Origin of the sequence: Mycobacterium sp. D16R24 (assembly GCF_002013385.1) — a bacterium.
Taxonomy (GTDB): Bacteria; Actinomycetota; Actinomycetes; order Mycobacteriales; family Mycobacteriaceae; genus Mycobacterium.
Window position 1 is genome coordinate 111,261 of sequence record NZ_MAEV01000004.1, and the last position, 113,734, is coordinate 224,994.

Consider the following 113,734-nt stretch of genomic DNA (forward strand, 5'->3'; position numbering starts at 1 on the left):
GAACCGTGTTCGACGGAATATCCCGTCATACCGCGGAGGCCCACACGTTCACGGCCGATGCCATCCAGAACGGCTATCGGCAGGCAGTCCGCCATCGCGATGAGCCCTTCGGTGATTTCGGCCGCAGGCCGACCGATCTGTAGCGATGGACAACCCGGTCGATCATCACCCGATGACCGCTCGCTCGGTAATCCTGAGCTTGCTGCTGGGCGCACACCCCGCCGAGCTGTCGGTGCGGGAAATCCGCGCGCTGACCATCTTGTTCGGAATCAGTGACACCACGGTGCGAGTGGCGCTCACCCGGATGGTCGCCGCGGGAGATCTTGCGAGAACCGAATCGGGATACCGGCTCGCCGAGCGTCTGCAGGCCCGTCAGCTTCGGCAGGACGAGGCCTGTGATCCGCACCGACGCTCCTGGGACGGCAATTGGACGCAGCTGGTGATCACCAGCGTGGGCCGCGACGCACGTGACCGCAATGACCTGCGAACTACCTTGCGGCAGAGGCGTTTCGGAGAACTACGCGAGGGTGTGTGGCTGCGTCCGGACAATCTGGAGATCGATCTTCCGCCGTCGGTCACCGACCACGTCTGGGTTCTGCACACCCGAACCGCAGACCCCGAAGCGCTGTCTGCCCAGCTGTGGGATCTGCCCGGGTGGTCGCTGTATGCGGCGGCCCTGCTGCGGTGGTGGGATCAGGCTGAGGCGATTCCTGCGCGATTTGTGCTGGCCGCCGCGATGGTGCGGCATCTGCTCGCCGACCCCGTGCTGCCGGACGAGTTGTTGCCCAAGGATTGGCCCGCCGACGAAATACGATCCAGATACCGGGAATTCAAGGATGAATTGGTGACGCTGCGCGACAACGCTGAGGTGGAGGAGGCTTCCCTGTGATCGAGCCCATGAGTGAGAACGCAGTTCGCGTCGAGAAGGCGGGGCCGGTGACGACGGTCATTCTCAACCGGCCCCACGCCCGCAATGCCGTCGACGGTCCGACCGCCGCGGCGCTACTCGCAGCATTCACCGAATTCGACGCGGACCCCGAGGCGTCCGTGGCGGTGCTCTGGGGTGACAACGGAACATTCTGTGCCGGAGCGGATCTCAAAGCAATGGGAACCGACCGCGGAAATGAACTGCACCCACACGGCCCCGGTCCGATGGGCCCGTCTCGGCTGCGGTTGTCTAAACCTGTGATCGCGGCGATCTCGGGGCACGCCGTGGCGGGCGGTATCGAGCTGGCGTTGTGGTGCGATCTTCGGGTGGTCGAGGAGGACGCCGTACTGGGTGTGTTCTGCCGGCGCTGGGGTGTGCCGCTCATCGACGGCGGGACGATCAGGCTGCCCCGGCTGATCGGACACTCGCGCGCCATGGACCTGATCCTCACCGGACGTCCCGTCGCGGCACCTGAGGCGCTGGACATCGGGCTCGCCAATCGAGTGGTCCCCCGCGGGCAGGCTCGTGCGGCGGCGGAGACGCTGGCCGCGGAGATCGCCGCATTCCCGCAACAATGCGTGCGGGCAGACCGCGATTCAGCCATCGCGCAGTGGGGGATGGCCGAGGAAGCGGCGTTGGACAACGAATTTGGCAGCATCGAGCGGGTTGCGGCCGAAGCACTCGAGGGTGCCGGCAGGTTCGCCGCGGGTGCCGGTCGCCACGGCGCTGGGATCTGACACGCCGCGTTCGGCGGCGCCGACACACTCGGACATGGGGGAGACCTGCGGGATACGGACGTACTGTGGACACCGTGAGTGTGCGGATTCTTCCGGTATCGGCCCTGGTGGTTGTCGCCGTGGTGCTGGCCGGATGCTCGCCCCGGTCCTCTTCCGGTGGTGACGACGACGGTGCCGGATCGCCCGACGTGCAGGTGACCACGGTGCCCGAGGTGAACAACGGGCCCGGTAAGGGTTTCACACTTGGCGACTGCGGCGGCATGACTGACGCGGAAGTCACTGCGGCGGTGGGCAACCCGGCACTCAAACGCGACGTGGACAGCCTGCTGGGTTGTCGGTGGTCCACGGGTCCCGGAAGCGGGGACACGTCCCTGTCGCTGTACTGGTACCGGGGCAGCTCGGCGCAGAAAGAGGCGTCAGTCGCGCGAAACCTCGGCCATACGGTGGAGACGGTGACCACCAAGTCCTATCCGGGTTACCGCGTGAGCAATGTTGGGCTGTGTGAACTGTCCGCGGGATCAGGGCCGGACTTCCTACATTGGTCTTTGCAATCGGGGAACGTCAAGAACGACCCGTGCAAGGCCGTCGAGACCTTGATGGACTCGCTGCTGAGCAAGGTGGGCAAGTAATGAAAAGGACTGTCGGCGCGCTTGCCGCCGCGGCGTTACTGCTCGCAGGGCCGACCGGGTGTGCGCGCACCGTTGACGGTGCCGCTGTCGCCCCGGGCGAGACGCTGAACTCCAGCGAGCGGAATGAGAACGACAAACTGGACCCGTACGGGTTCGCCAACGGCCAATGCGGTCCGCTCGATGAGAAGACGATTGTCGAAACCGTCAAGGCCGCCCAGATCTACCAGAATTTCTTTGGGGCACTGTGTTATTGGGTTGCCGCCGATGACGCTGGAAGCCTCATCGACCTTCTGTACGCGTACTACGAGGCTGGCGATGTCGACCGCGATCGCAAGTCTGCCGACGGGATGGGACAGAAGACTGCCGACATTACGATCAACGGCCGCAAGGGATTCACCAGTACCGGCACCGGTGGCTCGGGATGTGGAGTGACCGTTCCGGCGGGATCCGGTTCCTTGACCTGGTGGGTTCAGTACCGCAAGGGCGGCGATAGCTGCGCCGCGGCCCGTCAGCTGGTCGAACACATTGTGCAGACGGTGCTCTGAGCGGGCTATTGAGAAGGGCTACGAAGCCTTCTCGATCGTGTTGTTGCTTCCGTAGTTGTTGACCTTGGGCGCGCCCGCCTTATAGGTCAGTTTGTTGCCGTAGCCGGTGACCGTCACCTCGGTCTTCAGCTCGTCGAACGCAATGGTGTTCGAGAAGCCCGAGACGGTGACCGTGTCGCAGGCCCCGGTGATGGTGAGCTTGTTGTTGGCGCCCGTGATGTTCAGGCGCTTGCCCTCTTGGCATGCGGCGGTCGTGGTCTGGCCGAAGTACCCGATCACGGTCTCGTCCCCGATGTCGACCTTGGCGGAGGTCGGCGTGGAGGGGCTGGAGGAGGCCGAGGCGGATGGGGGAGTCCAGGTGCCGGGTGTCGGATTGCTCGAACCCGGCTTGATGGCGCCGCAGCCCGCGAGTCCGAGAGCGGTCACGACGAGGGCAAAGACTGCCGCGGGGAGGGCATTGTGGCGGGACATGGAGTCGATTATCCCGAGATTTGCGTGTCGGGTGGGGGGATCAGCCAGGGACTCGGTCGATGAAGTTCATCATGCCCAGCTCGCGTCCACGATCGATGACCGCAGGCTCGCCGGACTTGTAGAGCACCTTCTGGTTGAAGCCGTACACGGTGATGTCGTTGACCACGTTGTCGGCGATGATCGTGTTGGACGACCCCTGTACCGAGATCGCGTAGCAGCTGCCGAGAGCGGTGATGACGTTCTGCGATCCGTTCACAAAGACAGTGGAGTCGCCGCAATCGATAGTGGTGACGAGCCCGTACTGGGTGATGTGTGTGTCGCCGTTCTTGGCCAGGCGAATGTTGTCGGCGAGGCGCGAATGGCCCTCGGGTGAGCCCATCAATGTGACGATGCCGCCGGTTACCAGGACGGCGACCAGCAGGCGCCGCCCAGTGGAAACTAGAACGTGTGTCATTTCAGCGTCCCGATCACGTAATGAGAATAAGCCACGGCGCGCCACGACAGGCTCGGTAGGCTGACAAACACAAAGGTGACGGCGGGGAGAGATAGGGTCATAGCAGGCCATCTGCCTTGGAGGCCGCGCCAGATAGCACCGAACTAGAACGACTCACCCCGAAGGCGGCCAGACGTGACGACCGAGCCCGCAACCGCGCACCGCAGAAGTCCTGCGCGGGCGACACGGCTCAACCGCGACACTGTTGTCAACGCCGCGCTGTCTTTCCTCGACCGGGCCGGCTGGGATGCGCTGACCATCAACGCGTTGGCTGTCGAGCTGGGGACGAAGGGGCCGTCGCTCTACAACCATGTGGACAGCCTCGATGATCTGCGCCACGAGGTGCGCGATCGGGTGCTGGTCGAGATCGTCGGCATGCTGCACACCGTGAGTTCGGGCCGTACCAGCGAGGACGCAATCTTGGCCATGGCCGGTGCGTATCGCAGCTATGCGCACCACCATCCAGGCAGATACGCCGCCCTGACCCGCATGCCGTTCCTGGACGATGTGAACCGCCCGACGATCGACGCCCGTGAATTGGCCAAGCCCGCAACCGAGGCCATCGGCGTGTACGGGCTCGACGAGGACACCGCCTTTCACGCGGGCGTTGAGCTGTGGGCTGCGATGCACGGGTTCGTCATGCTGGAGATGACAGGCTTTATGGCGGGCATCGAGATGGATCCCGACATCGCATTTACGGAGATGGTGCACCGCTTTGCGTCGGGTCTGGCCGAGCGGCGATGAGCGCTCGGCGCGAAGAGCGGGCCGATCAGTCAGGCATGTTGCCCGCGCATTGGTGAGTTATCGATGACCTGCGCTTTGTCGCTGGTAGGCGAGTTTGTCTCACTGTGATCAGCCCTGGTATGGTAGGGCGCTGTGCCTGGCCAATGGCCACCGCTGGGGTACTCGGTGGGGGTCAGATAGGGCGCCAGGTCAATTCGCATGCCCAGAGGGTGAAGGAGTTTTTCTTCGCGTCCGCGGTATGTGCGACACGCCCGGCCTCGGGATACCGATACGGGCGAGAACTGCAGGACAACAGGGCCTTTTGACGGGCTCGCGACGCTAGAGCCCCACGTACGTAGTTAGAAGTAGCTAGAGAGAAACAGAAAGCCGGTACATGCCAACCATCAACCAGCTGGTCCGTAAGGGTCGCCGGGACAAGATCGCCAAGGTGAAGACTGCGGCCCTTAAGGGCAGTCCGCAGCGCCGTGGCGTCTGCACCCGCGTCTACACCACCACCCCGAAGAAGCCGAACTCGGCGCTGCGGAAGGTGGCCCGTGTGCGGCTGACCAGCGCGGTGGAGGTCACCGCCTACATCCCGGGTGAGGGTCACAACCTGCAGGAGCACTCGATGGTGCTCGTGCGCGGTGGTCGTGTGAAGGACCTCCCCGGTGTGCGCTACAAGATCATCCGCGGCTCGCTGGACACCCAGGGAGTCAAGAACCGCAAGCAGGCTCGCAGCCGCTACGGCGCCAAGAAGGAGAAGAGCTAATGCCACGCAAGGGACCCGCGCCGTCGCGCCCCCTGGTCAACGACCCGGTTTACAGCTCGCAGCTGGTGACCCAGCTGGTCAACAAGGTGCTGCTCGATGGCAAGAAGTCCATCGCCGAGCGCATCGTGTACGGCGCACTGGAGCAGGCGCGCGATAAGACTGGCACCGATCCGGTTGTCACCCTCAAGCGCGCCATGGACAACGTCAAGCCTGCCCTTGAGGTGCGCAGCCGCCGTGTCGGTGGCGCCACCTACCAGGTGCCGGTCGAGGTCCGCCCCGATCGCTCCACCACCCTGGCCCTGCGCTGGTTGGTGAGCTTCTCGCGGGCACGTCGCGAAAAGACCATGATTGAGCGTCTGGCGAACGAGATCCTGGATGCCAGCAATGGCCTGGGTGCCTCGGTGAAGCGTCGCGAGGATGTTCACAAGATGGCCGAGGCCAACCGGGCGTTCGCGCACTACCGCTGGTGATCTGACGGGCCTCACCGCACGGCGAGGCCCGCCCAGTTCGTCCATCCCCAATTCGAAGCGAAAGAGCGGAAACTTCTGTGGCACAGGAAGTGCTGACCGACCTGAACAAGGTCCGCAACTTCGGCATCATGGCCCACATCGATGCCGGCAAGACCACCACGACCGAGCGCATCCTCTTCTACACCGGTATCACGTACAAGATCGGTGAGGTCCACGACGGCGCAGCCACCATGGACTGGATGGAGCAGGAGCAGGAGCGCGGCATCACCATCACGTCCGCCGCGACGACCGCTTACTGGAAAGAAAACCAGCTCAACATCATCGACACCCCAGGACACGTCGACTTCACCGTCGAGGTGGAGCGCAACCTGCGTGTGCTCGACGGTGCGGTGGCCGTTTTCGATGGCAAAGAGGGCGTGGAGCCGCAGTCCGAGCAGGTGTGGCGTCAGGCCGACCGCTACGACGTGCCGCGTATCTGTTTCGTCAACAAGATGGACAAGCTGGGCGCCGACTTCTACTACACGGTGAAGACCATCGAGGATCGCCTCGGTGCGCGCGCGCTGCCCATTCAGCTGCCGATCGGTGCCGAGAACGACTTCGAGGGCATCATCGACCTGGTCGAGATGAACGCCAAGGTGTGGCGCGGCGAGACCAAGATGGGCGAGCAGTACGAGGTTGTCGAGATCCCCGCGGAGCTGGCCGACAAGGCAGCCGAGTACCGCGCGGCTCTGCTCGAAGCCGTCGCCGAAACCGATGAGGCGCTGCTGGAGAAGTATTTTGGTGGCGAAGAGCTGACCATTGACGAGATCAAGGGCGCGATTCGCAAGCTCGTCATCACGTCCGAGGCCTACCCGGTGCTGTGCGGTAGCGCGTTCAAGAACAAGGGCGTGCAGCCCATGCTTGACGCCGTCATCGACTACCTGCCGTCGCCGCTGGACGTGGGTGCCACCACCGGCCACGTGCCCGGCAAAGAGGACGAGCTCATCACGCGTGAGCCCAACACTGACGAGCCGTTTAGCGCGCTGGCGTTCAAGGTCGCGACCCACCCGTTCTTCGGCAAGCTGATCTATATCCGGGTGTACTCGGGCAAGGTCGATTCCGGCACCCAGGTGGTCAACTCCACCAAGGGCAAGAAGGAGCGTCTGGGCAAGCTGTTCCAGATGCACTCCAACAAGGAGAACCCGGTGGACTCGGCGAGTGCCGGCCACATCTACGCCGCGATCGGTCTCAAGGACACCACTACCGGTGACACCCTCTGCGACCCGAGCAACCAGATCGTGCTGGAGTCCATGACCTTCCCGGATCCGGTGATCCAGGTGGCCATCGAGCCCAAGACCAAGAGCGACCAGGAAAAGCTGGGCACCGCGATCCAGAAGCTCGCCGAGGAAGACCCGACCTTCAAGGTCAAGCAGGACGACGAGACCGGCCAGACCATCATCGGTGGCATGGGCGAGCTACACCTGGATATCCTGGTGGACCGCATGCGCCGCGAATTCAAGGTCGAGGCGAATGTCGGTAAGCCGCAGGTGGCCTACCGCGAGACCATCCGCCGTGCGGTGGAGAAGGTCGAGTTCACCCACAAGAAGCAGACGGGTGGCTCGGGCCAGTTCGCCAAGGTGATCATCTCCGTCGAACCGCTGGTGGATGCCGAGGACGGCGCCACCTACGAGTTCGCGAACAAGGTCACCGGTGGCCGTGTCCCGCGCGAGTACATCCCGTCGGTGGATGCCGGTGCCCAGGACGCCATGCAGTACGGCATCCTGGCCGGCTATCCGCTGGTGAACGTCAAGGTCACGCTGCTCGACGGCGCGTACCACGACGTCGACTCGTCGGAAATGGCCTTCAAGATCGCGGGCTCCCAGGCATTCAAAAAGGCTGCCGGGCAAGCACAGCCGGTCATCCTGGAGCCCATCATGGCTGTCGAGGTCACCACCCCCGAGGACTACATGGGTGACGTGATCGGCGACCTGAACTCCCGCCGTGGCCAGATCCAGGCTATGGAGGAGCGCAGCGGTGCACGTGTCGTCAAGGCACAGGTTCCGCTGTCGGAGATGTTCGGCTACGTCGGCGACCTTCGGTCGAAGACCCAGGGCCGGGCTAACTACTCCATGGTGTTCGACTCGTACGCCGAAGTTCCGGCGAACGTGTCGAAGGAGATCATCGCGAAGGCGACTGGGGAGTAGCGAAAGCTCACGACCCATTCGGACTTGCGCGAGTGAGTCCGCTAGGCAAATGAAAACCCTTGTCTCTGAGAAAGTCTCAGAGACAACAGAAAGTCCAGGAGGACACAACAGTGGCGAAGGCGAAGTTCGAGCGGACGAAGCCGCACGTCAACATCGGGACCATCGGTCACGTTGACCACGGCAAGACCACTCTCACTGCGGCAATCACCAAGGTGCTGCACGACAAGTACCCCACTCTGAACGAAGCATCTGCCTTCGACCAGATCGACAACGCTCCCGAAGAGAAGGCTCGTGGTATCACGATCAACATCTCTCACGTGGAGTACCAGACCGAGAAGCGTCACTACGCGCACGTCGACGCCCCCGGCCACGCTGACTACATCAAGAACATGATCACCGGTGCCGCCCAGATGGACGGTGCGATCCTGGTAGTCGCCGCGACCGACGGCCCGATGCCGCAGACGCGTGAGCACGTGCTGCTCGCCCGTCAGGTGGGTGTGCCCTACATCCTCGTCGCGCTGAACAAGTCCGACATGGTGGATGACGAGGAACTGCTCGAGCTCGTCGAGCTGGAGGTCCGGGAGCTGCTGAGCAGCCAGGACTTCGACGGTGACAACGCTCCCGTGGTTCGCGTCTCCGCGCTCAAGGCGCTCGAGGGCGACGCCGAGTGGGCCAAGACCGTTGGCGATCTGATGGACGCTGTTGACGAGTCGATCCCGGACCCGGTTCGCGAGACCGACAAGCCGTTCCTGATGCCCGTTGAGGACGTGTTCACCATCACCGGTCGTGGCACCGTGGTGACCGGTCGCGTCGAGCGTGGTGTGATCAACGTGAATGAGGACGTCGAGATCGTCGGCATCAAGGACACCGTCACCAAGACCACGGTCACCGGTGTCGAGATGTTCCGCAAGCTGCTCGATCAGGGCCAGGCCGGCGACAACGTTGGTCTGCTGGTCCGTGGTGTGAAGCGTGAGGACGTCGAGCGTGGCCAGGTTGTGGTCAAGCCCGGCACCACCACCCCGCACACCGAGTTCGACGGCAGCGTCTACATCCTGTCCAAGGACGAAGGCGGCCGCCACACGCCGTTCTTCAACAACTACCGCCCGCAGTTCTACTTCCGTACCACGGACGTGACCGGCGTGGTGACACTGCCCGAGGGCACCGAGATGGTGATGCCCGGTGACAACACCGACATCTCCGTCAAGCTGATCCAGCCGGTGGCCATGGACGAGGGTCTGCGTTTCGCGATCCGTGAAGGTGGCCGTACCGTCGGCGCCGGTCGCGTGACCAAGATCCACAAGTGATCTAAAGACGCCAAGAAAACGGCGCTCACCCTTCACGGGTGGGCGCCGTTTTCGTATCTCCTCCTCGCCGAGTGGGAATATGGCGAGGGTTTTGGTCCGATTTACCTCGTGAGATTCCCACTCGGGGGAACTGGTCAGCGGGCGAAGGCGTGCCCGGAGGTGTTGTTATCGTGCATCGTGTACGTCGACGCCACCTTGGCGCGTTTCTCGATCAACTCGGACAAGAGATTGTTCACCGCACTGGGATTGGGGTTGAAGGCATCCAGCCGGTGACGCACTAGGCCGATTCCGGGGAGCCGATCGAGAACCGCGGACGCGTTGGCATTGACCGTGGCTGCCCTGCTGAACAGCCAGCCCGAGAGACGATGGTTGATGCCGTCAAATGTTGTGCCCTCGAAGAATTCATCCATCGCCGCGGGACCCATCAGCATGGAGCCAGGTCCGGCGAGCACTTCAGCGAAGAGGCGCCGGACGGGTCCGGTACGTGCGCCGGACATGCCCGTGGCCAGTGCTTCGATCAGCTCGACGCGCCAGCGTGAGGCATCTCCGGAACGGGCCAGTAGGTAGTCGAGATTGCGCATGGCGTCGATGCCCGTGCGCGGCAGCAGGTCTTCGGTGACGCCGAACATCAGCGCCCAGCGCAGTAAGTAGTGCCACACATCGTCGATTTCCCTGAGTGTGCAAGATCTTCCGAGTCGATAGTCGACGAGGAGCGCCCCGAGCATGGCCTCGATGAACCCGCACATGGACGCGTTGGAGATGGGGGCACCGTATTGGGCGAAGTTGTCTTCGCCCCAGGCGCTCCGCAGACCCCGTCGGGCGAGCGAGTGCACCAATCGAACCCGCATGGTCAGCTTGATCTGATCGGAGCCGGGTACCAACCCGTCGCGGTCGAAGATCATGGAGAAGAACCGATTTGTCTCGGCCAGCCGTTGGGCGCTCTGATAGCGGAACCGGCCGGTGGCTCCGGTGGCAGCCGATACATCCGAGTTCATGACGGTGTCGAACACCGCGAAGGTCGCCATGACCGCGGTGGTAGCGGTGGTCACCTGGCGAGCCCGCAGCCGGCCTCGTTCCGCCTTGGCCGGGTCCCACCACTGCGGCACGCGGTAGGCGTCCGCGAACAATGCCCGCAGTGCCTCGGGAGGATCGTCCAGGCTGTCGATGCCGTGCTCGACGGCCTGTTCGAACAGTTCCCGGGCCTGTGCGGAGCCGAGCTCCTGGAACAGCTGCACCACGGCGTCCATCGGCTCGTCGCCCTGCCACATGTGATCGTCGAACAGGCGGGTCGCCGGTGTGGGGGTTACTTCGTCCTCGACATCGAACCAGGGGTCGAACAAGTAGTGCCGGCAGTGGCGCCAGATCCAGCCGAATTCGTTCTTACCCTCGGGAATTGGACGTAGATCCATTCCCGGGCGGAAGTAGTAGTCGTACGGGTGCGGATCGCCTGGCGGTGGTTTGTCGACCATAGTGAGGTTGGGCATCCGGGCGCCTCCTGAGATGTTGACGTCGACATCATTGACAACGTGCATTGTCAATACTAGGTCGCATGGCGAAGGCTTACAAGTGCTGACGTTGCGACCTACCGCGCGAAGGCGTGCCCGGCGGTGTTGGTGTCGTGCATCGTGTACGTGGCGCTGACCCTGTTGAGCTTCTCGAGAATGCCGAACGCTGGATTGAGCACCGCGCTGGGGTTGCGGAGCAGGGTCCCGTAGACAATCCTGCGTGCCAATCGTGTGCCGGGCATTCTGTCGCGGATCGCCGCCGCTCGCGCGGTCACCGACATCGCGGCCTGCAGCGCCAAACCGGGGAGTTGTCGGGGGAGCCGTTCATAGCGTGTGCCGCGTACGAATTCGTCCATAGCCCTGGGGCCCCATGAGGACCCAGGCCGGCGCGCCAATGCCCGCCACGAACATCAGGTCGCTGAGCAACGTGGGCAGGCGCGCTATGGGAGCGGGGCAATAACCGCCGAGGGGAGAGCCGAGAGGACCTCGACGAGTTCAACGCGCCAGCGCGAGGCATCGCCGGAGCCCGCCAGCAGGTAGTCGAGATTGCGCATGGCGTCGGTTCCGGTCTTGGGGCACAGCTCCTCGCTAATGCCGAAAAGCAGTGCCCATCGTGTCATGTAATGCCAGGCGTCATCCACCTCTTCGAGGGTGCAGGGCCGGCCGAATCGATGCTCAATGAGCATCTGCCTCAGTGATTCGGCTTCGATGAATCCGCACATCGAAGAGTTGGAGATGGGTACGCCATAGTCGGAGAAGTTCTCTGTTCCCCATGCGGCGCGAAGCCCCTTGCGGGCCAACGAATGTACGAGGCGCAGGCGTAGCGTTATCTGTATCTGAGGCGATCCCGGTCGTATGGCGTCGCGGTCGCGCAGAGCCGCGAAAAAGCGCGTCTCAAGGAGTCGTTGTTGGCCTTGGTCCCGGAACCGGCCGGAGGCACGGGTGGTGCCGACACGTCGGAGTTCATGACGGTGTCGAAGACCCCGAACGAGGTCGTCAGAAGCACAGTGGGTGCGCCCATCTGGTTCAGGCGAACTCTTCCCCGCTCCGCTTTGGCGGGGTCCTGCCATTCTGGAACCCGATACACGTCCTCCAGAAGTGCACGCAGTTCGTCCGGCGGGTCATCCAGGGAATCGATACCTTCGGTGATGGCCTGTTCGAACAATGCGCGGGCCTGTGAGGAGCCCATCCGGTCGAACAAGGTCACCACGGCATCCATCAGCTCGTCGCCCTGCCACATGTGGTCACCGAACAAGCGAGTGAGCGGCGTCGGGGTGACGTCGTCTTCGACCTCGAACCAGGGGTCGAACAAGTAGTGCCGGCAGTGGCGCCGGATCCAGCCGAATTCGTTCTTGCCCTCGGGGATTGGACGTAGATCCATGTCTGGCCGGTGGTAGTAGTCGTGCGGGTGGGGATCACGCGCTGACAAGCGATCGGCGGCGGTGAGCTTGGGCATGACGAGCGCCTCCTGTCCGGCGATGTCGACATCGTTGACAACATCTATTGCCAATATTTAGGGCCTGGTCAGATCCCGCACAAGATGTCGCGTAGGTGGAGGATGATGAGCGCCATGAACGTGGTCGCACGCTTTCTGAAAATCCTGGCCTTCTCACTGCTCTGCGGGATCGTCGGGCCGATATTCATCGTGATGTACTACGTGATCGACGAACCCGCGACGACTTGGATGCTGTACAGCGGCGTTGGGGTCACTATCGGGATCGTGGTGTTGGCATTCGTGTTGACATTGCTATTCGCCAGGACTGATGAGGCGCGCAAGCTGTTGGAGGCCAACGGCATTCTGGCGCTTGCCGACGTGGTGGCGGCCAACGAGACCGGGATGAGCGTCAATGATCAGCCGGTGATCAAGCTGACGCTGCAGATACACGGAGACGGGATCAGTCCGTTCCGTGCGGAGACGAGGACGCGGGTGTCGGTACTGCAGGTGTCGGCTCTCTCGCGCGGCAAGCTCGTCGTGCTCGTCGCGCCAGGCACTGAGCAGTTTCAGATCGACTGGCAGCGTAGTGCTTTGCTCAACGGTCAGGTGCCGGCCAAGTTCACCAGCTCGTTGCAAGGTCGCGAGTATGACCTCACTGGGCAGGCCGGCCCGCTCTTCGAGATCATGAAGGTTCTCAAGGCCAATGGCATAGGCACCGACGGCGTGGTGGATATCCGCTCCAATCCAGTTGTCCGCCAACAGATCGATGCAATCCTGCGCAAGACGGAGGGGGCCGAGCGGGCACCCTCTGCCGCCCCTGCGCCTACGGGCTCGGTGGCCGAGCGACTTGCCGAGCTCGATCGGTTGAAGCTCGCATCACTGGTATCGGAGGCGGAGTACAACACCAAACGTGCGGAGATCCTCGGCGACCTATAGGCCCGCTTCTTTCGTGCCCGCTGAGCGGTCCTCAATCTGGAACACGTTCTAGAACGGCTGCTAGCCTGGTGTCGATTGCAAAGGAGCAGACATGGCGGATCAGCCGGCCCATCAGACCTTGTCCGGAAAAGTGGCCTTCGTAACCGGTGCGGCTCGTGGCCAGGGACGCCAGCATGCGGTGCGGCTGGCGCAGGCCGGCGCGGACATTGTCGCGATCGACGCCTGTGCCGCCGTGTCGGAGTATGCGGGGTATGACGCCGCCACCCCCGAAGACCTCAAGGAGACCGCGCGGCTCGTCGAGGCCGCCGGGCGCAAGATCATCGCCGAGCAGGCAGATGTCCGCAACGGTGCGGCGCTGCAGAGCGTGGTCGAGGAGGCTGTCGCCCAGTTCGGGCACATCGACATCCTGATCGCCAACGCGGGGGTGCTCAGCTGGGGCCGGTTGTGGGAGATGCCCGACCAGCAATGGGAAGACATCATCGATACCAACCTCACCGGTACCTGGAAGACAGTGAAAGCCGTTGTGCCGACGATGATCACGGCCGGCAACGGTGGTTCGATCGTGATCGTGAGCTCGGTATCCGGGCTCAAGGGCACCCCGGGTAACGGCGCCTACGTTGCCTCGAAATTCGGCCTGACCGGACTCACCAAGTCATTGACGATCGAACTCGCCGAATACGGGATCCGGGTCAACTCGATCCATCCGTATGGGGTGACCACCCCGATGATCACCGGCGACGCGATGATGAAGCTGCTGGCCGAGCACCCCAACTACCTACCGAGCATTGCTCCAATGCCGTTGTCACCCACCAAGATGCTCGAGCCGGACGAGATCTCCGATGTGGTGCTGTGGCTGGCGGGCGATGCGTCGGGCACGCTGGCCGGCGCGCAGGTGCCAGTGGACAAGGGGCACCTGACATATTAGCCCGGCATCACGACGACGGGGACCGGGCTGTGCCTGACGATCTTGGTTGCGCGTGAGCCCAGGAAGACGCGGGCGACGGTGCTGTGTGGGCGGCTGCCGAGCACTAGTAGCTCGCCGTCGAGCCATTCGGCGTTGTCCAGCGCGTCATCCCAGCTGTCGCCGGTGACGACCTTCAGCTCCACGTCGGATTCGAGGATCCCCTCGTGGCGCAGCGCGGCCAGAGCGTCCTCGGACTGGGTGACCCAGCTGGCGAGCACCGCGTCTTCGGCCTCGGGGCCAACACCGGCGGTCAGCATCGTGCGGCCGCGCACCGCGAAGGTGACCACGCGCAATGGTGCGTGCAGACGCTCGGTCAGTCGAACCGCTTGTTGCACAACGTCGACCGCATCCTCGGTGCCGGGGTACCCGCAGGTGACCCGGCTGACCGTGCCTGCCTTCGAGCCGCGATAGCCGCGGGGGCTGATGGCCAGCGGGACGGGGGAGGAGTGCAACAGCCGGTCACCGGTGGAGCCCAGAACCACCTGCCCGAGGCTTCCCTCCGAGGCAGAGCCAACGACGAGCACGTCCGCGTCACATGCCTCGACGGCTTCCAGCAGCCCGCCGGACACTGAGCGATGCGCCACGTTGTGGAACGTGACATCTATTCCAGCGCTGATCTTTTCGAGATATGCGGCGGCTTCGGACTTCGAATCTTCGGATAGCTTCTGTGCCCATTGGGCGTACTCGGCGTCGATCTTGGCTTTCGACAGAGTGGTCCAGGGCTTGGGCACCACCGTGGTGACAGTCAGCGAGGTTTCCAGGACGCGGGCAGATTCGACAGCCAGGTGCAGTGCGCCCTTACCGCCCTTGCCTGAGAGATATCCGACGACGACGGTCATATCTGACGCTCTTCCCGCAAGCTGAGGGTACGACCCACTCGTGGGGGCCTCATCGCACCGGCTCCTCAATCAATTCGGCTGGGTCGCTTGGTGAGTTGTTCAGCGCGCTGTGGTGTCGGCCCCACAGCAGGTAGAAGGCCAGCACCACGACAACCCAGGATCCGAACGCGATCCAGGTGATCCAGGGCAGGCTGAACAGAATGTAGCCGCAGGCGATGACGGACAGGACGGGTGTGACCGGGTAGCCGGGAACACGGAAGGCGCGCGGCAGATCGGGTTCCCGCACCCGCAGAATGATGACGCCAATCGAAACCACGATGAACGCCGTGAGTGTGCCGATCGACACCATGTTCGCGAGGCTGTTCAAGGGGACGAAGGCGGCCATGAGGCCCACGACGATCGCGACGATGATCGTGTTGTTCACCGGCGTGAGCGTGCGGGGGTTGACCTGTGCGAAGACCGAGGGCAGCAGGCCGTCGCGGCCGATGGCGAACAGAATGCGGGTCTGACCGTACATCGACACCAGTGTGATCGAGAAGATCGAAATAACCGCGCCCAGCGCGAGGAAGGTACTGGCAGAGGTGCTTCCGGTGACCTTATCCAGAATCAGGGCCAGGCCCGCCGACTGTCCCTCGAACTCCTTCCACGGCTGCGCGCCCAACGCGGCAAGGGCAACCACGAGGTAAAAGGCGGTGACGATCAGGAGTGCGGCGATGAGCGCGCGTGGCATGGTCCGCTGCGGGTCCTTCACTTCCTCGCCCGCGGTGGACACGGTGTCCAAACCGACATAGGTGAAGAAGATCGTCCCCGCCGCGGCGCCGATGCCACTGACGCCGAACGGCGCGAAGTCGGCGAAGTTGCCCGCCTGAAACGCGGTGAACGCGATGATCGCGAACACCGTCAGCACGGCAAGTTTGAGCAGCACCATGACCGTGTTCACCAGTGCCGACTCACTCGTCCCGCGGATGAGAAGGATTGCGCACATGACGATGAGGACCACCGCGGGCAGGTTGAGCCAGGCGTGCGGCATCCCCGGATCGGCGTTATCCCACGGGGCGGCGCTGATCGCGTGGGGCAGATGTGTTCCGAAGATGTTGACCAAAAGCTTGTCGAGATACTGGCTCCAGCCCACCGCTACCGCGGCCGCTGACACGCCGTACTCCAGCAGCAGGCAGGCGGCCACCACCATCGCGGCCAGCTCGCCCAAGGTGGTGTACGCGTAGGAGAACGAGGAGCCCGATACCGGTACCGCGGAGGCCAACTCGGCGTAACAGAGCGCGGCAAGCCCCGCGGCGAGACCGGAGACCAGGAACGAGACCATCACCGCGGGGCCCGCCTTGGGCACGGATTCGGCCAAGATGAAGAAGATGCCGGTGCCCACCGTGGCGCCGACGCCGATCATGGTCAGTTGGAATGTTCCCATCGACTGCCTCAGATGCCCGCCGGCGCCGTGCGCGGTGGGCGCCCCGGACGTGGGACGGCGGCGCAGCAGCTGCTGGGCAAGACTGGGTGACGAGGGTGCCATAGTGCCTCCTGTGACCAGGCGAAATCTATCGGCTATTGGCCAGCGCATCGGCGAACTGGTCTATCGCCCAATCGATTTCGTCCTCGGTGATGACAAGGGGTGGTGCAAACCGGAGAGTCGCGCCATGCGTGTCCTTCACTAAGACGCCACACTCTGCCATGCGCAGACTGATTTGTCTTCCGGTTGCCACATTCGGATCGATGTCGACCCCGGCCCACAGCCCGAGCGAACGCACCTCGGTGACGCCATGGCCGATCAGGGCGTCGAGGCGCCTTCGCAGGTGCCCGCCCAGAACGGCTGCGCGGCGCTGGAACTCACCGCGCTCCAGGATTGCCACGACGGTAGATCCGATGGCCGCGGCCAAGGGATTGCCGCCGAAGGTGGAACCGTGCTCGCCCGGATGCAGCACGCCGAGCACATCGGTATCGGCGACCACGGCCGAGACCGGGACCACGCCGCCGCCGAGTGCCTTGCCCAGCAGGTACACATCCGGGACCACGTTCCAGTGGTCGCATGCAAACATCCTGCCGGTGCGCGCGAGCCCTGCCTGGATCTCGTCGGCGATGAACAGAACATTGTTCTCGGTGCACATTGCGCGGACCGCGGGGAGGTAATCGTCGGGCGGGATGACGATGCCGGCTTCACCCTGAATGGGCTCGAGCAGGACTGCGACGGTGTTGGCGTCGCTTGCCCGTTCCAGGGCGTCGATATCGCCGAACGGGACCACGCGGAAACCGGGAGTGAACGGGCCGAACCCGCCGCGCGCCGTCTCGTCGGAGGAGAAGCTCACGATGCTGATGGTTCGACCGTGGAAATTGTTGTGTGCCACCACGATATTGGCTTGTCCCGCGGGCACTCCCTTGACATCGGTGCCCCACTTGCGTGCGACCTTGATGCCACTCTCCACAGCCTCGGCCCCGGTGTTCATCGGTAGCACCATGCCCTTGCCGCAGAGGCGGGCGAGATCTCGGCAGAACCTGCCGAGACGATCGGAATGAAACGCCCGGCTGACCAGGGTCACCGTGTCGAGCTGTGCGTGCGCGGCCGCGAGGATCTCGGGGTTCCCGTGGCCGAAGTTCACCGCCGAGTAGGCGGCCAGGCAATCCAGATACCGCTTGCCGTCCACATCCTCGATCCAGGCGCCCTCGGCGCGGTGAGCGACGACCGGTAACGGCGCATAGTTGTGCGCGCCGTACTGTTCGGCCAACTCGATGTATTCAGAACTCTTGTAGGAATCGGGTGACATGCCGGGAGCCTGTTCCGTGGTGGTCACGAGTGCAGCTCCAGTGTGCAGCATTTCACCGATCCGCCACCCTTGAGTAGTTCGGAAAGGTCGATGCCGACCGGTTCGAACCCAGCGGCACGGAGCTGTTCGGCGAATCCGGTAGCCGCGGCGGGCAGCATGACGTGGCGACCGTCGGAGACGGCGTTCATTCCGAGGGCGGAGGCATCCTCCGAGCTGGCGATGATCGCATTGGGGTACAGGAACCGCAGCCTGGCTTGTGAGGCCTCACTGAACGCCTGCGGGTAGTACGCCACGGTCTGCGGATCCAGCACGGCCAGCGCCGTATCCAGGTGATAGAAGCGCGGGTCGACGAGCTCCAGTGTGACGACAGGAATCTCGAGCATCCGTGCCACCTCGACGTGCGATCTGACATCGGTGCGAAATCCCGTGCCCGCCAGCATGGTCTCGCCCGCCAGTAGAAAGTCGCCCTGCCCCTCGTTGGTGTAGCGCGAGTGCATGGGGTGCAGTCCACGCACTCGCATCCATTCGGCATGTGGGGCAGATTCACCCACGCGCTCCGCGTGCGTGAATCGCGCGACAACAGCCTTGCCCCGCAACACGATTCCACCGTTAGCCGCGTAGACCATGTCCGGTAGACCGGCCACCGGGGGCAGGATGTCCACCGTATGCCCGAGACGTTCGTAGGTGGCGCGCAACGCATCCCACTGCGCGACCGCGAGCGTCGGGTCGACGGGATTCGATATGTCCATCCAGGGATTGATCGCGTATTCGACGGTGTAATACGTCGGCGGCACCATCACGTAGTGACGTGTCGTCGGTGTTCTGTCTGAATACTGGATAGGGGAGCCGGCCGGGTGTCCACCCTCGTGCACAACGGTCATGTGGTGAGCGTACGAGAGGTATTTACTGCAATCAATCTTCATACGTTGTCTGGTGGAGTGCGATCCATTGCGTCTAGGTGGTCAATTTGGCATTCTGTTGCAGGAATGGCTGGGATCGCCGGAGGAGGATCGCGAATGGCCGAGCTCGATGCCACCGATGAGCGGATCGTGACGCTGTTGATGCGTAATGCTCGAGCGACGTTCGCCGAGATCGGCGAGGAGGTGAACCTGTCGGCACCCGCCGTCAAGCGTCGTGTCGATCGCCTGGTCGCGACGGGGGTGATCAAGGGCTTCACCACCGTGGTGGATCGCGCTGCCGTCGGATGGAACACCGAGGCCTACGTTCAGGTCTACTGCCAGGGCACCATCACCCCGGAAGCCCTGCGGCGGGCGTGGATCGATATTCCCGAGGTGGTGAGCGCCGCGACGGTGACCGGCACCTCCGACGCTATGTTGCGCGTGCTGGCTCGCGATATTCAGCACCTCGAGCGCGCGCTGGAACGGATCCGTGCCAGTGGGGACATCGACCGCACCGAGAGCATTGTGGTGCTCTCCAACCTGGTGGACCGAGCGCAGGTCCAGGGGTAGGAGGCTCGGGCGATAGGCCTGACACCGCGCATGTCCAGTCGTGTATGAAGTAGACCGTGAGTGATGCGACTGGGAGCGACGCAGAGCAGGGTGTCCTGATCATCGGTGGTGGGCTGGGTGCGGTGCGAACCGCCGAGCAGCTGCGCCGCGCGGAGTTCACCGGACCGATCACCATTGTGAGTAGCGAGACTCATCTGCCCTACGATCGTCCGCCGCTGTCCAAGGATGTGCTGCGTGACGCGGAGAAGACCATCGACGCGGTTGTGCTCAAGCCGCGGGAGTTCTATGACGAGAAGCAGATTGAGCTGCGACTCGGTGCAAGGGTAGTGGCATTGGACCCCGCTGCGCGCACGGTCGCTCTGGATGACGGAAGTACGGTGCAGTACGGGGAGGTCATCATCGCGACTGGCCTCGTTCCCCGGCGTATTTCCGCATTCCCCGACCTGGACGGCATCCACGTCCTGCGGACCGCCGACGATAGCTTCGCCTTGCGGGGAGACGCCGCGAATGCGCGGCGCGCGGTGATTGTGGGAGCCGGATTCATCGGCTGCGAGGTCGCATCCACATTGCGGGCCAACGGGGTTGATGTGGTGCTGGTTGAACCGCAACCAGCACCGCTGCTGGCTGCGATCGGTCAGCAGCTCGGTGACCTGGTCGCCCGTCTGCACCGCAACGAGGGTGTCGATGTTCGCGTGGGTGTTGGAGTGGACGCCGTGGAAGGCGAGGGGCGAGTCCGGTCCGTCACGCTGTCGGATGGCACGAGGCTGGACGCCGATCTCGTCGTGCTGGGGATTGGGAGCCGGCCCGCGACGGACTGGCTGGACGGTTCCGGCGTCGAGGTGGACAACGGCGTGGTGTGCGATGCCGTCGGCCGCACCGGCACCCCGCATGTCTGGGCGCTGGGTGATGTTGCCGCATGGGCAGATGCCGCCGGGCTTCCCGGCCGTGTGGAGCACTGGAGCAATGTCGCCGAGCAGGTTCGTGCGCTTGTACCGGCGTTGCTTGGGCAGGAGCCTTCGGCCAGTGCCGCTGCCGTGCCGTACTTTTGGAGTGATCAGTACGACGTGAAGATTCAGTCGCTCGGTCATCTGGGAGGCTCGGATACCGTGCATCTCGTCTCCGATGACGGTCGCAAGTTCCTGGCCTACCTCGAGCGCGATGGCGTGCTGACCGGAGTCGTCGGCTGCGGGATGGCCGGTCCGGTGATGAAGATGCGGGCCAAGATCGCGGCGGGGACGCCCATCGCCGAGGTACTGGAGTAGCGAGATTTAGCGGAGGGCTCGCAACCCCGCCTCGGCGGCGTCGAAGCCCTTGCCGAGTAGCGCGGTAAGCGCCGAAGATTCATCGGCGAGCCATTGTTCGTAGGCGGCGAGTGCCACGCCGAGCAGTGTCCAGCCAACGGTCTGCGGCAAGAGGGCGGTGGGATCGGCGCCGCTGCGCCTGGCCACGAACTGCGCGATGACATCACGCCAGCCGGTGTACATCAGCATCGAATACGCCTGTAGTGCCGGGATCTCCAGAATCAATCTCATCCGCATACGGTGTCGCGGGGCTTCGTCTACCGGAAAGTCGTTGAATGTCAACAGCGCCTGGCGCAGCGCGGTGCTGGTATCCACCGTGTCCGGAGTCTCGTCCAGCAGCGCACGCATCACCTCCAAGTGAGAATCGAAGTCGCCCCACACGATTGCGTTCTTGGAGCTGTAGTACCGAAACACCGTGCGCCGAGCGATGCCGGCGGCCGCGGCGATGTCGTCGACGCTGACGTCGTCGAAACTGCGCTGCGTGAACAGCGCCATGGCAATCGCGGTGATCTCGTCCCGGGTTGTGGAAGGGCGTCGTCCTACGCGCGCCGGCTGCGCATTCATGCCGAGAACTCCGCCATTTCCTGCCACCCTCTTCCCTTTCTGCACTCGATGCCATTATTATCGTGATCGTTGCCACAGTCCAGACTCACAAGGGAGTGAACAGATGGCCGAGCCCACCACTGTCGCCGGACAGACCACCGACACCGAGCTGGTGCAGGAATCGCTGGTCGAAGAGGTATCGATCGACGGGATGTGCGGCGTCTACTGAGACGCCCCGTCTCCATGAGCGCCATGATTGACGAGGCGCCCGCCGGTTTCGACTGGACCCGGCCCTGGCAGTTACACCCTCAGGTGTCGTTGCGCCCGGAGCCGTTCGGGGCGCTCCTCTACCACTTCGGCACCCGCAAGCTGTCCTTCCTGAAGAACCGTACTCTGCTGCAGATCGTGCAATCCCTCACCGACCACAGCAGCGCCGAGAATGCTTGGCGGGCCGCTGGTGTCGAGGAGGGTCAGGTTGCCGCGTACCAGCGTGCCCTGGCCGTATTAGCGGATTCGAAGATGATCGTGACCCGAGAGGACGCCCGATGAGCGCTCCCGCAGTACCCCGCCTCAATGTCGCCGCTGTTGCGGCTCCGAGACTGGTGGATCAGTTCGAACAGGGACTGGATGCCCCCATCTGCCTCACCTGGGAGCTGACCTACGCCTGCAACCTGTCTTGCGTGCATTGCCTGTCATCGTCGGGCAAGCGCGATCCGCGTGAGCTGTCCACCGGGCAGTGCAAGGACATCATCGACGAGCTCGAACGCATGCAGGTGTTTTACGTGAACATCGGCGGCGGCGAACCCACTGTGCGATCGGACTTTTGGGAGCTCGTTGATTACGCGACCGAGCATCACGTGGGAGTCAAGTTCTCGACCAACGGCGTGCGCATCACCGAGGAGGTGGCGGCGCGACTGGCCGCAAGCGACTACGTCGATGTACAGATCTCGCTGGATGGTGCGACGGCGGAGGTCAACGACGCGGTGCGCGGTGCGGGATCGTTCGCCATGGCCGTACGCGCGCTGGAGAACCTCTCCGCCGCCGGATTCAAGGACGCCAAGATCTCGGTGGTGGTTACCCGTCACAATGTGGACCAGCTCGACGAATTCGCGGATCTAGCCGCAAAATACGGTGCCACACTGCGGATTACACGACTACGTCCGTCCGGTCGCGGCGCCGATGTGTGGGACGAGCTCCACCCCACCCCGGCGCAACAGCGCCAGCTCTACGACTGGCTGGTGCTCAATGGTGAGCGGGTACTAACGGGCGATTCCTTCTTCCACTTGTCGGCGTACGGCGACGGGTCCGGGGGTTTGCCGGGCCTGAACATGTGCGGCGCCGGACGGGTGGTGTGCCTGATTGATCCGGTAGGCGACGTCTATGCCTGCCCGTTCGCCATCCATGACCGATTCCGTGCTGGAAATGTGGTGTCCGACGGTGGATTTGATGCGGTGTGGAAGCACGCGCAGCTGTTCAACGAGCTACGTGAGCCACAGTCCGCGGGCGCCTGCGGCAGTTGCGGGCATTACGACAGCTGCCGGGGCGGCTGCATGGCGGCCAAGTTCTTCACCGGGTTGCCAATGGATGGGCCCGACCCGGAATGCGTGCAGGGCTATGGCGAAGCGGCCCTGGCCGCCGATCGCGTGGTGCCCAAACCCAGTGGCGACCATTCGCATTCGAAGGGCAAGCGCGCTCCGTCCGGAGGCCCTGTCGCGCTGACCCTGACGCGTCGGCCACCTTCGCGCGCCTGCGATGAGAACCCCGTTTCCAATTTACGAGCAGGACGGTAGATGGCCCGCAACACATGGTTCGAGACGGTCGCGATCGCCCAGCAGCGGGCCAAGAAGCGACTGCCGAAGTCCGTCTACAGCTCCCTGATCTCGGCCAGTGAAAAAGGGCTGACCGTCAGTGACAATGTCGAGGCGTTCGGAGAGCTCGGATTCGAGCCCCATGTCGTCGGTATTCAGCCAGATCGCGAGCTGTCGACAACCGTTCTAGGGCAAGAGATCTCCCTGCCGGTGATGATCTCGCCCACCGGTGTTCAGGCCGTCGACCCCGACGGTGAGGTGGCGGTGGCGCGTGCCGCCGCCGCGCGTGGCACCGCCATGGGGTTGTCCTCCTTCGCGAGTAAGCCCATCGAGGATGTGGTGGCCGCGAATCCGAAGACGCACTTCCAGATCTACTGGCTAGGCGGGCGTGACGACGTGGCTCAGCGCATTCAGCGGGCGAAAGATGCTGGTGCAGTGGGCCTTATCGCCACCCTCGACTGGAGCTTCTCGCACGGTCGTGACTGGGGCAGCCCGTCCATACCCGAGAAGATGAACCTGCGGTCGATGATCCGGCTAGCGCCGGAAGTGGTCACCAAACCCGGGTGGCTGTGGTCGTTCGGGAAGAAGATGAACATTCCGGATCTGCGGGTGCCCAACCAGGCGGCCCGGGGCGAGGCTGGACCGCCGTTCTTCGATGCCTACGGGCAGTGGATGGGTACTCCGGCGCCGACATGGGACGATGTTCAATGGATGCGCGAGCAATGGGACGGTCCGTTCATGCTCAAGGGCGTCATGCGCATCGATGACGCTAAAAGGGCTGTGGATTGCGGAGTTTCGGCGATTTCGGTGTCGAATCACGGCGGCAATAATCTCGACGGAACGCCCGCCTCGATCCGCGCGTTGCCGGGCATCGCCGAGGCCGTCGGTGGTGATGTCGAGGTGCTGCTGGATGGCGGCATTCGACGGGGTAGCGATGTCGTCAAGGCGTTGGCCCTTGGTGCGCGTGCGGTGATGATCGGCCGGGCGTATCTGTGGGGTCTGGCGGCTTCGGGTCAGGCCGGGGTCGAGAACGTTCTGGACATCATGCGCGGCGGCATCGACTCGGCGCTGATGGGGCTTGGTAAGAAGTCTGTACACGAGCTATCCCCAGATGATCTTCTCATCCCTGAGGGATTTGCCCGGGGTCTCGGACGGCACTAGTTCAGCGCATCGCGAATTGAACACGGCGTCGGCAGAGTCGATGGGGCGGCAGGGACTGGCGTGACAATCGGTGCGAAATAGCCCTCAGTACCTAAGCCGACGGCCAGCAAGGATGTAAAGACCTCACTCGGGTGCGCCAACTTTGGATGCATTTGAAGTAAATTCGGCCTACCATCGGCGGGTGGCTGTTCCGAGTGTCTTGAGCACCGCCATCTCTCCGGAGCTCGCAGACGAGGCCATCACGCTGTTCACTCCGCTCGGTTCCACCGAACAACACGGGCCGCACTTGCCGTTGGATACCGATACCCGGATTGCCAGTGCTGTGGCTACCGCCGCGGCCGAGGAACTGGCGTCCGACGCGGGCGCGGGCCGGTCCGCTCTCGCCCCTGCCATCGCGTACGGATCCAGCGGAGAACATCAATCCTTCGCTGGAACCATCTCGATCGGCACCGCCGCGCTGACCCAGGTCCTCGTGGAGTACGGCAGGTCGGCCGCCCAGTGGTGCCGACGCATCGTCTTCGTCAATGGTCACGGTGGCAACATTGAGGCGACGGTTTCCGCGGTGCGGCTCCTGCGCTCGGAGGGCCGCGATATCGCGTGGTGGGCGTGCGCGGTCGAAGGCGGTGACGCTCACGCCGGACATGCGGAAACATCTCTGCTGCTGCATATTTCACCAGATGTCGTGCGCTGGGACGAAGTACTTGCTGGAAACTCGGCGCCACTGCATGAGCTGATGGCAACCATGCGTGCGGGTGGAGTGGCGGCGGTGAGCGCGATCGGTGTGCTCGGAGATCCGACGACGGCCAGCAGCCAGGAGGGCGCGCGGATGCTCGCGGCGATGACCCGACGCTGCGCCGACGCGGTGCGCCGCTGGCTACCCGATGCCGACGGGCGGCTGGTATGACCACGAGCGACGACGCAGCGCAGGGCGCGGCCGCACCACACGGACGGCTACCCGACGGATTCGCGGTTCAGGTGGATCGACGAGTTCGCGTTCTCGACGAGGGTTCGGCGCTGCTGGGCGGCTCGCCCACTCGGCTCCTGCGATTGGCGCCTGCCGCGCGGACGCTGCTTTCCGGTGGACGGCTTGAGGTACGCGATGCGACGAGCGCTCAGCTTGCCCGGACGCTGCTGGATGCGACCGTTGCCCATCCTCGCCCCACAGGTGGGCCAGGCTATCGAGACGTGACTGTCGTTATTCCATGTCTTAACAACGGGTTTGGGTTGCGTCGACTGCTGCGGGCCCTGCGTGGAATGCGCGTGATCGTCATCGATGACGGCTCCACCATTCCGATCGTGGAGTGCGAGCTGGAGGGCATGCACTGTGACGTGCGGGTGGTGCGCCACGCCGACAGTCTGGGTCCGGCGGCGGCCCGCAACACGGGACTGAAGTTGGCGACCACGGATTTCGTCGCCTTCCTCGATTCGGATGTGGTGCCCAGGCGCGGCTGGTTGGAGGGATTGCTGGGGCACTTCAGCGATCCGGCGGTGGCCCTGGTCGCTCCGAGGATTGTCGGATTGGTTTTGAGCGACAACGCGATTGCCCGGTATGAGGCAGTCAGGTCCTCGTTGGATCTCGGCCTGCGTGAGGCGCCGGTCGTACCGTACGGCCCGGTGTCGTACGTCCCCAGTGCGGCCATCGTGGTGCGGCGGGCTGCGATCGACGAGATCGGCGGGTTCGACGAGTCGCTGCAGTGTGGTGAGGACGTGGATCTGTGCTGGCGGCTGATCGAGGCGGGATCGCGGCTGAGGTATGAACCCGTGTCCCACGTGGCCCATGACCATCGACTTACCCTTCGAGAATGGTTCGCACGCAAGATATTCTATGGAAAGAGCGCGGCACCGTTGTCGACGCGCCATCCCGATAAAGTCGCGCCGATGGTCATCTCGAGGTGGACGCTGCTGGTGTGGATTCTCGTGGCGGTGGGCTCAGGGATGGGCTATCTGGCCGCTGCGGGCATGGCTGCGCTCGCGGCGGGGCGCGTGGCGCGGACCCTCCGGGGAGTAGATACCCCGCCACGGGATGTCGTCAGGGTCGCTGCCCAGGGTGTGGGCGGTGCGGCGCTGCAGATCGCGTCGGCGCTGTGCCGTCATTACTGGCCGTTGGCGTTGGTGGCCGCCGCGCTGTCGCGGCGCAGCCGCCAGGTGCTCGTGGTGGCAGCCATTGTCGACGGCGTGGTGGATTGGATGAAGCGCAACGACAATTCGGCCTCGCCCGATGATCGGATCGGTGTGCTCGAGTACGTGCTGCTGAAGCGTCTCGACGACATCGCCTATGGGATTGGCCTGTGGTCCGGAATCGTGCAGGAGCGCGATCTCGGTGCGCTCCGACCGGAACTACGGCCCTGAGCAGGCCGATCCACGCGGATGCGCTCATCGTGGGCGCAGGCAGTGCGGGATCGATTCTGGCCGGGCGCCTTTCCGAGGATCCGTCGTTCCGGGTGGTGCTGGTGGAGGCGGGCCCAGCGTCCTCCGCGGACGAGGATGGCGTACGCGACGGGTACCGCCTCCCCATTGGTCCCGACAGTCAGATAGCCGCCTACTACTGGGCGACGCTGACATCCACGGGTGACCAGGCCGAGCTGGTGCGGGGATCGGTGGTGGGTGGCTCCGGCGCGATCAACGGCGGCTATTTCGTGCGTGGCCGACCGGCGGATTTTGACGGATGGTCGGTGCCGGGATGGGCCTGGGCGGATGTTCGCGATCACTTCCGGGCGATGGAGACCGACCGCGACTTTCGGGACCATCCGTTACATGGGTCGTCGGGACCCATACCGATCGGGCGAAAGCACGAACAAAGCAGTGCTGGAAGGGAATTGACGGAGCTCGCGGTAAAGGGCGGGTATCCGGTAGTGGCGGACCTGAATGGCAACGCCGGCGTCGGGGTGGGGCTGGTGCCGCTCAACATCGATAGCGGGATGCGGGTTGGGCCCGCGCGCGCGTATCTGGAGGGAGCGGGCTGGCGGCCTAATCTCGCGGTGTACTCCGGCACCCGCGCGCTGCGGGTGCTCTGCGGCGCCGGGCGTGCCACTGGGGTGCAGGTGGCTGTCGGGAATTCGGTGCGGACGCTGACTGCCGATCGAATCATCTTGAGTGCGGGGGCTATTGAGACTGCGAAGCTGCTACTGCTGTCCGGGATCGGGCCCGCGGATGACTTGCGTGCGGTGGGGGTTCAGCCCGTCGTCGACCTGCCCGGTGTCGGTACGCGGGTGATGGACCACGCGGAATGGGTGCTGGACACGGGTGACGAGGGGCAGCAAGGCTATCCCGTTCTGGACACCGTGTTGCACACCGATCGCCAGATAGGCATCGAAATACGGCCGTATACAACTGGATTCGCAGCCATGGCAGGTGTGACGCTGATCGGCGCGGATACCCGGCAGATCGGTGTCGCGTTGATGACGCCGAGGTGTCGCGGCCGACTTGAGCTGCGTTCGACCGATCCCGCGGCCCCGGTGTACATCGACTTGAGGTATGACAGCGAGCCCGTAGACATGGATCGATTGCGCGACGGAGTGCGTCTAGTGTCCGAGCTGTACGGACGGCGGTTCGGTGGCCCGCGGTGGTCCACTTCGCAGCATCTGTGTGCGACCGCCCCGATGGGCAATGACGCGGACAAGCATGCGGTCGTCGACAAGTACTGTCGCGTCAGGGGAATCGATGGGCTGTTCGTCATCGACGGGTCGATCATGCCGACTATTCCGAGCCGAGGGCCAGCGGCCACGATCGCGATGATCGGGCATCGCGCGGCCCAGTTTGTTGCGTGGTCGTAACGGGAGCGCGAATCTTGGCGTCCACCGCACGCGCGCAGGCCATCGGTCGCACAATTGGACGATGTCAACTCCCGATGACGCGGTTAGTTCACGTGCGGAGGCGCCGCTTGATCATGCCGGCGTCCAATCACACCTCGAAGGTGCCGACTACCTCGCCCGGCGGCAGCTGAGATCGGGCACCGCGGGCTGGGTACTGCTGGCCGGGCTCGGCGTGAGCTATGTGATTTCCGGAGACTACGCGGGCTGGAACACCGGCCTGAGCAAGGGCGGTTTCGGCGGGATGGCCATCGCGGCCGTCGTCATCGCCGCGATGTATCTGTCGATGGTGCTTAGCATGGCGGAGATGTCGTCGGCATTACCCACCGCGGGCGGCGGGTACACCTTCGCCCGGCGCGCGATGGGTCCCTGGGGTGGATTCGCCACTGGGACAGCGATTCTCATTGAGTACGCGATCGCGCCGGCGGCCATCGCCACCTTCATCGGGAGTTACGTCGAATCACTGCACCTGTTCGGTCTCAAGGACGGGTGGTGGATCTATCTGGCGGTGTACGCGATATTCATTGGCATCCACCTCAGCGGTGCGGGTGAGGCGCTCAGGACGATGTTCATCATCACCGGGATCGCGCTCGTCGGCCTCGTCACCTTCGCCATCGGAGCTGTCGGCCGATTCGACGCAAATAACCTCACGAACATTCCCGTCGATGAAACAGCCACGGGTGCATCGGCATTCCTGCCCTACGGATATTTGGGAATCTGGGCGGCAGTGCCGTTCGCGATCTGGTTGTTCCTGGCGATCGAGGGCGTACCGCTGGCCGCCGAAGAAGCCCGCGATCCCGCCAAGAACATCCCGCGCGGCATTGTGATGGCCATGCTGGTGCTCGTCATCACCGGTACTGCCGTGCTGATCTTGGTGCCCGGCGCGGGCGGTGCGGAAGCGATGGGGCAGTCCGGGAATCCTTTGGTCGAGGCGCTCGGAACCACCACGGTGGCCAAGGCGGTCAATTACATCGGGCTGGCCGGACTCATCGCCAGCTTCTTCTCCATTGTCTACGCCTACAGTCGCCAAACCTTTGCGTTGTCCCGGGCAGGCTACCTACCTACCGGTTTGTCGGTCACCAACAGCCGGAAGGCTCCCGTAATGGCGCTGATAGTGCCGGGAATCATCGGATTCCTGTTGTCGCTCAGCGGTAAAGGCGCGATGTTGCTCAACATGGCGGTATTCGGGGCGGCGCTGAGCTATGTGCTGATGATGGTGAGCCATATTGTGCTGCGTATTCGCGAGCCGGACATGCAGCGGCCATACCGCACCCCCGGTGGCATCGTCACCAGCGGGTTCGCGCTCGTGATCGCCTGTGCTGCGGTGGTGGCGACCTTCATCGTCGATACCACGGCAGCTTTTGCCACGTTCGGCGTATTCATCCTGTTTATGGCGTATTTTGGGTTCTATAGCCGTCACCGTTTGGTGGCGAACTCCCCGGATGAGGAGTTCGCGGCGCTTGCAGAAGCCGAGAACGAACTGAAATAGGCATATTATGAGTACCTTTCGCCACATCGTGGGGCCGGTTACGTACCAGTTCGGGTCGCTCGCCGAAGTTCTGGCGAAGGCCTCGCCGCCTCGGTCCGGTGACGAGCTCGCGGGCTGTGCGGCGCAGTCGGACGCCGAGCGGGCCGCCGCGCGCTGGGTGCTCGCCGAGGTACCGCTCACGGACTTCCTGTCCGAGGAGATTGTTCCGTACGACACAGACGAGGTCACCCGGCTGATCATCGATAGCCACGAGGCGGAGGCCTTCGCGGTGATCTCGCATCTCACCGTCGGCGACTTCCGCGACTGGCTATTGGAGACCATCACTAAACCCCATGGGGCGCAGTCGCTCAAGGATATTTCGCTCGGATTGACTCCGGAGATGGTGGCGGCTGTCAGCAAGCTGATGCGCAATCAGGACCTCATTGCCGTCGGTGCCGCCGTGCGCAACCATAGTGCTTTTCGTACGACCATCGGACTGCCGGGCACGTTGGCGACCCGATTACAGCCCAACCATCCCACCGACGACGCGCGCGGTATCGCCGCTGCTACCCTCGACGGTCTGCTACTGGGTTGCGGCGACGCCGTCATCGGCATCAACCCGGCGACCGATTCCCCGCATGCCGCGGCCGACCTGCTGCGCCTCATCGACGACATTCGATTGAGATTCGACATCCCCACACAGTCGTGCGTGCTCGCGCACGTCACCACCACCATGGAGCTCATCGAGCGAAATCTACCGGTGGACTTGGTTTTTCAGTCGATCGCCGGTACCGAAGGTGCCAACGAGAGCTTTGGGGTCAACCTGGCGCTGCTGCGTGAGGCGAATGAGGCCGGGCGTTCGCTGGCGCGAGGCACCGTGGGTAACAACGTCATGTACCTGGAGACGGGCCAGGGATCGGCGCTCTCGGCCGGGGCGCATCTCGGGGTGGGTGGCGTTGCGGTAGATCAGCAGACGCTAGAGGCCCGGGCCTATGCGGTCGCGCGGGAGGTGGAGCCACTCCTGGTCAATACCGTCGTGGGATTCATTGGACCGGAATACCTTTACGACGGGAAGCAGATCATCAGAGCTGGCCTGGAAGATCACTTCTGCGGCAAGCTTCTGGGGCTCCCGATGGGGGTGGATGTCTGCTACACCAATCATGCCGAGGCCGATTCGGATGACATGGACGTCTTGCTCACCGTGCTTACGGCCGCGGGGGTTGCGTTTGTCATCGCAGTACCCGGGGCCGATGACGTCATGCTCGGATACCAGAGCCTGTCCTTCCATGATGCGCTGTTCGCGCGCCGCACCTTCGGTTTGCGGCCGGCCCCGGAGTTCAACGACTGGCTTGAGCGCATGGGCATGCTGGAGCGTGATGGGGGGCTGCGTGAAATCGCGGTCAACGATTCGCCGTTGCGGGCGCTGTTATGAGTGATATCGCGAACAACGGAGCGGCGGAAGATATCTGGGATACGTTACGCCGCTCCACGCAGTCACGAATCGGGTTGGGGCGCAGCGGGGATGCGTTGCCCACCAGTCGAGTGCTGGAGTTCGGGACCGCACACGCTGCCGCTCGTGACGCGGTGCATACGCCCCTGGACGCACGCGCCCTGGCCGGCCGTATCGACGGTCTCGGATTGGGTACGCCGCTGCTGGTGACCAGCCGGGCGGGCGATCGATCCGAGTATTTGCGCCGCCCAGACCTGGGTCGGGCCCCCGCCGATGGCGCGCTGGATGTGTTGTCGGATTCCGCCGCTGATATCGGCATCGTGCTGGCTGACGGTTTGTCTCCGCGCGCCCTCGATGACCACGGGGTTCCGCTGTTACAGGCGCTGCACCAGCGACTTCGCGGATATTCGATCGCACCGCTCGTCATCGCGACACAGGCGCGGGTGGCCCTGGGTGACCACATTGGCGTCGCACTTGGCGTCGACACTGTCCTGGTACTCATCGGGGAACGTCCCGGCCTGTCCGTCGCCGACAGCGTCGGGATATACCTCACGCACAATCCCGTTGTCGGATGCAGTGATGCACAACGTAATTGCGTGTCCAACATTCATCCTCCGGAAGGGTTGGGCTACCAGCAGGCGGCACAGGTCGTAGCCGCCCTGGTGGCGGGCGCACATGAGCTCGGCCGGTCAGGCGTCGCCCTCAAGGACATGACGGGCGCGGGTAGTCAGATCGAGGGATCCGGGCCCGCTCTCACCACGTAGCGGGATGGCCCTCCGGGACCAACCGGGTGGTTGGTTACCATCGGCTCATGGCCCTCGACCCTCGCACGCCGGTCCTCGTCGGTACCGGACAGGTCAACCAGCGGACGGACGCCGATTGTCCGTTCTCCGAGATCCCTGAACCCATCGACCTTATGGAGCGAGCGGCCCGGCTGGCGGCCCAGGATGCGGGGGCGGCTGAGCTGCTCACCGCCATCGACACGGTGTCCGTGGCGAACATCTTCTCGTGGAAGTATCGCGACCCCGGCCTGCTGCTCGGTGAACGTCTGGGTTCGGCGCCCAAGCGCACGTTCTATACCGGGCCCAGCGGCAACTCGCCGCAGCTGTTGGTCAACCATGCGGCCGCGGACATTCTCGCCGGGGATGCCGAGGTGGTTCTCATCGGCGGGGCGGAGATGTGGCGGTCGCGCAACAAGATGATGGCCACCGGTGTGCAGCCCACGTGGACCACGCAAGACGAATCCATTGCCGAACCAACCATTCTCGGCGGTCGTATGGATCAGGTGGGCGGTGCCGAGACCACCATTGGCCTGATCTCTCCCGGCCATGTGTATCCGCTGTTCGAGCAGGCAATTCGAGTCGCCAACGGTGTATCCGTAGCCGACCATCGCGCCGCGATTTCTCAATTGTGGCAGCGCTTTAACGCCGTGGCCGTGAACAACGTGCATGCCTGGTCCAACGATGCGTACACCGCCGAGCAGATCGCCACGCCCGGCCCCGACAATCGGTGGATCAGCTCGCCGTACACCAAGCTGATGAACTCCAACAACATGGTCGAGCAAGGGGCGGTGCTGCTGCTCACCTCGCTGGAAACAGCGCGACGGTTCCGAATTCCGGAGGACCGCTGGATATTTCCGCTCGCCGGCAGTCAGGCCAACGACACCTTCGCGCTCGGTGAACGCGATGAGCTGCATCGGTCTCCGGCCATCCGCCTTGCGGGCAAGCGCGCCTTCGATATCGTCGGTCTGGGAACCGATGACGTGGACCTGATCGACATCTATTCGTGTTTCCCCTCAGCGGTGCAGGTCGCGGCTACCGAGCTGGGACTGGCGCTCGATGACCCTGCGCGGCCGCTCACGGTCACCGGTGGCCTCACGTTCGCCGGCGGCCCGTGGTGCAACTACGTGACCCACTCCATTGCCACCATGGCCGAGCGGCTGCGCGAGCGTCCCGGTGCGAAGGGGCTGATCACAGCCAATGGCGGGTATCTCACCAAGCATGCCTTCGGAATCTACGGAACCGAGCCGCCCGCGTCGGGGTTCAGGTACGAGGACGTGCAGTCCGAGGTCGACCGGGAGCCCAGAACCGCGGCGGCCGACGGCTATTCGGGTGTGGCGACCGTCGAGGCATGGACCGTCAACTATGGACGTGACGGATCGCCGTTCCAGACGTTCGTGAGCGTGCGCACCCCGGCGGGGGCACGCACCTTCGCCAAGATCGACGACCGCGATGCGGCGGCGCAGATTGTGGACACCGATATCGCTGGTGCGTCAATCGAAGTCGCGGCGGATGGTTCCGCGCGGCTTAACTGATAGTCGCCGTCACCGCAGGACGTAGCGGATCGGCAGGTGCTTGATACCGCCGACGAATATGGTCGACGTCCGCTCGACATTCCCGTCGATCTCGATGGACTCCAGCCGGGGGAGCAGTGCCGAGAAGAAGCTGTTGACCTCCATCCGGGCCAGTGCCGCTCCCAGGCAGAAGTGCACACCGAACCCGAATGCCAAGTGTTTGTTGGGGTCTCGTCCCAGGTCGAAGGTGAACGGATTGGCGAAGGTGTCCTCGTCCCGGTTACCCGATGGGTAGGACAGCAGCACCGACTCGCCTTCGGCGATGGGTACTCCGCGAATCTCGGTGTCGGCGGTCGCTGTTCGCATGAATTCCTTGACCGGTGTCACCCAGCGGATCATCTCGTCGACCGCCAGGGGCATGAGCTCGGGGTTCTCGCGTAGTCGAGCGAGCTGGTCTGGATGCTGCAGAAGTGCTTCCAGCCCACCGGCAATCGTGGCACTGGTGGTGTCGTGTCCGGCGGTGGCGATGATCGTGTAGTACGACGCGATGTCGACATCGGAGAGCGGCTCACCATCGACCTTGGCGTTCGCGATGGTCGACGCCAGGTCACCGGTGGGGTTTTCGCGCCGGGATGCGGTGAGCCCGCTGAAGTATCCGAAGAAATCCAGCAGCGCCAGCAGCTGCTCCTCCGGAGTCGCACCGCGCTGGAATTCGGTGTCGTCGCCGCCGAACAGTTCCTGGGTGAGCTTGAGCATCCGGTCGAAATCCGATTCGGGAATGCCGAGCAGAGACATGATGACGTAGAGGGGAAAATGCACGGCGACGTCCTGGGCGAAGTCGCAGCGTCCGCCGGCCTCCATCAGCTTGTTCACATATCTAGCGGCCAGCTCGTCGGTGCGGATTTTCATGTTCCGCATGGCCTTTGGTCGGAACCAGTCGGCCCCGATGGCGCGCAGAACGCGGTGTTTGGGGTCGTCGATGTGAACGAGGGTTTTGAGCTCGATCCCCATGGCGGCCTGCTTGTCCAGCTCGGCCTCCTGCTCGAGGTTCATCAGCAGGGGACGCGGTTCGTTGATCCAGAGCGTGTTGTCGCGCTCGACGTCCATGATGTCGTCGTGCTTGGTGACCGCCCAGAACGGTCGGTAGTTGTCGGTAACGACCTTCGCCACGGGTTGTTCACGCCGCAGCAGGGTCAGCGCGTCGTGCAGACGGGGCTCGTCTGCGTAAGCGGTCGGATCGGCCAAGAGTCGGCCGGCGTCTTCGATTTCGGATAGTGCAGTGGCCATAGCCGGAGTGTGCGCGCGGCACACCATAGATTTGGCCCTAACGGCCGAATCTGGCCGCCGGATGCGGGCTAGGCGGGCGTCACCCAGGTGGTGATCTCTGCCTTCACCACTTCCTTGCCGTCACGGTCGGTGATGCTGATCGGCACAACGACATCGGTGCCCTCGGTGATCGAGGCGAAGTCGAGGCCCTCCAGCTTGGCGACCGCGCGTAGCGAGGTGGTGGCCTTGCCGAGGTATTGCACATTCATCGCCTTGGGGATCCAGCGATGCGAGGACGGTGTGGTGGCCTCCATCAGCATCCCCATCGCGACCTCGGCCAGGTTGCACGCGGCGATCGCGTGGAAGGTCTTGAGGTGGTTGTAGACGAAGTACCACTTGGGAGCGGTCACCTCGCAGTAGCCCGGTTCCATCCGGTGCACGTGCGGCACCACCGAGGCGAAGTAGGGGACACGGGCCATCATGGCGGCGGAGAACAGGGCGGAGCCGCCGGGCTTGTTCTGCAGACGCTGCCAGATCTTGTAGGTCGGAGATGCACTCACGTCACGTACCTTACTCGAAAGTAAGATGACGTCGAACACGCACGTCAACCAGCTCCTCGATCACGGCCATAGCTGTGTGCGCTCCCATCCGTCGTCAGTGCGCTGATAGCCGATACGCAGGTGCGTGCGGTCGGGGGAGCCCTGCCAGAACTCCACCTGCGTTGGCTGCACCGCATAGGACACCCACTCGATCGGAACCAGCGCGGGATCGTCCGCCAGCTTCCGATGGGCCTTCTCGATCTCTGCGTCGATTTCCGCCGCTTCGGTCAGCGGCTGGCTCTGCCGAAACGTCAGTGCCATCGCTCGGGATCCGATGGGCCTGCCCAGGAAGTCTTCAGCGCTTGCCTGCGCACCGTCGTCGACGACCGGGCCCGTCACCCGTATCTGCCGGACAGCCGCCGGCCAATGGAAAGTCAGTGCGCGGCCGGGTGAGCGGAGAGATCACGCCCCTTTTCGCTCATCGAGCTCGCCGCGAAATGCCAACCGCTCTCTTCGGCGGCCTTCAAAATCGGCACACGTGCGCGGCGCAGCCTGGGCATCGACCGTCGAGATCGCCATGGCGTGCGGCTCCGGTACGCCGGCCCGCGCCGCCTGCTCTATCCACTCGACGAACAACGGGAGCGGTTCGGCGGGAGCAGCGCTGATGTCAAACGGTGGGGCACTGCCGGACGGGACGGGCAGTGCCCGCACAAATGAACGCCCTCCGTCGGCCTCCGACCAGCGCACGTCCCAACCTCCTCGACGAATCTTGTACTAGCGTTCCAGACGTCTTCGGATTCGCAGGTCAAGGGCTGCCCGTTGGTGCTGCCGGGTGGGTACAGCAGGGATTTGGCCGCAGCCGCGGGATAAGGCATACTGTTCGGGTTGCCGTGAACCGGTTGCGACGCCCTTTGTGGCGCGCGAACGGAGGCGGCGAACTACAGCGCCCTTACGGGCGCGTCGGCCCGGTCCAAGCGACGAGAATTTTCGACGCGGACGACTGCGCGCGAGGGCGACACGCCCGACCGCGGGGGTCGGTGAACTAAGACAGGTAAACAGCGGCGGTATCGGGTTGTGCGCTTCGGCGTGCTCCGGACCAGTGATAGTAGAGGTAGGAAGCGTGGCGGGACAGAAGATCCGCATCAGGCTCAAGGCCTACGACCATGAGGCCATTGATGCCTCTGCGCGCAAGATTGTTGAGACGGTGACCCGTACCGGCGCGAGTGTCGTTGGACCTGTGCCGCTGCCAACCGAGAAGAACGTGTATTGCGTTATTCGGTCGCCGCACAAGTACAAGGATTCGCGCGAGCATTTCGAGATGCGCACCCACAAGCGGCTCATCGACATCCTCGACCCGACGCCCAAGACGGTTGACGCGCTTATGCGCATCGACCTGCCGGCCAGCGTCGACGTGAACATCCAGTAGGAGAACCAGAAACCATGGCAAGAAAAGGAATTCTGGGCACCAAGCTGGGTATGACACAGGTGTTCGACGACAACAACCGGGTTGTCCCGGTGACCGTCGTCAAGGCCGGACCCAATGTGGTGACCCGCATCCGCACCCAGGAGCAGGACGGCTACAGCGCCATCCAGCTCGCATTCGGTGAGATCAGTCCGCGCAAGGTGACCAAGCCGGTCACCGGTCAGTTCAGTGCTGCGGGTATCAACCCCCGTCGCCACCTGGCCGAGCTGCGCCTGGACGACGAGGCTGCTGCCGCCGAGTACGAGGTCGGCCAGGAGCTGACGGCCGAGATCTTCAGTGACGGCGCCTATGTCGACGTCACCGGAACCTCGAAGGGCAAGGGCTTCGCCGGAACCATGAAGCGTCACGGCTTCAGCGGTCAGGGCGCCAGCCACGGTGCACAGGCCGTGCACCGTCGTCCCGGCTCGATCGGTGGCTGCGCCACCCCGGGTCGTGTCTTCAAGGGCACGCGGATGTCCGGACGTATGGGTAGCGATCGCGTCACCACACAGAACCTGGTGGTGCACAAGGTTGATGCTGAGAACGGCGTACTGCTGATCAAGGGTGCCATCCCCGGACGTAAGGGTGGCCTGGTTGTGGTCCGCACCGCTGTCAAGCGAGGTGAGAAGTGAGCACTTTGAAGATTGACGTCAAGGCTCCGGGTGGCAAGACGGACGGCTCCATCGAGCTGCCGGCCGAATTGTTCGACGCCCCAGCCAATATCGCGCTGCTGCACCAGGTGGTGACCGCTCAGCTGGCCGCAGGCCGTCAGGGCACCCACTCCACCAAGACGCGTGGTCTGGTGTCCGGTGGCGGCAAGAAGCCGTACCGGCAGAAGGGAACCGGCCGTGCCCGTCAGGGTTCGACCCGCGCTCCGCAGTTCGCCGGTGGTGGCGTTGTCCACGGCCCGCAGCCGCGTGACTACAGCCAGCGGACGCCCAAGAAGATGATCGCCGCCGCCCTGCGCGGTGCGCTGTCTGACCGGGCTCGCAACGGCCGGATCCACGCCATCACCGAACTGGTTGCCGGGCAGGAGCCCTCGACCAAGAGCGCCAAGGCGTTCCTGGCCGAGATCACCGACCGCAAGCAGGTGCTGGTGGTGCTGGGCCGCGACGATCTGACTTCGGTCAAGAGCGTCCGGAACCTGCCGAACGTGCATGTGCTGGCCTACGACCAGCTCAACACCTATGACGTGCTGAAGGCCGATGACCTGGTGTTCAGCGTCGAGGCCCTCAACGGCTTCATCAACGCCAAGAAGAAAGAGGAGGTGTCGGCCTGATGGCAACCATCGCTGACCCCCGCGACATCATCCTGGCCCCGGTGATCTCGGAGAAGTCGTACTCGTTGATCGAAGACAACGTGTACACCTTCGTTGTCCACCCGGACTCGAACAAGACGCAGATCAAGATCGCTATCGAGCAGATCTTCAGCGTCAAGGTCTCCTCGGTGAACACCGCCAACCGGCAGGGCAAGCGCAAGCGCACCCGCACCGGTTTCGGACAGCGCAAGAGCACCAAGCGCGCCATCGTCACCCTGGCACCGGGCAGCAAGCCGATCGACCTGTTTGGAGCCCCCGCGTAGTCGGGGAGTAGAGGACTAGAGAAGACATGGCTATTCGCAAGTACAAGCCGACGACCCCCGGTCGCCGCGGCTCGAGCGTCGCCGATTTCTCGGAGATCACTCGCTCGACTCCCGAGAAGTCGCTGGTTCGCCCGCTGCACGGCACCGGTGGTCGTAACGCCCACGGCCGCATCACCACTCGTCACAAGGGTGGCGGCCACAAGCGTGCCTACCGGCTGATTGATTTCCGTCGCCACGACAAGGACGGCGTCAACGCCAAGGTTGCGCACATCGAGTACGACCCCAACCGCACCGCGCGCATCGCTCTGCTGCACTTCCTGGATGGCGAGAAGCGCTACATCATCGCGCCGGTCGGGCTTTCGCAGGGTGACGTGGTGGAGTCGGGCGCCAACGCCGACATCAAGCCGGGCAACAACCTGCCGTTGCGCAACATCCCGACGGGTACCACCGTGCACGCCGTCGAGCTGCGTCCCGGCGGTGGAGCCAAGATGGCCCGCTCTGCCGGTGCCGGTATCCAGCTGCTGGGCAAGGAAGGCGCTTACGCCTCCCTGCGTATGCCCAGCGGTGAGATCCGCCGCGTCGACGTGCGCTGCCGCGCCACCGTCGGTGAGGTCGGCAACGCCGAGCAGGGCAACATCAACTGGGGTAAGGCCGGCCGTATGCGGTGGAAGGGCAAGCGCCCGACCGTCCGTGGTGTCGTGATGAACCCGGTCGACCACCCGCACGGTGGTGGTGAAGGTAAGACCTCCGGTGGTCGTCACCCGGTGAGCCCGTGGGGCAAGCCCGAAGGCCGCACCCGCAAGCCGAACAAGGCGAGCGACAAGCTCATCGTCCGTCGCCGGCGCACCGGCAAGAAGCGCTAGGAGTAAGCGATGCCACGCAGCCTTAAGAAGGGCCCGTTCATCGACGACCATCTGCTCAAGAAGGTCGACGTACAGAACGAGAAGAACACCAAGCAGGTCATCAAGACCTGGTCGCGTCGGTCGACCATCATCCCCGACTTCATTGGCCACACCTTCGCGGTGCATGACGGGCGCAAGCACGTTCCCGTCTTCGTCACCGAAGCGATGGTCGGTCACAAGCTGGGCGAGTTCGCCCCGACGCGGACCTTCAAGGGTCATATCAAGGACGACCGAAAGAGCAAGCGGCGCTAATGACTACAACGACTGAATACCCATCGGCCAAGGCCGTTGCACGGTTCGTGCGGGTCTCGCCGACCAAGGCACGCCGGGTCATTGACTTGGTGCGCGGCAAGCCCGTGGCCGTCGCCATCGACATCCTGCGGTGGGCACCGCAGGCGGCCAGCGAGCCAGTGGCCAAAGTCATCGCCAGCGCTGCCGCCAACGCGCAGAACAACGACGGTCTGGATCCCTCCACCCTGGTGGTGTCGGAGATCTTCGCCGACGAGGGCCCGACCGCTAAGCGCATCCGTCCCCGCGCGCAGGGCCGTGCGTTCCGGATCCGCAAGCGCACCAGCCACATCACCGTGGTGGTGGAGAGCCGTCCCAAGTCCGAGAAGGGCGGTAAGGCCGGAACTTCACAGGCCGCTGCTCGTGCCCGCCGGGCCGAGGGCTCGAAGGCTGCCGCCAACAAGACCACCGCTGAGGCGAAGGGAGGCTCGCGCTAGTGGGCCAGAAGATCAATCCGCACGGTTTCCGGCTCGGTATCACCACCGACTGGAAGTCCCGCTGGTACGCCGACAAGCAGTACGCGGACTATGTCAAGGAAGACGTGGCGATCCGCCGTCTGCTGGCCACTGGCCTGGAGCGTGCCGGCATCGCCAAGGTGGAGATCGAGCGCACCCGTGACCGGGTTCGCGTCGACATCCACACCGCGCGTCCCGGCATCGTCATCGGCCGTCGTGGCACCGAGGCTGACCGCATCCGCGCCGACCTGGAGAAGCTGACCAAGAAGCAGGTGCAGCTGAACATCCTCGAGGTGAAGAACCCCGAGGCCGAGGCGCAGCTGGTTGCCCAGGGTGTCGCCGAGCAGCTTTCGAATCGTGTGGCGTTCCGTCGCGCGATGCGAAAGGCCATCCAGTCGGCCATGCGTCAGCCGAACGTCAAGGGCATTCGGGTGCAGTGCTCGGGCCGCCTCGGCGGTGCTGAGATGAGCCGCTCGGAGTTCTACCGCGAGGGTCGGGTGCCGCTGCACACGCTGCGTGCCGATATCGACTACGGCTTGTACGAAGCCAAGACCACCTTCGGCCGGATCGGCGTGAAGGTCTGGATCTACAAGGGCGACATCGTCGGTGGCAAGCGTGAGCTCGCCGCCGCGGTGGCCGCGCCTGCCGGTGACCGTCCGCGCCGTGAGCGTCCGGCCGGTGCCCGTCCGCGTCGGAGCGGCGCATCGGGTACCACCGCGACGAGCACCGAGGCCGGCCGTGCCGCCGCAGAGACCCCTGCCTCGGACGGTGCTAGCGCGCCGTCCGCAGAAACCACGGAGAGCTAAACATGCTGATTCCCCGTAAGGTCAAGCACCGCAAGCAGCATCACCCGAAGAAGAAGGGCACCGCCTCGGGCGGTACCACTGTTGCCTTCGGTGACTACGGCATTCAGGCGCTGGGCCATGCATACATCACGAACCGGCAGATCGAGTCCGCTCGTATCGCCATCAACCGGCACATCAAGCGTGGCGGCAAGGTCTGGATCAACATCTTCCCCGACCGCCCGCTGACCAAGAAGCCAGCCGAAACCCGCATGGGTTCCGGTAAGGGTTCGCCGGAGTGGTGGGTTGCGAACGTCAAGCCCGGTCGTGTGCTGTTCGAGTTGAGCTACCCGAACGAGGAGACCGCGCGCGAAGCATTGACGCGCGCGATCCACAAGCTGCCGATCAAGGCGCGCATCATCACACGAGAGGAGCAGTTCTGATGGCAGTGGGAATTTCCGCTGGCGAACTGCGGGAAAGCAACGAGGACGAGCTGATCACCAAGCTGCGTGAGTCCAAGGAAGAGCTGTTCAATCTGCGCTTCCAGATGGCCACCGGTCAGCTCGCCAACAACCGTCGGCTGCGTGCGGTGCGCCAGGAGATCGCGCGCATCTACACGGTAATGCGTGAGCGCGAGCTCGGATTGGCCGCAGGACCCGATAGCGAGGACAGCAAGTGAGCGAGACCAAGAAGGCCGCCGGGCCTAAGCACACCCCGGCCACCGAGCAGCCGCGTGGGCGTCGTAAGACCGCCATCGGTTATGTCGTCTCGGACAAGATGCAGAAGACCATCGTGGTCGAGCTCGAGTCCCGTGCACGGCACGCCCTGTACGGCAAGATCATCCGCACCACGTCGAAGGTCAAGGCCCACGATGAGAACGGTGACGCCGGTGTCGGCGACCGCGTCTCGCTGATGGAGACTCGTCCGACGTCGGCCACCAAGCGGTGGCGCCTGGTCGAGGTTCTCGAAAAGGCCAAGTAAACAGATACGCAAAAAGCGCGCCGTTCCCGAAAGGGGCGGTGCGCTTTTGCTTTGGGGGAGTGTCAGCCCCGTGCATTGCGCCGAGTGCATACCGCACGCAGGTGAATCCGGCGATTTGTCTGCGTGCGGTATGCACTCGATGAGCGTCTAGCGGCGCAGGAAGTCCACGACGGTCTGCTCGAAGGCCTGCTTGGCTTCGATCATCACCCAGTGGCCGCTGTTGGGGAAGATATGCAGTTCGGCATTGGGGATGAGTCGCATCGGCACGATCGCCATGTCCGGCGGGCTGACTCTGTCATCGCGGCCCCAGGTGAGCAGGGTCGGGCACTTGATCTTGTGCATCATCGCCCAGTACGGCGCGATATCGGCGTTCGCGAGGAACTGCTGTTGCATCGCGAAGGCTTTGGAGCCGTACATCAGCTGCGCGGTCTTATGCGCGTCCGGGTTGATCGCGGCTTCCCAACGCTCCTCGATGAGCTCCTCGGTGACGACGGCGGGGTTCCACACCATCGAGTTGAGCCAGCGGACCAGCTTGTCGCGGTCGGGGTTGTCGGTGAACTCCTGCAGCAGGCGCAGGCCCTCGCTGGGGCTCGGGCTGAAGATGTTCGGTCCGACACCGCCGATGGTGACGAGCTTGGTGATGCGGTCGGGGTGCTTGATCGCCAGATTGATGCCGACGACCCCGCCCATCGAGTTTCCGACGATGGCGGCGGACTCGATACCGAGGCCGTCCATGAACCGGATCACCGAGGCGCCGGCCGTCAGGACGGGGTGTCCCTGCACGGCATCGCTGACGCCGAACCCGGGAAACTCCAGGACGTAGGTATGGAAGTGCTTGGCGAAAACCTCGAGGTTCCCGCGGTAGTTGCGCCATCCCGTCACACCGGGGCCGGAGCCGTGCAGCAAGATCAGCGGCTCGCCCTCACCGGCCTCGTGATAGCGCAGCACGCCCTGATCGGTGGCCAGTTCTTTCTTGGTGCCCTCGTATGTCACGTCCACCACACAAGAGTAGAACGTGTTTCAGTTTCGGGTGACGGCGGTGCCCGCTGAGTGGGCAAGGCACACGCGGGGACTGCGCCATGTGGATTAGGTGCGAGTAAGGGGCCGGTAACAGTCGTTTTCGGATGCTGCCAACTTCTGTCAATGTGCGGGCAGACCTGTCTACGCTGGACGAATGAACCGATACGTCAAGCGTGGGTCGGTCGGGGTTTCGATTTTCGCGGTGTCCGCGGCGGCCGCCGCGGTGCTCGCTACACACACGGAGAGCTCTCCAACCGCCCGCGCGGCGGGCTGTCCCGATGTGGATGTGTCCTTCGCGCGCGGGACCAACGACACACCCGGGCTCGGCGATGTCGGGAAGGCGGTCACCGACGAAATCGTCGATCGGCTCCCCGGTAAGAACGTCGAGATCTATGCGGTCAACTATCCGGCGAGCTTCGACTGGGTCCGTGCCGGCGACGGAGCCAATGACATGAGCTTCCGCGTCCAAGAAGTGGCGCGGAACTGTCCGAACGCCCAGTTCGTGCTCGGGGGCTTTTCCCAGGGCGCGGCGGTCGTCGACGTGCTGTTCGGCAAGAACGGGACGGGCCTTACCTTCAATAGCCCGCTTCCGGCCGATCTTGAAAAGCGGGTCGCCGCAATCGTATTGATCGGGAATCCCAAGAACTGGCAGGTTGCCGGCATGAATCTGGACCTGGAGATCAGGGATGACCAGCGCAGCAAGGTCATCGACATCTGCAACCCTGGTGACGGGATCTGTGATCCGGCCGGCGGCGGCCTGGGGCCGCACATGCAGTACAAATCGGACGGGTCGGCCGAGCGTGCCGCCGATTTCGTCGCCAACCGCCTGACCGCCGTCGCTGCCAGCCGTAGCGCGGCGGCCGCTTCCAGCAGCAGCTCCACGAGTACTTCCGGCGCCCCGGCCTCAACGTCCAAGAGCGCCCAGCCGTTGAGCGGAACGACGACACCGCCCACCACGGCACCGTCGCTCACCTCGTCCGCTGCGCCGCAGCCTTCGTCGTCCACACCAAAGCCGGTGGCGGCGACACCGACGCGAAAGGCGCCGGCGTGGATGATGCCGGCGACCGACGGCCCGGCACCCGATGCTCCAGCGGCGGTGGCATCGACCAGCAGCATCCCTGCGCCCGATCCGGGTCGGCACGGCCCGCCGCCGGGTCCGGCATCCGGTGGTCAGTAAGCCTGCATGACCGTTTCGACTGCTGACACGCCAACTCCTTCGGGCCGGGCTGACACTCGCCGCGCCATCTGGAACACCATCAGAGGGTCGTCCGGCAACCTCGTCGAGTGGTACGACGTCTACGTCTACACCGTCTTCGCGATGTACTTCGAGAAGAAATTCTTCGATGAGGCCGACCAGAACTCGACGGTCTACGTGTATGCGATCTTCGCGGTCACGTTCATCACCCGGCCAGTGGGATCGTGGTTCTTCGGCAGGTTCGCCGACCGGCACGGCCGCCGTGCCGCGCTGACCATCAGCGTCTCGTTGATGGCCGCCTGCTCTATGGTCATCGCCCTGGTGCCCTCGCGCACCAGCATCGGAATGGCCGCGCCGATCGTGCTGATCCTGTGCAGACTGGTCCAGGGTTTCGCGACCGGCGGCGAGTATGGAACCTCGGCCACCTACATGTCCGAGGCCGCCACCCGTGAGCGGCGCGGTTTCTTCTCGTCGTTCCAGTACGTGACGCTGGTGGGCGGCCATGTGCTCGCCCAATTCACGCTGCTGATCATCCTGACAGTCTTCGACAAGGAGCAAGTTCACGAATTCGGTTGGCGCATAGCCTTTGCCGTCGGAGGTGTGGCCGCGATCGTCGTGTACTGGTTGCGGCGCACCATGGACGAATCGCTTAGCGACGAACAGCTGGCGGCCATCAAGTCCGGTGAGGACACCAGCTCCGGATCGATGCGCGAGCTACTCGCTCGGTACTGGCGACCACTGGTGCTGTGCTTCCTCATCACGATGGGCGGCACCCTCGCGTTTTACACTTACAGCGTCAATGCGCCGGCGATCGTCAAGACCGCCTACAAGGACCAGGCCATGACCGCCACCTGGATCAACTTGGCGGGACTCATCTTCCTGATGCTGCTGCAACCCATTGGCGGGATCATCAGCGACAAGGTGGGGCGCAGGCCGCTGTTGCTGTGGTTCGGCTTCGGGGGACTCGTCTACACGTATGTCCTCATCACGTACCTGCCCCAGACACGGTCGCCCATCGCGTCATTTCTGTTGGTGGCCGGCGCCTACGTGATCTTGACCGGATACACCTCCATCAATGCGCTGGTTAAGTCCGAACTGTTTCCGTCTCATGTGCGTGCACTCGGCGTAGGTGTGGGCTACGCGCTGGCGAACTCGGTGTTCGGCGGGACGGCGCCCCTGATCTACCAAACCCTCAAGGAACATGGTCAGGTGCCGCTGTTCATCGGGTACGTCACGGTGTGCATCGCGATTTCCCTGGTGGTCTACCTCTTCTTCCTTACCAACAAGTCGGAGACCTACCTGGACCGCGAGCAGGGCTCGGCGTTCCAGCGATAGGACACGATATGCGTTGGTTCAGTCGGCGTAAGGCCATCCTTGAGTTACCGGCCGAGCTGTTGGCGTCCGATAGCCCATTGGACGTAGGCCCATTCGCAACGTTCGACGAGTTCTTCAGGAAGCTGTCGACAGCGCAATGGAACGTGCTGGAAGGCCTCATTGGACGAATCGATGCCTACGACGGCTCATTTGGTCATGTGGAGGTCGTAAATCCAGCGGCTGGGGAGCTGACTCTCGGATTCTGTGAGTTCGCGCCGATCACCGATGAGCTGTTCGCCCTGCTGCCAACGGCGCGGTTGCGCTCGGTGGATGACTATGGCAAGTACAGCCGTCGGTGGAGCGAACGTGTGGCCGTGGCCAAGTGCGCCGCGGACGTCGAAAGGTACCCCGCCGGAGAAGCGCTGGCCAGCATCCTCGTGCTCTTTGGTCGTGAACGGATGTTTCCCGGGCTCGTGGTTAAGTACCTCGAGCTCGGCGTGATGTCCGCGTTGCTGCAACGGGTCATCACCACTCGACCCTGAAGCAACGCCGCGAGAGGAGCGGCGTGGATTTGTATCCGACCTGCGGGTTCGCCTACACTAGGGCGGTTGTCTTGTGGGTGCTTGGCGCCCGGGGGCAGGTAGGCATTCCCACCAGGTGAAAACCGGGGATGACGGGTGCCCTGGAGACAACATGACCGCGTGTGTCGGGTCGGAATCCGGCACACATCCACTTCCAGGTCACGTAGGAGAGACCAGTGATTCAGCAGGAGTCACGGCTGAAGGTCGCCGACAACACCGGTGCCAAGGAGATCTTGTGCATCCGCGTGCTCGGTGGCTCGTCGCGACGCTACGCCGGGATCGGGGACATCATTGTGGCGACCGTCAAGGACGCCGTCCCCGGAGGCACCGTCAAGCGTGGTGACGTCGTCAAGGCCGTCATAGTCCGTACCGTCAAAGAGCGTCGCCGCCCGGATGGCAGCTACATCAAGTTCGATGAGAACGCCGCCGTCATCATCAAGGCCGACAACGACCCGCGTGGCACCCGCATCTTCGGGCCCGTCGGTCGCGAGCTTCGCGACAAGAAGTTCATGAAGATCGTTTCGCTCGCCCCGGAGGTGCTGTAAATGAAGGTGCACAAGGGCGACAACGTTCTCGTCATCGCCGGCAAGGACAAGGGCGCCAAGGGCAAGGTCATCGCGGCCTACCCGGAGCGCAACCGTGTCCTCGTCGAGGGCGTGAACCGTATCAAGAAGCACACCGCGCAGTCGGCCAATGAGCGTGGCGCGCAGTCAGGCGGGATTGTTACCCAGGAGGCCGCCATCCACGTGTCGAACGTGATGGTGATCGACTCCGACGGCAAGCCGACCCGTATCGGCTACCGCATAGACGAAGAGACCGGCAAGAAGGTCCGTATCTCCCGCCGCAACGGGAAGGACATCTGATGACCACCACCGAAAACACTCAGCCCCGTCTGAAGGCTCGCTACCGCGAAGAGATCAAGACCGCGCTGAACGAAGAGTTCAAGTACGCCAACGTGATGCAGATCCCGGGCGTCGTGAAGGTCGTCGTCAACATGGGTGTGGGTGACGCCGCGCGCGACGCCAAGCTCATCAACGGCGCCGTCACCGACCTGGCCGCTATCACGGGCCAGAAGCCGGAGATCCGCAAGGCTCGCAAGTCCATCGCACAGTTCAAGCTGCGTGAAGGCATGCCGATCGGTGCCCGCGTCACGCTGCGCGGAGACCGCATGTGGGAGTTCCTGGACCGACTCGTGTCCATTGCGCTGCCGCGTATCCGCGACTTCCGCGGCCTGTCGCCCAAGCAGTTCGACGGCAAGGGCAACTACACCTTCGGTCTCACCGAGCAGTCGATGTTCCACGAGATCGACGTGGACTCCATTGACCGCCCGCGGGGCATGGACATCACCGTCGTCACCTCGGCGACCACCGACGACGAGGGGCGGGCACTGCTGCGGCAACTCGGCTTCCCCTTCAAAGAACTTGAGCAGGGAGCGAAGAAGTAGATGGCGAAGACTGCGCTGGTCAATAAGGCCAACAAGAAGCCGAAGTTCGCGGTGCGCGCATACACCCGGTGCAACCGGTGTGGACGCCCGCACGCCGTGTTCCGCAAGTTCGGCCTGTGCCGAATCTGCTTGCGGGAGATGGCACACGCCGGCGAACTGCCCGGCATCCGCAAGAGCAGCTGGTAAACCTCTGCACAATAGGCCGGGACTTTCGAGTCCCGGCCTATTGGCGTCTCTCCGATGGCCGTGAAGCCCTGCCAGGCTCCACGGCCATTACGCTTGCGGCCGTGCCAGTGAAGCGTGACATGACGCGGCGGTTGTTGGTTGTGCTGGTTGCACTCGTGGCCGCCGTGGTGTCGTGCAGCCCCACCACGGCCGCGGATCCGACGATCGTCAACACCCGCGCGGGTGCGGTGCGTGGGCACATCGACGACGAAGTACGTGTCTTCACCGCCATTCCTTATGCGGCGCCGCCGGTCGGCCCGCGACGATTCACCGAGCCGGAGCCTGTCGCGCCGTGGTCGGATACCCGTGATGCGACGGGCCCCGGCGTCGAATGCCCGCAGCCGGGAGCCGAGAGCGATCTGACCCAGAACGAGGACTGTCTGGTCCTCAACGTCACCATGCCGCGGCACACCCAGGGGAAAGTGCCGGTGCTGGTGTGGATTCACGGCGGCGCCTTCATCTCCGGTAATGGTGTCGGCTACAACGCACGAAAGCTGGCCGCCCAGGGCGGAATCGCCGTCGTCACCATCAACTACCGACTAGGGACGTTGGGGTTCTTGGCCACCCCGGGTCTGTCCGATGTGATCGGCAACTACGGGCTGCTGGATCAGGAGGCGGCGCTGCGATGGGTGCGCGACAACATCGCCGCGTTCGGAGGCGATCCCGGGCAGGTGACGATCGGCGGCCAATCAGCGGGCGGCGTATCGGTGTGCGACCTGATGGTGGCGCCGAGCGCCGCTGGCCTGTTCCGATCCGCGATCATGGAGAGCGCTCCATGCCAGGCGCAGGCCCCGGTCTCTTCTGCCGTCCGCGATAGCGCGGCCTACGCGGCCGAGGTGGGTTGCCCGGCGGGGCCCGGCACCGCCGGTTGCTTGCGCACACTATCGGTCGACGCGCTGCGGGATTCGCCGCAGTTCACCGGCATAGGGCTACCGGTGAGCCCGGTGACCGGGACGCCAGAGCTTCCGGCGCCGCCACTGGACGCGTTCACGAGTGGCTTGGCCTCGCCCGTCCCTGTCCTCATAGGCAGCAATGCCAACGAGGCCACGGTGTTTGAGGCCCAGCAGTACCAGCACAAGCCCGTGCCGAGCACCGCCGAGGAGTATCAGCGCGCGCTCGACAGCAAGTACGCGGACAGGGCCGCGGAACTCGCGCGGAGATATCCCCTGTCCGCGTACGGTGGAAATGTGCTCGCCGCGCTCGCGGCGATCGACACCGATAACAGCTATGCGTGCCCGACCCTCGGTCTGGCCGAGGCGTTGGTTAGAAAGACGCCGGTGTACGCATACGAATTTGCCGACCCTGCCGCGCCGGTAGATCAGCAGTACCGGGACGCACCGTTGCCGCTGGGGGCCTCGCACGGTTCGGAATTGGGATATCTGTTCGATCTGTCCAGATCGTTGAGTCAGGAGTCCGCCGCCCTGTCCACACGAATGATCCAGTACTGGACACAGTTCGTGAAGACCGGGAATCCGAACGGTGACGGCCAACCAGAATGGCCCAAATATCTACCCGGAGGTGCGTTCCTGCGCCTGGCGCCGCCAACGCCACAGTCGGGAGAAGGTTTCGCCAATACCCATCAGTGCGGTTACTGGCGGTAGCGGCGGCTGCTCCAGGCAAATCTGGAAACGCTCGTCATCTAGAATCGGCCGGTGGTTGACCGCCGTCGCGACATTCAAGGGTTGCGGGCGGTAGCCATTCTTCTCGTCGTCGCTTATCACAGCGGTCTGCCCGTCTCCGGCGGATTCATCGGTGTCGACGTCTTCTTCGTCATCTCCGGATTCGTGATCACCCGACTGCTGCTGCGTGAGACCGATCGGGCGGGGCGCATCGACGTGCGGCGCTTCTACGCGCGCCGGGTGCGGCGTCTGCTGCCCGCGCTCGCACTCCTGATTATCGTGGTGCTCCCGGTGACCGCCGTCATCCAAAGTCCGCTGGGGTCAATGCAGGTCGCGGCGCGAACCGCCGCCGCCGCGGCGTTGTTCGTCTCGAACGCGGTGCTTTTCCTGGAACCCTCGGGCTACTTCGCCGCGCCGGCGGTGATGAATCCATTCCTGCACACCTGGTCGCTGGCAGTCGAGGAGCAGTTCTACCTGATATTCCCGGGCCTGATGGTGCTGGCGGCTGACGTGGCAATGCTGCGGCGGGTCAGTCGGCTGCTCATCACGTTCTCGCTGCTTCTGGCGCTATCGGTCTCATCGCTGCTGCTCGCGATCTACCTGACGGCCAGCGATGGTCTCCCTTTTCACGCGCACAACGCGGCATTCTCGTTTTACAGCTCGCCCACGCGCGCATGGGAATTCGGGGTCGGTGCGCTGATCGCGCTGGGGGAGAGCCGGATACGCCGATGGAGCAGTCGGGTGGCGTTGCCGATCGCGGTCCTGGGTGCGGCCGGTGTCCTCTGGGGCGCCGTCGCGATATCCGCGACGGACCCGTTTCCGGGAATCAATGCGCTGGTCCCGGTGCTGGGCTCGGGCCTGCTGATCGTCGCGGGGTCGGTATCGGCGCAGCAGCCCGTCGGCTGGGTGCTGTCCTCGGCGCCGATGCAATGGATGGGGGACTTGTCCTATAGCTGGTACCTGTGGCACTGGCCGCTCATCGTTTTCGCCAACAATCTGTTGAGCGCCGAGTATCGGTGGGTGGTGCCCTGCGCGGGCGTGCTCTCGCTGCTTCCGGCCTGGTTGTCGAAGCGCTATGTCGAAGACCCGATTCGTGCGGGCCGAAAGCTGGCCGATCTTCGCGCGCCGCGACTCGCGGCGACCTCCGTCGGATTGGCGGTGCTCGTTTCGGCGGTGACATTCGGTGCCGCACAGATAGCCACACCCGCGATTCGTGACGCGCGTGCGCAGCGAGCGGCCCATCTGGATGTCGTCAGAGGGTGTATCGGCAACATGCCGGATGACGAAAAGACTCGTCTGGACTGCGTGTGGCCCGGAGGCGGAGACGTCGATTCGCGGTCGGTCGTACTTGTCGGTGATTCCAACGCCGGACAGTTCGCCGAGGCGCTCATCCCGGCGGCGACACAGCAAAACCGGACGATGATCCTCGCGACAAACGCAGCCTGCCCCTTCGTCGAGCTCGTCCTCGATCCCTCACCGCCTGGCTGCATCGATTTCGTGCGGAGCTGGACGAGCGCGCTGGCGGCAGTCCGGCCGGGACTGGCGGTGATCGCCTCCGCATCAAGCGATTACTTCCTGGCCGATCAACATGTCCGCTTCCAGCTTCCTGATACGCAGGAATGGGTCGGCGATGATGCCGGTAAGGGCCGGTTGTGGCAGCAGGGGATGGCGGCGGTGCTGCAGAAGCTGTCGGCGGTGCGCGTCCCCGTGGTCGTCGTGCATACCTTGCCGCATTTCGTGAACTGGGATCTGTACAAATGCCCGGGTTACGAGGCCTGGACATCCCCCTCCCACTGCGGCCGCACCGTCGCGTTGGCGGACATTCAGCGGCAACAGAACATCGCCATGGCGGCCGAGCAGCGTGCCGCCGGTGGACTTCCCGGGGTGTCCACCGTTGACCTGGGTTCAGCGATGTGTCCGGACGCCATATGCCGCACCAATATGGGTGCGCGCTGGGTGGCGCGCGACGGCGGGCACATCACGGTGGGCGAAGCTCAACGGCTGCAGCCGGAATTCACGCGCCTCATCGCTGAGCGCGCCCGTGCATGAGTCGACGAGAATGACGTGACTCGCGGTATCCCAGCCCAACGTCGCTGGGCCACATGATTCCGGGTCAGCAACCTTCTCTGCTGTGCCGGAGGGCTCGCGTGGGCCGAGACCGGCGTGCGTGTCAATTCCGGGTCGTGCGATCGGATGCTTTGCTGTTGATTCGGCGCTGTGCGTGTGTCGTGCGGTGGGGAACGTTCTGGGGCTGTGGCCTGTGCAGGAGTTCTCTGTGCAGTGTTGTGCATCTCGCAACGAACGGCTGAGTTAGCGACGGTGGTCCAGCTGGTATACCTTTGTGATGCCGCATTGCTGATAGTCCGGCAGTGGCTCGACAAACTCGCTGATCTGGAGGGTTGGGCAGCGAGAGGGGTCGAAGAAATCATGTCTGAGCAAATAATGACGAATGGACACACCGATGCAGGTCTCGCAGGGTCGACGAGAAATCACCAAGGTGCGGTTGCGCACAACCGGCGTGGCAGCGCTCGCAGCGCTGGCCCTTGTGGCACTTCCCGGTGTGGCCAGTGCCGACCCCGAGGTACTGCAGTCCACTGATCAGCTCGGCCTGCGGTTCGAGAAGACCAGCACTCCTCAGCCGGAGGGGGCAACCACCACCATCACGGTGCGTACCGCCGACGGCAAGGTTGTGCAGACGATCTCCGAGCCCTTCAAAGGCTGGCTCAACGGCGCGGCGGTCGAGTTGCGCGACATCGATCAGGACGGGCGTGACGATCTGCTCGTTCAGGTAGACGCGCGCGTCAAGGACGGGAAATGGGCGATCTGGCACGCGTCGGGTAGCAACCCGAAGCTGTCACGCGTCGGCGTCGTCGACGGGCATCCAGTGCCTGCCGGACCTGGTGTGATCGAGACGGAGACCGAGCAGGGCACATTCTTCTACACCATCAAGGGCAACGCACTGGCCATCGCGCCCGCGCCTGCCGCGTAGCCTCGCGGTTTGATACCGCCGCATTAGCCAAATGTGCTGTGGTGCACTCTATTAGGTATGTCAGAGGCTTTGCACCCCGTCTTTCAGCCGCGTTTCGAAACAGTTCTCGCACGTAACCCGGGAGAGGCAGAGTTTCAGCAGGCTGTTTTCGAGGTGATGGCCAGTCTGACTCCCTTGGTGGGCAAGACACCGGACTACGACCGCTGGTCGATTCTGCAACGGATCTGTGAACCAGAGCGGCAGATCATCTTTCGGGTCCCATGGATCAGGGACGATGGCGCTGTCGAGATCAACCGTGGCTACCGGGTGGAGTTCAACTCCGCGCTCGGCCCCTACAAGGGTGGCCTGCGCTTCCATCCGAGCGTGAACCTGTCGATCGTGAAATTCCTTGGCTTCGAGCAGATGTTCAAGAACGCGCTCACCGGGCTGCCCATCGGCGGCGGCAAGGGCGGATCCGATTTCGATCCCAAGGGCCGCTCTGACGCCGAAATCATGCGCTTCTGTCAGTCCTTCATGACCGAGCTCTATCGGCACCTCGGCGAATACACGGATGTGCCCGCCGGCGATATCGGCGTGGGTCAGCGGGAAATCGGGTACCTCTTCGGGCAGTACAAGCGCATCACCAATCGCTACGAATCCGGTGTGCTGACGGGCAAGGGGTTGCCCTGGGGCGGATCTCAGGTGCGCACCGAAGCCACCGGCTATGGAGTCGTACTTTTCGCCGAGGAGATGCTCGCAACCCGTGCACAATCGTTGGCCGGGAAGACAGTGGTGGTGTCCGGCGCGGGGAATGTCGCGATCTACGCCGTGGAGAAGGCGCAGCAGTTGGGCGCGAAGGTCATCGCCTGCTCGGACAGCGACGGCTACATCGTCGACGAGCGGGGCCTGAATCTCGAACTCCTCAAGGAGATCAAGGAGGTCCGGCGGGGCCGGCTCTCCGAGTATGTCGCCGAGCACGGCGGGGGAGCGCGCCAGATCACTGACGGCACCCTCTGGGAGGTGCCCTGCCAGGTCGCGCTGCCGTGCGCCACTCAGAACGAACTCGACGGCAAGGATGCCCGCAGGCTCATCGACAACGGTGTGCAGCTCGTCGCCGAGGGCGCCAACATGCCCTGCACGCCGGAGGCGGTGAAGAACCTCCAGGACGCGGGGGTGCTGTACGCGCCCGGCAAGGCGTCGAACGCCGGTGGAGTAGCGACCAGTGCGCTCGAAATGCAGCAGAACGCCAGCCGCGACTCATGGTCGTTCGAGCAGACCGAAAACCGCCTGCAATCGATCATGCGATCCATCCACGCCACCTGCATCGAAACCGCGGATCACTACGGGGACCCGGGGAACTATGTGACCGGCGCCAATCTGGCCGGATACACGCGTGTCGCCGACGCGATGGTCGCCCTCGGCGTCATCTGAGGAGCGTGTTCGATCGTTCGGCTCCGGTCGTGTGCGTGCTGTGTTGTCAGTGACGTATGCGCAGGTGCGGCGGGTTGGTGCTCGCGGTCGTCGCGGCATTATCTGGCGCCGGGGTAGCGCACGCCGACCGGCCCGAGCCGGTGCCGCTGTACGGCACCTACGACACCTACCTGGATCATTCACGGCAGACATTCGAGGGCAGGCCGGATGCCTCGGACCCGTCAGCGCAGGCGGCGAGCTTCACCACCATTTGCGGCGCGCAGGGGTGTGTGGCGCATTGGTTGCGGCCAGATCCGACGTCCTGGTGCCGAACGGTGATGGCAGCTTTTCGGGTGAGCGCACGTTCACGGTCGGCGCACCGGGATGTCCGGACGATGGACCGGGTACCTACTGGCTGCCGTTCACGCTGACACCCACCGATTGACCGGTCGGCGGCACCGATTTGGTCCGTACGTCCAGGCCACCTACACTTGACCGGTTGCCTGGGCTGTGTTTCGCCCATGGCCGGTCGGTACGTGCTTTCGGGTTCTATGGATAGCACTACCGATGCACGACCCCTGACCGAACCCGGTCAGATACGGAAGATCACTTCGCAGTAGGCCCACCACGGGATGTACCAGGCCCTTTACGGGAACCGGTACGAGCGTGCTGTATGGGAACCGCGGCGAGAAAGGTTGATGGACTCTGTCATGACTATGACTGATCCGATCGCAGACTTTCTGACACGTCTGCGCAATGCCAACTCGGCATACCACGATGAGGTGACCCTGCCGCATTCGAAGATCAAGGCCAATATCGCCGAGATCCTCAAGCGCGAGGGCTACATCACCGATTACCGCACCGAGGACGCCCGCGTGGGCAAGAGCCTGGTTGTCTCGCTCAAGTACGGCCCTAGCCGTGAGCGCAGCATCGCCGGCCTGCGACGCGTGTCGAAGCCCGGTCTGCGTGTGTACGCAAAATCCACCAATCTGCCCAAGGTTCTCGGTGGCCTTGGCGTGGCGATCATCTCCACGTCCACTGGCCTGCTCACCGACCGTCAGGCGTCCCGACAGGGCGTGGGCGGCGAAGTCCTCGCGTACGTCTGGTAGGGGAGGACTACAAACATGTCGCGTATTGGAAAGCAGCCAGTGCTGGTTCCCGCCGGAGTGGACGTCAACATCGACGGCCAGAACGTTTCGGTCAAGGGTTCCAAGGGCACACTCGAACTGACAGTGAGCGAGCCGATTTCGGTGTCGCGCAACGACGATGGCGCCATCGTGGTCACCCGTCCCGATGACGAGCGGCGCAACCGCTCGCTCCACGGACTGTCTCGCACCCTGATCGCCAACCTGGTGACCGGTGTGACGCAGGGTTACACCACCAAGATGGAGATCTTCGGCGTGGGTTACCGCGTCGTCGCCAAGGGATCGAACCTGGAGTTCGCGCTCGGTTACAGCCACCCCGTGCTGATCGAGGCGCCCGAGGGCATCACGTTCGCGGTCGAGACCCCCACCAAGTTCTCGGTCAGCGGAATCGACAAGCAGAAGGTTGGCCAGATCTCGGCCAACATCCGCCGCCTGCGTCGCCCCGACCCCTACAAGGGCAAGGGCATTCGCTACGAGGGTGAGCAGATCCGCCGCAAGGTCGGAAAGACAGGTAAGTGACCATGGCTCAAACGAAGACAGAAGCGAAGCAGCACGAGCCCGTCGGCAAGAGTGTTTCGGAGGCGCGTCGCACCTCGCGTCTGCGCCGCCACGCACGTCTGCGCAAGAAGGTGTCCGGTACGGACGCGCGGCCTCGTCTGGTCGTCAACCGTTCGGCCCGCCACATCCACGTGCAGCTGGTCAACGATCTCACCGGCACCACGCTGGCGGCGGCCTCGTCCATCGAGCCCGACGTGCAGGCAGTGGACGGCGACAAGAAGGCACGCAGCGCTCGGGTCGGTCAGCTGATCGCCGAGCGTGCGAAGGCTGCCGGCGTGGACACCGTGGTGTTCGACCGCGGTGGCTACACCTACGGTGGCCGGATTGCCGCACTCGCCGACGCCGCCCGCGAGAACGGGCTGGTGTTCTGATGTTCGTGACTTTCAACGGAAGGAATGCATGATGGCGCAGCGCAATTCTGGCGCTCCCGATAATGCGGGCGGCGCCAACGAGGGTCGCGATGGCGGCCGTGGACGCCGCGACAACCGCGACGACCGTCGTGGTGGGCGTGACAACGCCGAGAAGAGCAACTACCTGGAGCGCGTTGTCACCATCAACCGCGTCTCCAAGGTCGTCAAGGGTGGTCGCCGGTTCAGCTTCACCGCGCTGGTGATCGTCGGCGACGGCAACGGCCTGGTGGGCGTTGGCTACGGCAAGGCCAAGGAAGTTCCGGCCGCTATCGCCAAGGGTGTGGACGAGGCTCGCAAGAACTTCTTCCGCGTTCCGCTTATCGGCGGCACCATCGTCCACCCCGTTCAGGGCGAGGATTCCGCCGGTGTCGTCATGCTGCGTCCGGCCTCGGCCGGTACCGGTGTGATCGCCGGTGGTGCTGCTCGCGCGGTGCTGGAGTGCGCTGGTGTGCACGACATCCTGGCCAAGTCGCTGGGTAGCGACAACGCCATCAACGTGGTCCACGCAACCGTCGCGGCGCTCAAGCAGCTGCAGCGCCCCGAAGAGGTTGCGGCACGTCGCGGTCTGCCCATCGAGGATGTGGCACCGGCCGGCATGCTCCGGGCTCGTGCAGAGTTCGCAGCTGCGGCAGCACAGGGAGGCAGCCATGGCTGATCTGAAGATCACCCAGGTGCGCAGCACCATCGGATCCCGGTGGAAGCAGCGCGAATCGTTGAAGACACTGGGCCTGCGCAAGATTCGCCAGACCGTTGTCCGTGAGGACAACGCGCAGACCCGCGGCCTGCTCCAGGTGGTTCGCCACCTGGTCACCGTCGAGGACGTGAAGTAAATGACCATCAAATTGCATCATCTACGCCCGGCCCCGGGCTCTAAGACCGAGCGCACCCGCGTCGGTCGTGGTGAGGGGTCCAAGGGTAAGACCGCGGGTCGCGGTACCAAGGGCACCAAGGCACGCAAGAACGTGCCGGTGACCTTCGAGGGTGGGCAGATGCCCATCCACATGCGGCTTCCGAAGCTCAAGGGCTTCAAGAACCGCTTCCGCACCGAGTACCAGGTGGTGAACGTGGCCGACATCGAGCGGCTGTTCCCCGAGGGTGGCGACGTCACCATTGAGGCCCTGGTTGCCAAGGGTGCGGTGCGCAAGAACGAGCTGGTGAAGGTGCTCGGCAACGGCGACCTCAAGGTCAAGGTGTCGGTGACTGCCAACAAGTTCAGCGATGCGGCTCGCGAGAAGATCACCGCCGCAGGCGGATCGGTCAACGAGGCCTAGTAAGCACTTTCTGCAGAGGGCGTCCACCTTCGGGTGGGCGCCCTTTCTGTTTCGCCGAGCGTGAAGCCAAGGCGACGATGCGGCCGATTTTCCGTCTTGGCTTCACACTCGGCGTCAGGTCAGTTGCGGGATGACCTCGGCGGCAAGACGCTCCATCTGCTCGCGATCGGCCGCTACGTCCTCGCCGACGGGATTGAGCAGGATCATCTCTGCACCCGCGTCGGCCACCTCACGCAGACCGGCGACGACCTCGTCGGCAGTGCCCCACACCGGCACGGCGTCAATGCCGTTCATCTCGCCATAGATTCGGCGCAGCCCTGCCTGGACGCGCGTGTGGGCGAGGTCCCGATCGTCGTCGATCATTAGGTAGACGCGCTTGCCGATCGGGAAGCCGGCCGCGTCCTTCCCCTGGCTCTGCAACGCAGTGTGCAGCTGCGTGACCTCCTCGGCGAAGGCAGCCGTGGTGGAGGAACCTGCGCCGAGGAACGCATCGCCATGGCGCACCGCGCGGGCGAGTGCGGCGGGCGCATGCCCGCCGAACCAGATGGGCGGATGCGGACGTTGTACGGGCTTGGGCTGGATTGCCAGATCGTCGACATTCCGGAAGCGCCCATGAAAGGTGATGCGCTCCTGGTCTGACCACGCCAGCTTCATCAGATCGAGTCCCTCGGTGAAGCTCGCGATGAAGGTCGCCTTGTCCACACCGAACGCCGCGAAGTTGCGGAAACCGCCGCCCGGGGCGACTCCGATGTCCAGACGCCCGTGACTGAGACGGTCCACCGCGGTGATGGCGGAGGCCAGCTGTAGCGGATCATGTTGTGAGGCGACGAGCACCGCGACGCCAAGGCGCAGGCGCGTGGTACATGCCGCCGCATACGCCAGTAGCTCCAGCGGAGCGATGATCGGTGAAGAGCCGACGGTCTGTTCCAGGGTCCAGCCGCCCTCGAAACCAAGCTCCTCGGCGCGTCTCAGATAGGCCCGGACGCCGTCGGCATCGAAGCTGCCGGTGTCGAACTGGGGAATGGAGATCGAGAACCGCATCCCACCACGGTACGTCCGGCTAGCGCTTCCGGTAGATATCGGCGACCCAGGCCTGCTTGCAGAATCGGTCCTGTGCGGAGGGTGGGTCCACGCCCGCGTCCGTCAAGGCCTGGTTCGTCTTCTCGGCTTGCCCTGGGGGAACATCGTCGTAGTTGAAGGAACACAACGTGTTTCCGTTGGTGTACCAGGTGCGGGCGGGATCGGGTGGATCTGGCCAGTCCGCCGCCTGCACGAAGAGGGAGCCGAGTCCCACCACCTTGTCGTTGACGAACCGGTAGAGGGATGCCCTTCCCGATCCGGCGCCGGTACTGGCGTAGAACGCGGCGAAGTGTTCATCGGTCGTCCGGAAATCCGGATAGCCGACTACCTGTCCCGCGTGAGAGAACTTCCCGGAGTCCTTGTTGACCCGCCACACATCCAGGACATCGCCATCGGAGCCGACGGTGTTCACCACTACCAGCTCATCGCGGCCGTCACGATCCAAGTCGGCAAGAAGCGGCGGAGTTCGTTCCGGTTTGTTGACGGGAACGGTAAAGGTCTGCCGCTCGGTCCCATTGGGCTCGTACACCTTGATGGTGACGGGGGGTGAGCCCAGCACCTCGAACGTCAGCTTCGCCGAATCCTTGGACCGCAACACGCAGTCCAGGGCCGGGTCTGGATCCGGTTCGATCGCTTGCGGCGTGATCGACGAGCACAGTGGCAGCGCATCGAGGCGGCTGGGTGCCGAGCTCGTCGGCGTTGCGGCGCGGTGAATACCGCCGTGATTGCATGCCGCCAGGGTCATCCCCATGACGAAAAGTGCAGTGGCACCCCACTTTTTCATATGCGCCTCACCGTGCGCCCTGCCGGTACAACGTCGCTACCCAGGGCTGCAGACAGAAATGCTCCTCGGCGGTGGCCGGGTCGACACCGGCGGCACGCAACGCGTCCGTTCGTGCCCCAAGTGCTCCCGGCGGATCATCGGAGGTGTTCATCGCGCATTTGACGTTGGCGTTGAGGCGCCACTTCGGATCGAGAGGCTTGTTGTCGACACGTCTTTCGGTATCCAGCAGTGCCAGCACCGCCAACTTGTTGTCGACGAAGCGGAACAGCGCCGCCACCCCGGCGTCGGCGCCGTTGCGCGAGAAGATTCCGATGAATCGATCGGAGGTCATCCAGAATCTCGGGACCCCGAAGATCGTTCCGGTCATGTCGAATTGATCGGAGTTCGGCCGCGAGCGCCACACGTCCATGAGATCCCCGGCAGGGTCTCCGGTCGCCGTGACTACCAACAGCTCTTCACGCTTGTCCTGATCCAAATCCTGCAGGAACGGGAGGCGCTGCTGGAAGATCGGGTGAGGTACGCGAATGGACTGCGACTGTGTGCCATTGCCATTGAACACGCGGATAGTCCCGGCGGGGGTGCCCAGCATTTCGAAGATGACACCGCTGCCGTCCGAGGTACGGATCGTGCAGTCGAGCGCCGGATCCGCTTGCGGATTTCCGGGCTGGGTCGGGGCGGTGTCGCAGGTGGGAAGTGCGGCCAATCGCCCGGCGTTCTGGTCGGGGGGTGGCGGGGCGTGCTTGGCATTGGCGATGGTGGTGGCCATCAGCTGATCCAGCAGGCCGGCGTCCACCTGGCCGGTTCCTTCCACCTCGAACACGACCGAGCGCACTCTGGCGAGCAGAATGCGCTGTCCACGTACTCCCGACGGCTGTTTACTGGCCGATGCGTCATCCAGGTCGGTGCTCGCACTGGTGTACACGTAGGTTTGCACGCCGTCGACAGTCGGACCGGGTGCGAAGGTGTCGGTGACGTGCCGGTTACGCACCTCCGGCTGGGCGAATGTCGGAAACGCCTTGTCGTACTGACCGCACTTCTTGATCCAGGTGCTGGTCAACGCGAATACGTCGGCGTTCTCGCGTTCACGATTCACCGTGACGATGATGTGGTTACCGTCCGGGTCCGCCTCGTGGAATGTCGAGGCCACGTAGTACAGGTTCCAGTCCGACCCATCAGGAGTCCTCGAAAAGGACTTGCCGAAGGGCGTGTAGAGGCATTCGGGCGGACGCGTTTCACCGTCGGTTTGTCCGTGCACGCCCAGCCCGGAACCGTCGTCGGAGGCGATATCCGGCGGACGGGTTGTTCCCTGCGCGGGGAAGTCGGCATCCACTGGCAGCAGGCTGGCGAGCTCGGCGTTGTTCCGCCCACCCAGATCGGTGTGATTGGGATGGAACTTGCCGCGGTACTCGGGAAACAAGCCGGGGTAGCTACGGGTGGGAGCTGCCGCGGTCGATGACGTCGATGGTGACGGTGTGAATTCGCGTGACCCGGAGGTGTCGATACACCCGGATACTGTCGTCACCGCGAGTAGCGCGGTGACCTGGGCCAAGACCTTTTTGGCCATCGTCTTCTGTGCACGTGTCATCGTTGCCCCTCCGCCAGCGAATGGCTTCGACCCTACGCGCCGAGCAGAACGGCAGCACGGATTTGTGGCCGGGAGCATTGCCGCATTCGTCGGTACGCTCAAGGCATGTTCGCTTTCACCACACCCTCGGACGTTCACGATCTGCTGACCAAGGTCGACACCGCGCGTCACCGGGGTGTGCCGCGGGACTGCATCCTGGAGCTCGACCTGCTCGAGGTCCCGCCGGAAGCCGTCAGCTTCGATCCGCTGGGCCTCGTGTTCTCCGGGGCGAGTAGGCCCCTGTCACTGCGGCACACCATCGCAGCCATCCACCGGGCGATTGACGATCCGCGGGTCGCCGGTCTCATCGCCCGTGTGCAGATCCCTCCAGCCGCCGCCGGAGCTGTCCAGGAGCTGAGGGCCGCCATCGAGGCCTTCAGCGCCGTCAAGCCGAGCGTGGCGTGGGCCGAGACCTACCCGGGCACCCTGGCCTACTACCTGGCATCGGCCTTCGGTGAGGTGTGGATGCAGCCCTCCGGCACGGTGGGACTCATCGGATTCGCGGCCAACGGGACCTTCCTGCGCGGCGCCCTCGATAAGGCCGGAGTGGAGGCGCAGTTCCTCTCCCGTGGTCAATACAAGTCGGCGGCAAATCTTTTCACGGAGGACGGCTACACCGAGGCGCAGCGGGAGGCCGACGGGCGACTGCTAGCGAGCCTGTCCGAACAGGTTCGCGACGGCGTCGCCGCATCGCGCAAGCTGGAACCGGCCGATGTGGACGCCCTGGCAGACCGCGCGCCATTGCGGCGCACCGATGCGGTGGCCGCCGGATTGGTGGATCGCATCGGGTATCGCGACGAGGCGTATGCGCGCATCGCTGAAGTGACCGGTGTAAAGGCCGATAAAGAACCCCCGCTGCTGTATCTGGCGCGCTACGCCCGGGCCACCCGGCCGCAGGTGCCGAGCCTGCCCGGCCGTCCGTCGCGGCGGACCATCGGCGTGGTCACCCTGGCGGGACCGATTGTGAGCGGCCGCAGCGGGCCCCGGCTCTTCCCACCAGGGCCGGCCAGCGGAGGTGACGTGATCGCCGAGGCGCTGCGCGATGCCGTCGCCGACGATTCAGTGGCCGCCATCGTGTTGCGTGTGGACAGCCCCGGTGGTTCGGTTAACGGCTCGGAGACCATTTGGCGAGAAGTGATCCGGGCGCGTGAGGCAGGCAAGCCAGTGGTGGCGTCCATGGGTGCCGTCGCGGGGTCGGGTGGCTATTACGTCGCCATGGGTGCCGACGCGATTATCGCCAATCCGGGGACTATCACCGGTTCCATCGGGGTGATCACCGGAAAGTTCATCACTCGCGGACTCAAGGAGAAGCTCGGCGTCGCGTCGGCCACGCTGCGCACCAACGCAAACGCCGACGCGTGGTCGAGTAATGAACCCTTCACCGACGAGCAACGTGATCTCGTCGAGGCCGAGATCGACATGCACTACGACGATTTCGTGCAGCGGGTCGCCGACGGGCGGAACCTCACCATCGATGCCGTGAAAGCGGTTGCGCAGGGCAGGATCTGGTCGGGCAAGGATGCGCTGGAGCACGGCCTCGTCGATGAGCTCGGTGGATTCCGTGACGCGGTGGCCAAGGCCAAGGGGCTCGCGGACATCGAGGCCGACGACGAGGTGCGGATCGCGAGCTTCCCAAGCTCGCCGCTCACCTCGCTGCTGCGGCAGCGCGCGTCGTCGCAGCCCGCCGCCGCGGCCGTGACCGATGCGGTGCTGGGGCGGGTGGCGCAGCTGGCTTTGGAGACGGTGCAGCGCGCCCAACGATCGATCGGCAGCGCGCAGACCATGATGATGGGCGACTACCGCTTCTAGTCGCGCGGCACCAGCATGTTTCGCCGGGACCGGGGCTGACACCGACTAACGTATCGGGGGCAGTTGCCGGCGAAAGGGCGTGGCGTGAACACCGAACTGACCGTGTTTCAGAAACGTGTGCTCGCAGTTCTCACCGGGGTGGGCATCGCCGTCGGCATCTACTTTCTGCGCGGCTACTTCATCCTGATCGTCGTCGCGGCGGTGGCCGCATATCTGTTCACACCGCTGTATCGGCGTCTGGGTCGGCGATTCGGATCGGGCGTGGCCGCCACGCTGACGTTGCTGTGCGCGCTGGGAGCGGTGGTGGTTCCGGTCGGTGCGCTGGTTTACGTTGCGACGGTTCAGATCACCCGCATGGTCGACAGTGTCTCGAACTGGGTGGGGGACACCGATATGACCGCACTCGGGCAGAAGGCGTTCGCGGTGATTAACGACGTCTTGGTCCGGATCCCATTCGTGCACGTCCAGCTGACCCCGGACAGCTTGCGGCAGTCGATCGCGTCATTGGCGGAGAACGTTGGGCAAGGGCTGCTGCAGGTGCTGCAGAGCGCCGTCGGCAGCGTTGCGGCGGCGGTTGCGGCGTGCATCATCTTCCTGTACGTGTTTGTCTCGCTCCTGGTCAAACAGGACAGGGTGCTCACCCTGCTGCGGCAGCTCAATCCGCTGGGGGAGGAGATCACCGATCTGTATCTCGACAAGATCGGTGCAATGGTGCGCGGAACGGTCAAGGGCCAGTTCGTCATTGCGATGGCGCAGGGTGTCGCGGGCGCCGCGTCGATCTACGTCGCCGGCTTCCAGCAGGGGTTCTTTTTCTTCGCGATACTGCTGACCGCGTTGTCGATCATCCCGCTGGGGGGCGGCATCGTGACGATTCCATTCGGCATCGGCATGATCCTCTTCGGTCACCCCGTCGGTGGACTGTTCGTCATCGCCTGGCACCTCCTGGTGGTGTCCAACATCGACAATGTGCTGCGCCCCTTCCTCGTACCGCGCGGCGCACGTCTGGACCCCGCATTGATGCTCCTGGCGGTCTTCTCGGGTATCGCGGCGTTCGGATTCTGGGGAATCGTGCTGGGCCCGGTGTTGATGATTGTCATCGTGACTACGATCGACGTGTATCTCGCTGTTTATAAAGGAGTTCCGTTTGCGAACTCCGATACCGACGAGCCCGAAATGCGGAGGCGGGCCTGGTGGAAGTGGGGCCGCTCGCGCGTGGAGAGGCTAGCCCAGTGACGCGTCGACGTACACGATGTTGGGGAATATCGTGCGCAGCAATGGGTTCGGCGGGTCTAGGTTGAGCCGCGCGTAGAGCGCGTCGTTCTCCTCGGTGACCACCGACCAGCCGTGTTCGGCCAGCCAATCCGCGGCCATTTGGCGCTCTTCGGTGTAGACGAGCGACTCCATATCCAAATCCAGTGTGTCGCCCGCGAATTGGCGGGTGAGTTCGCGGGCCTTGGAGAAGTCGGCGGTCTCCAGGCCGGGAACCTGCTCACATACGAGGCGGCTACCCGGTGCGCTGAGCTCGGTGACTGAGGCGAACAACCGATCCTGTGCCTCCGGGGGCAGGTAGATCAGCAGCCCCTCGGCAGACCACACCGTCGGTTGTGCAGGGTCGAAACCGGCCGCTTTTAAGGCGGTTGGCCAGTCATCGCGCAAGTCGATCGCCACGGTGCGCCGGTTGGCGCTCGGTGAGGCTCCCAACTCGGCCAGGGTGTCGGTCTTGAACGCGATCACGTCCGGCTGGTCGAGCTCGTACACGGTGGTACCGGCCGGCCAATCCAGGCGATAGGCCCGGGTGTCGAGTCCCGACGCGAGGATGACGACCTGGCGTACTCCTGCGGCGGTGGCGGACTCGAAGGCGGTGTCGTAGTACCAGGTGCGGCTTGCCATCCCGTTGGCCATACCGTCCGCGGTGATGCCCAGTTGCACCAGACCTGCCATCTGTTCGGGGTCGAAATCGCCCGAGGCCAGCTTGGTGAAGTACTCGATGCCGACCGCACGCACCAGCGGCTCCGCGTAGGGATCGCTGATCAAGGCATTGGGCACTTGGCTGGCCAGCGCACGCTGCGCGGCCACCATCGTCGCCGTCGCTCCGACACTTGAGGCCAAGTCCCAGCTGTCGTCATCGGTCCGCGTCATCGAGGCTCCTTTGGAGGTTGTCGGGCTGCCCCGACCATAGTGCGCCGCTGTCTGCGATTGCGCACCCCCGGGGCCGTGGCCTGCGCAAATTCAGTTGCGTGCGACCCGGATCGAGGTGTTTGCTGTTCCGGCACTGAGGGCGGCCGAGATATCAGGAGGTGAACGTGGCCGAAACAGAAGTGCGGCCACGTGCGGCCGCCACCGGAGACAGCGTGATGAAGCTGCACCGGCGTTCCGTGACGCTCGACGGACGGTCCTACACGGTCATCACGCTGCGCGCCGACGCCGATGTGCGGTTCTCCACCAACCGGTTTCATGAGACCTGGCATGTGATCTCCGATGAGGCGGGCGCCAAGACGCTGGCCCGGCTGCTGTGGGGTCTGGCATACCAGCGGCATCCCGGCACTCTGGTGCTCGTCGACCGTGCGCACCTCGAACCGAATCCGTTCGACGCCGAACCGGCGGACCCGATTGTGCTGCTGCCGTCGCGTCTGACCGTGCTCACCCGGCAGGCGGCAACGGCATTGCGGGGGCAGCCGCTGACCAAGCCCGAGGGGACCGTGCGCTGGCGCACCCACGGCCTGGACAGCTGGGCAGCCGAATTTCGTGAGTGGCGGGACATGCCCGGCGGCCAACGGCAGTATCCGTACACACCCGAACCCACCGGGTGGGAGACCGCCGAACGGATCGGCGGGGTGCTGGTTTTGGCGGGCGGCCCGCAGACGTTGCGGCAATGGGCCACCCATGCCGAACTGATGCGCATCGTCGCCCCGTGGGACACGGATTACGAATATCTCGCCGATCGCGAAGGCGAGATTCAGATCTTCCTGAACTACCGCCGCGAGGTCGCCATCGCGAAACGGGCGCGAGCCGATGTCTTGTCCGCGCCGCATCCCACCGATATCGAGCAACTGCGAGAACATATTTGGCTGCGGGCCGCGCAGATCCGGTCTCAACACACGGGTAATGCCGATGAACGCTCGGTGACCGGCCCCGAGTCACGGACGCGCGGTGGTAATTTCGGCCGGTGAAGGCGATGACCTGGATTGCTGCTGTCGTTTTGTTCGTCGCGGCCTGGAACGTGAGCACTCCCGTCGCGCAGGCCGCACCCGGATGCCGCCAGATGGATCCCGCGTTGCCCTGGTACGGCGATGTCAGGCAGCGGCTGCAAGCCGCGATCGACGCCAACAGCACGTGCACCGGTACTTGGAAGCGCTCCACCACGGCGGTCGCGCTCTTCGACTGGGACAACACCGAGGTCAAGAACGACATCTCGGATGCGACTCTCGCGTGGATGCTGCGGCACAACAAGATCCGTCAGCCCGGTGACTGGCACGCCACCAGCCGACACATCACCGAAGTGGCGGCCACCGCGCTGCGTGAGGCGTGTGGCACCACAACCCCCGCTGGACAGCCGCTGGCCACCTCAACCAACGCCGCATGCGCCGACGAGATCCTGGCGGTCCGCGAGGGCAAGACCCATGACGAGCAGGAAGCCTTCACCGGATACAACCAGCGCTGGAGCAATGGCGCCTACGTGTGGACAGTCGCGCTGACCGCCGGGTACACCGCCGACGAGGTCGCTCAATTCGCGCAGGCGGCCAAGCGCGAGAACCTGGACGCCCCGATCGGAGCCACCCAGACCGTCGGCACCACCACCGTGCCGGGGTATGTGCGGGTATATCCGCAGATCAAGGACCTCATTGCCACGCTGCAGGCACACGGTGTCAGCACCTGGGTGATCTCGGCGTCGTCGGAGGTAGTCGCCAAGGTGTGGTCACCGGAAATCGGAATCCCGACAAACCAGGTGATCGGGGTGCGCAGCGTCTACGACGCCAACGGAAGGCAGACCCCGCACGTCAAGGGCTGTGGCGGACAGCCCGACGGTGCCGACACCGTCATCACCTATGTCGACGGCAAACGCTGCTGGGCCAACCAGGTGGTCTTCGGCGTGCAGGGACCCGCCGCATTCGAGCCCTACGACGTCAACAAGCGGCAGATTCTCGCTGCCGGGGACTCGACCACCGACGTCACCTTTGTCGACGACGCCACCGCCGCGCACCTCGTCATCAATCGGAACAAGACCGAGCTCATGTGCCGGGCCTATGACGACGCCGACGGCAAATGGTTGGTCAACCCGATGTTTATCGATCCCTATCCGCAGCATGTGGACCCGTACCTGTGTGCGACCGACGGCCGGATCAACCCGGACGGCAGCACAGGGCCGCTGCTTCGTTCCGATGGCACGGTCGTCCCCGACCAGAAGGACACCGTCTTCTCCACCGGTATGTAGCGAACTGTTAGTCTCGTATCCGGCCCGGGCGTGCCCTGACGGCCGCCGAAACGGTTACCCAACGCTGGGATCACCAGCTGATTCATCTAGCAGATCACATGGCGAGCTGCAGGATGCGCAGGAGGATGTGTGCTTTCCGCTTTTGTCTCTGCTCTCAGGACAGCTGACCTGAGGCGGAAGATCCTCTTCACGATCGGGATCGTGTTCATCTATCGGCTTGGTGCGACGCTGCCGTCTCCCGGGGTGAACTACGCCAACGTGAAGTACTGCGTTGAGCAGGTCAGCAGTGGAGATTCGGCGCAGCTCTACTCGCTGATCAACCTGTTCTCGGGTGGCGCGCTGCTCCAGCTGTCGGTCTTCGCGGTCGGTGTCATGCCGTACATCACCGCCAGCATCATCGTTCAGCTGCTCACCGTGGTCATTCCCCGGTTCGAGCAGCTGCGCAAGGAAGGCCAGTCGGGCCAGGCCAAGATGACGCAGTACACCCGCTACCTGTCGGTCGCGCTGGCGCTGCTGCAGTCCACCTCGATCGTGGCGCTCGGTGCCAGCGGAAACCTGCTGCAGGGCTGCGACCGCAAGGACGAGATTGTCTCGGACCAGTCGATTTTCTCGCTGACCGTGATGGTTCTGGTCATGACCGCCGGATCCACCTTGGTGATGTGGCTCGGTGAGATGGTCACCGAACGCGGAGTCGGCAACGGCATGTCGCTGCTGATCTTCGCCGGTATCGCGGCCCGGATCCCCGCCGAGGGCAAGACCATCCTCGACAGCCGTGGCGGTGTCACGTTCGCCGCGGTATGTGTGGCGGCGCTTCTCATCGTGATCGGTGTCGTGTTCGTCGAACAGGGCCAGCGCCGCATCCCCGTCCAGTACGCCAAACGCATGGTGGGACGGCGGATGTACGGCGGCACCTCCACCTACTTGCCGCTGAAGGTCAACCAGGCCGGTGTTATCCCGGTCATTTTCGCCTCCTCGCTCTTGTACATCCCCGGTCTCATCACGCAGCTCGTGCGCAGTGGCGGGAAGGACAAGACCGGCTGGTGGGATCGATTCGTCAGCACGTACCTGACCGACCCCAGCAACTACTGGTACGTCGCGATCTACTTCACGCTCATCGTGTTCTTCACGTTCTTCTATGTGTCGATCACCTTCAACCCCGATGAGCGCGCCGACGAGATGAACAAGTTCGGTGGCTTTATTCCCGGTATCCGTCCCGGACGCGCCACCGCCGACTACCTGCGTTACGTGCTCAACCGCATCACGTGGCCAGGCTCGATCTACCTGGGTATCATCGCGATCTTGCCGAACCTGTTCTTGCAGATCGGGAACTCCGGCGGTATGCAGAACCTGCCATTCGGCGGAACTGCGGTCCTGATCATGATCGGCGTCGGTCTCGATACTGTGAAGCAGATCGAAAGCCAGTTGATGCAGCGTAACTACGAAGGGTTCCTGAAGTGAGAGTGGTGTTACTCGGCCCGCCAGGGGCAGGCAAAGGTACGCAGGCACAACTGATTTCGGAGAAGTTCGGCATTCCGCAGATCTCTACCGGCGACCTGTTCCGGTCGAACATCAGTGAGGGCACCGAGCTGGGAATCCAGGCCAAGCAGTACCTGGACGCAGGCGATCTGGTGCCCAGCGAGGTGACCAACAAGATGGTCGAGGCGCGTCTCGATGAGGCGGATGCCGCGGACGGTTTCATCCTCGACGGATTCCCGCGCACCGTGGATCAGGCGGATGCGCTGGCCGCGATGGAAGAGGCCCGCGGAGTCAAGATCGACGCCGTGCTGGAGTTCCGGGTGCCGGTAGAAGAGCTCGTGCAGCGACTGCTGGGCCGTGGCCGCGCCGACGACACCGAGGACATCATTCGCAATCGGCTCAATGTGTACCGCGACGAGACCGCACCGCTGCTGGAGTACTACCAGAGCGTGCTGCAGACTATCGATGCCGTCGGCACGGTGGACGAAGTGTTCGCGCGGACATCGCAGGCTCTGGGCCGGTAGTAGGCGAGGCAACCAGTGGGGCTGTTCGGCCGCAAGAAGACGGTGGAGCAGCGCACCACCGGTGAACTCGACGCCATGGCTGCTGCGGGCTCCATCGTGGGCGCCGCATTGGTCGCCGTGCGTGATGCCGCGAAGGCTGGCGTCTCGACGCTGGAGCTGGATCAGGTCGCCGAGGCTGTGATCCGGGATGCCGGCGCGGTGCCGTCGTTCCTGGGTTACCACGGCTTCCCGGCGTCAATCTGCTCCTCGGTCAATGATCAAGTGGTTCATGGAATACCTTCGGCGACAGCGATCTTGGCTGAGGGCGACCTGGTGTCCATCGACTGTGGCGCGATTCTGGACGGGTGGCACGGGGATTCCGCGTGGACCTTCGCGGTGGGGACAGTCATTCCCGTTGACGAGGCGCTGTCGGAAGCCACCCGGTTGTCGATGGAGGCCGGTATCGCGGCGATGATCCCTGGGAACCGGCTCACCGATGTGTCCCACGCGATCGAGCTGGGCACCAGGGCGGCCGAGAAGCAGTTCGACCGCGCATTCGGAATCGTGGACGGCTACGGCGGCCACGGCATCGGTCGCTCGATGCACCTGGATCCGTTCCTGCCCAACGAGGGAGCCCCCGGCAAGGGGCCGCTTCTCGCGGTGGGGTCGGTGCTTGCCATTGAACCGATGCTCACGCTGGGCACCACTCAGACCCGGGTGCTGGCCGACGATTGGACCGTCGTCACCACCGACGGATCGCGGGCCGCGCACTGGGAGCACACGGTGGCCGTCACCGAGGACGGCCCCCGCATCCTGACACTGCGCCCGTAGCTACTTGCCCTTGATGGACGCCGTGCGCTCGGTGGTGAAGACGGCCACGCAGGCGATCGCGTGATCACCTTTTGCCCATGAACGTTTAGTGGGGTAGAGGTAGGTGATCTCGACCTCGTCGTCCTCGAATGCGCTGGGCGAGTAGCTTTCCAGCGCTGTGCTGCAGCCCTCATTGCCCTTTTCGTCCAGCTCGGACTGGGCGGGTACCGAGGATCCGTACAGCGGTAGCAGCGCGTAGACCTCTGCCTTGTGCGGCTGAGCGCATGGGATGGCTTTGGTGGTTGTGTAGTAGTCCTTGTCGCCGATATCGGCGACGCAGTCACCCACGCGCAACTTGGTGACGTCCATATCGCCGGACTGGGTGACGTGGCCGGATTCGTCGCGTTTGGGCTGGTTGCTGACACCCACCGCGATGACAACAATCGACACCACGACCCACAGGGCGCCGAGCACGATGCCAGCGATGGCCATTCCGCGGCCGTTCTGACCGGTTCGTTTGATCTGGTTCAGGCCCAGGATGCCGAAGATGATGCCCAGGATTCCGCCCAGGCACGGGACGATGCCAAAGATCAGCGCCGTAATGGCAAATCCATTGGTGCTCCGTGCACTTTCGACGGGCGGGTAGGAGCCCGGCGCGGGATATCCGTATGGCGCGGATGGGTACCCCGGAGGCGGCGGCGGATATCCCGCCGGGTCAGCCTGGGGGTACGGCGGATACGGCTCGGTGCCGGCGGGCCCGGCCGGGGGAATAGGTGGATATCCGCCCGCCGGTGGCGGCCCGACCGGCGGGTACGCGGGGCCCGTCGGCGTCGGGTACGGCGGATATTCCGGCGACCCGGGGTCCGAGGGCGGCGGCCCGGAAGGCGGTTGCGTCATGTAGGGACTTTAGCAAACACGCGGTGGCATGGGTAGATTCGTCGATCAGTGCGAGAGGCTATCCAGGAAGACCTGAACCTCGCTAGCGACCGGGAGCAGGCCGGACTCCCTGGCATCGAGCAATGATGGTGCGGCACTGTCCTTCTCGGAAACAACCAGTGACAACTCGGTGCCGTCAGGCCGGCTAGTCGGCCATTGGATCCCGACGGTGGGATCCAGCGGATTGACGCCGTGCTCGCGGCCCGGGGCGTATCCGGCGGAGCATAGGTAGACCACCGTCGAGTCATCCTCGAGTGCCAGGAATCCGTGGCCGACGCCCTCGGGTACGTATACGGCACGGCGGTCTTGGGGGTCGAGAAGTACTGCGTCCCAGGCGCCGAACATCGGTGATCCCACGCGGATGTCGACCACGACGTCATAGACGGAACCCGTCAGGCAGGTGACGTACTTGGCTTGCCCGGGCGGCACGTCGGCGAAGTGTATTCCGCGCAGTGACCCGGCCGCCGACACCGAGCAATTGGCCTGTTGCAGGTCGAACGGGTGGCCTACGGCCTCGGCAAGCGCTGTGCCCTTGAACAATTCGAGGAACACGCCCCGGCTGTCGTGATGTTGCACCGGGGTGATCTCGAAGGCGCCGGGTACCGATAGTTCACGGATCTTCACGTCACTGCCCCCTCGCGGCGTATTGCGATTCCACGGCATCCTTGATGGGACGCCACCAATCCGCATTGTCCCGATACCACTCAATGGTGGCGGCCAGCCCGTCGGTGAAATCGCCATGTGTTGGCTTCCAACCCAATTCATCACGCAGCGGTGTCGGGTCGATGGCATAGCGCAGGTCATGGCCGGCGCGATCGGTGACGTGGTCGAAGTCGTCCGGCGACTTGCCCATGAGTTCGAGAATGGTGGTCAGCACCGACAGGTTGTCTCGTTCTCCGTCCGCGCCAATGAGATACGTACGTCCGATGGTGCCCGCCTCGATGATGCGCCATACCGCGCTGTTGTGGTCGTCGACGTGAATCCAGTCCCGAACATTGGCTCCGGCACCGTAGAGGCGTGGTCTGCGATCCGTGAGGATGTTGGTGATCTGTCGCGGAATGAACTTCTCCACATGCTGATACGGCCCGTAGTTATTGGAGCAGTTGGAGATCGTCGCGCGAATGCCGAACGATCTCATCCAGGCGCGCACCAGCAGATCCGCCGACGCCTTGGTTGCCGAGTACGGGCTCGACGGGTTGTACGGGGTGGTCTCGGTGAACCGGTTCGGGTCATCGAGTTCGAGGTCGCCGAATACCTCGTCGGTGGAGATGTGGTGCAGCCGCACGTCGTGGCGCCGCACCGCCTCCAGCAGGGTGTAGGTGCCAATGATGTTGCTGCGCAAGAATGGTGACGGGTCGGCGAGCGAGTTGTCGTTGTGCGTTTCCGCGGCGAAATGCACCACGACGTCATTGCCGGCGACCAGCCGATCCACCGTCTCGGCGTCACAGATATCGCCCTGTACCAGCTCGACCGAGGCGGCGACCGGGGCCAGCGATTCGCGAGTACCTGCGTAGGTCAGTGCGTCGAGGACCGTCACCGAGACGTCGGGGCGCTCCCGGACGGTCGCATGTACGAAGTTGGCTCCGATGAAACCGGCGCCGCCGGTCACCAAGATTCGCATGCACTCACCCTAGTAGGGGACTAGCGAAGCGTGTCCGCCAACGAGGTCAACGTGTCGACCAACCCCTTGTCGCCCAGAACTTGGATGAGTACCTGGTCTGCGCCGGCGTCAAGGTGCCCGTGCAAACGCGCGGCGATTTCCTCGGCGGTTCCGTGCGCCACCACGGCGTCGATGAATGTGTCACTTCCCGGCGACGTGACGTCCTCGTCGCTGAAACCGAGTCTCTTCCAGTTATTTACGTAGTTACTCAACTGGAGATAGAAATCTACGGTGCGCCGGCCGATTGCCCGTGCGCTCTCCGGGTCGGTGCTGAGCACCACCTTGTGCTCGGGAACGAGCAGGGCGTCCGGACCGATGATCGCTCGAGCCTCTCTGGTGTGCTCTGGTGTCGTCAGATAGGGGTGCGCGCCCGCGGTGCGATCCGCGGACAGCTTCAGCACCTTGGGTCCCAATGCGGCCAGCGCCCGGCGGTCCCTCGGCACGCCCGCGGCATCCAGCCCGTCCAGGTATTCGACAAGGGCGTCGTACGGCTTGCGGTACTCGGCCGATGCTTCGGGATGCCCGGCACCTACCCCGAGCAGGAACCGCCCGGGGTAACTCGCTTCGATGCGATGGAAAGCGGCGGCTATCTCGTCGACGGGCGAGGTCCAGATGTTCACGATGCCGCTCGCGACCGTGAGATTCTCGGTCGCTTCGAGCAGGGGCTCTACGTACGCAAGATCTGAGGTGAACACACCCCCGATCCATACCGAGCCGTAGCCGAGATCCTCGATGGCCTTGGCCTGCTCCGGTGTGACCGGACCGCCGTTCCAAATTCCATACCGGTTGAGGTTCGATTCGCCCATATCGCGTCCCAACTTCGCAGGAGGTGTCGCTATTCCTCCACCCATCCTTCCGGATGCGCCGCGGGCGCGGGGGCAGGGGATGTGGATTCCTTGACCTGTTGGGTGCGGTTCAGCAGGTCGGCCACATCGATGCCCGAAATCTTCAGGCTCTCAATCACTTTCGCCACTGCCTGCGGGCTTACTCCTAAAAGGGTGCCCAACGCGTCCCGGGTATCGCCGGAGCCGCCGATGATGGACAGCCTTTCAATCTCGCCGATCGGTTTTGATGCGGCTTCGGTTGCCTGCACCACCGACGCAAGGATGTCTGGCAGCGTGAGCAGTCGGGCTGCCTCAGGCGTGTAGGCATTGAGTGCCGCCGCGACTTCCTTCTTACCGTCGGCCTCGGCCAGCAGCTTGGCCTTGATGCCGTCCGCCTCGGCGATCAGCTTGGCCTTGGTGCCGTCGGCGGCAGCCTGCTGCTCGATCCGGAAGGCGTCCGCGGCTGCCTTGCGGGCGTCGGCTTCTGCCGAACCCTTCTGCCGCTCGGCCTCGGCATCGGCCTGCGCCTTCAGGATCGCGGCCTGCCGACTGCCCTCCGCGATGGCGATGTCGGCCTGGCGACGTGCTTCGGCTGGGGCTATGACATCGGCCTGCAACGCGGCCTGGGCCTGCTCGGTACGACGTTGCTCCACCTCGGTGCGGGCCTGCATACGCGCGGCCTCCGCCTGCTCGCGGGCGATGCCCACGTCCTTTTCGGCCCGGGCCTGGGCCAAGGGACCCGCCTGGTCTGCTTGGGCGTTCTCGGCTTCGGTCTGCGCGCGCAGGCGGGCCAGTTCCACGTCGCGCTTCTGGTTGGCGGAGGCGATCGCGGTATCGGCCTCGGCCTGCGCGATGGAGCCGGCCTGCCGGGCTTGAGCCGACTGAATCTGTGCGTCCCGCTCGGCCTGGGCAGTGCCGACCGTCGCGTCGCGGCGCACTTCGGCGATGCGACGCTGGCCGAGAGACTCCAGGTACCCATTGCGGTCGGAGATACCCGCGATCTTGAGGACATCGACCTCCATGCCGATGCGGGCGAGATCGCCGCCGGCCTCCTCGACGACGCTGCGCGCCAGAGAGTCGCGATTGGAGTTCAGGTCCTCGACGGTCATCGTCGCGGTGATGCCGCGCAGGCTGCCTGCCAGGATCTCGTTGATCTGCCGCTGCAACTCGCTGAGATCCGCGGTGAGGAAGCGCTGGACGGCGGTCTGCACCGCCTCGTCGTTCGATCCGATGCGCACCAGCCCTACGGCCTCAACATTGACCGGAACACCGTTGTTGGACAACGCATTCTGCAGATTGATGTTCACGTTGAACGGTTCAAGCGACATGATGTCCACCCGTTCGATGCCGGGCATCTTGAAACGGGCACCACCGCGCACCACCTTCGGCTGGCCGCGCCCCGTGAACACCGCGACCTCGTTCGGCGGCACTTTGATGTAGTTGCGTACGTAGATCAGCGGCAGCGCCACGAAGATCACCAGCGCCGCGATGGCGATGGTGACGATGATGAGAAGCGAACTCATGCGGGTTTCCTTTGTGTTGTGAACTTGTGGTGTGAACTAACGGTGTGACGGGGAGGGTTCATCAGAGACTTGCCTCGGGAACGCTGACCACGTGCAGGTACTCGGAGTCCACGTCGGCGATGTAGACGGCGGCGTTCTTGGCCAGCCCCTCGGGCTCATCGGTGATCGCCCGTGAACGCACCCGGTTGCCGTCCGCGTCGGTGAACGCGATCTCGCCCCAGCCGCCGCCCGGGGGCACCTCCAGGGTCACCGTGCCGAGTCGTCCGATATAGGACGCGCGCCCCGAGTGTGAGTTCGCCTGCTGGCGTCGCAGATACGTCAGGAGAAGTTGCAGGACCGACACTAGCGCAACAGCGCACACGGCGGCGATGATTGCTGTCGGCAGCGCTGAGATGCCCAGGGCCGAGCCGACGAATCCGCCGGCGCCTGCGCCCGTCAGTGCGGCAGAAACCGAGGTCAGGCTCAGAAATGGCATCCCGTCGCCGTGGCCGGTATCGGTCAGCAGCAGTGCCGAGAGCACCGCTATCCCGCCGACCGCAAAGGCCGCGAGGTACCCGATTGTCAGACCGTCCACTCGCGCCCCTCCCCGTTGCCGACGCCGATGTTCGCCACTACCGACATAGGTACCACGAATCGGTCCTGCTGGCTACGGTCTGCCGGGCTGAACAGGCGCACGATTGGCCCTGCGCGGTACCGTCATGGGGTGCCACACCTAGCGGCAGTTTCGGCGGACGCGCATCGGGACATCACCGACGATGCTGTCGTGATCGTCGGCGGCGGTCCTGTTGGGTTGCTCGCTGCCACATTGTTGGCGCGCCAGGGAATTCACGTGGTTGTGCTGGAGGCCGCCGGTTCGAAAGAACGCCAGCGGCACCGGAACTGCGCGACATTCGTCGGGCACTCGACGTTGCGGCGGTATGACCGGGTGGCGCCCGAACTGGGCGCGCGGCTGCGCCAATCGGCGCTCGCGGTCCATGGCGTCCAAACCTTCTATCAGGGCCGCCCGGTATTCGTCATGTCCTCGTACGCTCCGTCGCGAATTCCTGGTCCGTGGAATCCGGCGGCATGGGGAATGAGCCTGTCGCAGCGCGCTATTGAAGAAGAGACACTTGCCGAGGCATTGAATCTGGGTGTGGAGTACCACTGCGGGATCGCCGTCACCGACATCAACACCGACCACACCGGCGCACGGCTCACCCTCGCCAGCGGTGACCGGCTGCGCGCCAGCTACGTCATCGCCGCCGACGGCTCCAAGTCGGCCATTCGCCAGGCGCTGGGCATCGGGATGTCGGAGCGGCCGCCGTCGCCGCCGTCCGTGGTGATCGACGTCGAACCGCATCCGGACGGGGTCACGGTCGATCTGCCCGTGCAGATCCAGTACCACCACCCCGATCTCGGCGGGCGCCACGCCATTCGCTTGCCGTACCCGGACGGCCTGCGCCTCGATGTTCAGTTCCTGTCCAGCGATGCCGAGACACCGACGACCGAGCAGGTGCGCTCGTGGGTGACAGTGCTCACCGGTGATGCCTGGTATGCAGACCACATCAGGTCGGTCGAGGTGCATCAGACCGTTCAGGCAGTAGCTGCCAGCTATACCGACGTGAATCGCCGGGTGCTGCTCGCGGGTGAGGCCGCCCATCAGTTCGCCCCGCTGGGCGGCCGCAGCCTCAACTCGGGTGTGTCCGACGCGGTCGCGGCCGCGGAGGCCATCGCCGAGGCGCTGGGCGAGTCCAGCGATCTTGCCGCGGCCTGGTTGGCGATCAACCGCAGTGCTCGCGAGCGGCGCCGGTCGGGGGTGCGTAACCGGATGCTGTCCGTGCGGGCGCAGCGAGTCCTCGACGGTTCGGACGTATCCATGCGGGCCAGACGCACGATGGCCGCCAAATCCGCGCCTCATATCTGGATCGCGGGTGCCTGGCTGACGGCGGGTCTGGTGCGACCCACGGCGATTCCGCATATCAGCAGGTCGGGAGTCACGTGGTCCTGAGGCGCCCGGGGGAGTGGCGGCCCCCTACGCCGGTTTGGTTTGGTGGCGTTACGCGGGTATCCTTGACCAACGGTGCGGCTTTCGTGCCGACTATCTGCGTGCCCAGTCCTGGACTTTCCTGTTACCGGCTCACGTTCGAGGGTCGGTAAAGTTTGCCGTGTCATGCCGGCGACAGCCGGAGCAGGCAATCAGAATCGCGGAGGATATGGCTAAGAAAGACGGAGCCATCGAGGTCGAGGGTCGGGTGGTCGAACCCCTGCCCAATGCGATGTTTCGCATTGAGCTGGAGAACGGACACAAGGTGCTCGCCCACATCAGCGGCAAGATGCGGCAGCACTACATCCGCATCCTGCCCGAGGACAGAGTGGTAGTGGAGTTGTCTCCCTACGACCTGTCCCGCGGTCGGATCGTTTACCGGTACAAGTAACTACAACCGCAAGACAGGATCGAAGAACGTGAAGGTGAACCCGAGCGTCAAGCCGATCTGCGACAAGTGCCGCGTCATCCGCCGGCACGGGCGGGTCATGGTGATCTGCCAGGACCCGCGCCACAAGCAGCGGCAGGGCTAGTCAGGACTTCCGTAAGGACCTGGCTGACTACATAACTGAATGATGACCTCCCAGAACCACTGACCGGGTACGCCGGACAGACACCCCCGGAACGGAGGCCGGGGCCCCAACCTAGAGGGGGCGGACTGGGAACAGACCTTCGTTGAATGAAAGAGGAACTGCCGCATGGCACGTCTCGTAGGCGTCGACCTACCGCGCGATAAGCGAATGGAAATCGCGCTCACCTATATCTATGGCATTGGCCGGACCCGCTCCAAGGAGATCCTGGCCGCCACGGGCATCAGCCCCGAGCAGCGCAGCAAGGACCTGACCGATGATCAGGTGACTCAGCTGCGTGAATACATCGAAGCCTCTCTCAAGGTGGAGGGTGACCTGCGCCGCGAGGTGCAGGCTGACATCCGCCGCAAGATTGAGATCGGCTGCTACCAGGGCCTGCGCCACCGTCGCGGCCTGCCGGTGCGCGGTCAGCGGACCAAGACCAATGCGCGTACCCGCAAGGGACCGAAGCGCACCATCGCCGGCAAGAAGAAGGCCAGGTAACCCAAATGGCACCAACCAAAAAGGGCGCTGCGGGCCCCAAGAAGGCGCAGAAGACCCGTCGCCGGGAAAAGAAGAACATCCCGCTCGGCGCCGCTCATATCAAGAGCACGTTCAACAACACGATCGTTTCGATCACCGACCCGCAGGGCAACGTCATCGCCTGGGCGTCGTCCGGTCACGTCGGCTTCAAGGGCTCGCGCAAGTCGACTCCGTTCGCCGCGCAGCTGGCTGCCGAGAACGCGGCTCGCAAGGCTCAGGAACACGGCGTCAAGAAGGTCGACGTGTTTGTCAAGGGTCCCGGCTCCGGCCGTGAGACCGCCATCCGCTCGCTGCAGGCCGCAGGCCTCGAAGTGGGCGCGATTTCCGATGTCACTCCACAGCCGCACAACGGTTGCCGTCCGCCCAAGCGGCGCCGGGTCTAAGGGAGGTTTGAACTAATGGCTCGTTATACCGGACCCGTCACTCGCAAGTCCCGTCGTTTGGGCGTCGACCTCGTCGGTGGCTCCAGCGCGTACGAGAAGCGTCCTTACCCCCCCGGCCAGCATGGCCGCGCGCGGGTCAAGGAGAGCGAATACCGCACGCAGCTGCAGGAGAAGCAGAAGGCTCGCTTCACCTACGGCGTCATGGAGAAGCAGTTCCGTCGCTACTACGCCGAGGCCAACCGGCACTCCGGCAAGACCGGTGAGCAGCTGCTGCAGATCCTGGAGACCCGTCTCGACAACGTTGTGTACCGGGCCGGCCTGGCCCGTACCCGCCGGATGGCCCGCCAGCTGGTGTCGCATGGACACTTCACGGTCAACAACGTGAAGGTCGATGTGCCCAGCTACCGGGTGTCGCAGTACGACATCATCGACGTCAAGGAAAAGTCGCTGAACACCTTGCCGTTCGAGGTCGCACGCGAGACCGCAGGCGACCGGCCCATCCCGGGCTGGCTGCAGGTTGTTGGCGAGCGCCAGCGCATTCTGGTGCACCAGCTCCCCGAGCGTTCGCAGATCGATGTGCCGCTCACCGAGCAGCTGATCGTCGAGTTCTACTCGAAGTAAGAAGTCGGGCCGCCTATCCGGGCTGCCCTTACTGACCGGCATCAAATAGCGGGTGCCGAGAAGGAGATAGAAGAAGAATGCTGATTTCTCAGCGACCCACCCTGTCCGAGGAGACGCTGGCCGAGAACCGGTCGCGCTTCGTCATCGAGCCCCTGGAGCCGGGATTCGGCTACACCCTGGGCAACTCGCTGCGGCGCACCCTGCTCTCGTCCATCCCGGGCGCGGCCGTCACCAGCATCCGGATTGACGGTGTGCTGCACGAGTTCACCACCGTTCCCGGGGTGAAGGAAGACGTCACCGACATCATCCTGAACCTCAAGAGCCTCGTGGTGTCCTCGGAAGAGGATGAGCCAGTCACCATGTACCTGCGCAAGCAGGGACCGGGCGCCGTCACCGCCGGTGACATCGTGCCGCCCGCCGGCGTGACCGTGCACAACCCCGATATGCACATCGCGACCCTGAACGACAAGGGCAAGCTGGAGATCGAGCTCGTCGTCGAGCGCGGTCGCGGTTACGTCCCGGCCGTGCAGAACAAGGCCTCGGGTGCTGAGATCGGCCGTATCCCCGTCGATTCCATCTACTCGCCGGTGCTCAAGGTGACGTACAACGTCGACGCCACCCGCGTCGAGCAGCGCACCGACTTCGACAAGCTGGTGCTGGACGTGGAGACCAAGAACTCGATCACCCCGCGTGACGCGCTGGCCTCGGCCGGCAAGACACTGGTTGAGCTGTTCGGTCTGGCACGTGAGCTCAATGTCGAAGCCGAAGGCATCGAGATCGGGCCGTCGCCGGCCGAGGCAGACCACATCGCCTCGTTCGCGCTGCCCATCGAGGACCTGGACCTGACCGTCCGGTCGTACAACTGCCTCAAGCGCGAGGGTGTACACACCGTCGGCGAGCTGGTTGCCCGCACCGAGTCGGATCTGCTGGACATCCGCAACTTCGGCCAGAAGTCCATCGACGAGGTGAAGATCAAGCTGCATCAGCTCGGCCTGTCGCTCAAGGACAGCCCGACCAGCTTCGATCCGTCCGAGGTTGCCGGATACGACGTTGCCACCGGCACGTGGTCGGACACCGGTTCGTACGACTTCGACGGCGATCAGGACTTCGCCGAAACCGAACAGCTCTAACACAATCCGTCCCGGCCCTACCTGATACGGGGGCCGGCCCCGAATAGGAGATAGTGCAATGCCCAAGCCCAAAAAGGGTCAGCGGCTCGGTGGGTCGTCTTCACACCAGAAGGCGATCCTGGCCAACCTTGCCACCGCGCTGTTCGAGCACGGCCGGATCAAGACCACCGAGACCAAGGCCCGTGTGCTGCGGCCGTACGCCGAGAAGCTGATCACCCACGCCAAGAAGGGTGATCTGCACAACCGGCGCGAGGTGCTCAAGAAGATCCGCGACAAGGACGTCGTCCACGCTCTCTTCGACGAGATCGGTCCGTTCTACTCAGATCGCAACGGTGGCTACACACGCATCATCAAGGTCGAGAACCGCAAGGGCGATAACGCGCCCATGGCGATCATCGAGCTGGTGAAGGAGAAGACGGTCACCTCCGAGGCCGACCGGGCTCGCCGGGTCGCTTCGACCAAGCAGGCTGAAGCTCCGGCCGCCGCTGAGGCTGAGGAGACTCCTGTCGAGGACGCCGTCGAGGTCGAGACCGACACTGCCGATGATGCGGCCGCCGAGGATGAAGGTGCGGCGGACGCCGCAACTGACACGGCCGAGGACGCAGACAAGAAGGAGTGACCTTTGGTCACCTCTGACAACCAGCCCGCTACCGGAGACGGTGGCGGGCTGGTTCGTTTACGGCTCGATATCGCCTACGACGGAACCGATTTCGCGGGCTGGGCGACTCAAGTCAACCAGCGCACGGTCGCGGGGGTGCTGGGCGAGGCGTTCACGACCATCGTGGGCGAGCCGGTGTCGCTGTACGCCGCCGGGCGCACGGATTCGGGCGTGCATGCGACAGGCCAGGTGGCGCACCTGGACATCCCACACGCCCGGCTACCGGAAATTCTCGGCAGATCCCGCTCCGCGGATGCGCCGGAATTCGGCAGGCTGATTCGGCGGCTGTCGCGCTTCCTGCCCAAAGACGTACGTGTGATCGATATCTGCCGCGCCCCGGCGCATTTCGATGCCCGGTTCTCTGCCTTGCGGCGGCACTACGAGTACCGGATATCGACGGCGCCGTTCGGAGTGCTGCCTCTCGCGCGGCATGAGGTCGTCGGATGGCACCGTCCACTGGACGTCGGCGCTATGGCGGAGGCCTCACGGAGACTATTGGGGCTGAACGATTTCGCAGCCTTCTGCCGCCATCGTGACGGCGCCACGACGATCCGCGAATTGCAGCGGTTCGACTGGACGGCCGACGGGCATCAACTGGCCGCGCACGTGAGTGCCGACGCGTTCTGCTGGTCGATGGTGCGTTCGCTGGTGGGTGCGGTGCTGGTGGTGGGGGAGGGCAGGCGGCCGGTGCAGTGGTGCGCCGACTTGTTGAAGAAGGAAAGGCGTTCAAGCGATTTCGCTGCGGCGCCGGCACGCGGACTGACGCTGGTCGGTGTCGACTATCCGCCGGACGACGAGATGGCGGCACGTGTGTTGATCACCCGCGACATTCGAGTGCGGCAGGACTAACTTACTCGGCGGACTCGGCTTCGCCGTGCCGGTTGAGTTTCGAGGCGACGAAGGCCGCGGCCTCAGCGGGTAGCCCGGTGCGTTCGTATGAGGTGTGGGCATCCCAGCTGTTGTTGGGTCCGGCCATGCAGATCGGATCTCCTTGATTGCAAAGATCGACTGCACGGGAACCGAATACGCCTGCAATACCGCTCAGTGGGCCACCGGTTCGGTGGGTGGCGTTGCCGAATGTTGCGATGGCGACGACGCGGTCGCCCACCGTGGGAGGCAGGGGGCGGTTGAACCCGATTCCCACGTTCGGGACACCGATGATGGTGTCGATCACCTCGGCGCCCATGGAGTACCCGCCGATGACGAACTTTGTCCGCGGACAACTGGCGGCCACCGATTGCAGGTGATTGCTGAGATCGTTGGCTCCACCGCCGGCCGAGAAAATACCCGCGTCGTAGTTGACGGGGTAGACGTTCATACTGGCGCCAGTGGACTGGATGCGTGGGGTCAAGGAGTCCACGAACTCATCGCCGACCCGGCCCAATCCGACGGGCTCCTTGCGTCCCCGCGCAAAGGAGACGTCGACATCCGAACACGGATCTGCCGATGCTTGAGGTAACGCATAGACAAGTCCGACAACATTCGCCGTTGACAGCGCGAGCACCGTCAGGGCGACAAGATAACTCAGGACAACGCCGACCCTCGTGCCCCGCTGATGCGTGGTCACACCACGATGCTACGGGTCAGCAAGTTCCTGCGCGCCGTTTCGTGGACTGTGCCCGTGCTACAGCTTGCCCGCCACGAACGACGCGGCCTGCGAGGGCAGATTGGTCTGCTCGTAGGTCTGATGCGCGGTCCATGAGCGGCCGCCCTCCTGGCAGACGGGGTCGCCGGGATTGCACTGGTCGATCCACCGTCCGGCGAGGGGCCCGGTCATGCCGCCACCGCGGCGGTCGATGTTCCCGAACGTCGCGATGCCCTTGATCCGGCCCGCGACGTCCGGCGGCGGGTTGTTGGCGACGTCATCCACGACGGTTGCGCCCATCGAGTACCCGCCGATCACCAGCTTGGTGTTGGGGCAGGATGCGGCGACGTCGCTGAGGTGTCCGCGCAGGTCGTCGGCGCCTTCCCCGGTGGAGAGCAGTCCGGCGCTGTAGTTGACGGGGTAGACGTTCATGCTGCCGACCTTGGATCCGAGAGCGTCGACGAACGCCTGCCCCACACGGCCCAGACCGACCGGCTCATCACGGCCGCGGGCGAACGAGATATCCACGGCGGCGCACGGATCGGCGTTCGCGGGCGCAGGCTGCGAAATGGTCACCAGGCTGATGAACATGAGCAGGGCAGCGAGGAGATATCCGGGCCGCCGGACGTGCGAGATGGCAGGTGAAACAGCACTGTGCGTCGTCACACGCGAATGCTACGGGTAAGTCAACCTAGTTGTCATGTCGGTGCGGTATGGGTCGCGTCACCTGGGCGGAAGCGACGCCAGGAACTCGACCATTGCGGAGTTGATCGCGTCGGGCCGCTCCATCTGCACGAAGTGCCCGGCCCCCTCGACGATCAGAACCGACCTCAGTCCGGGAACGAGATCGGCCATCGCCGTCATCGGGTCGCGACCGAGCATTTCCAGCACCGGATCGGCCGATCCCGCCATAAAGGCCACCGGTATGTCAATGGGTGTGTCCTGCAGGTGCTCGTTCTGCGCCCACACCAGATCCTCGGCCCGATACCAGTTGAGGCCGCCGGTGAATCCTGTGCGCGTGAATTCGGCCGCGTAGTAGTCGAGGTCTTGCTCGGACAGCCAATTCCAGGGCAGGGGAGGAGGAGTCGGCAGTACGTCCAGGTAGCCATTGCGCTTGCCATCCACCTGCGCCGGGTGATCCCAGCAATCCAGATAGCGGTTCGCGCCGCTGAGCGCGTGGAACAGCGTGGCCAGGAAGGCCTTTGGCCGCGTGTTCAGCTCGGACTCCGCTACACCCGGCTCCTGGAAGTACTCCAGATGCGTGAAGTGCTGAGAGGCAAGGTAGTTGAAGCCAACGCTCGGTTTGACCGGGAGCCGTCGGGTACGCGGTACCGACAGCTGGACCAGTGCACGGACTCGATCCCCTGCCCAGACGGGCATGTCCCACACCAGATGTGCCCCGAAATCGTGCCCGCAGAACACCGCGTCCCGAAGATCGAGGGCGTCGAGCAGGCCCACGAGGTCGTTGACGGTGGTGCTGCGGTCATAGGCCGTAGGGTGCCGCGGCGCCGTTGTACGTCCGTATCCGCGCATGTCCGGTGCGATGGCCCGATATCCGGCCGCCGAAAGGGCGGCCAGCTGGTGGCGCCAGGTGTACCAGAGCCCGGGAAAGCCATGGCACAGAACAACCGCCGGGCCTTCGCCCTGTTCGGCGACATGCATGTCGATTCCATTGACATGCAGCTGACGGTGGGTGATCTGGGAGACAGTCACCCAGGCGACGTTAGTTCACCCGGGCGGCCGCGAAGTCCGCAGCCTGGTTGATCAGTGCGGCAGGGTAGGAGGTGTGGGACTTCCAGGTGTCCTGGTTTCCGTCCATGCAGACCGGGTCGCCGTCGTTGCACAGATCCAGCACTCTGTCGCCGTACGCGCCAGCCAGATTCTGGATGGGGGCGAAGCGGTTGACGATGTTGCCGAATGTCACGATCGCGCGGATGTGGTCGCCGACCTCCGGTGGCACGGGGTTGTCGAAGGAGAAGAGGTTGCCGATCTGCACCGGGCCGGGCACGCCGAGAGCGGTGTCGACCACGCCCGCACCCAGCGAGTAGCCGCCGACGACGAGCTTGGTGTCGGGGCAGTTGTTGGCCGTCTGCTGCAGATGGGCGCTCAGGTCGTTGGCCCCACCGCCCACGTCGGTATTGGCGTCGTAGCGCACCGCATAGACATTGAGGTTCTTGACACGATTACGCAGCGCGCTGACGAACGCCTCGCCGATGTTGCCCAGTCCGGGCGGCTGACTGCGGCCGCGGGCGAAGGACACCTCGACGTTGGGACAGGCCGCCGAAGCGGTGGCGGGGAGAAGGACCGCGAGACCCGTGGTCAACATGATTGCCGCAACCGATACAACCGCCGCGCGGGCGGCGGCGGTAAGCAACTTACTGGCTGGGCGTGGATTCGGTTGTAGCGTCACACACCGAGGTTACGGATAATTCGCTGTCACTGCCATGTGATTTCAATCCCGCAGGTAAAGAAGCTGTGTGCCCGGCTGTGCTGGATTCGGGGTCCGCAGGGGTATCCGCACCTCGGTGTGCCAGAACCAGTCCCGCGAGAATGACCGCGGCTCCCGCGTACTGGATGGGCGCGATCGTTTCCCCGAGGAGCACCCATCCCGCGATCACCGCGCACAGCACCTCGGTCAGCGCGATCAACGACGCGTAGCTCGGTTTGAGTCGGGCAATGGCGGCGATACCGGTGAGGTACGCGATCGCGGTGGTGACCACCCCGAGAATGAGGATGGGCACGTACACCGGCGCATGCCAGCCCGCGACCTGCACCGACTGGGTGGAGAAGGTCATCGGCATGATGCCGGTCAGCCCGAAGCCTCCCACCGCGACGGTTCCGACGAGTAGCCCGCTGGTAGTCAGGGTGATGGGTTGCAGCCCTTGTGCCTTGCCGCCCGCCCGGTGTGACGAGATGAAGTAGTACGCGGCGCAGACCGCCGCTCCTAGTCCCCACAGCACCCCCACCGGCTCTACGCGGGAGCCGCTGAAGATGTTGAGTACCAGCAGCATTCCTGCTAGCGCGAGTGTCGCGCCGGCGAGCACGCGAGCATGCGGGCGTTGCCGTGTGGACAGCCAGATCCAGGCGATCACCAGGATGGGGCTCAGGAACTCCAGGAGCATCGCCACACCGACCGACATGTGCCTGACCGCACCGAAGTAGCAGAATTGGGCACCGGCGACGGGGATGATTCCGTAGAGCACAATGACTTTGGCGTGGCGCCGGGCCTCGGAGAACCAGCCGGGGGCCGCGATGCAGGCCGCCACGACCATGACTGCGGCGCCGGTGGCCAGGCGCGCGGTGACGACGGCGGTCAGGGACCAGCCGGCCGCCATGAGCGACTTAGCGAAGGGGCCGGAAAAGCCGAAGGTTGCGGCCGATGCGAGGGCGAGCGCCACACCGGCCCGGAAATTGGCCTTGTCGTTCACCGCACCTCCCGCATGTCATGAGTAAAATCGAATACGGTCATGACGGTATAAGTTAAGGATGTCAGGTGTCAAATGCTTTTCACTCATGACACGGAGCAGGGGCTGAGGTCGGCTGCTGAGCTGATCAACACCGCGCGCAATGACCGGGAGCTACTCCCGGATCCGGGCGCGCTGCCGCCGCTTCTGGATCGGTACGGCTGGACGGGCAGACGCGACGGTGACGAGGCCGAACTGCGGGCCGTGAAGGCGCTACGGACTCGACTGGGCGATATCTGGGGGCATATCAACGACGAGGAGTATGTGGTCCGGCAGGTCAACGCCTTGCTCGCCGATACCCACGCCTCGCCCTGGCTCACCCGGCATGTCGAGGAGCCCGATTGGCATCTGCATATGGCTGCCAGTGATGCGCCGCTGGCGGACCGTCTCGGTGCCGAGACCGCCATGGTGTTCGCGGACCTGGTGCGCACCGGCGAGCAGCGACGCCTGAAGACCTGCGCCGCACCGGATTGCGATGCCGTCCTGGTTGACTTGTCGCGCAACAGGTCCCGGATGTTCTGTGACACCGGGAACTGCGGCAACCGGCAGCATGTGGCTGCCTATCGGGGGCGTAGGCGCGACGAGCCCTAGCGGCGCGAAAGCTCTACTGCGCGAAGGCCTGGATCGGTCGGCCCAGGTAGGCGAGCTCATCGCTGACCGTCACGAGGCGGACCTGGATGGTTTCACCACCTGCGGTCAGGAGAATGTGGTCGCCGTAGCCGTTGGGCTGGTCGATGATGACATCCGGCCGGGCCGGAAGCGCGTCGTACTCGCTGCTGATGATGTGCACGGCCGTGCAGTTGCTGGGTAACGCGGTCGGCTGCATGCCGTCCACCACGGCTAGCGTGCATCGGGGGTCGATAAAGCCCGGGCCACTGGCGAATTGGATGCGATTGGCGTCGCCAATCGAGGTCACCATGACGTCCCACATGTGGGGACGGTCGGTATAGACGACCACGAGTGCACCGATCGCCACCGATCTCAGCACTACCTGCTGGCATACGTAGAGCTCGGCGCGTACCACCACGGTGTGAACGCCCAGCCCGGACAGCCGCGCCGCGATCGCGCGGCCCGACATATCCGATCCGATCAACTGTCCGCAGCCCGATGTCGGCAGATGAATGCCGTCGAGCTCCTCGTTGCTCATCTCGATGCTTCGGGTCAGATACTCCAGCCCGATGGCGCCCACGGGGAGTCCGGCGAAGAACGCGTCGCGCTGACTGCCGTTGAGCGAGGTCATTCCGGTGGAGTGGCGTACGGGGAGTTGTTCGTCGGTTGCCCACCGAACCAGTGCGCCAACCGATGTGCGGCCCTTTGCGGCGGGGCGCAGCCGAACGGTCACGGTGGTTTCCAGCGTCGGGCGGGCCCACAGCCCTGTCAGGGTGGCATCGGTGATGTACCACGGGTCGATTCCCATGGCGACGTTGTAGGAGTCGATCAGCATCAGCCCACTCCACTCCTCGTGCATGGGCGCGCCCGCGTACTGGCGAAGCATTTCGGCGCTGATCCGGTGAATCTGTCCGGCCTGCAGGATGGTGCTGGCGCAGTGGGCCGCCGCCAGTGCTCGCCGGACTCGTGCCGTGGCGATGACGGCGCACCTTTCCGCGCCTCGGCGGCCGCCCCCGCGACGGAATACCGCGTCGACGTTCACGCCGGGGTCGAACCTGAGTACCACCCAGACGGTGCGGATGGCGACGGCAGGCAGCGGGCCCACCAGTCGGTCGTATCCACCGCGCAATACCGTCCCTTGTGCGGTGCGCTGGCCATTGCTGATTACATCGATGCTTTCGAGCTCAATATCGTTCTGATGCATGCACTCCCGCAGCACACGCAGCGGCACCAGGGAGTCGGTGGCGCAGTGATCCGGAGTGATGACCGAGGGGTGGCGCTGGGTCGCACTGACTTCCAACACCGTGATGAGTTTGCCGTTCTCCCACCGGGTTCCGGTCCAGCTGTCCTGGCTGCTGGGAGTGTCGGCAATGCTGCCCGAGCTTCGGTAAGTGCGGCCCGTCAGATACTTGAATCCGGTAACCGCCCAATGCCTGACGGTCTGACCTCCCCATCGGCCGAGGACCAGTGCCAACGACACGATCGCGATCAGTAGTGCTGCCCACCACGGCCAGCCGAACAGCAAGGAGATCAGGACTGCGGCGAGGATCAGCAGCTGCGAGATCACCATGATCTGGATCGGCATCGTGGCCCGACGCACCTGCTCCGGAGCCGCCCCGCTCGAGGTCACCTTTCCCCCTTCTGTCCCGCCGTTGTGCCGCACCCACCCGACTGGGGCGCCGCGGCTGCCACCCGCAACCTATCGTGGTTGCCCAGTATTGCAATAGGCTGCATGGCCGTGTGGCCCGTACGTAGGATCTAACAAGATCTGGGGGCCGACCTAGTGGCATCACTAGGTCGTAGATCCGAGTTTCGCAGATTTCCTGGAGGGGGGACGATGGCGCGACAACCGACAACCCGGTTGCAGGTCAGCGGGTACCGGTTCCTCGTGCGGCGTATGGAGCACGCGCTGGTTCGCCGTGACGTCCGAATGATCCACGACCCGATGCGGGCGCAGTCCAGTTCGCTCATGGTCGGGATTGTGCTGGCCACCGTCGTCGTTGCCGGCTGTGCGATCTTGGCGTTCTTTCGGCCCAACATGCCGCTGGGTGATCAGCCCATTGTCATGGCCAAGGACACCGGCGCGGTCTACGTCCGGATTCAGGACACACTTCATCCCGCACTCAATTTGGCGTCCGCGCGACTGATCTCCGGAAACAACGAGAATCCCAAGCCGGTCAAGGACTCGGAGCTGGCGAAGGCGCGCCGCGGCCCGTTGGTCGGGATTCCCGGTGCGCCGGCATCCATTCCGCCGCCGCTGACGGGTGACGACACCATCTGGACGGTATGCGATGTCGCGACACCCCCGCCCAGCTCCACCGTTACCAGCACGGTGATCGCGGGCAAGGTAACCCTGGAGAACGGCAACCAGGAGATGCCGAAAGACAGGTATGCCCTGGTGACGGTGAACAGCCAGATGTACCTGCTCTACGACGGTAAACGTGCGGCGGTCGACCTGACGAACCCCGCGGTGACCCGCGCGCTGCGTCTCGAAGGTGTGACGCCGCGGCCGATCTCGATGTCGGTACTCAATGCCATTCCCGAGGTGCCGGCCATCGCGCCGCCGCCCATCCCGGATGCCGGAGGGCCGTCGCCTATTACCACCGCGGGCGTTCGGGTGGGGTCGGTCATCAAGATGAGCCGGGCGGACTCCGCCGAGTACTACGTCGTGCTCTCCGGCGGGGTGCAACGCGTCAACGAGGTCACCGCGGATCTGATCAGATTTTCCGATTCCCAGGGTGCGCAGGACATTGTCGCCGTCGCTCCCGACGTGATTTCGGGGCATCCCAGCCTCAACCAGCTTGCGGTACAGACATTTCCGGACCGTGCGGGGAAGATCGTGGACGTCCCGGAGAAGTCGGTGCTGTGCAGCAGCTGGAAGCCCGGTCAGGAGAAGACGCAAGAGCACGCCACCACCAAGCTGTTGATGGGGAACTCGCTGCCGCTGAAGGCCGATCAGGTGCCGGTGGTGTTGGCACAGGCCGACAAGGAAGGCCCCAACGTGGACACGGCCTACATTCCGCCCGCGCGTAGCGCCTTCATCCGCTCCACCGGCCTCGGCGGGGACACCGGGCGTGCGGAGTCTCTCTACCTCATCCTCGACACCGGTGTGCGCTTCGGCATTGGGAACCTTGAGGCCGCGAAGTCGTTGGGGCTCACGGTTGAGCCCGTTCCCGCGCCGTGGCCGGTCGTCGGGCTGCTGCCGCCGGGGCCCCGGCTGAGTAAGGAAGACGCACTCGTCGTGCACGACGGAATGCCGCCCGACAAGACAGGTTTGGCGATCAATCCGTCAACATCGAGCACCGCGCCCGCGTAAATCGCGCGCCCCCCGGCGTTAGTCGGTGGAGTTGTCCCGGCCTTGCCGCAGCTTGCGCACCGGCGCCAGCATCGCCAGCGCCGCAGCGAGAAATGCCGCGCAGACCGCTATTCCGATCAGGGCGACGCGTCGCGGCCGCGGGTCGGCGGGTGGCGGTGCGGGTGGCAGCTGCAGCTTCTTGGCGGCGTTGGCCCGGGCGAGATCACTCGTGGTGCCGAGGTCGTCACTGACCGCGGCGAGTGCATCCACCACGCCGTAGCCCAGATAGGGGTCCCAGCCGCCCGGCGGGCGGTGCGCAGTGTTCTTGATGCGGTCCATCACCTCACGAGCGCTCAGCTGAGGGAAACGTGAACGCACCAGCGCGACAACGCCGCTCACCACCGGAGCAGAGAAGCTGGTGCCCTGAATGGGTACCGGTCCTTGCTCGCCCATGTAGGCGTTGGTCAGCGCATCACGGTTGGGATCCAAGGAGACGATGTCTTCGCCGGGAGCGGAGACATCGACCCAGGGGCCGCCGAGACTGAACTTAGAGGGTTGCCCGTCCGGGCCGATCGAGCCCACTGTGAGGACGAGGTCGTTGTACCACGCCGGACTCACCGTCTCCAGGACAGCATCCCAGTCCGGGGTGTTGGGTCGAGCCGGGTCCGGTGGCGGGTTCTGGTTCTTGCACTGACCGTCGCCGACATTTCCCGCGGCGACCACCACCACCACGTTCTTGACGTCCACGGCGTACTGCAGTGCGGCGCCCAACGGTCGATCGTCCAGGAATTGTTTGGCGGAGGCGCACGCCACCTCGGAGATGTTGATGACCGTCGCGCCGAGGTCCGCGGCGGTGCGCACCGCCATCGCCAGGGTGTCGACGTTTCCGACGCCGCTGATCTTGGAGGGATCGTCTCTGTCGCTCCCGCCGCCCTTGTCCTTCACCGCGAACTTCGCGCTGGATTGCCGAATGGTGATGAGGCTGACGTCGGGCGCAATGCCACTGAAAGCGCTTGCCCCCGTGGGATCCGGTGCGGCCGCGATGATTCCGGCGACGATAGTGCCGTGCGCGTCACAGTCCTGAGTGCCGTTGCCGCCCTCGAAGACGTAGTCTCCGCCGGGGATGAGCGGTGGTAGGCGCGGACTGCGTGCCACTCCGGTGTCGATCACCGCGACCGTCTGGCCGCCACCGCGTGACAGCTGCCAGACCAACGGCAGATCCAGTCCGCGCTGCTGCGTGGGCACCTTGTTGAGGTCGCGTTTGGGGTCGATGCCGGGGAATCGGCACAGTTCCTTCTGCTCCGTGGGTTCGATGGGAGCGGGAGGACGCGGGCCGGGAAGCGTGCTCGGGTCGACCGGAAGTGGAGCGAACGCGTGTGCCGTCGCGAGCATGTGCATCGAACCGGTCGCCAGCTGCGAGGACATCGCCAACATCGCAACGGCTCCAGCGGTGGCGACACGGCGGGCCACGCTGAGGTTCATGGCAGGTTCAATCCCCGCACGGCGCTGTACACGCCACATACCCAGACGGCCACGGGAACGATCAGCGACAGGGCGATGTACTCGATGATCTCCACCGTGCGCCGCGCGACAGGGGAGTACTTGCGCGCCGACACCAGGAAGCCGAGAACGATGGCCGAACCGGCCGCGATCGCCATCAGCGCGGTGGTGAACACGGCGGCTGTCGGGTACGCGATGGCGACGAACGCGAATCCCGCGACGGGAATGGCCAAGCCGCCCAGGTTGATGGCCACTGTCTGCGCGAGGTCGGCATGCGAGCGCGCCCGCAGCATCATCGCCAGCGCGATCAATCCGGCAAGCACCACGCCACTGAACCGGTGCGCGCCGGTGGGGTGATGGTCGCCCGCGCCGGGAAACGTCAGCGCGGCGAGCATGGCGCCCGCGGCGGTGATGGCGGATGTTCCGCACACCAATCCGGTCAGAACGGCATGCGCGCGCAGCGCCTTCTCGCGAAGATCGGGGAGGGGCGGTAGCGCCGTGGCGTCCTCGACGTCGTCACCCTCGGTATCAAGTCCATCCAGACCCTCGATGGCTTCGATCGGGGCCGTCGAATGTTCAGGGCGAGATGGTGCGCCCTGTGTGGGCACCGGGGGAAGAGGTAGGCGAGCAAGAGCCATTGCCACACGCGGCGAAAGCGCCACCGAGCAGATTCCGACTGCTCCGAGTACCGCCCCAAGGCTGTAGATCGGAGGATCGAAGAGCACGTAACCCAGCGCTGCCGCGAACCCGAGCAGTGATGCCGAAGCAACCGCGACGAGCGACGTTGTGCCGGTACCGGTCGCGCGCATGGCGAGGATGGATACGACCATCGCGACCATGAGTGCCAGCATCGCGTGCGGGGCGCCGTATTTTCCCGGCACGAACAGGGCTCCCGCCACCGCGGAGAAGCCGACGGCGCAATGGCTCAGCATTACGGAGGCGAGCGAATCGTCGTACACCCTGTTCGCGAAGACGGCGGCGGTCATCGCCACTAATGCGATCGCGACGGCGATGATCGGAAGGAGCAGGCCGGGATTTGTCGCGCCGGCACGTAACAGCGCAGTCGCGCCGAGCACCGCGGCCACCCCGCACGCCGAAGCGCCGAGTATTCGAGCTGCGGTACGGCTCCATGGATGCGCCGACACGGTCCGGAAGGTAGAGACAGCAAGGAAGACGTCGTCGAACAGTGGGTCCGGCGCGGTGACATCGGACGCGGTGAGGATGAGTTGATCGCCATCGCGAACTTCCAACTCCCCAAGGGTGCTGGACATCTGTAGCGGCGGCTGTCCAGGCCGAGACAAACGCCAGTGCGTTTCCACGGCGTCCTCCGGGCTGGTCAGCTCGGGGACACCGACATGCTGGTTGATGATGTCGACGATCGAGCCGACCAAGAGGGCCAGCGGGACACTCGTCGGCAGCGCCAGGTCGACCTGAGTGCGGTCAGCCTGAATGGAAACGCGGCACAGTTCGAGAACCGCCGAACGTTGCTCGGCGCCCGACTGCGCATGTGTCATGCTGTGCCCCCTACCTGCCCCCACGGTCATTGATCTTTGCGCATGCACACTAGCCGAACGCGGCTGAGCGCCGCCAGCGGTTCGGTGCATCCGGGCGAACGCTAACCGCGTAACCAGCGGCTCCGGCGATCTTGTGAGCGAATTCGTTGCGGCACCGGATATAACGGCCCTATCCTGTAGCCCGCCGTGGGCTGGGCGGTAGCGTGGATGCGAAATAGCCACGAGATGTGGCGCGGGGGAAACCGGAGGGCCAGGGTGAGCACGGGGTGAACACCACAATATTCATTCGTCGGCCTCGGCTTGCGGTGCCTCGTGTTCCGGGTGGCGAGGTCAATGTGCAGCCACCGCCGGAGATTCCGCGGCCGGTGCCATCGCCGATCATCGCCAAGATCATGCCGCTGGTCATGGTGGTGGCAATGGTGGGCATGATTGCCTTCTTCGTCACCTCGGGGAGTCTGGGTGGCGGCTCGGGCGGCGGGATGATGCGCAGCCCGATGTTCATGCTGTTCCCGATCATGATGATGGTCTCGATGGTCAGCATGGTCTCCAACAGCGGCGGCAAGGGAGCCAAGACCAGCGAAATCAACGAGGACCGCAAGGATTACCTGCGGTACCTCGAAGTGGTGCGCAAGAACGTCACCGATACCGGTGGTGCTCAGCGCAAGGCCCTGCTGTGGAACAACCCTGATCCGTCTGCGCTGTGGACGCTTGCCGGTGGCCGCCGGATGTGGGAGCGGCGTCCCGGCGACAGTGACTACTGCCATGTGCGTGTCGGGGTGGGGGATCAGCGTCTGGCCGCGCAGTTGGTGGCACCCGAGATCGGTCCGGTCGAAGAATTGGAGCCGGTGGCCTCCGTGGCGCTGCGCCGGTTTGTGCGGACACACTCGCTGGTGCCTGAGCTGCCGATCGCGTTGAACCTGAGAGGTTTCGCGGCCGTCACCATCGATGGCTCACCCGAGGTCGCGCGAGGCATGTTGCGCGCCATGATTTGTCAGCTGGCGATGTTCCATGGGCCGGACCAATTCCTGGTCGCGGCAGTGGTGAACCGGCATGCGGCCCCGCACTGGGACTGGCTCAAATGGCTTCCGCACGCACAGCATCCGACCGCGTTCGACGGCGTCGGCGCCAGCCGGCTGGTCTACCACTCGCTGGGTGAGGTCGAGGAGTCGTTGGCATCGCTCATCACTGAGCGTGAACGGTTCTCGCGGACCGCGCAGCCCTCTCCCGACCGGCCGCAGATCCTCATCATTGTCGACAGCGGCACGTTGATCGGTTCCGAACGCCTCATCATCGATCACGGCATCGACTCGGTGACCCTCGTCGAGATCGGCACCCGGGTGGACCCGCTCGCGGCCCGCCGCGGCATGCAATTGGAGCTGACCGATCGCGGCCTCGGGGCCAAGGGCAATGTGGGGTCCGAGGTCTTCGCCCACCCCGATCACCTCACCATCACCGAGGCAATGGCGTGCGCCCGCCGCATGGCGCCCTACCGGGTGCTCACCGGAGGTAGCGACGAGGTCCAGATCCAAACCGAGGTCAGTACGCGCTGGTCCGACATCGTGGGAATCGGTGATCCTGGGCTGCTTAACCCGGAAGTGGTGTGGCGCAACCGGGTTGGTCGTGACCGGCTCCGGGTGCCCATCGGGATCGCCGTCGACGGCACTCCCATGGAACTGGATATCAAGGAAGCAGCCGAGAACGGCATGGGCCCGCACGGACTGTGCATCGGCGCCACCGGCTCGGGTAAATCGGAGTTCCTGCGCACACTGACGTTGGGCATGATCGCCACGCATTCGCCGGATGCCCTGAATCTCGTGCTCGTGGACTTCAAGGGTGGTGCGACGTTCCTGGGGCTGGACCGGGCACAGCATGTCGCGGCGATCATCACCAACCTCGCCGAAGAGGCAAATCTGGTGTCCCGTATGAAGGACGCGCTGGCCGGAGAGATGAACCGGCGCCAGGAGCTGCTGCGCGCCGCGGGCAACTTCGCCAACGTCACCGAGTACGAGCGCGCCCGTGCCGCCGGTGCGTCTCTCGCCCCACTGCCGGCACTCTTCATCATCGTCGACGAGTTCTCCGAACTGCTGAGCCAGCACCCGGATTTCGCGGAGCTGTTCGTCGCGATCGGCCGTCTGGGCCGGTCGCTGCACGTCCATCTGTTGCTCGCCTCGCAGCGTCTGGACGAAGGCCGCCTGCGCGGGCTGGAATCTCACCTGTCCTATCGGCTGTGTCTGAAGACGTTTTCGGCTAACGAGTCCCGCGCTGCGATTGGTGTCCCGGACGCCTACCACCTGCCCAACACCCCGGGTTCTTGCTACCTCAAGGATGACTCGGGGGAGCTGACACGGTTCCAGACCTCCTATGTGTCCGGTGCGTATGTGCCGTACGGGCCGGCGCGTCGTGCGGTCTCCTCCGGCGGCACGGGCGCCGCGCCGCGGCTGTTCACCGCGGCGCCCGTGGCGCTGCAAATGCGCCCTGCGGAAATCGTGGAAGACGACACCCCCGCCGCGTCCGAAGGGGCGATCGGCCGGTCGGTCATCGACACGATCCTTGATCGCGTTGAAGGACACGGCAATCCAGCACACGAGGTGTGGCTGCCGCCGTTGGACGATTCGCCGACTCTCGGAGATCTGATTCCCCGTCACGGTCGCGCTGGCTTCGACGCGGTGGGCAGTTTGACCATCCCGATCGGAATCGTGGATCGGCCGTACGAGCAACGGCGCGACCCGTACATCGTCGATCTGTCCGCCGCGGCGGGCAACGTCGCCATCGTCGGCGCACCCCAGTCCGGAAAGTCGATGGCGGTGCGCACGCTGGTGACATCGCTCGCGGTGACGCACAGTCCGGCGCAGGTGCAGTTCTATTGCCTGGACTTCGGAGGTGGCACGCTCACCTCGCTGGCGCAACTACCGCATGTCGGTTCGGTGGCCAGCCGGCTGGAGTCGGATCTGATCCGGCGTACGTTCGCCGAAATGCTGACGATTGTCAGGTCGCGCGAGAATGCCTTCCGCGCCTACGGAATTGACTCGATGGCCGAGTACCGGCGACGCAAGGGTGCCGGTGACCCGCAGCTCGCGAGCGATCCATTCGGTGACGTGTTCTTCATCATCGATGGCTGGTCCACGGTCCGTCAGGAGTTCGAGGCGCTGGAGCCGCAGGTCACCGCGCTGGCGGCGCAGGGACTCGGTTTCGGTGTGCACACCGTAGTCACGGCATCACGCTGGGCCGAGATCCGGCCCGCCCTGAAGGACCAGATCGGCACGCGCGTCGAGCTTCGCCTCGGTGATCCGCTGGACTCGGACTTCGACCGCAAGCTGGCACAGCTTGTTCCGGATGGCCGGCCAGGCCGGGGTATCACCCGCGACCGCCGGCACATGCTCATCGGACTGCCGCGTGTCGATAGCGTCTCGTCGAATCAGGACCTCGGTGAGGCGCTCGCCGCCGCGGCCGCCAGCATGCGGCAGCGCAGCTCGGCGGAGGCTCCGCAGGTTCGCATGTTGCCGCACAAGATCGATTACGCCGCTCTGGTTCCACAGGCGCCCACGAACGATCTGCCAAACCTGCGCATCCTCGTTGGCATCAACGAGACGGAGTTGGCTCCGACGTACCTGGAATTCGGCGAGCAGCCGCACATGATGATCTTCGGCGACAGCGAGTGCGGCAAAACCGGGCTGTTGCGCACCATCTGCCGCGAGATTGTTCGGACCACTACGCCGCAGCAGGCGCAGCTGTTCATCGTGGACTTCCGTCGCACCTTGCTCGGTGTCGTCGAGACCGAACACCTGGCCAAGTACGCGATGTCGAGCGCCACCTTGGTCGATGAGGTGCCGGCGTTGATCGAACTCCTCAAATCCCGGATGCCGGGACCCGATGTCACACAGCAAGAGTTGCGTGACAGGTCCTGGTGGTCCGGCCCGGAGATCTACATCTTGGTCGACGATTACGACCTGGTGGCCCTGGCGAGTGGAAACCCACTGTTGCCGCTCGCGGAGTATCTGCCGCACTCCAAGGACATCGGGCTGCATGTTGTCATCGCGCGCCGCACCAGCGGCGCCTCACGAGCCATGTTCGAGCCGATGATGGCGCGCATGAAGGACCTCTCCTGCATCGGTTTGCAGATGAGCGGGAACAAGGACGAGGGTGTTCTGATCGGCACGGTTCGGCCGAGCGAGCAGCCGCCGGGTCGCGGCACTTTGGTCATGCGCTCGGGCGGCCAACAACTGATCCAGGTTGCCTGGAGCGATCCGCAGTGATCCTGGATCGCGACCCGCAGACAGGGACGCGGGTAGCGATTGAAGTGACCGAGACCGCCGTCCGGGCACGAACCGAGGACGGCATCCGGGAAGCCGGACATGCCGATGTCAGGTCGGCGGTCGCCGCACTCGACGACGAGACGGCGCTGCTACCCGGTCGCGTGGTTCCGTCTCGCGCACTCTGGGCCGCCCTGTTCGAGTCGTTGCTTACCGATCGGAATGCGCCGGTCCGCGTCGATTCCGTGCTGCTGATTTATCCGACGACGTGGAGTTCCGGACGGCGCACGTTGTTGTCGAATGCGGCGCGGATGATGGCGGCGACGCTGACCGTGCGTTCGCGCGCTTTCGCCCTCGCCGAGCGCGGCGTGCGTGCCGATTTGTCGGGCCGCTCGCTCGTGGTGGTCGAGGTGTCGCCGGGCGAGGTCGCCGTCACCGTGGTGGGACACGGCTCTGCCGGCGAGCCGGCGTCGACGGTTCGTCATCTCGAAGAGCGGTCCTGGGAGACCAAAACGGCCGCAGATGTCGCGCGCGCTGTGGCGCGTGCTGTCGAGGAGGTGGTCCGCAGTGAACGGCCCGGAGTCGCCGCGATCCTTGTCGACTCGGCCGATAGTGAGATGGGCGAGGCGATCGTCGACGCGGTCGATCGGAGGGGCCTGACTCCCGGGGTATCGCAGGTTGCCGATGATGCGGTGTTCCGCGACGTCAGCCAATCGCCCCGTGTCTCGGCCTTCGTCGACGGGCCTGCCGACCAGCCCGCTAGCGCGAGACGGCCCGAATGGACACCCGCATCATCCGCCAGATCGGTTCCGCGACTTCCCGCGTGGTGGCCGGTTGCCGCGATTGGTCTGGCGGCCGCGGTCGTCGTGACGGGTGTGGTGTTGACGGTGGCCTCCACCCGGGCGCGGCAACCGTCACCGACGACTCCCGTGGTGGCGACATCGCTGCTGGTGGAGGGGAGTGTGCAGTTCATGGTGCCCGCCGAGTGGGCGGTGCGACGTATCCCCGCGGGCGGTGCTGGTTCAGCACGGGTGGAGGTGATCTCGCCCACGGACCCCGAGGCGATCGTGCATATGACTCAGGTGCGGGTGAAGTCGACCCAAACCCTGGCATCAACCGCCGAGACGCTGCGAGTGGCCATGGAGAAGGAGCCGCTGGGGGTATTCACGGACTTCAAGGCCGACGATCGCACAAACGGGCGGGCGGCGGTCACCTACACCGAGGTTCGCGAGGGCCATGACGTCGCGTGGGCCGTATTTCTGGACGACAACCTGCGAATAGGCGTTGGCTGTCAGTTTAAGAAAGATAGCTATGGGTCTGTCCGGCAGGCCTGCGAACTGGCTATTCGAACGGCACATGCAGTACGATCTGGTAGCTGACAAGATTGCTGAAAAAAAGTTTGAAAAAGATGGAACCGATCTGACGATAGGGCCATCGTATGTAGTTGTAAGGACAAAACCGGCCAGAAACCGGAAGTCACACCCGTGACTGGCCGGGCCTGGGGACAAGGGAGGACACGAAGTGGCTGTTTTTCAGAATGACCTGGCGTTGCTCGATTCCACGGCTAAGAAGATCGACGGCAAGTACCAGGAGTTCACTGCGATGCAGTCCCAGCTGCGGGATCGCGTAGCGGTGGGTACCAGCACTTGGCAGGGTCAGGCGCGGCATGCCTTTGATGAGGCGATGGCCCGTTTCGATCAGGAGATGGGCGACATCCAGAAGGTGCTCTTGCAGATCCACGACACCATGGACTCGAACAAGCGCCGCATCCAGGAGATGGACGAGAGCCAGACCTTCTAGGCGTCTCGTAATAGTCATCAAAGACATCACATAGCAAAGGGGATTGACCATGCAGATTACTTACAACCACGGCGAGATCGACGCGCTGGTTGCCGATGTCAAGGGCATCATCAACAAGTTCCAAGCCGGCCTCGAGGAGCTGCAGCACGACATTCAGCCCCTCGTCCAGCAGGCCGAGGGCCAGGAAGCGACTGCGTACCAGGAGTACCAGAAGGCTTGGCACCAGTCCGCCGAGGACCTCAACCAGATCCTGACCCAGCTTAACTCCAAGGTTGACCAGGGTAACCAGGACGCGCAGCACACCGACCAGAGCGCTGCGGGTGCCTGGCACGGCTAAATCGCCGACGGTTATTTTCAAGACCCTGTGGGGCCTTGGTGGAGGAGAGCCACCAAGGCCCCACAGTTTTTGTATGAGTGTACGAAGGTTGGACGACAGGACGGGATCGACCGCGTTTTGACCTGCGGTGACGTGGCCCGGTAAGCTTCACCGCTGGCGTGCGGTATGTCATCGCACACGAGGCTCGGGTCACCACTGGTCGCCGAGATCAACCTCCACCGTTCGCCACGACCAGCGCTCCGAACGGCAGAAACCGTCCGGGGATCCACCCGAGTAGACAAGGAAAGACTGTGCCTACCTACACGCCGAAGGCGGGTGACATCACCACTAGCTGGTATGTCATCGATGCCACGGATGTAGTACTCGGCCGTCTTGCCGTTCAAGCAGCTACCCTGCTGCGCGGTAAGCACAAGCCGACCTACGCCCCCCATGCCGATGGTGGCGATTTCGTCGTCATCATCAATGCCGAGAAGATTGCCCTGAGTGGCAAGAAGCTCACCGACAAGTTCGCCTACCGTCACTCGGGTTACCCGGGCGGCCTGCGCAAGCGCAGCATCGGCGAGCAGCTCGCGAAGTTCCCCACCCGCACGGTGGAGAAGGCAATCATCGGCATGCTGCCCAAGAACAAGCTTGGCCGTCAGATCGAGCGCAAGCTCAAGGTGTACGCCGGCCCCGAGCACCCGCACGGCGCGCAGCAGCCGATCCCGTTCGAGATTAAGCAGGTGGCTCAGTGACCGATATCGCCGAAGAGCAGACCCCCGAAGACAACGCGGAAGCCACAGTGGAGGCGGTCGTCGAGGAAACTGCCGACGAAACAGTCGTCAAGGCCGCTCCTCGTAGCCCCATTGTGATCGACAAGCCCATTCAGACCGTTGGCCGCCGTAAGGAGGCTGTCGTCCGCGTCCGCCTCGTTCCCGGCACCGGCAAGTTCTTCCTGGATGGCCGCACCCTGGAGGAGTACTTCCCGAACAAGGTGCACCAGCAGCTCATCAAGGCGCCGCTGGTTTCCGTCAACCGTGTGGACAGCGTGGACATCTACGCTCACCTGACCGGCGGCGGCCCTTCGGGCCAGGCTGGCGCACTGCGTCTTGCCATCGCGCGTGCACTCATCATCGTGGAGCCCGAGGACCGTCCGGTGCTGAAGAAGGCCGGTTTCCTTACTCGTGACCCGCGTGCGATCGAGCGCAAGAAGTACGGTCTCAAGAAGGCCCGTAAGGCGCCTCAGTACTCGAAGCGCTGATCGATTCTGTTCGTCCGCGTATTGCGCCGGCACACAACCTGTGTGTCGGCGCAATCGCGTTATTGGGCCAGTTTGGTGTGAGAAATTTAAGGAATGGGCACGGTGTCTGACGTTCTTCGCGCAAGCGGCTCATCACTATTCGGCACTGACGGCGTTCGCGGTGTCGCGAATGCCGAGCTGACGGCCGAACTGGCGGTCGCGTTGGGATCGGCCGCGGCGCGCTCGTTGACCAACGGGCGCGCCACCGCGGTCGTGGGCCGCGATCCGCGCGCGAGCGGCGAGATGTTGGAGGCGGCGGTCGTCGCGGGTATCGCAGCAGAAGGTGTCGATGTGCTCCGGGTCGGTGTGCTTCCCACTCCGGCGGTGGCGTATCTGACGGGCGCGTATGGCGCGGCCTTCGGCGTCATGATCTCGGCCTCGCATAACCCCATGCCCGACAACGGCATCAAGATTTTCGGCGCCGGCGGTCACAAGCTCGACGACTCTGCCGAGAACGCCATCGAGGCCCAGCTGGACACTCCTGCGGCACGTCCCACCGGTGCGGGAATCGGCCGCGTGCGCGATGCTGTCGACGCACTGGACCGGTACTTGCATCATGTCGCCAATGCCGCGACCCGCCCGCTGAGCGGAGTCACCGTGGTGGTCGACTGCGCACACGGGGCGGCTTCCGACGCGGCCCCGCTGGCCTACCGGGCTGCGGGTGCTCACGTGATAGACATCAACGCCGACCCGGATGGGCTCAATATCAACGACGGTTGTGGGTCAACGCATCTCGGCCCATTGCGGGCCGCGGTGAAGACACACAATGCCCATCTCGGGCTTGCGCATGACGGCGACGCCGACCGGTGTCTCGCGGTGGATGCCGACGGAAACGTCATCGATGGTGACGCCATCATGGTGGTGCTCGCCGCGGCGATGGCCGAAGACGGTGAGCTCACCGATAACACCCTGGTCACCACGGTGATGAGCAATCAGGGGCTACATATCGCCATGCGCGCCGCAGGCATCGATGTCAAGGTGACCGCCGTCGGCGACCGTTATGTGCTGGAGGAGCTACGTGCGGGCCGATTCGCGCTGGGCGGTGAACAATCCGGTCATATCGTGCTGCCTTCCCTGGCCACTACCGGAGACGGCATAGTGACAGGCTTGCGACTCATGTCCAGGATGGCGCAAACCGGTAAGTCCTTGGCCACCCTCGCGTCCGCGATGCGTAGCCTGCCTCAAACGCTCATCAACGTGCCGGTCTCGGACAAGCACACGGTGGCGCAGGCACCCGAGGTACTCGCCGCCGTTGCCGCAGTGGAGTCCGAGCTCGCGGGTAACGGCCGAATCCTGTTGCGTCCCTCCGGAACCGAGCAGCTGGTCCGCGTCATGGTCGAGGCGGATGAGCAGTCGACGGCCCAACGTCTGGCGGAGCGGGTGGCTGAAGTGGTCGGCGCGGTCTAAGCGCGTGACAGGCTGCGTGTGTACAGCGTGGAGCCCGCGGCATCGCACAGCGTGACGATCAGATCGCCGCTTTCGCCGTCGATGTCTATCTGTCCGAAATGCTGGTAGCCGTCCAGCGGCGACTGCTGATCGGGCCGTGCCGCGTGGACGAAATCTGCTCGCGGGCCGAAGGTTCCGTCGAGCGGCTTCTCCTGGCCGGCGCCGGCGTTCAGTGGGCCCGACACGAATTCCCAGAACGGATCGAAGTCCGTGAAGGCGGCGCGCGCGGGTGAGTACTCGTGCGCCGCGGTGTAGTGCACATCGGCCGTCAGCCACACCACGTTGCGAACCTGTCGCGCCTTGAGCTGCGAGAGAATATGCGCCAGTTCGGTTTCCCGCCCGAGCGGGGGGCCGTTATCGCCGTTGGCGACGGCCTCGAAATCTGTCTTGCCGTCGGGTACCACCAGTGCGAGCGGCAGGTCGTTGGCGACGATCTTCCATACGGCCTTCGAGGACGCCATGGCGTTGATCAGCCATTCGGTTTGGCGGGTACCGAAGATTGCGCCGTGCTGCTGCCGGTTCGGGGAGTTGGGGTCCTTGTAGCTGCGCATGTCGAGAATGAATACGTCCAACAGCGGACCGTATGAGAACCGTTGGTATACAAGACCATCTACGGCCTCGCGGGGTTCGGTCGGTTGCCACTCGTGGAATGCCCGGTGTCCGTACTGCGCGAGTACGTCGACTCTCTTTTCGGTGTACTTGTCGTTGTCGAGAATCTCCCCGGGATACCAGTTGTTGATCACCTCGTGGTCATCCCACTGCACAAGTTGCGGCACGTGTGCGTTGAAGTATCGGTAGTTGGCATCGGTGAGGTTGTAGGCGTGTTGACCGCGATACTGTTCGAGGGTCTGTGCGACAGCGCTTTTCGCCTCCGACACCTGATTTCGCCAGACCCGTCCGTCGGGCAACGTCAGTGTCTCCGGAATCGGCACGTCGGCGTACACCGTGTCCCCGCTGTGGATGAAGAACTGCGGATTTCGGTCCGCCATGGTGCGGAAGATCCTCATTCCGCCGACATCCGGATTGATGCCGAACCCCTGTCCGGCGACATCGCCCGACCAGATCAGCCGCACATTTCCTGCGGTCGTCGGTGCAGTCCGAAAGACGCCGGTGACAGGCTCGCTCAGTGAGCCCTCCGAGTCGAGTGTCACCCGGTAATGCACCTCGGTGTCGGCGGGCAGGCCCGTGAGGCGTAGCCGGCCGGTCCCGTCCGATTCCGGCGTGAGCACCGGCCCGGTGAAACGTCGTGTATCCGAAAAGCTTTCGGTGGCAGCCGTTTCGACGATCATGGTGGCAGGGCGATCCGAGCGGGCCCAGATCACCGCGCCGTCGGTGCGGGGGAATCCGCTGGCCACCCCGTGGGTAAGCCTGGGCCGCGCTGTCACCAACGTCGGCCCGCACGCGCCGGCCGGAGCCACCGCGAGTCCCAGTAGGGCGGCCCGCAAGACGGTGCGGCGCGGGATGGCTGTCATCCCACCACTTTCCGGGTGCCGCACGAACACACGCCGAACGCTACGCGAACGGCGGGCGAATCAGAGCAGCTCGCGCAGTGCCTCGACATGCTTGATCCGGCCTGCTGAATCGGCGGCGAGCGGTGCCACATTGAGGGTCGTGACACCCGCCTCCTTGAAGGCCGCTACCCGTTCGGCGACAAAGCTCTTCGGCCCGATGAGGGAGATGTTTCTGACCAGATCGTCGGGTACCGCGTCGGTTGCCTCGGCCTTCTTGCCTGCCAGGTAGAGCTCCTGGATGCGGTCGGCTTCCTTGCCAAACCCGTAGGCGGTCGCGAGGTTGTGATAGAAGTTCTTGCCCTTGGCGCCCATGCCGCCGATGTACAGCGCCAGGCTCGGCTTGACGAACCCGTACAGCGCCTCGACGTCATCGCCGATGGCAAGAGCTGGGCCTGCGTAGACCTCAAGGTCGCCGAGCGACGGATCGCGCTTGGCCTTGCCCTCGGCCAGGGAGGCGCCCCATACGTCATGGGCCTTCTCCGGAAGGAAGAAGATGGGCTGCCAGCCCTCGGCGATCTCCGCGGTCAGTGCCACGTTCTTGGGTCCAAGAGCGGCAATGAGCACCGGAATACGCTCGCGCACAGGGTGATTGATCAGCTTCAGGGCCTTGCCCAGGCCGGTGCCCTGCTCGGGAGGCAGCGGCACGGTGAAGTACTTGCCCTCGAACTCCAGGCGTTCACGACGCCATACCTTGCGGCAGATCTCGACCGTCTCACGAGTGCGGCCCAGGGGAGCGTCGTACTTCACGCCGTGGAATCCCTCGATGACCTGAGGGCCCGAGGCGCCGATGCCGAGGACGAACCGGCCGTTGGAGACGTAGTCCAGTCCGGCCGCCGTCATCGCCAGCAGGGTGGGGGTGCGGGTGTACAGCTGGAAGATGCCCGACGCGAGCTTTACGGTGGATGTCTTGGCGGCGAGATATCCGAGCTGGCTCGCGGCGTCGTACGAGTAGGCCTCGGCGACGAACGCGATGTCCAGTCCGACTTTCTCCAGCTCAGCGAGCTCGTCAACGACTTCGGTGAATCCGCCGGCGTAGCTCAGTGTGGTTCCAATGTGCATGCAGCGACCCTATCCGACCAAGCGGTTGAACGGGAAGATGCATGATCCACAGATCGGTGAAAAAAGATGGAACCGGAATTGGTATGCACCCGTCGTAGTCAATATGGGAGAAACCTCGATCAATGTCGCTGGTGTCCGGGGGGTCGCTGGGGAGTTCGACAGCGTGGCAGATGAGCTGAACAAAGCGATTACGCAGTTGCGTGGTTTGTCCTTCGGCGGGGCATCGGCCGGTCAGTGGCACACCGCTAAGGGTGATGACGTCAGGAACGGTCTTCACGAGGTGGTCGCCCATCTCGAGAATTGGCAGCGCACCAACACCGCGATCGCCGAGCAGCTCCGTGCGACCGCGCAACGGTATGCCGATCGCGATGCCAAGAACAAGGCCAGGATGGCTGCGACCAATGGCCGGTAAATACGACATCGAGTCGCTGCGCAGCGAGGGAATCCAGGCGATCGCGAACTCGCAGAACTACACGACCACCGCGATCCGGGGAAACGGGAAGTCGCCGATCACGATCACCAACCCGGACCTCACCGCCAACGAGCGTCAGCTGTTCGATTGGTACGACATGGATGCCGGCATGGATCTGAACAAGCTCGGCGCGGATCTCGAGCTGTTCAAGAGCGCGGTAACCACCATGAAGGCCGCGGCCGAGCGTCAGCACGGGCAGCTGCAGCAGCTCATGGGGATGTGGGAAGGCAAAGGTTCGGAGGCTGCTAACCAATTCCTCAGGACGCACAACTCCACTGCCGACGCGGTGACCAAGGAGTTCGGGCAGGTATCCACCGGTCTGGATGGGCTGCGCGAAGCGCTGTGGACCATCGTCGATCTGAAGAAGCAGGCATCGACCATGGTCGATGGGCTGGTCACCGACCGCGCGTCCTTCGACAGTGCCGTCGCGACCTACAAGACCGGCACCGGCGACAAGTCTGTCGCCGACGAGACCAACGCGACGAAGATCGGGCCGCATGTTCAGCAGAACATCGAGGGCAAATGGCTGCCCGCGATGAAGCTTGCCTGGGGTAAGGGCGGCGAGGCGTACGACACCTTCACCAACGCGCTGAAGCAGGAGCTGCCTCCGGAGTTCAAGAACCCGCCCGGCCAGCTCGGGCCCGAGTACGACGCGGATACCGAGCCTCAGCAGAACCCCGCGGACAGGGGCAAGGACAAGGGCAAGGGCGGTGAGCAGGAGCCCGGCGCCAGCGGCGGCGGTCAGAACAGTGGCGCCAGCGGTTCCGCCAGCGGCGCCGCGGGTGGCGGCATGCAAGGCTCGGCCACGCCGGCATCCGCGATGGGTGCCCAGGGCGGCCAGATGTCCGGTGGCGGGCAGCAGGGTGCCGGGCAGGGACAAGGACAGCAGGGCATGGACCCGAGCCAGATCGTCAGTGGCCTGACTGGCGCCATGACGGGTGCGCTGGGATCGATCGGCCAGGCGGCGAGCGGAATTGTCAGCGCGATCACCGAGGGCCTCTCCAACATCCCGTTCGACCAGATGGGGCAGGGCGGCGAGCCAGGCCCAGGCGACGAGAAGCCCGACGACAAGATCGACGGCAAGGCCGACGAGGCCGCCGACAAGAAGGAGCCGGACGCCAGGATGGCGGCGGCCAAGGACGCTGCGATCCAGGAGGCCCGCACCGATGCGGGGGCAACGTTCGCCACGGATGGCAAGCCGCTCCAGGGCCCGGGCGTTCAGTTGGCGGGGGCGAGCGGACCGGACGCCACACTGGCCCCTGCGGGCCAGACCGCCCCGGGCGCACCGCTTGGCACGACGCCGCCGGGGGGTGCGGTTCCTCCGTCCACCGGCGGCTTCCCTGGGGCGCAACCCGCGGGCTCGATGGCGCCGATGAGCCCACCACCGATTCACGCGCAACAACCGGCCGCCTCGCCTCAGCAGCCCGAGCCTCAACCTGCCGCGGCGCAGCCTTCACCCGTGCCATCGGTGGGTCCCACCAGCCCGTCGGCGCGGCCTCAGGCCGCAGGGACCGATGCCGGCGAGACGCCGTGTGAGATTGCCGCCGACGAGCTGCCCAAGGCCGGACGATGATCGATATCACCGACGCACTCGCGGGAATCGTCTCGGATTTCGAGAGCACGCTTGACCAGCTGCGCGACGAGGCCGACGCGGCTCGCGACGAGATCCTGCCCGGCGAACAGATGCCCGCGATAACCGTGAAATCCGTTCACGAGTTTCAGATGCCCACACAGGTCCACGTGAACGAGTCCGATTTCGACGAGGACGACCTGTACCGCTGGCAGCGGTGGAGGCGCTGACTAGCGCAGCAGCGACTGCACGCGATCGATCTCGCTGATCTCCAGTTCGGCTACGTCGGGAAGCGAGGTGTTCGGCAGCTCCGCCGTGGCATCCGCGAAGTCCCGGTAGCGCTTGTCGCCCGCCAGTTGGAACAGCAGATAGCCGGTCAGCAGGGCGCGAGTGTTGCGCTGGGTTGCCCGGTTCGACCCGCCGAGCCCGACAAACCTACGCAGCCAGCTGTGTTCCGGTAGCCCACCGGATTTCGCCTTGGCGACATTTCGCAGATCGGCACCCGGCCACGCCCGCGACAGAGCCAGGGCATTAGAGCGCAGCGATTGGGTGTCCTCGGCGCTCGTCACCACGAGTCCGGGGATGGTCAGCGCGGCCGCGCTGTTCTCCACGGGTGGCTGGGTCTGGCTGGGAAACAGTGCGACGACGGCCTTAGCCCCCGAGGGTCGATTCTTCTTGTCCGCCGGCACCGTAGACCGGGTCGCCGCGAAGACCGCCGCCGAGGCGCCCAGCCCGTGCCCCGCGAGCGCGAGCTTCGTCGGGTGCACGCTGATCTTGCCGTCGCCAAGCCGCACCCGGGTCACAATCTCGAGCGTTGTGGCCAAGTCGGCAGCCAGGTTCAGGTGTGACGGGATCAACCCCTTCTCGGTATCGGGGGCGGCCGCGACGATTCCCCAGGACGCGAGGTGTTCCAGGGTCGCTCGATATTTGTCCGTACCGGTCAGCCAGTCGTGTCCAAACGCCACCGCAGGCAGATTAAAGCCGGAATCCGGTGTGTAGACGACGCCGGTTACCCCCGCGAAGGCCAGGTCGCCACGCAGAACCTTGTGCGGACCGCGGCGGGTCAGGGCTTTGAATAGCGTGCGGGTACTCGCCATGGCATGACCGTAGCGGATCGTTGCCGTTACGGACTGCAGCGGGAACTGAACTACCCTGGTGGGCTATGTGCGGAATCGTCGGGTACGTCGGCCACCGGGACGCCCTTGGTGTCGTCCTTGAGGCGCTGCGGCGGCTCGAGTACCGGGGCTACGACTCCGCAGGAGTTGCACTGGCCGACGGCAGCGGCGGTCTCCTGGTGCAGCGGAAGGCCGGCAGGCTGGCCAACCTGGAGTCCGCGATCGCGGAATCCGGCGAATCCTTCGCCGCGACGACGGGGATGGGGCACACCCGCTGGGCCACCCACGGTGCTCCCACCGATCGCAACGCCCACCCGCATCAGGACGCGAGCAGCAAGGTGGCGGTGGTCCACAACGGGATCATCGAGAACTTCCCGGCGCTGCGCGCTGAGCTGGAGGCCGCTGGCGTCGAGTTCGCCAGTGACACCGACACCGAGGTGGCCGTGCATCTGGTGGCGCGCCAGTACGAATCCGGAGATACGGCCGGCGACTTCGTGGCGTCGGTGCAGGCCGTCGTGCGACGGCTGGAGGGGCATTTCACCCTCGTCTTCTCCCACGCCGACGACCCGGGCACGATCGTGGCCGCACGCCGGTCCACCCCGCTGGTCGTCGGCATCGGCGACGGCGAGATGTTCCTGGGGTCGGATGTGGCCGCATTCATCGAATACACCCGGGAAGCCGTCGAACTGGGGCAGGACCAGGTTGTGGTCATCACGGCCGATGGTTACCGCATCACCGACTTCGCGGGTAACGACGACACCGGCAACGCCCGGGTGTTCACGATCGATTGGGACCTGTCGGCCGCGGAAAAGGGCGGTTACGAGTACTTCATGCTCAAGGAGATCGCCGAACAGCCGGCGGCGGTGTCCGACACCTTGTTGGGGCACTTCGACCTCGGCCGGATTGTGCTCGACGAGCAGCGGCTCTCCGATCAGGAACTGCGCGATATCGACAAGGTGTTCGTGGTGGCCTGCGGTACGGCATTCCACTCAGGTCTGTTGGCCAAGTACGCCATCGAGCACTGGACACGGCTGCCCGTGGAGATCGAGCTCGCGAGCGAATTCCGCTACCGCGACCCGGTTTTGGATCGCAGCACACTGGTCGTCGCAATCTCGCAGTCAGGTGAGACAGCGGACACCCTGGAAGCGGTGCGGCACGCCAAGGAGCAGAAGGCCAAGGTGCTGGCCGTCTGCAATACCAACGGTTCACAGATTCCCCGTGAGTGCGATGCGGTGTTGTACACGCGGGCCGGGCCGGAGATCGGTGTCGCCGCGACAAAGACGTTCCTTGCGCAGGTGACCGCCAATTACATTGTGGGCCTTGCTTTGGCGCAGGCACGCGGGACCAAGTATCCGGACGAGGTGGCGCGCGAATACCACGAGCTGGAGGCCATGCCGGAATTGATCCAGCGCGTTATCGATGCGATGGATCCGGTCGCCGAGCTTGCGCGCCAGTACGCGCGGTCCTCCAGCATCCTGTTCCTGGGGCGCCATGTCGGATACCCGGTGGCACTTGAAGGTGCGCTCAAGCTTAAGGAACTGGCGTACATGCATGCCGAGGGCTTCGCGGCTGGGGAGCTCAAGCATGGGCCGATCGCGCTGATCGAAGAGGGGCTGCCGGTCATCGTGGTGATGCCGTCGCCCAAGGGCATGGGGTTGTTGCATTCCAAGCTGCTCAGCAACATTCGTGAGATACAGGCCCGCGGCGCGCGGACGATCGTCATCGCCGAGGAGGGCGATGAGACGATTCGGCCGTACGCGGACCATCTCATCGAGATTCCGGCGGTGTCAACGTTGTACCAACCGCTGCTGTCCACGATTCCGATGCAGGTATTCGCCGCGGCGGTCGCGCAGGCTCGTGGGTATGACGTGGATAAGCCACGCAACCTGGCCAAGTCGGTAACCGTCGAATAGCGGCAGCCGTAGGCCGTCTGCATGAATTCCGTTGCGGTACCTGTGCATCGCGTCGGAAAACATTGGGCCGCTGAGAAGGTGGGGCATTTTGCGGACGATGCGGCGTTCGGCAGGTTCGTGCGGGCATATCTGCGCGGAATGGATGACCTGCCTGCCGTGACGTCCAGTGCGGACATTGACACTCGGCTAGGGACTGTGCGGGCGTACAGATTTGGGTCAGCGCCGGGAACTCCGCTGGTGTTGCTTCCGGGCCGGAACGCTTCCACCCCCATGTGGCGCGCCAACCTGGCATCGCTGATCACGCGGCGTACCGTTTACCCCTGGATCTGCTTGGGGAGGCCGGTATGAGCGTGCAGCACAAGGCGATCACCGGTGCCGAGGATCAGGCTGCTTGGCTGGAGGACGCGCTCGCCGGACTCGAGCTCGACCGCGTACACATGCTCGGCCTGTCGATCGGCGGTTGGAATGCCGTCAATCACGCAGTCCGATACCCAAACCGGCTTGCCTCGCTGACTCTGCTGGATCCGGCGATGACGTTCGCACCGGTCACCTGGAAGATGCTCGTGGTATCCCTCGGCGCGGCCGTCCCCGGTATGCCGCAGTGGCTCCGAAATCGCCTGTTGAGCTGGATTTCGGGCGGCGTACCGGTCGATGATTCGATGACCGAGGCCGCGCTGATTTCCTCCGGCATGCGAGATTTCGCGATGTATCTCCCCGTGCCGCGCCTGTTTACCGACGAGCAGCTCCGAGGGTTGAGATTGCCGGTGTTGGCGGTGATCGCGGGGCGCAGCATCGTCCACCGCCCCAAGCGGGCCGCGGACCGGGCACAACTGCTGCTGCCGCACGCGCGCATCCTGCGGCGGAGCGACGCCTCGCATGCACTCAACGGCGAGTTCCCGGAGCGGATTTCCGATGTCACCCACCCGTTCCTCGATGACGTTGACGGGGGAGCGAGGGGAGCTCGCAGTTCATGAGGCACTACTACAGCGCCGAGCAGATTCGGGAGGCCGAGGCGCCGCTACTGGCGGCGCTGCCCGAGGGAGTCTTGATGCGGCGCGCGGCGTACGGACTGGCCACGGTCGTCGCGGACGAGCTGTCACGCCGGGCGGGAGTGGTGGCCGGGCGACGTGTGTGTGCGATCGTGGGCTCCGGCGACAATGGCGGAGACGCCCTGTGGGCGTTGACCTTCCTGCGTCGACGTGGGGTCGCCGCCAGTGCGGTGCTGCTGAATCCGGACCGGGCCCATCGCGCGGGTCTGACGGCCTTCCGTAGGGCCGGCGGTCGGGTGGTGTCCGCGGTACCCAGCGAGACCGATCTGATTGTCGACGGTGTGGTGGGCATCTCGGGAACTGGTCCGCTGCGGCCGGGAGCCGCCGAGATCGCTGAGCAGGCCAACGCCGAGGGAATTCCGGTGATCGCGGTGGACGTTCCCAGTGGCGTCGACGTACACACCGGGACGGTGGACGGCCCCGCCTTTCGGGCCGCGGTGACGGTGACATTCGGTGGGTACAAACCCGTTCACGCTCTCGGTGATTGCGGCGACGTCCGGCTCATCGACATCGGGCTGGACCTGCCCGCGTCGACACTGCGGGAACTGGATGCCCATGATGTGGCGGCCGCGTGGCCGATCCCCGGACCGACCGACGACAAGTACACGCAAGGTGTTACGGGGGTGCTGGCTGGATCGCATACGTACCCCGGGGCGGCCATCTTGTGCACGGGTGCCGCCGTCGCCGCGACGGCTGGGATGGTCCGATTTGCCGGATCTGCTGCCGCCGAGGTGGTTTCGCATTGGCCGGAGGTGATTGCCACCCAGACGGAAGAGGCGGCCGGTCGGGTACAGGCCTGGGTGATCGGTCCCGGATACGGAACCGGCGAGCGCCAGACGCGAACATTGCGGCGGGTGCTGTCGGGCGGCCTGCCCGTACTCGTCGACGCCGACGCCCTGACGATCCTCGCCGAGCACCCTGAGCTGGCCGATCTGGTGGCATCGCGCGACGCGGCGACGATCCTGACCCCGCACGCCGGTGAATACCGCAGGCTCGCAGGTGTGCTGCCCGGCCCCGACCGAATCGGCGCGGCGCGGTCGCTTGCGGTGAAGCTGGGCGCCACGGTGCTTCTCAAGGGGAACGTGACCGTCATCGCGCAGCCGGACGGGACCACATACGTGAATCGGGCACACGGATCGTGGGCCGCGACGGCGGGTTCGGGTGACGTGCTCTCGGGTGTGATCGGTGCCCTACTGTCCGCTGGAGTACCGGCGGACAAGGCCGCCGCGGTGGGTGCCTACGTGCACGCTCGCGCGGCTGCGGCCGCCGCGGCGGATCCGGGTCCGGGCACGGCCCCTATCTCGGCTTCCCGTCTTCTTGGACATCTGCGGTGGGCGATCGCCGAAATAGGGTGAGAATCGGCTTATGTCGAATCCCCGCGATCAGTTCAGTCTCTCGGCCCACGCCGGCAAGATCAATGCCTCGTCCTTTAGTCCCGCCTATACCGGCCGCTTGTCGACGGCTCCGATCCCGGCGCTGCGCCTCCCCGATGAGCCGATGGACCCGCAGGCCGCCTATCGGTTCATTCACGACGAGCTGATGCTCGATGGCAGTTCCCGGCTGAACCTGGCCACCTTTGTGACGACGTGGATGGATCCCGAGGCCGAGAAGCTGATGGCCGAGACGTTCGACAAGAACATGATCGACAAGGACGAGTATCCGGCGACCGCCGCGATCGAGTCGCGGTGTGTGGCCATGGTGGCCGATCTGTTCCACGCCGAGGACCTGTCGGCCGAGGACCCGTCGTCGGCGGTCGGGGTGTCGACGATCGGGTCGAGTGAGGCGGTGATGCTCGCCGGGCTGGCGCTCAAGTGGCGCTGGCGCGCCAAGGTGGGCGGCGCCGACGGCAATGGCTGGAAGGGACGCACGCCGAACCTGGTGATGGGTTCCAACGTGCAGGTGGTGTGGGAGAAGTTCTGCCGGTACTTCGACGTCGAGCCGCGATACCTGCCGATGGCGAAGGACCGGTATGTCATCACCCCCGAGCAGGTGCTCGCTGCGGTGGACGACGACACCATCGGGGTGGTGGGCATCCTCGGCACCACCTTTACCGGCGAGCTTGAGCCGATCTCCGAAATCTGCGCTGCGCTCGACGCGTTGGCGGCCACGCCCGGCAAGCCCGATGTGCCGGTGCATGTCGACGCCGCCAGCGGCGGTTTCGTGGTGCCGTTCCTGCACCCCGAAGTGCACTGGGACTTCCGGCTGCCCCGGGTGGTGTCGATCAACGTCAGCGGGCACAAGTACGGCCTGACCTATCCCGGAATCGGTTTCGTGGTGTGGCGCAGCAAGGAACACCTGCCCGAAGACCTGGTGTTTCGGGTCAATTACCTCGGCGGTGACATGCCAACGTTCACCCTGAACTTCTCCCGGCCGGGCAATCAGGTGGTGGGGCAGTACTACAACTTCCTGCGGCTGGGCCGAGCCGGATACGCACAGGTGATGCGTTCCTTGTCCGAGACCGCCCGCTGGTTCGGTGATGAGCTGCGCAAGAGCGGGCACTTCGAGGTGATCACCGATGGCTCGGCGATCCCGGTGGTGTCGTTCCGGCTGAAGGGCAAACGCCCGTACACCGAGTTCGATATCTCGCATTCGCTGCGGGCCTTCGGCTGGCAGGTGCCCGCCTACACCATGCCCGAGGATGTCACCGATATCGCGGTGCTACGGGTGGTGGTGCGCGAGGGCTTCTCGGGTGACCTTGCCCGGGCACTGCGCGATGACCTCGTCACCGTCCTGAAGGGGCTTGACGAGCTGAAACCGAACGGGCACTTCGACGCGTTCCAGCCGTTCGCCCACTGATGCGACGGCAGAAGCGGAGCGAGTCGGGGATTTAGCGGGGTGATGGGACAATAGCGGCGGTGACAAAAATTCCGCAGACAGCAGCCGGTCTCCCGCCGAACAGGGGGGAGACCACGGCCCAGGCCGTCATCGACCTCGGCGCCATCGCGCACAACGTTGGGTTGCTGCGCGAGTACGCCGGTCCGGCGCGGCTCATGGTGGTCGTCAAGGCCGATGGGTATGGGCACGGAGCGGTGCAGGTGGCCCGTGCCGCGCTCGCCGCCGGAGCCGACGAGCTGGGTGTCGCCACTATCAGCGAGGCGCTGCGGGTGCGCGCGGACGGGATCGACGCGCCACTGCTTGCCTGGCTGCATGCGCCGGGTGCCAACTACGCCGCCGCGCTGGCGGCTGATGTCGAGGTCGCGGTGTCCTCTCTCGAGCAGCTCGATGAGCTGCTCGAGGCCGCCCGATCGACCGGGCGTCAGGCGATCACGACCGTCAAGGTGGATACCGGGCTCAATCGCAATGGGGTACCAGCCGAGTACACTCGCGACCTCTTCGAGGCCGTGGCGAAGGCGCAGGCCGAGCAGTCAGTCCGATTGCGCGGCATTATGTCTCATTTCGCATATGCCGATCAGCCCGGTAATCCCACCATCGACATGCAGATCGGCCGGTTCAACGGGGCACTCGAATTGGCGCGTGGTCTGGGATTGCGTTACGAGGTGGCGCACCTGTCGAATTCGGCGGCCACGTTGACCCGGCCCGATGCCCGATATGACATGGTGCGCGCGGGTATCGCGCTGTACGGCATCAGCCCGATGCCGGGTCACCTCGAGCCCGGCTTGATCCCGGCGATGTCCCTGACCTGTGCGGTGTCCTCGGTGAAGCCGGTGCGGGCTGGTGAGGGAGTGTCCTACGGGCACGTATGGACGGCTCCGCATGACACCAACGCGGCGCTCGTCGGCATCGGGTACGCCGACGGTGTGATCCGCGGACTGGGCAACCGCTTCGAGGTGGCCATCGGTGGGCGCCGCTACCCCAACATCGGACGCGTCTGCATGGACCAGTTCGTGGTCGATCTGGGCGACAACGAGGCCGGAGTGAAGTCGGGCGATGTCGCAACACTTTTCGGGCCGGGCGTGGACGGAGAGCCGACCGCGCAGGACTGGGCGCAGCTGCTCGACACCATCGCCTACGAGGTGGTCACCTGCCCGCGGGGCAGGGTCGTCCGGACCTACCGGGATTCCGGGTCCGTTGAGCAGTAAGTCGAACGCCTGGCTGGCCGGCGTGGCAGGGCTCGGTGCCGTAGTCACGGTGGCCGGTGTGGGCACCGCGCGCTCGATCGGTCGGCGCAGGTTCGACGATCCCTACCGCGATGAGGAC

118 protein-coding genes and 4 pseudogenes (2 of these 122 only partly in view) are annotated in these 113,734 nt (G+C 64.6%); 88 read left to right on the forward strand and 34 right to left on the reverse strand.

Translation table 11 applies throughout. The features are described 5' to 3' along the window. From B4383_RS02935 to B4383_RS02955, 5 genes are all read left to right on the forward strand, one after another. A protein-coding gene (locus B4383_RS02935; protein WP_078288759.1) for a crotonase/enoyl-CoA hydratase family protein crosses the window boundary here: on the forward strand, positions 1–143 show its 3' portion. Its footprint begins 745 nt before the window's first position; the window shows 143 of its 888 coding nt (coding positions 746–888); the start codon falls outside the window, past its left edge; the stop codon is at positions 141–143. Positions 144–145: 2 nt separating this feature from the next. Beyond that, complete coding sequence (locus B4383_RS02940; RefSeq protein WP_078288468.1) at positions 146–889, forward strand: PaaX family transcriptional regulator C-terminal domain-containing protein; 744 nt, start codon at positions 146–148, stop codon at positions 887–889. Between the two features lie 8 nt (positions 890–897). Further along, on the forward strand, positions 898–1,665 hold the full coding sequence (locus B4383_RS02945; RefSeq protein WP_078288756.1) for a crotonase/enoyl-CoA hydratase family protein: 768 nt from the start codon (positions 898–900) through the stop codon (positions 1,663–1,665). Between the two features lie 65 nt (positions 1,666–1,730). Continuing rightward, positions 1,731–2,294: a DUF3558 domain-containing protein gene (locus tag B4383_RS02950; RefSeq protein WP_078288464.1), complete on the forward strand. Its 564-nt coding sequence runs from the start codon at positions 1,731–1,733 to the stop codon at positions 2,292–2,294. Next, entirely contained in the window at positions 2,294–2,839 is a 546-nt protein-coding gene (locus B4383_RS02955) for a DUF3558 domain-containing protein (protein ID WP_078288459.1), read from the forward strand. Before B4383_RS02950 ends, B4383_RS02955 begins: the two co-directional genes overlap by 1 nt. An 18-nt stretch (positions 2,840–2,857) precedes the next feature. Here the strand turns inward: B4383_RS02955 and B4383_RS02960 are convergent, their stop codons facing one another. Further along, on the reverse strand, positions 2,858–3,310 hold the full coding sequence (locus B4383_RS02960) for a DUF3060 domain-containing protein (protein ID WP_078288452.1): 453 nt from the start codon (positions 3,308–3,310) through the stop codon (positions 2,858–2,860). Between the two features lie 40 nt (positions 3,311–3,350). After that, positions 3,351–3,731, reverse strand: a complete 381-nt coding sequence (locus B4383_RS02965) for a DUF3060 domain-containing protein (protein WP_078288754.1) — start codon at positions 3,729–3,731, stop codon at positions 3,351–3,353. A 207-nt stretch (positions 3,732–3,938) separates the two neighbouring features. Here B4383_RS02965 and B4383_RS02970 point away from each other — a divergent pair, with 207 nt between their 5' ends. The 5 genes from B4383_RS02970 (at position 3,939) to tuf (ending at position 9,252) form a co-directional block, all read left to right on the forward strand. Beyond that, positions 3,939–4,547 (forward strand): TetR/AcrR family transcriptional regulator, encoded by a 609-nt coding sequence (locus tag B4383_RS02970; RefSeq protein ID WP_078288446.1) that lies wholly within the window; start codon positions 3,939–3,941, stop codon positions 4,545–4,547. 373 nt (positions 4,548–4,920) lie between these two features. Then, positions 4,921–5,295, forward strand: coding sequence for a 30S ribosomal protein S12 (rpsL, locus tag B4383_RS02975; RefSeq protein ID WP_003929602.1), 375 nt, complete (start codon positions 4,921–4,923; stop codon positions 5,293–5,295). After that, entirely contained in the window at positions 5,295–5,765 is a 471-nt protein-coding gene (gene rpsG, locus B4383_RS02980; RefSeq protein ID WP_070938491.1) for a 30S ribosomal protein S7, read from the forward strand. The genes rpsL and rpsG overlap by 1 nt, the downstream gene beginning before the upstream one ends. Positions 5,766–5,842: 77 nt before the next feature. Continuing rightward, entirely contained in the window at positions 5,843–7,948 is a 2,106-nt protein-coding gene (gene fusA / locus B4383_RS02985; protein ID WP_078288441.1) for an elongation factor G, read from the forward strand. Positions 7,949–8,058: 110 nt separating this feature from the next. Next, a complete protein-coding gene (tuf, locus tag B4383_RS02990) occupies positions 8,059–9,252 on the forward strand; it encodes an elongation factor Tu (RefSeq protein ID WP_078288431.1) in 1,194 nt (397 codons plus the stop codon). Positions 9,253–9,386: 134 nt separating this feature from the next. On the opposite strand, the gene B4383_RS02995 is transcribed toward tuf, so the two are convergent. Continuing rightward, a complete protein-coding gene (locus B4383_RS02995; RefSeq protein WP_078288752.1) occupies positions 9,387–10,736 on the reverse strand; it encodes an oxygenase MpaB family protein in 1,350 nt (449 codons plus the stop codon). 98 nt (positions 10,737–10,834) lie between these two features. Continuing rightward, a pseudogene (locus tag B4383_RS27365) lies at positions 10,835–12,213 on the reverse strand (oxygenase MpaB family protein). Positions 12,214–12,327: 114 nt separating this feature from the next. Here B4383_RS27365 and B4383_RS03005 point away from each other — a divergent pair. Both B4383_RS03005 and B4383_RS03010 read left to right on the forward strand, forming a co-directional pair. Then, positions 12,328–13,128, forward strand: a complete 801-nt coding sequence (locus B4383_RS03005) for a hypothetical protein (RefSeq protein ID WP_139360517.1) — start codon at positions 12,328–12,330, stop codon at positions 13,126–13,128. Positions 13,129–13,219: 91 nt separating this feature from the next. Next, complete coding sequence (locus tag B4383_RS03010) at positions 13,220–14,053, forward strand: mycofactocin-coupled SDR family oxidoreductase (RefSeq protein WP_078288417.1); 834 nt, start codon at positions 13,220–13,222, stop codon at positions 14,051–14,053. Here the strand turns inward: B4383_RS03010 and B4383_RS03015 are convergent. From B4383_RS03015 to ddaH, 4 genes are read right to left on the reverse strand one after another with little or no spacing between them, the layout of a single operon-like run. Next, positions 14,050–14,931, reverse strand: coding sequence for a universal stress protein (locus B4383_RS03015; RefSeq protein WP_078288414.1), 882 nt, complete (start codon positions 14,929–14,931; stop codon positions 14,050–14,052). The genes B4383_RS03010 and B4383_RS03015 overlap by 4 nt on opposite strands. A 49-nt stretch (positions 14,932–14,980) precedes the next feature. After that, positions 14,981–16,456, reverse strand: coding sequence for an amino acid permease (locus B4383_RS03020; protein ID WP_078288413.1), 1,476 nt, complete (start codon positions 16,454–16,456; stop codon positions 14,981–14,983). A gap of 25 nt (positions 16,457–16,481) precedes the next feature. Next, positions 16,482–17,702, reverse strand: a complete 1,221-nt coding sequence (gene rocD / locus B4383_RS03025; protein ID WP_078288750.1) for an ornithine--oxo-acid transaminase — start codon at positions 17,700–17,702, stop codon at positions 16,482–16,484. 23 nt (positions 17,703–17,725) lie between these two features. After that, a complete protein-coding gene (ddaH, locus tag B4383_RS03030) occupies positions 17,726–18,583 on the reverse strand; it encodes a dimethylargininase (protein WP_078288412.1) in 858 nt (285 codons plus the stop codon). A 135-nt stretch (positions 18,584–18,718) separates the two neighbouring features. Here ddaH and B4383_RS03035 point away from each other — a divergent pair, with 135 nt between their 5' ends. Both B4383_RS03035 and B4383_RS03040 read left to right on the forward strand, forming a co-directional pair. After that, on the forward strand, positions 18,719–19,171 hold the full coding sequence (locus B4383_RS03035; RefSeq protein ID WP_030096676.1) for an Lrp/AsnC family transcriptional regulator: 453 nt from the start codon (positions 18,719–18,721) through the stop codon (positions 19,169–19,171). Positions 19,172–19,227: 56 nt separating this feature from the next. Continuing rightward, positions 19,228–20,433 carry an FAD-dependent oxidoreductase gene (locus B4383_RS03040; protein ID WP_078288411.1) on the forward strand — a complete coding sequence of 402 codons (1,206 nt, stop codon included), beginning with the start codon at positions 19,228–19,230 and terminating at the stop codon, positions 20,431–20,433. Positions 20,434–20,439: 6 nt separating this feature from the next. On the opposite strand, the gene mftR is transcribed toward B4383_RS03040, so the two are convergent. Continuing rightward, positions 20,440–21,036: a mycofactocin system transcriptional regulator gene (gene mftR / locus B4383_RS03045; protein WP_078288410.1), complete on the reverse strand. Its 597-nt coding sequence runs from the start codon at positions 21,034–21,036 to the stop codon at positions 20,440–20,442. 103 nt (positions 21,037–21,139) lie between these two features. On the opposite strand from mftR, the gene mftA reads away from it, so the two are divergent. The 11 genes from mftA (at position 21,140) to B4383_RS03100 (ending at position 33,025) form a co-directional block, all read left to right on the forward strand. After that, the gene (gene mftA, locus B4383_RS03050) at positions 21,140–21,244 is read left to right on the forward strand and encodes a mycofactocin precursor MftA (RefSeq protein WP_030096679.1); all 105 of its coding nucleotides are present in this window, start codon (positions 21,140–21,142) and stop codon (positions 21,242–21,244) included. 14 nt (positions 21,245–21,258) lie between these two features. Continuing rightward, entirely contained in the window at positions 21,259–21,564 is a 306-nt protein-coding gene (gene mftB / locus B4383_RS03055; protein WP_078288409.1) for a mycofactocin biosynthesis chaperone MftB, read from the forward strand. Then, positions 21,561–22,805, forward strand: coding sequence for a mycofactocin radical SAM maturase (gene mftC, locus B4383_RS03060; protein WP_078288408.1), 1,245 nt, complete (start codon positions 21,561–21,563; stop codon positions 22,803–22,805). The genes mftB and mftC overlap by 4 nt, the downstream gene beginning before the upstream one ends. Next, positions 22,806–23,984, forward strand: coding sequence for a pre-mycofactocin synthase MftD (mftD, locus tag B4383_RS03065; RefSeq protein ID WP_078288407.1), 1,179 nt, complete (start codon positions 22,806–22,808; stop codon positions 23,982–23,984). 142 nt (positions 23,985–24,126) lie between these two features. Continuing rightward, complete coding sequence (gene mftE / locus B4383_RS03070; protein ID WP_078288406.1) at positions 24,127–24,888, forward strand: mycofactocin biosynthesis peptidyl-dipeptidase MftE; 762 nt, start codon at positions 24,127–24,129, stop codon at positions 24,886–24,888. Beyond that, entirely contained in the window at positions 24,885–26,333 is a 1,449-nt protein-coding gene (mftF, locus tag B4383_RS03075) for a mycofactocin biosynthesis glycosyltransferase MftF (RefSeq protein ID WP_078288405.1), read from the forward strand. The genes mftE and mftF overlap by 4 nt, the downstream gene beginning before the upstream one ends. 26 nt (positions 26,334–26,359) lie before the next feature. After that, positions 26,360–27,757: a mycofactocin system GMC family oxidoreductase MftG gene (gene mftG / locus B4383_RS03080; protein WP_286143961.1), complete on the forward strand. Its 1,398-nt coding sequence runs from the start codon at positions 26,360–26,362 to the stop codon at positions 27,755–27,757. Between the two features lie 61 nt (positions 27,758–27,818). After that, positions 27,819–29,282: an ethanolamine permease gene (eat, locus tag B4383_RS03085; RefSeq protein ID WP_078288403.1), complete on the forward strand. Its 1,464-nt coding sequence runs from the start codon at positions 27,819–27,821 to the stop codon at positions 29,280–29,282. 7 nt (positions 29,283–29,289) lie between these two features. Next, a complete protein-coding gene (locus B4383_RS03090; protein ID WP_078288402.1) occupies positions 29,290–30,693 on the forward strand; it encodes an ethanolamine ammonia-lyase subunit EutB in 1,404 nt (467 codons plus the stop codon). Beyond that, on the forward strand, positions 30,690–31,475 hold the full coding sequence (gene eutC / locus B4383_RS03095) for an ethanolamine ammonia-lyase subunit EutC (RefSeq protein ID WP_078288401.1): 786 nt from the start codon (positions 30,690–30,692) through the stop codon (positions 31,473–31,475). The genes B4383_RS03090 and eutC overlap by 4 nt, the downstream gene beginning before the upstream one ends. 47 nt (positions 31,476–31,522) lie before the next feature. Beyond that, a complete protein-coding gene (locus B4383_RS03100; RefSeq protein ID WP_078288400.1) occupies positions 31,523–33,025 on the forward strand; it encodes an acetyl-CoA acetyltransferase in 1,503 nt (500 codons plus the stop codon). A gap of 9 nt (positions 33,026–33,034) precedes the next feature. On the opposite strand, the gene B4383_RS03105 is transcribed toward B4383_RS03100, so the two are convergent. The 3 genes and pseudogenes from B4383_RS03105 to B4383_RS03115 form a co-directional block, all read right to left on the reverse strand. Then, entirely contained in the window at positions 33,035–34,291 is a 1,257-nt protein-coding gene (locus B4383_RS03105; RefSeq protein WP_078288399.1) for a cytochrome P450, read from the reverse strand. 68 nt (positions 34,292–34,359) lie between these two features. Then, complete coding sequence (locus B4383_RS03110; RefSeq protein ID WP_078288748.1) at positions 34,360–34,830, reverse strand: hotdog fold domain-containing protein; 471 nt, start codon at positions 34,828–34,830, stop codon at positions 34,360–34,362. Between the two features lie 60 nt (positions 34,831–34,890). Further along, a pseudogene (locus B4383_RS03115) lies at positions 34,891–35,556 on the reverse strand (pyridoxal 5'-phosphate synthase). A 373-nt stretch (positions 35,557–35,929) separates the two neighbouring features. Here B4383_RS03115 and rpsJ point away from each other — a divergent pair. The 11 genes from rpsJ to rpsQ are packed head-to-tail and all read left to right on the forward strand — an operon-like array spanning position 35,930 to position 41,260. Then, positions 35,930–36,235 (forward strand): 30S ribosomal protein S10, encoded by a 306-nt coding sequence (rpsJ, locus tag B4383_RS03120; protein WP_003883485.1) that lies wholly within the window; start codon positions 35,930–35,932, stop codon positions 36,233–36,235. Between the two features lie 14 nt (positions 36,236–36,249). Continuing rightward, entirely contained in the window at positions 36,250–36,903 is a 654-nt protein-coding gene (rplC, locus tag B4383_RS03125; RefSeq protein ID WP_078288398.1) for a 50S ribosomal protein L3, read from the forward strand. Continuing rightward, entirely contained in the window at positions 36,900–37,550 is a 651-nt protein-coding gene (gene rplD, locus B4383_RS03130; protein ID WP_176126557.1) for a 50S ribosomal protein L4, read from the forward strand. The genes rplC and rplD overlap by 4 nt, the downstream gene beginning before the upstream one ends. After that, positions 37,550–37,852, forward strand: coding sequence for a 50S ribosomal protein L23 (gene rplW, locus B4383_RS03135; protein WP_070909387.1), 303 nt, complete (start codon positions 37,550–37,552; stop codon positions 37,850–37,852). Before rplD ends, rplW begins: the two co-directional genes overlap by 1 nt. 26 nt (positions 37,853–37,878) lie before the next feature. Beyond that, a complete protein-coding gene (gene rplB / locus B4383_RS03140) occupies positions 37,879–38,715 on the forward strand; it encodes a 50S ribosomal protein L2 (RefSeq protein ID WP_078288397.1) in 837 nt (278 codons plus the stop codon). A gap of 9 nt (positions 38,716–38,724) precedes the next feature. Beyond that, a complete protein-coding gene (gene rpsS / locus B4383_RS03145; protein WP_030096696.1) occupies positions 38,725–39,006 on the forward strand; it encodes a 30S ribosomal protein S19 in 282 nt (93 codons plus the stop codon). After that, positions 39,006–39,479, forward strand: coding sequence for a 50S ribosomal protein L22 (gene rplV, locus B4383_RS03150; RefSeq protein ID WP_078288396.1), 474 nt, complete (start codon positions 39,006–39,008; stop codon positions 39,477–39,479). The genes rpsS and rplV overlap by 1 nt, the downstream gene beginning before the upstream one ends. After that, on the forward strand, positions 39,479–40,303 hold the full coding sequence (rpsC, locus tag B4383_RS03155; protein WP_078288395.1) for a 30S ribosomal protein S3: 825 nt from the start codon (positions 39,479–39,481) through the stop codon (positions 40,301–40,303). Before rplV ends, rpsC begins: the two co-directional genes overlap by 1 nt. 2 nt (positions 40,304–40,305) lie before the next feature. Then, positions 40,306–40,722, forward strand: a complete 417-nt coding sequence (rplP, locus tag B4383_RS03160; RefSeq protein WP_030096699.1) for a 50S ribosomal protein L16 — start codon at positions 40,306–40,308, stop codon at positions 40,720–40,722. Then, on the forward strand, positions 40,722–40,958 hold the full coding sequence (rpmC, locus tag B4383_RS03165; protein WP_078288394.1) for a 50S ribosomal protein L29: 237 nt from the start codon (positions 40,722–40,724) through the stop codon (positions 40,956–40,958). The genes rplP and rpmC overlap by 1 nt, the downstream gene beginning before the upstream one ends. Next, positions 40,955–41,260 carry a 30S ribosomal protein S17 gene (gene rpsQ / locus B4383_RS03170; protein ID WP_078288393.1) on the forward strand — a complete coding sequence of 102 codons (306 nt, stop codon included), beginning with the start codon at positions 40,955–40,957 and terminating at the stop codon, positions 41,258–41,260. The genes rpmC and rpsQ overlap by 4 nt, the downstream gene beginning before the upstream one ends. A gap of 147 nt (positions 41,261–41,407) precedes the next feature. On the opposite strand, the gene B4383_RS03175 is transcribed toward rpsQ, so the two are convergent. Next, positions 41,408–42,259 (reverse strand): alpha/beta fold hydrolase, encoded by an 852-nt coding sequence (locus B4383_RS03175; RefSeq protein ID WP_078288392.1) that lies wholly within the window; start codon positions 42,257–42,259, stop codon positions 41,408–41,410. A gap of 175 nt (positions 42,260–42,434) precedes the next feature. Here B4383_RS03175 and B4383_RS03180 point away from each other — a divergent pair, with 175 nt between their 5' ends. The 18 genes and pseudogenes from B4383_RS03180 (at position 42,435) to rplO (ending at position 56,420) form a co-directional block, all read left to right on the forward strand. Then, the gene (locus tag B4383_RS03180) at positions 42,435–43,457 is read left to right on the forward strand and encodes a cutinase family protein (protein ID WP_078288391.1); all 1,023 of its coding nucleotides are present in this window, start codon (positions 42,435–42,437) and stop codon (positions 43,455–43,457) included. Between the two features lie 6 nt (positions 43,458–43,463). Continuing rightward, on the forward strand, positions 43,464–44,810 hold the full coding sequence (locus tag B4383_RS03185; RefSeq protein WP_078288390.1) for an MFS transporter: 1,347 nt from the start codon (positions 43,464–43,466) through the stop codon (positions 44,808–44,810). Positions 44,811–44,818: 8 nt separating this feature from the next. Then, the gene (locus B4383_RS03190) at positions 44,819–45,331 is read left to right on the forward strand and encodes a hypothetical protein (RefSeq protein WP_078288389.1); all 513 of its coding nucleotides are present in this window, start codon (positions 44,819–44,821) and stop codon (positions 45,329–45,331) included. Between the two features lie 215 nt (positions 45,332–45,546). Beyond that, positions 45,547–45,915 (forward strand): 50S ribosomal protein L14, encoded by a 369-nt coding sequence (gene rplN, locus B4383_RS03195; RefSeq protein ID WP_078288388.1) that lies wholly within the window; start codon positions 45,547–45,549, stop codon positions 45,913–45,915. After that, on the forward strand, positions 45,916–46,233 hold the full coding sequence (gene rplX, locus B4383_RS03200; protein WP_078288387.1) for a 50S ribosomal protein L24: 318 nt from the start codon (positions 45,916–45,918) through the stop codon (positions 46,231–46,233). It abuts the gene before it with no gap. Beyond that, positions 46,233–46,814, forward strand: coding sequence for a 50S ribosomal protein L5 (rplE, locus tag B4383_RS03205; RefSeq protein ID WP_078288386.1), 582 nt, complete (start codon positions 46,233–46,235; stop codon positions 46,812–46,814). Before rplX ends, rplE begins: the two co-directional genes overlap by 1 nt. Further along, positions 46,815–47,000 carry a type Z 30S ribosomal protein S14 gene (locus tag B4383_RS03210; protein WP_043076460.1) on the forward strand — a complete coding sequence of 62 codons (186 nt, stop codon included), beginning with the start codon at positions 46,815–46,817 and terminating at the stop codon, positions 46,998–47,000. Between the two features lie 119 nt (positions 47,001–47,119). Next, complete coding sequence (locus tag B4383_RS03215) at positions 47,120–48,640, forward strand: carboxylesterase family protein (RefSeq protein ID WP_078288385.1); 1,521 nt, start codon at positions 47,120–47,122, stop codon at positions 48,638–48,640. A 51-nt stretch (positions 48,641–48,691) separates the two neighbouring features. After that, positions 48,692–50,707 (forward strand): acyltransferase family protein, encoded by a 2,016-nt coding sequence (locus tag B4383_RS03220; RefSeq protein WP_078288384.1) that lies wholly within the window; start codon positions 48,692–48,694, stop codon positions 50,705–50,707. Positions 50,708–51,119: 412 nt separating this feature from the next. Beyond that, positions 51,120–51,647 carry a hypothetical protein gene (locus B4383_RS03225; RefSeq protein ID WP_078288746.1) on the forward strand — a complete coding sequence of 176 codons (528 nt, stop codon included), beginning with the start codon at positions 51,120–51,122 and terminating at the stop codon, positions 51,645–51,647. A 57-nt stretch (positions 51,648–51,704) separates the two neighbouring features. Continuing rightward, positions 51,705–53,057, forward strand: coding sequence for an NADP-specific glutamate dehydrogenase (gdhA, locus tag B4383_RS03230; RefSeq protein ID WP_078288383.1), 1,353 nt, complete (start codon positions 51,705–51,707; stop codon positions 53,055–53,057). A 56-nt stretch (positions 53,058–53,113) separates the two neighbouring features. Beyond that, positions 53,114–53,481, forward strand: a pseudogene (locus tag B4383_RS03235) (hypothetical protein). A gap of 265 nt (positions 53,482–53,746) precedes the next feature. Next, positions 53,747–54,145, forward strand: coding sequence for a 30S ribosomal protein S8 (gene rpsH, locus B4383_RS03245; RefSeq protein ID WP_078288382.1), 399 nt, complete (start codon positions 53,747–53,749; stop codon positions 54,143–54,145). Positions 54,146–54,160: 15 nt separating this feature from the next. Continuing rightward, positions 54,161–54,700 (forward strand): 50S ribosomal protein L6, encoded by a 540-nt coding sequence (gene rplF, locus B4383_RS03250; protein ID WP_078288381.1) that lies wholly within the window; start codon positions 54,161–54,163, stop codon positions 54,698–54,700. A 2-nt stretch (positions 54,701–54,702) separates the two neighbouring features. Next, positions 54,703–55,110: a 50S ribosomal protein L18 gene (gene rplR, locus B4383_RS03255; RefSeq protein WP_078288380.1), complete on the forward strand. Its 408-nt coding sequence runs from the start codon at positions 54,703–54,705 to the stop codon at positions 55,108–55,110. A 28-nt stretch (positions 55,111–55,138) separates the two neighbouring features. Further along, positions 55,139–55,804 carry a 30S ribosomal protein S5 gene (gene rpsE, locus B4383_RS03260; protein WP_030096715.1) on the forward strand — a complete coding sequence of 222 codons (666 nt, stop codon included), beginning with the start codon at positions 55,139–55,141 and terminating at the stop codon, positions 55,802–55,804. Further along, positions 55,797–55,979, forward strand: coding sequence for a 50S ribosomal protein L30 (rpmD, locus tag B4383_RS03265; RefSeq protein WP_070938530.1), 183 nt, complete (start codon positions 55,797–55,799; stop codon positions 55,977–55,979). Before rpsE ends, rpmD begins: the two co-directional genes overlap by 8 nt. Further along, the gene (gene rplO, locus B4383_RS03270) at positions 55,980–56,420 is read left to right on the forward strand and encodes a 50S ribosomal protein L15 (RefSeq protein WP_078288379.1); all 441 of its coding nucleotides are present in this window, start codon (positions 55,980–55,982) and stop codon (positions 56,418–56,420) included. Between the two features lie 114 nt (positions 56,421–56,534). Here rplO and B4383_RS03275 read toward each other — a convergent pair whose 3' ends face one another. Genes B4383_RS03275 through B4383_RS03285 form a run of 3 tightly spaced genes read right to left on the reverse strand, consistent with a single transcriptional unit; the run spans position 56,535 to position 59,869 of the window. After that, on the reverse strand, positions 56,535–57,461 hold the full coding sequence (locus B4383_RS03275) for an LLM class flavin-dependent oxidoreductase (protein WP_078288378.1): 927 nt from the start codon (positions 57,459–57,461) through the stop codon (positions 56,535–56,537). 19 nt (positions 57,462–57,480) lie between these two features. Beyond that, positions 57,481–58,284: a hypothetical protein gene (locus B4383_RS03280; RefSeq protein ID WP_078288377.1), complete on the reverse strand. Its 804-nt coding sequence runs from the start codon at positions 58,282–58,284 to the stop codon at positions 57,481–57,483. 7 nt (positions 58,285–58,291) lie between these two features. Continuing rightward, positions 58,292–59,869: a sensor domain-containing protein gene (locus B4383_RS03285; protein WP_078288376.1), complete on the reverse strand. Its 1,578-nt coding sequence runs from the start codon at positions 59,867–59,869 to the stop codon at positions 58,292–58,294. Between the two features lie 105 nt (positions 59,870–59,974). On the opposite strand from B4383_RS03285, the gene sppA reads away from it, so the two are divergent. Further along, positions 59,975–61,717 carry a signal peptide peptidase SppA gene (gene sppA, locus B4383_RS03290; RefSeq protein ID WP_078288375.1) on the forward strand — a complete coding sequence of 581 codons (1,743 nt, stop codon included), beginning with the start codon at positions 59,975–59,977 and terminating at the stop codon, positions 61,715–61,717. A gap of 84 nt (positions 61,718–61,801) precedes the next feature. Beyond that, on the forward strand, positions 61,802–62,950 hold the full coding sequence (locus B4383_RS03295) for an AI-2E family transporter (protein WP_078288374.1): 1,149 nt from the start codon (positions 61,802–61,804) through the stop codon (positions 62,948–62,950). Here B4383_RS03295 and B4383_RS03300 read toward each other — a convergent pair. After that, positions 62,939–63,856 (reverse strand): class I SAM-dependent methyltransferase, encoded by a 918-nt coding sequence (locus B4383_RS03300; protein ID WP_078288373.1) that lies wholly within the window; start codon positions 63,854–63,856, stop codon positions 62,939–62,941. The genes B4383_RS03295 and B4383_RS03300 overlap by 12 nt on opposite strands. A gap of 164 nt (positions 63,857–64,020) precedes the next feature. Here B4383_RS03300 and B4383_RS03305 point away from each other — a divergent pair, with 164 nt between their 5' ends. The 5 genes from B4383_RS03305 to map all read left to right on the forward strand — a co-directional run bounded on the left by B4383_RS03305 (position 64,021) and on the right by map (position 68,959). Next, positions 64,021–64,887 (forward strand): hypothetical protein, encoded by an 867-nt coding sequence (locus B4383_RS03305; RefSeq protein ID WP_078288745.1) that lies wholly within the window; start codon positions 64,021–64,023, stop codon positions 64,885–64,887. Positions 64,888–64,892: 5 nt separating this feature from the next. After that, complete coding sequence (locus tag B4383_RS03310) at positions 64,893–66,149, forward strand: haloacid dehalogenase-like hydrolase (RefSeq protein ID WP_139360506.1); 1,257 nt, start codon at positions 64,893–64,895, stop codon at positions 66,147–66,149. A 129-nt stretch (positions 66,150–66,278) separates the two neighbouring features. Next, positions 66,279–67,607 carry a preprotein translocase subunit SecY gene (gene secY / locus B4383_RS03315; protein ID WP_078288371.1) on the forward strand — a complete coding sequence of 443 codons (1,329 nt, stop codon included), beginning with the start codon at positions 66,279–66,281 and terminating at the stop codon, positions 67,605–67,607. Then, the gene (locus tag B4383_RS03320; protein ID WP_078288370.1) at positions 67,604–68,149 is read left to right on the forward strand and encodes an adenylate kinase; all 546 of its coding nucleotides are present in this window, start codon (positions 67,604–67,606) and stop codon (positions 68,147–68,149) included. Before secY ends, B4383_RS03320 begins: the two co-directional genes overlap by 4 nt. A 15-nt stretch (positions 68,150–68,164) precedes the next feature. After that, on the forward strand, positions 68,165–68,959 hold the full coding sequence (gene map, locus B4383_RS03325) for a type I methionyl aminopeptidase (RefSeq protein ID WP_078288369.1): 795 nt from the start codon (positions 68,165–68,167) through the stop codon (positions 68,957–68,959). On the opposite strand, the gene B4383_RS03330 is transcribed toward map, so the two are convergent. From B4383_RS03330 to B4383_RS03355, 6 genes are all read right to left on the reverse strand, one after another. Continuing rightward, complete coding sequence (locus B4383_RS03330) at positions 68,960–69,835, reverse strand: DUF4190 domain-containing protein (RefSeq protein WP_078288368.1); 876 nt, start codon at positions 69,833–69,835, stop codon at positions 68,960–68,962. Positions 69,836–69,880: 45 nt separating this feature from the next. Beyond that, complete coding sequence (locus B4383_RS03335) at positions 69,881–70,498, reverse strand: dTDP-4-dehydrorhamnose 3,5-epimerase family protein (protein WP_078288367.1); 618 nt, start codon at positions 70,496–70,498, stop codon at positions 69,881–69,883. A gap of 1 nt (position 70,499) precedes the next feature. Beyond that, positions 70,500–71,495, reverse strand: coding sequence for a dTDP-glucose 4,6-dehydratase (gene rfbB / locus B4383_RS03340; protein WP_078288366.1), 996 nt, complete (start codon positions 71,493–71,495; stop codon positions 70,500–70,502). A 20-nt stretch (positions 71,496–71,515) separates the two neighbouring features. Continuing rightward, positions 71,516–72,340 carry an LLM class F420-dependent oxidoreductase gene (locus B4383_RS03345; protein WP_078288365.1) on the reverse strand — a complete coding sequence of 275 codons (825 nt, stop codon included), beginning with the start codon at positions 72,338–72,340 and terminating at the stop codon, positions 71,516–71,518. Between the two features lie 29 nt (positions 72,341–72,369). Next, complete coding sequence (locus B4383_RS03350; protein WP_078288364.1) at positions 72,370–73,881, reverse strand: flotillin family protein; 1,512 nt, start codon at positions 73,879–73,881, stop codon at positions 72,370–72,372. A 61-nt stretch (positions 73,882–73,942) separates the two neighbouring features. Further along, a complete protein-coding gene (locus B4383_RS03355; protein ID WP_078288363.1) occupies positions 73,943–74,455 on the reverse strand; it encodes a hypothetical protein in 513 nt (170 codons plus the stop codon). A gap of 129 nt (positions 74,456–74,584) precedes the next feature. Between B4383_RS03355 and B4383_RS03360 the strand changes: the two genes are divergently transcribed. From B4383_RS03360 to truA, 9 genes are all read left to right on the forward strand, one after another. Beyond that, the gene (locus B4383_RS03360; protein WP_078288362.1) at positions 74,585–75,868 is read left to right on the forward strand and encodes an NAD(P)/FAD-dependent oxidoreductase; all 1,284 of its coding nucleotides are present in this window, start codon (positions 74,585–74,587) and stop codon (positions 75,866–75,868) included. Between the two features lie 205 nt (positions 75,869–76,073). After that, the gene (gene infA / locus B4383_RS03365; protein ID WP_003418601.1) at positions 76,074–76,295 is read left to right on the forward strand and encodes a translation initiation factor IF-1; all 222 of its coding nucleotides are present in this window, start codon (positions 76,074–76,076) and stop codon (positions 76,293–76,295) included. 28 nt (positions 76,296–76,323) lie between these two features. Beyond that, entirely contained in the window at positions 76,324–76,437 is a 114-nt protein-coding gene (rpmJ, locus tag B4383_RS03370) for a 50S ribosomal protein L36 (protein ID WP_003886927.1), read from the forward strand. Positions 76,438–76,602: 165 nt separating this feature from the next. Then, positions 76,603–76,977, forward strand: coding sequence for a 30S ribosomal protein S13 (rpsM, locus tag B4383_RS03375; RefSeq protein ID WP_030096736.1), 375 nt, complete (start codon positions 76,603–76,605; stop codon positions 76,975–76,977). A 5-nt stretch (positions 76,978–76,982) separates the two neighbouring features. Beyond that, the gene (gene rpsK / locus B4383_RS03380; protein ID WP_078288361.1) at positions 76,983–77,399 is read left to right on the forward strand and encodes a 30S ribosomal protein S11; all 417 of its coding nucleotides are present in this window, start codon (positions 76,983–76,985) and stop codon (positions 77,397–77,399) included. A gap of 15 nt (positions 77,400–77,414) precedes the next feature. After that, positions 77,415–78,020: a 30S ribosomal protein S4 gene (gene rpsD / locus B4383_RS03385; RefSeq protein WP_078288360.1), complete on the forward strand. Its 606-nt coding sequence runs from the start codon at positions 77,415–77,417 to the stop codon at positions 78,018–78,020. Between the two features lie 77 nt (positions 78,021–78,097). Next, positions 78,098–79,150 carry a DNA-directed RNA polymerase subunit alpha gene (locus B4383_RS03390; RefSeq protein WP_030096739.1) on the forward strand — a complete coding sequence of 351 codons (1,053 nt, stop codon included), beginning with the start codon at positions 78,098–78,100 and terminating at the stop codon, positions 79,148–79,150. Positions 79,151–79,208: 58 nt separating this feature from the next. Further along, positions 79,209–79,769, forward strand: a complete 561-nt coding sequence (gene rplQ, locus B4383_RS03395) for a 50S ribosomal protein L17 (RefSeq protein WP_078288359.1) — start codon at positions 79,209–79,211, stop codon at positions 79,767–79,769. Positions 79,770–79,772: 3 nt separating this feature from the next. After that, positions 79,773–80,657 carry a tRNA pseudouridine(38-40) synthase TruA gene (gene truA / locus B4383_RS03400; protein WP_078288358.1) on the forward strand — a complete coding sequence of 295 codons (885 nt, stop codon included), beginning with the start codon at positions 79,773–79,775 and terminating at the stop codon, positions 80,655–80,657. Position 80,658: 1 nt separating this feature from the next. Here truA and B4383_RS03405 read toward each other — a convergent pair whose 3' ends face one another. The 5 genes from B4383_RS03405 to B4383_RS03425 form a co-directional block, all read right to left on the reverse strand. Then, on the reverse strand, positions 80,659–81,375 hold the full coding sequence (locus B4383_RS03405; protein WP_078288357.1) for a cutinase family protein: 717 nt from the start codon (positions 81,373–81,375) through the stop codon (positions 80,659–80,661). A gap of 57 nt (positions 81,376–81,432) precedes the next feature. Further along, a complete protein-coding gene (locus tag B4383_RS03410; protein ID WP_078288356.1) occupies positions 81,433–81,984 on the reverse strand; it encodes a cutinase family protein in 552 nt (183 codons plus the stop codon). Positions 81,985–82,116: 132 nt separating this feature from the next. Next, positions 82,117–83,106, reverse strand: coding sequence for an alpha/beta hydrolase (locus B4383_RS03415; RefSeq protein WP_078288355.1), 990 nt, complete (start codon positions 83,104–83,106; stop codon positions 82,117–82,119). Between the two features lie 10 nt (positions 83,107–83,116). Continuing rightward, on the reverse strand, positions 83,117–83,767 hold the full coding sequence (locus B4383_RS03420) for a cutinase family protein (RefSeq protein WP_078288354.1): 651 nt from the start codon (positions 83,765–83,767) through the stop codon (positions 83,117–83,119). Between the two features lies 1 nt (position 83,768). Continuing rightward, positions 83,769–84,821: an EamA family transporter gene (locus B4383_RS03425; protein WP_078288353.1), complete on the reverse strand. Its 1,053-nt coding sequence runs from the start codon at positions 84,819–84,821 to the stop codon at positions 83,769–83,771. 72 nt (positions 84,822–84,893) lie between these two features. Here B4383_RS03425 and B4383_RS03430 point away from each other — a divergent pair, with 72 nt between their 5' ends. Then, positions 84,894–85,448, forward strand: a complete 555-nt coding sequence (locus tag B4383_RS03430; RefSeq protein WP_078288352.1) for a CGNR zinc finger domain-containing protein — start codon at positions 84,894–84,896, stop codon at positions 85,446–85,448. A gap of 13 nt (positions 85,449–85,461) precedes the next feature. On the opposite strand, the gene eccE is transcribed toward B4383_RS03430, so the two are convergent. After that, positions 85,462–87,096, reverse strand: coding sequence for a type VII secretion protein EccE (gene eccE, locus B4383_RS03435; RefSeq protein ID WP_078288351.1), 1,635 nt, complete (start codon positions 87,094–87,096; stop codon positions 85,462–85,464). A gap of 207 nt (positions 87,097–87,303) precedes the next feature. On the opposite strand from eccE, the gene eccB reads away from it, so the two are divergent. Beyond that, on the forward strand, positions 87,304–88,782 hold the full coding sequence (gene eccB, locus B4383_RS03440) for a type VII secretion protein EccB (RefSeq protein ID WP_078288350.1): 1,479 nt from the start codon (positions 87,304–87,306) through the stop codon (positions 88,780–88,782). Positions 88,783–88,800: 18 nt separating this feature from the next. On the opposite strand, the gene mycP is transcribed toward eccB, so the two are convergent. Both mycP and eccD read right to left on the reverse strand, forming a co-directional pair. Beyond that, positions 88,801–90,243 (reverse strand): type VII secretion-associated serine protease mycosin, encoded by a 1,443-nt coding sequence (gene mycP, locus B4383_RS03445; RefSeq protein WP_078288349.1) that lies wholly within the window; start codon positions 90,241–90,243, stop codon positions 88,801–88,803. Further along, complete coding sequence (eccD, locus tag B4383_RS03450) at positions 90,240–91,775, reverse strand: type VII secretion integral membrane protein EccD (RefSeq protein WP_078288348.1); 1,536 nt, start codon at positions 91,773–91,775, stop codon at positions 90,240–90,242. Before eccD ends, mycP begins: the two co-directional genes overlap by 4 nt. A gap of 266 nt (positions 91,776–92,041) precedes the next feature. Between eccD and eccCa the strand changes: the two genes are divergently transcribed. From eccCa to glmM, 7 genes are all read left to right on the forward strand, one after another. Further along, positions 92,042–96,028, forward strand: coding sequence for a type VII secretion protein EccCa (eccCa, locus tag B4383_RS03455; protein WP_078288744.1), 3,987 nt, complete (start codon positions 92,042–92,044; stop codon positions 96,026–96,028). Continuing rightward, the gene (locus B4383_RS03460) at positions 96,025–97,404 is read left to right on the forward strand and encodes a type VII secretion-associated protein (RefSeq protein WP_078288347.1); all 1,380 of its coding nucleotides are present in this window, start codon (positions 96,025–96,027) and stop codon (positions 97,402–97,404) included. The genes eccCa and B4383_RS03460 overlap by 4 nt, the downstream gene beginning before the upstream one ends. 142 nt (positions 97,405–97,546) lie before the next feature. Next, the gene (locus tag B4383_RS03465) at positions 97,547–97,825 is read left to right on the forward strand and encodes a WXG100 family type VII secretion target (protein ID WP_078288346.1); all 279 of its coding nucleotides are present in this window, start codon (positions 97,547–97,549) and stop codon (positions 97,823–97,825) included. A gap of 49 nt (positions 97,826–97,874) precedes the next feature. Further along, positions 97,875–98,162: a WXG100 family type VII secretion target gene (locus tag B4383_RS03470; RefSeq protein WP_030096755.1), complete on the forward strand. Its 288-nt coding sequence runs from the start codon at positions 97,875–97,877 to the stop codon at positions 98,160–98,162. Positions 98,163–98,452: 290 nt separating this feature from the next. Beyond that, complete coding sequence (rplM, locus tag B4383_RS03475) at positions 98,453–98,896, forward strand: 50S ribosomal protein L13 (protein ID WP_078288345.1); 444 nt, start codon at positions 98,453–98,455, stop codon at positions 98,894–98,896. A gap of 110 nt (positions 98,897–99,006) precedes the next feature. After that, a complete protein-coding gene (rpsI, locus tag B4383_RS03480) occupies positions 99,007–99,402 on the forward strand; it encodes a 30S ribosomal protein S9 (RefSeq protein WP_286143881.1) in 396 nt (131 codons plus the stop codon). Between the two features lie 102 nt (positions 99,403–99,504). Then, the gene (glmM, locus tag B4383_RS03485) at positions 99,505–100,848 is read left to right on the forward strand and encodes a phosphoglucosamine mutase (RefSeq protein ID WP_286143870.1); all 1,344 of its coding nucleotides are present in this window, start codon (positions 99,505–99,507) and stop codon (positions 100,846–100,848) included. On the opposite strand, the gene B4383_RS03490 is transcribed toward glmM, so the two are convergent. Both B4383_RS03490 and B4383_RS03495 read right to left on the reverse strand, forming a co-directional pair. Continuing rightward, positions 100,845–102,359, reverse strand: coding sequence for an alkaline phosphatase D family protein (locus tag B4383_RS03490; RefSeq protein WP_078288343.1), 1,515 nt, complete (start codon positions 102,357–102,359; stop codon positions 100,845–100,847). The two genes, glmM and B4383_RS03490, sit on opposite strands and share 4 nt — an antisense overlap. A gap of 60 nt (positions 102,360–102,419) precedes the next feature. Beyond that, a complete protein-coding gene (locus B4383_RS03495; protein WP_078288342.1) occupies positions 102,420–103,457 on the reverse strand; it encodes an LLM class F420-dependent oxidoreductase in 1,038 nt (345 codons plus the stop codon). Between the two features lie 103 nt (positions 103,458–103,560). On the opposite strand from B4383_RS03495, the gene B4383_RS03500 reads away from it, so the two are divergent. From B4383_RS03500 to B4383_RS03510, 3 genes are read left to right on the forward strand one after another with little or no spacing between them, the layout of a single operon-like run. Next, a complete protein-coding gene (locus tag B4383_RS03500; RefSeq protein WP_078288740.1) occupies positions 103,561–103,869 on the forward strand; it encodes a type VII secretion target in 309 nt (102 codons plus the stop codon). Continuing rightward, positions 103,859–105,502, forward strand: coding sequence for a hypothetical protein (locus B4383_RS03505; protein ID WP_078288341.1), 1,644 nt, complete (start codon positions 103,859–103,861; stop codon positions 105,500–105,502). Before B4383_RS03500 ends, B4383_RS03505 begins: the two co-directional genes overlap by 11 nt. Continuing rightward, positions 105,499–105,729 (forward strand): hypothetical protein, encoded by a 231-nt coding sequence (locus B4383_RS03510; protein ID WP_078288340.1) that lies wholly within the window; start codon positions 105,499–105,501, stop codon positions 105,727–105,729. Before B4383_RS03505 ends, B4383_RS03510 begins: the two co-directional genes overlap by 4 nt. Here the strand turns inward: B4383_RS03510 and B4383_RS03515 are convergent, their stop codons facing one another. Next, positions 105,730–106,596 carry a hypothetical protein gene (locus tag B4383_RS03515; RefSeq protein WP_078288339.1) on the reverse strand — a complete coding sequence of 289 codons (867 nt, stop codon included), beginning with the start codon at positions 106,594–106,596 and terminating at the stop codon, positions 105,730–105,732. It abuts the gene before it with no gap. A 65-nt stretch (positions 106,597–106,661) separates the two neighbouring features. Here B4383_RS03515 and glmS point away from each other — a divergent pair, with 65 nt between their 5' ends. The 6 genes and pseudogenes from glmS to B4383_RS03545 all read left to right on the forward strand — a co-directional run. Beyond that, positions 106,662–108,527, forward strand: a complete 1,866-nt coding sequence (gene glmS / locus B4383_RS03520; protein ID WP_078288338.1) for a glutamine--fructose-6-phosphate transaminase (isomerizing) — start codon at positions 106,662–106,664, stop codon at positions 108,525–108,527. A 21-nt stretch (positions 108,528–108,548) separates the two neighbouring features. After that, positions 108,549–109,501, forward strand: a pseudogene (locus B4383_RS03525) (alpha/beta fold hydrolase). Beyond that, positions 109,498–110,931: an NAD(P)H-hydrate dehydratase gene (locus B4383_RS03530; RefSeq protein ID WP_078288337.1), complete on the forward strand. Its 1,434-nt coding sequence runs from the start codon at positions 109,498–109,500 to the stop codon at positions 110,929–110,931. The pseudogene B4383_RS03525 and the gene B4383_RS03530 overlap by 4 nt, the downstream one beginning before the upstream one ends. Before the next feature lie 10 nt (positions 110,932–110,941). Then, entirely contained in the window at positions 110,942–112,372 is a 1,431-nt protein-coding gene (locus B4383_RS03535; protein WP_078288336.1) for a glutamate decarboxylase, read from the forward strand. 59 nt (positions 112,373–112,431) lie between these two features. Continuing rightward, a complete protein-coding gene (alr, locus tag B4383_RS03540) occupies positions 112,432–113,616 on the forward strand; it encodes an alanine racemase (RefSeq protein WP_286143871.1) in 1,185 nt (394 codons plus the stop codon). Further along, positions 113,606–113,734, forward strand: the 5' end (the start) of a protein-coding gene (locus tag B4383_RS03545) for an alpha/beta hydrolase (protein ID WP_078288334.1). It continues 963 nt past the right edge of the window; the window shows 129 of its 1,092 coding nt (coding positions 1–129); it begins with the start codon at positions 113,606–113,608; its stop codon lies off the right edge, out of view. The genes alr and B4383_RS03545 overlap by 11 nt, the downstream gene beginning before the upstream one ends.

What these genes read in the sequence shown, in the direction of transcription:
- B4383_RS02945 (WP_078288756.1), top strand. Translation starts at nt 898, where the DNA reads ATGAGTGAGAACGCAGTTCGCGTCGAGAAGGCGGGGCCGGTGACGACG.
- B4383_RS03515 (WP_078288339.1), bottom strand. Translation starts at nt 106,596, where the DNA reads ATGGCGAGTACCCGCACGCTATTCAAAGCCCTGACCCGCCGCGGTCCG.
- B4383_RS03090 (WP_078288402.1), top strand. Translation starts at nt 29,290, where the DNA reads ATGAGTACCTTTCGCCACATCGTGGGGCCGGTTACGTACCAGTTCGGG.
- B4383_RS03530 (WP_078288337.1), top strand. Translation starts at nt 109,498, where the DNA reads ATGAGGCACTACTACAGCGCCGAGCAGATTCGGGAGGCCGAGGCGCCG.
- rpsE (WP_030096715.1), top strand. Translation starts at nt 55,139, where the DNA reads ATGATGGCGCAGCGCAATTCTGGCGCTCCCGATAATGCGGGCGGCGCC.
- B4383_RS03300 (WP_078288373.1), bottom strand. Translation starts at nt 63,856, where the DNA reads ATGACGCGGACCGATGACGACAGCTGGGACTTGGCCTCAAGTGTCGGA.
- mftA (WP_030096679.1), top strand. Translation starts at nt 21,140, where the DNA reads ATGGCCGAGCCCACCACTGTCGCCGGACAGACCACCGACACCGAGCTG.
- mftF (WP_078288405.1), top strand. Translation starts at nt 24,885, where the DNA reads ATGACCACGAGCGACGACGCAGCGCAGGGCGCGGCCGCACCACACGGA.
- B4383_RS03510 (WP_078288340.1), top strand. Translation starts at nt 105,499, where the DNA reads ATGATCGATATCACCGACGCACTCGCGGGAATCGTCTCGGATTTCGAG.
- eccB (WP_078288350.1), top strand. Translation starts at nt 87,304, where the DNA reads ATGGCGCGACAACCGACAACCCGGTTGCAGGTCAGCGGGTACCGGTTC.
- B4383_RS03185 (WP_078288390.1), top strand. Translation starts at nt 43,464, where the DNA reads ATGACCGTTTCGACTGCTGACACGCCAACTCCTTCGGGCCGGGCTGAC.
- B4383_RS02995 (WP_078288752.1), bottom strand. Translation starts at nt 10,736, where the DNA reads ATGCCCAACCTCACTATGGTCGACAAACCACCGCCAGGCGATCCGCAC.
- B4383_RS03225 (WP_078288746.1), top strand. Translation starts at nt 51,120, where the DNA reads ATGCAGGTCTCGCAGGGTCGACGAGAAATCACCAAGGTGCGGTTGCGC.
- B4383_RS03190 (WP_078288389.1), top strand. Translation starts at nt 44,819, where the DNA reads ATGCGTTGGTTCAGTCGGCGTAAGGCCATCCTTGAGTTACCGGCCGAG.
- rplQ (WP_078288359.1), top strand. Translation starts at nt 79,209, where the DNA reads ATGCCCAAGCCCAAAAAGGGTCAGCGGCTCGGTGGGTCGTCTTCACAC.
- B4383_RS03505 (WP_078288341.1), top strand. Translation starts at nt 103,859, where the DNA reads ATGGCCGGTAAATACGACATCGAGTCGCTGCGCAGCGAGGGAATCCAG.
- B4383_RS03215 (WP_078288385.1), top strand. Translation starts at nt 47,120, where the DNA reads ATGACGCGGCGGTTGTTGGTTGTGCTGGTTGCACTCGTGGCCGCCGTG.
- rplO (WP_078288379.1), top strand. Translation starts at nt 55,980, where the DNA reads ATGACCATCAAATTGCATCATCTACGCCCGGCCCCGGGCTCTAAGACC.
- rocD (WP_078288750.1), bottom strand. Translation starts at nt 17,702, where the DNA reads ATGTCACCCGATTCCTACAAGAGTTCTGAATACATCGAGTTGGCCGAA.
- B4383_RS03310 (WP_139360506.1), top strand. Translation starts at nt 64,893, where the DNA reads ATGACCTGGATTGCTGCTGTCGTTTTGTTCGTCGCGGCCTGGAACGTG.
- ddaH (WP_078288412.1), bottom strand. Translation starts at nt 18,583, where the DNA reads ATGACCGTTGTGCACGAGGGTGGACACCCGGCCGGCTCCCCTATCCAG.
- B4383_RS03275 (WP_078288378.1), bottom strand. Translation starts at nt 57,461, where the DNA reads ATGCGGTTCTCGATCTCCATTCCCCAGTTCGACACCGGCAGCTTCGAT.
- B4383_RS03035 (WP_030096676.1), top strand. Translation starts at nt 18,719, where the DNA reads ATGGCCGAGCTCGATGCCACCGATGAGCGGATCGTGACGCTGTTGATG.
- B4383_RS02960 (WP_078288452.1), bottom strand. Translation starts at nt 3,310, where the DNA reads ATGTCCCGCCACAATGCCCTCCCCGCGGCAGTCTTTGCCCTCGTCGTG.
- rplX (WP_078288387.1), top strand. Translation starts at nt 45,916, where the DNA reads ATGAAGGTGCACAAGGGCGACAACGTTCTCGTCATCGCCGGCAAGGAC.
- mftC (WP_078288408.1), top strand. Translation starts at nt 21,561, where the DNA reads ATGAGCGCTCCCGCAGTACCCCGCCTCAATGTCGCCGCTGTTGCGGCT.
- mftB (WP_078288409.1), top strand. Translation starts at nt 21,259, where the DNA reads ATGAGCGCCATGATTGACGAGGCGCCCGCCGGTTTCGACTGGACCCGG.
- rpsD (WP_078288360.1), top strand. Translation starts at nt 77,415, where the DNA reads ATGGCTCGTTATACCGGACCCGTCACTCGCAAGTCCCGTCGTTTGGGC.
- eccD (WP_078288348.1), bottom strand. Translation starts at nt 91,775, where the DNA reads ATGACACATGCGCAGTCGGGCGCCGAGCAACGTTCGGCGGTTCTCGAA.
- gdhA (WP_078288383.1), top strand. Translation starts at nt 51,705, where the DNA reads ATGTCAGAGGCTTTGCACCCCGTCTTTCAGCCGCGTTTCGAAACAGTT.
- rplF (WP_078288381.1), top strand. Translation starts at nt 54,161, where the DNA reads ATGTCGCGTATTGGAAAGCAGCCAGTGCTGGTTCCCGCCGGAGTGGAC.
- B4383_RS03280 (WP_078288377.1), bottom strand. Translation starts at nt 58,284, where the DNA reads ATGAAAAAGTGGGGTGCCACTGCACTTTTCGTCATGGGGATGACCCTG.
- B4383_RS03210 (WP_043076460.1), top strand. Translation starts at nt 46,815, where the DNA reads ATGGCGAAGACTGCGCTGGTCAATAAGGCCAACAAGAAGCCGAAGTTC.
- B4383_RS03010 (WP_078288417.1), top strand. Translation starts at nt 13,220, where the DNA reads ATGGCGGATCAGCCGGCCCATCAGACCTTGTCCGGAAAAGTGGCCTTC.
- B4383_RS03390 (WP_030096739.1), top strand. Translation starts at nt 78,098, where the DNA reads ATGCTGATTTCTCAGCGACCCACCCTGTCCGAGGAGACGCTGGCCGAG.
- mycP (WP_078288349.1), bottom strand. Translation starts at nt 90,243, where the DNA reads ATGAACCTCAGCGTGGCCCGCCGTGTCGCCACCGCTGGAGCCGTTGCG.
- rpsL (WP_003929602.1), top strand. Translation starts at nt 4,921, where the DNA reads ATGCCAACCATCAACCAGCTGGTCCGTAAGGGTCGCCGGGACAAGATC.
- B4383_RS03285 (WP_078288376.1), bottom strand. Translation starts at nt 59,869, where the DNA reads ATGACACGTGCACAGAAGACGATGGCCAAAAAGGTCTTGGCCCAGGTC.
- glmS (WP_078288338.1), top strand. Translation starts at nt 106,662, where the DNA reads ATGTGCGGAATCGTCGGGTACGTCGGCCACCGGGACGCCCTTGGTGTC.
- rplP (WP_030096699.1), top strand. Translation starts at nt 40,306, where the DNA reads ATGCTGATTCCCCGTAAGGTCAAGCACCGCAAGCAGCATCACCCGAAG.
- rplR (WP_078288380.1), top strand. Translation starts at nt 54,703, where the DNA reads ATGGCTCAAACGAAGACAGAAGCGAAGCAGCACGAGCCCGTCGGCAAG.
- infA (WP_003418601.1), top strand. Translation starts at nt 76,074, where the DNA reads ATGGCTAAGAAAGACGGAGCCATCGAGGTCGAGGGTCGGGTGGTCGAA.
- B4383_RS03350 (WP_078288364.1), bottom strand. Translation starts at nt 73,881, where the DNA reads ATGAGTTCGCTTCTCATCATCGTCACCATCGCCATCGCGGCGCTGGTG.
- B4383_RS03020 (WP_078288413.1), bottom strand. Translation starts at nt 16,456, where the DNA reads ATGGCACCCTCGTCACCCAGTCTTGCCCAGCAGCTGCTGCGCCGCCGT.
- rplB (WP_078288397.1), top strand. Translation starts at nt 37,879, where the DNA reads ATGGCTATTCGCAAGTACAAGCCGACGACCCCCGGTCGCCGCGGCTCG.
- B4383_RS03410 (WP_078288356.1), bottom strand. Translation starts at nt 81,984, where the DNA reads ATGTTCATCAGCCTGGTGACCATTTCGCAGCCTGCGCCCGCGAACGCC.
- B4383_RS03430 (WP_078288352.1), top strand. Translation starts at nt 84,894, where the DNA reads ATGCTTTTCACTCATGACACGGAGCAGGGGCTGAGGTCGGCTGCTGAG.
- rfbB (WP_078288366.1), bottom strand. Translation starts at nt 71,495, where the DNA reads ATGCGAATCTTGGTGACCGGCGGCGCCGGTTTCATCGGAGCCAACTTC.
- B4383_RS03470 (WP_030096755.1), top strand. Translation starts at nt 97,875, where the DNA reads ATGCAGATTACTTACAACCACGGCGAGATCGACGCGCTGGTTGCCGAT.
- rpmC (WP_078288394.1), top strand. Translation starts at nt 40,722, where the DNA reads ATGGCAGTGGGAATTTCCGCTGGCGAACTGCGGGAAAGCAACGAGGAC.
- B4383_RS03100 (WP_078288400.1), top strand. Translation starts at nt 31,523, where the DNA reads ATGGCCCTCGACCCTCGCACGCCGGTCCTCGTCGGTACCGGACAGGTC.
- rplW (WP_070909387.1), top strand. Translation starts at nt 37,550, where the DNA reads ATGGCAACCATCGCTGACCCCCGCGACATCATCCTGGCCCCGGTGATC.
- sppA (WP_078288375.1), top strand. Translation starts at nt 59,975, where the DNA reads ATGTTCGCTTTCACCACACCCTCGGACGTTCACGATCTGCTGACCAAG.
- eutC (WP_078288401.1), top strand. Translation starts at nt 30,690, where the DNA reads ATGAGTGATATCGCGAACAACGGAGCGGCGGAAGATATCTGGGATACG.
- B4383_RS03330 (WP_078288368.1), bottom strand. Translation starts at nt 69,835, where the DNA reads ATGACGCAACCGCCTTCCGGGCCGCCGCCCTCGGACCCCGGGTCGCCG.
- rpsM (WP_030096736.1), top strand. Translation starts at nt 76,603, where the DNA reads ATGGCACGTCTCGTAGGCGTCGACCTACCGCGCGATAAGCGAATGGAA.
- B4383_RS03180 (WP_078288391.1), top strand. Translation starts at nt 42,435, where the DNA reads ATGAACCGATACGTCAAGCGTGGGTCGGTCGGGGTTTCGATTTTCGCG.
- rpsH (WP_078288382.1), top strand. Translation starts at nt 53,747, where the DNA reads ATGACTATGACTGATCCGATCGCAGACTTTCTGACACGTCTGCGCAAT.
- rpmD (WP_070938530.1), top strand. Translation starts at nt 55,797, where the DNA reads ATGGCTGATCTGAAGATCACCCAGGTGCGCAGCACCATCGGATCCCGG.
- B4383_RS03490 (WP_078288343.1), bottom strand. Translation starts at nt 102,359, where the DNA reads ATGACAGCCATCCCGCGCCGCACCGTCTTGCGGGCCGCCCTACTGGGA.
- rplC (WP_078288398.1), top strand. Translation starts at nt 36,250, where the DNA reads ATGGCAAGAAAAGGAATTCTGGGCACCAAGCTGGGTATGACACAGGTG.
- B4383_RS03015 (WP_078288414.1), bottom strand. Translation starts at nt 14,931, where the DNA reads ATGACCGTCGTCGTCGGATATCTCTCAGGCAAGGGCGGTAAGGGCGCA.
- rpsS (WP_030096696.1), top strand. Translation starts at nt 38,725, where the DNA reads ATGCCACGCAGCCTTAAGAAGGGCCCGTTCATCGACGACCATCTGCTC.
- eat (WP_078288403.1), top strand. Translation starts at nt 27,819, where the DNA reads ATGTCAACTCCCGATGACGCGGTTAGTTCACGTGCGGAGGCGCCGCTT.
- rpsG (WP_070938491.1), top strand. Translation starts at nt 5,295, where the DNA reads ATGCCACGCAAGGGACCCGCGCCGTCGCGCCCCCTGGTCAACGACCCG.
- B4383_RS02955 (WP_078288459.1), top strand. Translation starts at nt 2,294, where the DNA reads ATGAAAAGGACTGTCGGCGCGCTTGCCGCCGCGGCGTTACTGCTCGCA.
- B4383_RS03535 (WP_078288336.1), top strand. Translation starts at nt 110,942, where the DNA reads ATGTCGAATCCCCGCGATCAGTTCAGTCTCTCGGCCCACGCCGGCAAG.
- B4383_RS03005 (WP_139360517.1), top strand. Translation starts at nt 12,328, where the DNA reads ATGAACGTGGTCGCACGCTTTCTGAAAATCCTGGCCTTCTCACTGCTC.
- B4383_RS03500 (WP_078288740.1), top strand. Translation starts at nt 103,561, where the DNA reads ATGGGAGAAACCTCGATCAATGTCGCTGGTGTCCGGGGGGTCGCTGGG.
- rplV (WP_078288396.1), top strand. Translation starts at nt 39,006, where the DNA reads ATGACTACAACGACTGAATACCCATCGGCCAAGGCCGTTGCACGGTTC.
- B4383_RS03345 (WP_078288365.1), bottom strand. Translation starts at nt 72,340, where the DNA reads ATGGGCGAATCGAACCTCAACCGGTATGGAATTTGGAACGGCGGTCCG.
- B4383_RS03495 (WP_078288342.1), bottom strand. Translation starts at nt 103,457, where the DNA reads ATGCACATTGGAACCACACTGAGCTACGCCGGCGGATTCACCGAAGTC.
- mftD (WP_078288407.1), top strand. Translation starts at nt 22,806, where the DNA reads ATGGCCCGCAACACATGGTTCGAGACGGTCGCGATCGCCCAGCAGCGG.
- rplE (WP_078288386.1), top strand. Translation starts at nt 46,233, where the DNA reads ATGACCACCACCGAAAACACTCAGCCCCGTCTGAAGGCTCGCTACCGC.
- rpsK (WP_078288361.1), top strand. Translation starts at nt 76,983, where the DNA reads ATGGCACCAACCAAAAAGGGCGCTGCGGGCCCCAAGAAGGCGCAGAAG.
- mftR (WP_078288410.1), bottom strand. Translation starts at nt 21,036, where the DNA reads ATGAATGCGCAGCCGGCGCGCGTAGGACGACGCCCTTCCACAACCCGG.
- B4383_RS03105 (WP_078288399.1), bottom strand. Translation starts at nt 34,291, where the DNA reads ATGGCCACTGCACTATCCGAAATCGAAGACGCCGGCCGACTCTTGGCC.
- B4383_RS02940 (WP_078288468.1), top strand. Translation starts at nt 146, where the DNA reads ATGGACAACCCGGTCGATCATCACCCGATGACCGCTCGCTCGGTAATC.